The 115343-nt window shown below is 41.2% G+C and carries 111 protein-coding genes, 1 tRNA gene, 1 other RNA gene, 1 pseudogene, 1 riboswitch and 1 other annotated feature (2 of these 116 cut by a window edge); of the genes and pseudogenes, 23 read left to right on the top strand and 91 right to left on the bottom strand.

Translation table 11 applies throughout. From position 1 onward, the window contains the following. A protein-coding gene (gene atpE, locus KFE17_02220) for an ATP synthase F0 subunit C (protein QUO32590.1) crosses the window boundary here: on the bottom strand, nt 1-195 show its 5' portion. It extends 30 nt beyond the left edge of the window; only the first 195 of its 225 coding nucleotides appear in the window; the start codon lies at nt 193-195; the stop codon falls past the left edge of the window. Between the two features lie 26 nt (nt 196-221). Beyond that, complete coding sequence (locus tag KFE17_02215) at nt 222-884, bottom strand: F0F1 ATP synthase subunit A (protein ID QUO33592.1); 663 nt, start codon at nt 882-884, stop codon at nt 222-224. A 186-nt stretch (nt 885-1070) separates the two neighbouring features. Here KFE17_02215 and KFE17_02210 point away from each other — a divergent pair, with 186 nt between their 5' ends. Continuing rightward, nucleotides 1071-1976, top strand: coding sequence for a LysR family transcriptional regulator (locus KFE17_02210; GenBank protein ID QUO32589.1), 906 nt, complete (start codon nt 1071-1073; stop codon nt 1974-1976). A 107-nt stretch (nt 1977-2083) separates the two neighbouring features. Here KFE17_02210 and KFE17_02205 read toward each other — a convergent pair whose 3' ends face one another. The 7 genes from KFE17_02205 to brnQ all read right to left on the bottom strand — a co-directional run bounded on the left by KFE17_02205 (nt 2084) and on the right by brnQ (nt 8943). Beyond that, nucleotides 2084-2737 (bottom strand): DUF4318 domain-containing protein, encoded by a 654-nt coding sequence (locus KFE17_02205; protein QUO32588.1) that lies wholly within the window; start codon nt 2735-2737, stop codon nt 2084-2086. Beyond that, nucleotides 2734-3186: a LytTR family transcriptional regulator gene (locus KFE17_02200; GenBank protein QUO32587.1), complete on the bottom strand. Its 453-nt coding sequence runs from the start codon at nt 3184-3186 to the stop codon at nt 2734-2736. The genes KFE17_02205 and KFE17_02200 overlap by 4 nt, the downstream gene beginning before the upstream one ends. Nucleotides 3187-3366: 180 nt before the next feature. After that, on the bottom strand, nt 3367-4809 hold the full coding sequence (nagE, locus tag KFE17_02195; GenBank protein ID QUO32586.1) for an N-acetylglucosamine-specific PTS transporter subunit IIBC: 1443 nt from the start codon (nt 4807-4809) through the stop codon (nt 3367-3369). A gap of 112 nt (nt 4810-4921) precedes the next feature. Continuing rightward, nucleotides 4922-5410, bottom strand: coding sequence for a PTS glucose transporter subunit IIA (locus tag KFE17_02190; GenBank protein ID QUO32585.1), 489 nt, complete (start codon nt 5408-5410; stop codon nt 4922-4924). Nucleotides 5411-5422: 12 nt separating this feature from the next. Beyond that, nucleotides 5423-6460: a hypothetical protein gene (locus tag KFE17_02185; protein ID QUO32584.1), complete on the bottom strand. Its 1038-nt coding sequence runs from the start codon at nt 6458-6460 to the stop codon at nt 5423-5425. Between the two features lie 14 nt (nt 6461-6474). After that, nucleotides 6475-7314, bottom strand: coding sequence for a PRD domain-containing protein (locus KFE17_02180; GenBank protein QUO32583.1), 840 nt, complete (start codon nt 7312-7314; stop codon nt 6475-6477). Nucleotides 7315-7602: 288 nt separating this feature from the next. Next, nucleotides 7603-8943 (bottom strand): branched-chain amino acid transport system II carrier protein, encoded by a 1341-nt coding sequence (gene brnQ, locus KFE17_02175; GenBank protein QUO32582.1) that lies wholly within the window; start codon nt 8941-8943, stop codon nt 7603-7605. Nucleotides 8944-9017: 74 nt separating this feature from the next. After that, nucleotides 9018-9252, bottom strand: a binding site (T-box leader). 311 nt (nt 9253-9563) lie between these two features. Between brnQ and KFE17_02170 the strand changes: the two genes are divergently transcribed. Further along, the gene (locus KFE17_02170) at nt 9564-11276 is read left to right on the top strand and encodes an IS1634 family transposase (protein ID QUO32581.1); all 1713 of its coding nucleotides are present in this window, start codon (nt 9564-9566) and stop codon (nt 11274-11276) included. A gap of 99 nt (nt 11277-11375) precedes the next feature. Here the strand turns inward: KFE17_02170 and KFE17_02165 are convergent, their stop codons facing one another. Further along, entirely contained in the window at nt 11376-12773 is a 1398-nt protein-coding gene (locus KFE17_02165; GenBank protein ID QUO33591.1) for an alanine:cation symporter family protein, read from the bottom strand. 151 nt (nt 12774-12924) lie between these two features. Between KFE17_02165 and KFE17_02160 the strand changes: the two genes are divergently transcribed. After that, on the top strand, nt 12925-13809 hold the full coding sequence (locus tag KFE17_02160) for a LysR family transcriptional regulator (protein QUO32580.1): 885 nt from the start codon (nt 12925-12927) through the stop codon (nt 13807-13809). A 1-nt stretch (nt 13810) separates the two neighbouring features. Here the strand turns inward: KFE17_02160 and KFE17_02155 are convergent, their stop codons facing one another. Beyond that, nucleotides 13811-14689 (bottom strand): LysR family transcriptional regulator, encoded by an 879-nt coding sequence (locus KFE17_02155; GenBank protein ID QUO32579.1) that lies wholly within the window; start codon nt 14687-14689, stop codon nt 13811-13813. Between the two features lie 140 nt (nt 14690-14829). On the opposite strand from KFE17_02155, the gene KFE17_02150 reads away from it, so the two are divergent. Beyond that, nucleotides 14830-16272 (top strand): aspartate aminotransferase family protein, encoded by a 1443-nt coding sequence (locus tag KFE17_02150; protein ID QUO32578.1) that lies wholly within the window; start codon nt 14830-14832, stop codon nt 16270-16272. 69 nt (nt 16273-16341) lie between these two features. Here KFE17_02150 and KFE17_02145 read toward each other — a convergent pair whose 3' ends face one another. The 23 genes from KFE17_02145 to KFE17_02035 all read right to left on the bottom strand — a co-directional run bounded on the left by KFE17_02145 (nt 16342) and on the right by KFE17_02035 (nt 38822). Beyond that, complete coding sequence (locus KFE17_02145; protein ID QUO32577.1) at nt 16342-16971, bottom strand: MBL fold metallo-hydrolase; 630 nt, start codon at nt 16969-16971, stop codon at nt 16342-16344. Next, nucleotides 16968-17273 carry a helix-turn-helix transcriptional regulator gene (locus tag KFE17_02140; GenBank protein ID QUO32576.1) on the bottom strand — a complete coding sequence of 102 codons (306 nt, stop codon included), beginning with the start codon at nt 17271-17273 and terminating at the stop codon, nt 16968-16970. The genes KFE17_02145 and KFE17_02140 overlap by 4 nt, the downstream gene beginning before the upstream one ends. 11 nt (nt 17274-17284) lie before the next feature. Continuing rightward, on the bottom strand, nt 17285-18553 hold the full coding sequence (locus KFE17_02135) for a DUF2812 domain-containing protein (protein ID QUO32575.1): 1269 nt from the start codon (nt 18551-18553) through the stop codon (nt 17285-17287). A 107-nt stretch (nt 18554-18660) separates the two neighbouring features. Continuing rightward, on the bottom strand, nt 18661-19347 hold the full coding sequence (locus KFE17_02130) for a GTP pyrophosphokinase family protein (GenBank protein ID QUO32574.1): 687 nt from the start codon (nt 19345-19347) through the stop codon (nt 18661-18663). A gap of 191 nt (nt 19348-19538) precedes the next feature. Continuing rightward, on the bottom strand, nt 19539-20687 hold the full coding sequence (locus KFE17_02125; protein QUO32573.1) for a M20 family metallopeptidase: 1149 nt from the start codon (nt 20685-20687) through the stop codon (nt 19539-19541). Between the two features lie 51 nt (nt 20688-20738). Further along, a complete protein-coding gene (locus tag KFE17_02120) occupies nt 20739-21941 on the bottom strand; it encodes a PucR family transcriptional regulator ligand-binding domain-containing protein (GenBank protein QUO32572.1) in 1203 nt (400 codons plus the stop codon). Between the two features lie 148 nt (nt 21942-22089). Next, on the bottom strand, nt 22090-23085 hold the full coding sequence (locus KFE17_02115; protein QUO32571.1) for a dipeptide ABC transporter ATP-binding protein: 996 nt from the start codon (nt 23083-23085) through the stop codon (nt 22090-22092). After that, nucleotides 23085-24095: an ABC transporter ATP-binding protein gene (locus KFE17_02110; GenBank protein QUO32570.1), complete on the bottom strand. Its 1011-nt coding sequence runs from the start codon at nt 24093-24095 to the stop codon at nt 23085-23087. The genes KFE17_02115 and KFE17_02110 overlap by 1 nt, the downstream gene beginning before the upstream one ends. 17 nt (nt 24096-24112) lie before the next feature. Next, entirely contained in the window at nt 24113-25018 is a 906-nt protein-coding gene (locus KFE17_02105; GenBank protein QUO32569.1) for an ABC transporter permease, read from the bottom strand. Then, complete coding sequence (locus KFE17_02100; protein ID QUO32568.1) at nt 25018-25980, bottom strand: ABC transporter permease; 963 nt, start codon at nt 25978-25980, stop codon at nt 25018-25020. Before KFE17_02100 ends, KFE17_02105 begins: the two co-directional genes overlap by 1 nt. Before the next feature lie 121 nt (nt 25981-26101). Beyond that, on the bottom strand, nt 26102-27739 hold the full coding sequence (locus KFE17_02095) for an ABC transporter substrate-binding protein (protein QUO32567.1): 1638 nt from the start codon (nt 27737-27739) through the stop codon (nt 26102-26104). 42 nt (nt 27740-27781) lie between these two features. Continuing rightward, complete coding sequence (locus tag KFE17_02090) at nt 27782-28714, bottom strand: DUF1177 domain-containing protein (protein ID QUO32566.1); 933 nt, start codon at nt 28712-28714, stop codon at nt 27782-27784. Nucleotides 28715-28740: 26 nt separating this feature from the next. Further along, on the bottom strand, nt 28741-29556 hold the full coding sequence (locus KFE17_02085; protein ID QUO32565.1) for a carbon-nitrogen hydrolase family protein: 816 nt from the start codon (nt 29554-29556) through the stop codon (nt 28741-28743). Between the two features lie 295 nt (nt 29557-29851). Beyond that, the gene (locus tag KFE17_02080) at nt 29852-31162 is read right to left on the bottom strand and encodes an HlyC/CorC family transporter (protein QUO32564.1); all 1311 of its coding nucleotides are present in this window, start codon (nt 31160-31162) and stop codon (nt 29852-29854) included. A 243-nt stretch (nt 31163-31405) separates the two neighbouring features. Next, a complete protein-coding gene (bcp, locus tag KFE17_02075; protein QUO32563.1) occupies nt 31406-31870 on the bottom strand; it encodes a thioredoxin-dependent thiol peroxidase in 465 nt (154 codons plus the stop codon). A 121-nt stretch (nt 31871-31991) separates the two neighbouring features. Then, nucleotides 31992-32291 carry a type II toxin-antitoxin system RelE/ParE family toxin gene (locus KFE17_02070; protein ID QUO32562.1) on the bottom strand — a complete coding sequence of 100 codons (300 nt, stop codon included), beginning with the start codon at nt 32289-32291 and terminating at the stop codon, nt 31992-31994. Nucleotides 32292-32294: 3 nt separating this feature from the next. Further along, nucleotides 32295-32543: a type II toxin-antitoxin system prevent-host-death family antitoxin gene (locus KFE17_02065; GenBank protein ID QUO32561.1), complete on the bottom strand. Its 249-nt coding sequence runs from the start codon at nt 32541-32543 to the stop codon at nt 32295-32297. Between the two features lie 224 nt (nt 32544-32767). After that, the gene (locus KFE17_02060) at nt 32768-33109 is read right to left on the bottom strand and encodes an arsenate reductase family protein (GenBank protein QUO32560.1); all 342 of its coding nucleotides are present in this window, start codon (nt 33107-33109) and stop codon (nt 32768-32770) included. 140 nt (nt 33110-33249) lie between these two features. Beyond that, nucleotides 33250-34170, bottom strand: coding sequence for an elongation factor Ts (locus KFE17_02055; protein QUO32559.1), 921 nt, complete (start codon nt 34168-34170; stop codon nt 33250-33252). A 28-nt stretch (nt 34171-34198) separates the two neighbouring features. Beyond that, nucleotides 34199-34963, bottom strand: coding sequence for a 30S ribosomal protein S2 (gene rpsB / locus KFE17_02050; GenBank protein ID QUO32558.1), 765 nt, complete (start codon nt 34961-34963; stop codon nt 34199-34201). A 273-nt stretch (nt 34964-35236) separates the two neighbouring features. Next, nucleotides 35237-36382 (bottom strand): C40 family peptidase, encoded by a 1146-nt coding sequence (locus tag KFE17_02045; protein ID QUO32557.1) that lies wholly within the window; start codon nt 36380-36382, stop codon nt 35237-35239. A gap of 282 nt (nt 36383-36664) precedes the next feature. Then, a complete protein-coding gene (locus tag KFE17_02040; protein QUO32556.1) occupies nt 36665-37783 on the bottom strand; it encodes a C40 family peptidase in 1119 nt (372 codons plus the stop codon). Nucleotides 37784-37931: 148 nt separating this feature from the next. Next, nucleotides 37932-38822 (bottom strand): CPBP family intramembrane metalloprotease, encoded by an 891-nt coding sequence (locus KFE17_02035; GenBank protein ID QUO32555.1) that lies wholly within the window; start codon nt 38820-38822, stop codon nt 37932-37934. A gap of 148 nt (nt 38823-38970) precedes the next feature. Beyond that, nucleotides 38971-39069: riboswitch (TPP riboswitch) on the top strand. Between KFE17_02035 and thiT the strand changes: the two genes are divergently transcribed. Further along, nucleotides 39063-39617: an energy-coupled thiamine transporter ThiT gene (gene thiT, locus KFE17_02030; GenBank protein ID QUO32554.1), complete on the top strand. Its 555-nt coding sequence runs from the start codon at nt 39063-39065 to the stop codon at nt 39615-39617. Its footprint overlaps the riboswitch before it by 7 nt. 61 nt (nt 39618-39678) lie before the next feature. Here the strand turns inward: thiT and KFE17_02025 are convergent, their stop codons facing one another. Further along, nucleotides 39679-40935 carry a hypothetical protein gene (locus KFE17_02025; GenBank protein QUO32553.1) on the bottom strand — a complete coding sequence of 419 codons (1257 nt, stop codon included), beginning with the start codon at nt 40933-40935 and terminating at the stop codon, nt 39679-39681. A 55-nt stretch (nt 40936-40990) separates the two neighbouring features. Continuing rightward, on the bottom strand, nt 40991-42757 hold the full coding sequence (argS, locus tag KFE17_02020) for an arginine--tRNA ligase (protein ID QUO32552.1): 1767 nt from the start codon (nt 42755-42757) through the stop codon (nt 40991-40993). A 224-nt stretch (nt 42758-42981) separates the two neighbouring features. On the opposite strand from argS, the gene KFE17_02015 reads away from it, so the two are divergent. From KFE17_02015 to KFE17_01995, 5 genes and pseudogenes are all read left to right on the top strand, one after another. Further along, a complete protein-coding gene (locus tag KFE17_02015) occupies nt 42982-43656 on the top strand; it encodes a flavin reductase (GenBank protein QUO32551.1) in 675 nt (224 codons plus the stop codon). Next, entirely contained in the window at nt 43653-44558 is a 906-nt protein-coding gene (locus KFE17_02010; protein QUO32550.1) for a deoxyribonuclease IV, read from the top strand. Before KFE17_02015 ends, KFE17_02010 begins: the two co-directional genes overlap by 4 nt. A 99-nt stretch (nt 44559-44657) precedes the next feature. Continuing rightward, nucleotides 44658-45026, top strand: a complete 369-nt coding sequence (locus tag KFE17_02005) for a GntR family transcriptional regulator (GenBank protein ID QUO32549.1) — start codon at nt 44658-44660, stop codon at nt 45024-45026. A 1-nt stretch (nt 45027) separates the two neighbouring features. Beyond that, nucleotides 45028-45725 (top strand): annotated as a pseudogene (locus KFE17_02000) (ABC transporter ATP-binding protein). Next, the gene (locus KFE17_01995; GenBank protein QUO32548.1) at nt 45719-46504 is read left to right on the top strand and encodes a hypothetical protein; all 786 of its coding nucleotides are present in this window, start codon (nt 45719-45721) and stop codon (nt 46502-46504) included. Before KFE17_02000 ends, KFE17_01995 begins: the two are co-directional and overlap by 7 nt. A 91-nt stretch (nt 46505-46595) precedes the next feature. On the opposite strand, the gene KFE17_01990 is transcribed toward KFE17_01995, so the two are convergent. The 14 genes from KFE17_01990 to KFE17_01925 form a co-directional block, all read right to left on the bottom strand. Then, complete coding sequence (locus tag KFE17_01990; GenBank protein QUO32547.1) at nt 46596-47240, bottom strand: hypothetical protein; 645 nt, start codon at nt 47238-47240, stop codon at nt 46596-46598. A gap of 32 nt (nt 47241-47272) precedes the next feature. Beyond that, nucleotides 47273-47344: transfer RNA gene (locus KFE17_01985), tRNA-Arg, on the bottom strand. Between the two features lie 266 nt (nt 47345-47610). Next, nucleotides 47611-48000: a type II toxin-antitoxin system HicB family antitoxin gene (locus KFE17_01980; GenBank protein ID QUO32546.1), complete on the bottom strand. Its 390-nt coding sequence runs from the start codon at nt 47998-48000 to the stop codon at nt 47611-47613. A 34-nt stretch (nt 48001-48034) separates the two neighbouring features. Continuing rightward, complete coding sequence (locus KFE17_01975; protein ID QUO32545.1) at nt 48035-48223, bottom strand: type II toxin-antitoxin system HicA family toxin; 189 nt, start codon at nt 48221-48223, stop codon at nt 48035-48037. Between the two features lie 381 nt (nt 48224-48604). Then, nucleotides 48605-49498, bottom strand: a complete 894-nt coding sequence (locus tag KFE17_01970; GenBank protein ID QUO32544.1) for a hypothetical protein — start codon at nt 49496-49498, stop codon at nt 48605-48607. A 247-nt stretch (nt 49499-49745) separates the two neighbouring features. Further along, nucleotides 49746-51359 carry an oligosaccharide flippase family protein gene (locus tag KFE17_01965; protein ID QUO32543.1) on the bottom strand — a complete coding sequence of 538 codons (1614 nt, stop codon included), beginning with the start codon at nt 51357-51359 and terminating at the stop codon, nt 49746-49748. Continuing rightward, nucleotides 51356-52012, bottom strand: coding sequence for a YkgJ family cysteine cluster protein (locus tag KFE17_01960; protein ID QUO32542.1), 657 nt, complete (start codon nt 52010-52012; stop codon nt 51356-51358). Before KFE17_01960 ends, KFE17_01965 begins: the two co-directional genes overlap by 4 nt. A gap of 233 nt (nt 52013-52245) precedes the next feature. Continuing rightward, a complete protein-coding gene (locus KFE17_01955; protein ID QUO32541.1) occupies nt 52246-53652 on the bottom strand; it encodes an aldehyde dehydrogenase family protein in 1407 nt (468 codons plus the stop codon). Nucleotides 53653-53670: 18 nt separating this feature from the next. Then, complete coding sequence (locus KFE17_01950) at nt 53671-54561, bottom strand: dihydrodipicolinate synthase family protein (protein QUO32540.1); 891 nt, start codon at nt 54559-54561, stop codon at nt 53671-53673. Nucleotides 54562-54593: 32 nt separating this feature from the next. Continuing rightward, nucleotides 54594-55763, bottom strand: coding sequence for an FAD-binding oxidoreductase (locus KFE17_01945; protein ID QUO32539.1), 1170 nt, complete (start codon nt 55761-55763; stop codon nt 54594-54596). Further along, on the bottom strand, nt 55756-56601 hold the full coding sequence (locus KFE17_01940) for a (2Fe-2S)-binding protein (GenBank protein ID QUO32538.1): 846 nt from the start codon (nt 56599-56601) through the stop codon (nt 55756-55758). Before KFE17_01940 ends, KFE17_01945 begins: the two co-directional genes overlap by 8 nt. Further along, nucleotides 56601-57686, bottom strand: a complete 1086-nt coding sequence (locus KFE17_01935) for an FAD-dependent oxidoreductase (protein ID QUO32537.1) — start codon at nt 57684-57686, stop codon at nt 56601-56603. Before KFE17_01935 ends, KFE17_01940 begins: the two co-directional genes overlap by 1 nt. Next, nucleotides 57683-58000 (bottom strand): (2Fe-2S)-binding protein, encoded by a 318-nt coding sequence (locus KFE17_01930; protein ID QUO33590.1) that lies wholly within the window; start codon nt 57998-58000, stop codon nt 57683-57685. Before KFE17_01930 ends, KFE17_01935 begins: the two co-directional genes overlap by 4 nt. Nucleotides 58001-58034: 34 nt before the next feature. Continuing rightward, a complete protein-coding gene (locus KFE17_01925) occupies nt 58035-59042 on the bottom strand; it encodes a proline racemase family protein (GenBank protein ID QUO32536.1) in 1008 nt (335 codons plus the stop codon). A gap of 385 nt (nt 59043-59427) precedes the next feature. On the opposite strand from KFE17_01925, the gene KFE17_01920 reads away from it, so the two are divergent. The 3 genes from KFE17_01920 (at nt 59428) to KFE17_01910 (ending at nt 62028) form a co-directional block, all read left to right on the top strand. Further along, nucleotides 59428-60042 carry a cupin domain-containing protein gene (locus KFE17_01920; GenBank protein ID QUO32535.1) on the top strand — a complete coding sequence of 205 codons (615 nt, stop codon included), beginning with the start codon at nt 59428-59430 and terminating at the stop codon, nt 60040-60042. 252 nt (nt 60043-60294) lie between these two features. Beyond that, nucleotides 60295-60987 carry a hypothetical protein gene (locus KFE17_01915; protein ID QUO32534.1) on the top strand — a complete coding sequence of 231 codons (693 nt, stop codon included), beginning with the start codon at nt 60295-60297 and terminating at the stop codon, nt 60985-60987. Nucleotides 60988-61017: 30 nt separating this feature from the next. Beyond that, the gene (locus KFE17_01910) at nt 61018-62028 is read left to right on the top strand and encodes a GGGtGRT protein (GenBank protein ID QUO32533.1); all 1011 of its coding nucleotides are present in this window, start codon (nt 61018-61020) and stop codon (nt 62026-62028) included. An 85-nt stretch (nt 62029-62113) separates the two neighbouring features. On the opposite strand, the gene KFE17_01905 is transcribed toward KFE17_01910, so the two are convergent. From KFE17_01905 to KFE17_01865, 9 genes are all read right to left on the bottom strand, one after another. Further along, complete coding sequence (locus KFE17_01905) at nt 62114-63538, bottom strand: GNAT family N-acetyltransferase (protein QUO32532.1); 1425 nt, start codon at nt 63536-63538, stop codon at nt 62114-62116. After that, the gene (locus tag KFE17_01900; protein ID QUO32531.1) at nt 63528-64061 is read right to left on the bottom strand and encodes a CinA family protein; all 534 of its coding nucleotides are present in this window, start codon (nt 64059-64061) and stop codon (nt 63528-63530) included. Before KFE17_01900 ends, KFE17_01905 begins: the two co-directional genes overlap by 11 nt. A gap of 164 nt (nt 64062-64225) precedes the next feature. Further along, nucleotides 64226-64768 carry a CDP-diacylglycerol--glycerol-3-phosphate 3-phosphatidyltransferase gene (gene pgsA / locus KFE17_01895; protein QUO32530.1) on the bottom strand — a complete coding sequence of 181 codons (543 nt, stop codon included), beginning with the start codon at nt 64766-64768 and terminating at the stop codon, nt 64226-64228. Further along, on the bottom strand, nt 64765-66090 hold the full coding sequence (gene rimO / locus KFE17_01890; protein ID QUO32529.1) for a 30S ribosomal protein S12 methylthiotransferase RimO: 1326 nt from the start codon (nt 66088-66090) through the stop codon (nt 64765-64767). Before rimO ends, pgsA begins: the two co-directional genes overlap by 4 nt. A gap of 69 nt (nt 66091-66159) precedes the next feature. Next, the gene (locus KFE17_01885; protein QUO32528.1) at nt 66160-66405 is read right to left on the bottom strand and encodes a DNA-directed RNA polymerase subunit omega; all 246 of its coding nucleotides are present in this window, start codon (nt 66403-66405) and stop codon (nt 66160-66162) included. Nucleotides 66406-66408: 3 nt separating this feature from the next. After that, nucleotides 66409-67047 (bottom strand): guanylate kinase, encoded by a 639-nt coding sequence (gene gmk, locus KFE17_01880; GenBank protein ID QUO32527.1) that lies wholly within the window; start codon nt 67045-67047, stop codon nt 66409-66411. 20 nt (nt 67048-67067) lie between these two features. Continuing rightward, nucleotides 67068-67946 (bottom strand): YicC family protein, encoded by an 879-nt coding sequence (locus KFE17_01875; protein ID QUO32526.1) that lies wholly within the window; start codon nt 67944-67946, stop codon nt 67068-67070. Nucleotides 67947-68050: 104 nt separating this feature from the next. Continuing rightward, a complete protein-coding gene (locus tag KFE17_01870; GenBank protein ID QUO32525.1) occupies nt 68051-69076 on the bottom strand; it encodes a M20/M25/M40 family metallo-hydrolase in 1026 nt (341 codons plus the stop codon). Between the two features lie 37 nt (nt 69077-69113). Continuing rightward, nucleotides 69114-70340, bottom strand: a complete 1227-nt coding sequence (locus KFE17_01865) for a serine hydroxymethyltransferase (protein ID QUO33589.1) — start codon at nt 70338-70340, stop codon at nt 69114-69116. A 213-nt stretch (nt 70341-70553) separates the two neighbouring features. Here KFE17_01865 and KFE17_01860 point away from each other — a divergent pair, with 213 nt between their 5' ends. Both KFE17_01860 and KFE17_01855 read left to right on the top strand, forming a co-directional pair. Then, complete coding sequence (locus tag KFE17_01860) at nt 70554-72287, top strand: NFACT family protein (GenBank protein ID QUO32524.1); 1734 nt, start codon at nt 70554-70556, stop codon at nt 72285-72287. A 22-nt stretch (nt 72288-72309) separates the two neighbouring features. Then, a complete protein-coding gene (locus KFE17_01855) occupies nt 72310-72837 on the top strand; it encodes a GNAT family N-acetyltransferase (GenBank protein QUO32523.1) in 528 nt (175 codons plus the stop codon). Between the two features lie 6 nt (nt 72838-72843). Here the strand turns inward: KFE17_01855 and KFE17_01850 are convergent, their stop codons facing one another. Both KFE17_01850 and pheA read right to left on the bottom strand, forming a co-directional pair. Continuing rightward, entirely contained in the window at nt 72844-74130 is a 1287-nt protein-coding gene (locus KFE17_01850; protein ID QUO32522.1) for an ATP-binding protein, read from the bottom strand. Nucleotides 74131-74148: 18 nt separating this feature from the next. Then, nucleotides 74149-75294: a prephenate dehydratase gene (pheA, locus tag KFE17_01845; GenBank protein QUO32521.1), complete on the bottom strand. Its 1146-nt coding sequence runs from the start codon at nt 75292-75294 to the stop codon at nt 74149-74151. Between the two features lie 235 nt (nt 75295-75529). Between pheA and pyrB the strand changes: the two genes are divergently transcribed. The 3 genes from pyrB (at nt 75530) to KFE17_01830 (ending at nt 78857) form a co-directional block, all read left to right on the top strand. Beyond that, a complete protein-coding gene (pyrB, locus tag KFE17_01840) occupies nt 75530-76450 on the top strand; it encodes an aspartate carbamoyltransferase (GenBank protein QUO32520.1) in 921 nt (306 codons plus the stop codon). Nucleotides 76451-76462: 12 nt separating this feature from the next. Further along, nucleotides 76463-76918, top strand: coding sequence for an aspartate carbamoyltransferase regulatory subunit (locus tag KFE17_01835; GenBank protein ID QUO32519.1), 456 nt, complete (start codon nt 76463-76465; stop codon nt 76916-76918). A gap of 184 nt (nt 76919-77102) precedes the next feature. Beyond that, complete coding sequence (locus KFE17_01830) at nt 77103-78857, top strand: IS1182 family transposase (protein QUO33588.1); 1755 nt, start codon at nt 77103-77105, stop codon at nt 78855-78857. A gap of 245 nt (nt 78858-79102) precedes the next feature. Here the strand turns inward: KFE17_01830 and KFE17_01825 are convergent, their stop codons facing one another. The 7 genes from KFE17_01825 to KFE17_01795 form a co-directional block, all read right to left on the bottom strand. Continuing rightward, on the bottom strand, nt 79103-80518 hold the full coding sequence (locus KFE17_01825; protein ID QUO32518.1) for a leucyl aminopeptidase: 1416 nt from the start codon (nt 80516-80518) through the stop codon (nt 79103-79105). A gap of 24 nt (nt 80519-80542) precedes the next feature. Then, nucleotides 80543-83032, bottom strand: a complete 2490-nt coding sequence (locus tag KFE17_01820; GenBank protein ID QUO32517.1) for a transglutaminase domain-containing protein — start codon at nt 83030-83032, stop codon at nt 80543-80545. Between the two features lie 19 nt (nt 83033-83051). After that, nucleotides 83052-83828, bottom strand: a complete 777-nt coding sequence (locus tag KFE17_01815) for a copper homeostasis protein CutC (GenBank protein QUO32516.1) — start codon at nt 83826-83828, stop codon at nt 83052-83054. 1 nt (nt 83829) lies between these two features. Continuing rightward, on the bottom strand, nt 83830-84396 hold the full coding sequence (locus KFE17_01810; GenBank protein QUO32515.1) for a CDP-alcohol phosphatidyltransferase family protein: 567 nt from the start codon (nt 84394-84396) through the stop codon (nt 83830-83832). Nucleotides 84397-84438: 42 nt separating this feature from the next. Further along, nucleotides 84439-85038: a cytidylate kinase-like family protein gene (locus KFE17_01805; GenBank protein ID QUO32514.1), complete on the bottom strand. Its 600-nt coding sequence runs from the start codon at nt 85036-85038 to the stop codon at nt 84439-84441. A 204-nt stretch (nt 85039-85242) separates the two neighbouring features. Continuing rightward, nucleotides 85243-85593, bottom strand: an RNA gene (rnpB, locus tag KFE17_01800) — RNase P RNA component class A. Nucleotides 85594-85617: 24 nt separating this feature from the next. Further along, nucleotides 85618-86577 (bottom strand): LysR family transcriptional regulator, encoded by a 960-nt coding sequence (locus KFE17_01795; GenBank protein QUO33587.1) that lies wholly within the window; start codon nt 86575-86577, stop codon nt 85618-85620. Between the two features lie 160 nt (nt 86578-86737). On the opposite strand from KFE17_01795, the gene KFE17_01790 reads away from it, so the two are divergent. Next, entirely contained in the window at nt 86738-88165 is a 1428-nt protein-coding gene (locus KFE17_01790; GenBank protein QUO32513.1) for an aspartate ammonia-lyase, read from the top strand. Between the two features lie 116 nt (nt 88166-88281). Here KFE17_01790 and KFE17_01785 read toward each other — a convergent pair whose 3' ends face one another. From KFE17_01785 to KFE17_01740, 10 genes are read right to left on the bottom strand one after another with little or no spacing between them, the layout of a single operon-like run. Beyond that, nucleotides 88282-89163, bottom strand: coding sequence for a methylcobamide--CoM methyltransferase (locus KFE17_01785; GenBank protein ID QUO32512.1), 882 nt, complete (start codon nt 89161-89163; stop codon nt 88282-88284). Then, nucleotides 89160-89642, bottom strand: a complete 483-nt coding sequence (gene rnhA / locus KFE17_01780; protein ID QUO32511.1) for a ribonuclease HI — start codon at nt 89640-89642, stop codon at nt 89160-89162. The genes KFE17_01785 and rnhA overlap by 4 nt, the downstream gene beginning before the upstream one ends. 19 nt (nt 89643-89661) lie before the next feature. After that, on the bottom strand, nt 89662-91365 hold the full coding sequence (locus KFE17_01775; GenBank protein ID QUO32510.1) for a hypothetical protein: 1704 nt from the start codon (nt 91363-91365) through the stop codon (nt 89662-89664). After that, the gene (gene cobA, locus KFE17_01770) at nt 91347-92894 is read right to left on the bottom strand and encodes a uroporphyrinogen-III C-methyltransferase (GenBank protein QUO32509.1); all 1548 of its coding nucleotides are present in this window, start codon (nt 92892-92894) and stop codon (nt 91347-91349) included. Before cobA ends, KFE17_01775 begins: the two co-directional genes overlap by 19 nt. After that, complete coding sequence (gene hemC, locus KFE17_01765; GenBank protein ID QUO32508.1) at nt 92869-93750, bottom strand: hydroxymethylbilane synthase; 882 nt, start codon at nt 93748-93750, stop codon at nt 92869-92871. Before hemC ends, cobA begins: the two co-directional genes overlap by 26 nt. Beyond that, complete coding sequence (locus tag KFE17_01760; GenBank protein ID QUO32507.1) at nt 93713-94225, bottom strand: bifunctional precorrin-2 dehydrogenase/sirohydrochlorin ferrochelatase; 513 nt, start codon at nt 94223-94225, stop codon at nt 93713-93715. Before KFE17_01760 ends, hemC begins: the two co-directional genes overlap by 38 nt. Further along, nucleotides 94226-94663: an MOSC domain-containing protein gene (locus tag KFE17_01755; GenBank protein QUO32506.1), complete on the bottom strand. Its 438-nt coding sequence runs from the start codon at nt 94661-94663 to the stop codon at nt 94226-94228. Between the two features lie 17 nt (nt 94664-94680). Further along, on the bottom strand, nt 94681-95649 hold the full coding sequence (gene moaA, locus KFE17_01750) for a GTP 3',8-cyclase MoaA (protein ID QUO32505.1): 969 nt from the start codon (nt 95647-95649) through the stop codon (nt 94681-94683). Then, nucleotides 95621-96157, bottom strand: coding sequence for a cyclic pyranopterin monophosphate synthase MoaC (moaC, locus tag KFE17_01745; protein ID QUO32504.1), 537 nt, complete (start codon nt 96155-96157; stop codon nt 95621-95623). The genes moaA and moaC overlap by 29 nt, the downstream gene beginning before the upstream one ends. Beyond that, nucleotides 96142-96972 (bottom strand): EF2563 family selenium-dependent molybdenum hydroxylase system protein, encoded by an 831-nt coding sequence (locus KFE17_01740; GenBank protein QUO32503.1) that lies wholly within the window; start codon nt 96970-96972, stop codon nt 96142-96144. The genes moaC and KFE17_01740 overlap by 16 nt, the downstream gene beginning before the upstream one ends. Nucleotides 96973-97137: 165 nt before the next feature. On the opposite strand from KFE17_01740, the gene KFE17_01735 reads away from it, so the two are divergent. Then, a complete protein-coding gene (locus KFE17_01735; GenBank protein ID QUO32502.1) occupies nt 97138-97515 on the top strand; it encodes a RidA family protein in 378 nt (125 codons plus the stop codon). Between the two features lie 106 nt (nt 97516-97621). Here KFE17_01735 and KFE17_01730 read toward each other — a convergent pair whose 3' ends face one another. Genes KFE17_01730 through KFE17_01705 form a run of 6 tightly spaced genes read right to left on the bottom strand, consistent with a single transcriptional unit; the run spans nt 97622 to nt 103993 of the window. Continuing rightward, entirely contained in the window at nt 97622-98497 is an 876-nt protein-coding gene (locus KFE17_01730) for an XdhC family protein (GenBank protein QUO33586.1), read from the bottom strand. A 44-nt stretch (nt 98498-98541) separates the two neighbouring features. Next, a complete protein-coding gene (locus KFE17_01725) occupies nt 98542-99033 on the bottom strand; it encodes a MogA/MoaB family molybdenum cofactor biosynthesis protein (protein ID QUO32501.1) in 492 nt (163 codons plus the stop codon). A gap of 6 nt (nt 99034-99039) precedes the next feature. Beyond that, nucleotides 99040-100458 carry a putative selenium-dependent hydroxylase accessory protein YqeC gene (gene yqeC, locus KFE17_01720; protein QUO32500.1) on the bottom strand — a complete coding sequence of 473 codons (1419 nt, stop codon included), beginning with the start codon at nt 100456-100458 and terminating at the stop codon, nt 99040-99042. 2 nt (nt 100459-100460) lie between these two features. Continuing rightward, nucleotides 100461-102746, bottom strand: coding sequence for a molybdopterin-dependent oxidoreductase (locus KFE17_01715; GenBank protein QUO32499.1), 2286 nt, complete (start codon nt 102744-102746; stop codon nt 100461-100463). Next, entirely contained in the window at nt 102730-103206 is a 477-nt protein-coding gene (locus KFE17_01710; GenBank protein ID QUO32498.1) for a 2Fe-2S iron-sulfur cluster binding domain-containing protein, read from the bottom strand. The genes KFE17_01715 and KFE17_01710 overlap by 17 nt, the downstream gene beginning before the upstream one ends. A 10-nt stretch (nt 103207-103216) precedes the next feature. Beyond that, on the bottom strand, nt 103217-103993 hold the full coding sequence (locus KFE17_01705) for an FAD binding domain-containing protein (protein ID QUO32497.1): 777 nt from the start codon (nt 103991-103993) through the stop codon (nt 103217-103219). Between the two features lie 279 nt (nt 103994-104272). Between KFE17_01705 and KFE17_01700 the strand changes: the two genes are divergently transcribed. Continuing rightward, nucleotides 104273-104842 carry a xanthine phosphoribosyltransferase gene (locus KFE17_01700; GenBank protein ID QUO32496.1) on the top strand — a complete coding sequence of 190 codons (570 nt, stop codon included), beginning with the start codon at nt 104273-104275 and terminating at the stop codon, nt 104840-104842. A gap of 267 nt (nt 104843-105109) precedes the next feature. Then, a complete protein-coding gene (locus tag KFE17_01695) occupies nt 105110-106438 on the top strand; it encodes a purine permease (protein ID QUO32495.1) in 1329 nt (442 codons plus the stop codon). A gap of 78 nt (nt 106439-106516) precedes the next feature. Here KFE17_01695 and KFE17_01690 read toward each other — a convergent pair whose 3' ends face one another. The 7 genes from KFE17_01690 to KFE17_01660 all read right to left on the bottom strand — a co-directional run bounded on the left by KFE17_01690 (nt 106517) and on the right by KFE17_01660 (nt 114015). Next, nucleotides 106517-106858, bottom strand: a complete 342-nt coding sequence (locus tag KFE17_01690) for a bifunctional adenosylcobinamide kinase/adenosylcobinamide-phosphate guanylyltransferase (GenBank protein ID QUO32494.1) — start codon at nt 106856-106858, stop codon at nt 106517-106519. Between the two features lie 17 nt (nt 106859-106875). Next, nucleotides 106876-107919 (bottom strand): aminotransferase class V-fold PLP-dependent enzyme, encoded by a 1044-nt coding sequence (locus KFE17_01685; protein ID QUO32493.1) that lies wholly within the window; start codon nt 107917-107919, stop codon nt 106876-106878. Nucleotides 107920-108015: 96 nt separating this feature from the next. Further along, entirely contained in the window at nt 108016-109488 is a 1473-nt protein-coding gene (spoIVA, locus tag KFE17_01680; GenBank protein QUO32492.1) for a stage IV sporulation protein A, read from the bottom strand. Between the two features lie 159 nt (nt 109489-109647). Then, nucleotides 109648-110658 carry an NAD(P)H-dependent glycerol-3-phosphate dehydrogenase gene (locus KFE17_01675; protein QUO32491.1) on the bottom strand — a complete coding sequence of 337 codons (1011 nt, stop codon included), beginning with the start codon at nt 110656-110658 and terminating at the stop codon, nt 109648-109650. Between the two features lie 27 nt (nt 110659-110685). After that, entirely contained in the window at nt 110686-111321 is a 636-nt protein-coding gene (gene plsY, locus KFE17_01670; protein ID QUO32490.1) for a glycerol-3-phosphate 1-O-acyltransferase PlsY, read from the bottom strand. A 3-nt stretch (nt 111322-111324) separates the two neighbouring features. Beyond that, entirely contained in the window at nt 111325-112653 is a 1329-nt protein-coding gene (gene der / locus KFE17_01665) for a ribosome biogenesis GTPase Der (protein ID QUO32489.1), read from the bottom strand. Nucleotides 112654-112707: 54 nt separating this feature from the next. Continuing rightward, entirely contained in the window at nt 112708-114015 is a 1308-nt protein-coding gene (locus tag KFE17_01660) for a DUF512 domain-containing protein (GenBank protein ID QUO32488.1), read from the bottom strand. Between the two features lie 217 nt (nt 114016-114232). Here KFE17_01660 and KFE17_01655 point away from each other — a divergent pair, with 217 nt between their 5' ends. Then, a protein-coding gene (locus KFE17_01655) for a ribose-phosphate pyrophosphokinase (protein QUO32487.1) crosses the window boundary here: on the top strand, nt 114233-115343 show its 5' portion. It continues 62 nt past the right edge of the window; 1111 of the gene's 1173 nt are visible here — the first part of the coding sequence; its start codon is at nt 114233-114235; the stop codon falls past the right edge of the window.

The raw sequence follows: 115343 nt of genomic DNA, 5'->3' as shown, positions 1-115343 counted from the left end.
GATGATAAATCCATAAATCGCTGTTGCTTCTGCAAGGGCACATCCGAGCAGGAATGATTTGCTGATTTTGCTTTCTGCTTCCGGCTGTCTTGCGATTGCATCTACTGCTTTTCCTGTTGCGATACTAATTCCAAGTCCTGCTCCGATTCCTGTAAGAACTGCTACTGCTGCTCCGATTGCGATAATTGATGTCATAATAATTTCTCCTTTTCTTTTTCAACTTATTCTACTGCTTCTTTAATAAATAGTGATGTTAAAAAAACAAACACATAGGTCTGGATCAGACCATCAAAAATGTCAAAATAAAAACTAAATGGAACCGGAACGATTACCGGAACGACAATCTTAATCAGTTCCATAACGACAAACGAACCAAGCACATTTCCAAACAAACGCATACACAGCGAAAGTGGTTTGATAAATATCTCCAGTACGTTGATCGGAAGAATAATCGGAATCGGCTCTGCAAAACTTTTCAGCCATCCTTTTACTCCTTTTTTGTGTATTCCCGCATATTCGATCAGAATAATGCTCATCAGCGACAGGGCAAGTGTGACATTCAGATCCTTTGTAGGCGCCTTGAATCCAAACAACCCGATCAGGTTCGCAACCCCGATATACAATGCAACGGTGATCAAATAAGGAATATATCGAATTCCTTCTTTTCCCATGATGTCTTCAAAAAAATCATGAATCCCACCGATGGCTGTTTCCAGTGCAAGCTGCGTTCTGCTTACATTTTCTATCTTCAGATTTCTGACGAAAATGATCGACAACAGCACAAGCGCTGCCATGATAATCCATGTGACGACCACCGATTCCATTATCGGAATACCGCCAAATATTGGAATCGTAAATACGGTTTCACAATTCAACTCCTCAATTAATTTTTCTGAAATGACTTCCGTATGCTTCCCTTCCTTTCTGCATTTACCGCATTACTGGACCGCCAACAGGAAATTCGCTTGTTTTTTGGTCCGGATTGTATTATACTACAATTATTTCCATAAAGATAATTAAATATTTTACATTTAACCATTGAATTTTTCTATTGATAGAGGTGTTTTACTATGTCTGCAAGCTTTGAACATTATAAAATTTTCTACTATGTTGCCAAATATAAAAATATTACCGCTGCCGCGAAAGTACTCTATCTTTCCCAGCCGACTGTCAGTTATTCTATCCAGAGTCTGGAAAAAGAACTGAATTGTCCGCTCTTTATTCGATCAAAAAAGGGGGTGACACTCACCCCCGAAGCAAAACTTCTTTATAAACATGTAGCCAAAGCATGCGCTCATATTTTTAAAGCCGAAGAAGAACTCCACGCAATTTTAAATCTGACTTCCGGAACACTCCAGATTGGTGCAAGTGAACTTGCGCTTCACCGCTATCTGCTGCCTTATCTGGAACGATTCCGCCATGCTTATCCGGATATCAAGCTTACGATCAATACTCTTTCTGCTCCGGATGCAATTACTGCACTAAATGCCGGATTGATTGACTTTGCGGTAATCGTAGCCTCCCCTTATGAATCTTATCCGGAACTTGAAGTCACTGAACTGACAACCTTTCAGGATGTAGTTGTTGCCGGTTCCAAGTTTTCTTTTCTTGCTAACCGGGAACTTCATCTCTCCGATTTAATGAATTATCCGATCATCACGGTCACACAGGGAACTTCCACCAGAAAATATCTGGAGCAGATTTTCTTAGAACACGATCTGATTCTGAAACCGGAAATCGAAGTGACCACTACAGAGCTGATCGTCCCTATGGTCATCCGGAATCTTGGAATCGGAATTATTCCATCCCGTTTTGCATCTGCAGCTCTTACAGAAGGAAACCTGTACTTCCTAAATATGCAGGAATACATTCCTCCCCGCAATATCTGTCTCGTCCGCAATGAGCAGCATCCACTCTCTGTTACCGGTCAGAAATTTGTAAACTTACTTTCTTCTTCCAAAGAAATCTATTCTTAATGCGTTCCTCGCTTCCTTCCGTCGTTTCCTTTTCTGATTAAGAACCTTCTTCCCGAAGTCGGCAGCTTTCTCCGGCTGTCAGCTTCGGTATATCATCCGCCTGCCTTTTAACGTTTCCAGATAAATTTCATACTGTACATTGGTCCAAACTGTGAATAATATGAATCCAATTCCACTGTACATGGTTTTCCATCCAGCAATATCTCACATGTTCTCCCCTTCGTCAGAAATTCTACTGTCTGATGATTCTTTTCACAATAGGACCGGATCTGATTACAGAATTCTTCCACACTTTCCGGTTTTTCCTCCAGATCAACCAATAATGTCTTTGTTCGCCCCTGACGCCCATTCAAAACATTTGATAATTTCCAAACAGAATGATAATCAAGAATGTAAAAGCCAAGCAGAATCACTGCATCTAATATGCAAATAATTCTAAGCGGAGTTGTTTTTGACAGAACTGCTCCAAGCAAAAATATGAGCGGCATGATATTGCCAATCATGTAAATTCCTGCCGCACCTTTCATACAGTATTTCCAAAAACTGTCCTTCTTTGGTGTCCGTGTATAAAGATAGAAAAACAAAATCCCGACTCCGACATAGGCAAGAAACATTAGTCCAAACCATGGCATAACTTCTTCCACGAACTTCACATTACTCTGTCGTCCAAGATAAATTACATTGCTGACAAACATTGCCCCGCCAATTCCGGTTCCATAGGACAATATCTCTCTTTTTTCTTCTTTAATTCTGTTTTTCATAAGCGCTCCTCCCAGATTCTTTCGCGAATCTCTCTTAAATATTTCCTGGAAATGTATACTTCATCGCCCGTTGAAAATTCTGCCGTCATCATTCCTCCCGGTTTGGGATGATACTCTTTTACCAGTTGTAAATTTATAATCGCTGATTTTGAAACCCGGACAAAATATTCCGGCAGTTCCCGTTCCAATATATAGAGCCGTTTCCGCGTCTTATAGCATCCGCTCTTGGAATGAACCTCCTGCACGTCCCCCATCGTTTCTATATAATAAATCTCCCGGCAGCTCAAACGGCAAATCGCATCTTCTTTTTGGCAGATCAGCTGTTCTTTCCGAAATTGCTCTTCTTCAACATATTCTGCCAATTGTTTGATTCCTTCATCTTCTTCATGGACAAATAGTCTTGCCTCCTCTTCCTGCTCTCGTGGAATCCGTTTAATGAGTATTTTCATCGCTCTCCCTCCTTTTCCTACATTATAAGAAAAAGCTCGTATAAAATCTACCCAATCCCGGTAACTGGTATTTTTATCTCCTTAAGTGGACACTAACAAAGAAGCTGCCAGCAATTTACATTACTGACAGCTTCTCCTATTAAAAAGGGATTAAAAAATTGTATTTTCTTTTACTTTTTCTTACTTACAGAGTTTTTTGAACTCATCAGCTACAAACTGTACTTTTGTTCCTACAATAACCTGAACAGAAGTTTTACTTGGTCTGATTACACCTGCCACACCAGCAGATTTAATTTTCTTCTCATCGATTAATGTATAATCTTTGATTTCCAGACGAAGTCTTGTAATACAGTTATCAATAGATGTAACGTTAGCTTTTCCGCCTACACCTTCCAGAACGATCTTAGCGATTGCTGTAAAGTCATCATTTGCAAGAGTTACTTTTGTTTCATCTAAATCATCATCTTCACGACCTGGTGTCTTCATATCAAATTTCACGATAACAATACGGAAAATAATGAAGTAAACAACACCTACTGCAAGGCCGATCGGGATTAATAATAACGGGTTCTGAGCAAACGGCGCCTTGAAGCTCAATGTCCAGTCAATAAGACCGGCACTGAAGTTGAATCCTGCCCGCACCGGAAGTGCTGCAACAACTGCCATAGAGATACCTGTTAATAATGCATGTACAACATACAGTGCCGGAGCAAGGAACATGAATGAGAATTCCAGAGGCTCTGTAACACCATTTAAGAAAGAAGCGATTGCTGCTGACATTAAAAGACCTGCTGCAACTTTTTTCTTTGTATCTTTTGCTGTGAAATACATTGCAAGAGCTGCTGCCGGAAGACCAAACATCATTACCGGGAAGAAACCTGCCATGTACATACCTGTCTGTCCAAGAACTCCACCTTCAGCATTGCCCCAGAACTTAGCGATATCGTTAATACCTGCTACGTCAAACCAGAATACAGAGTTTAATGCATGGTGAAGACCGAATGGAATTAACAGACGGTTGAAGAAACCGTAAATACCTGCTCCGATCGGACCAAGTTTCATAATTGTTTCACCAACTGTAATTAATACATTGTATACGATTGGCCATACAAAGAATAAAACTAAACTGGATACTAAAGATGCACCTGCTGTAACAATTGCTACACATCTCTTTCCACTAAAGAATGAGAAAGCATCCGGAAGTTTTGTACTCTTAAATTTGTTGTAAACTGCTGCTGCAATTAAACCACAAAGAATACCGATGAACTGTGTCTGTGTTTTAGCAAATGCCGGATCTACTTTTTCAACAGCTGTACTTGTAAGCATTGCTACAACATCTGTTGAAAGAAGTGTTGTTGTCATGATCCAGGATACAAGTCCGGCAAGTCCGGCTGTACCATCATTATCATCTGCCATACCAACAGCAACACCGATTGCGAACAGAATCGGCATCTGGTCGATCAGACATCCGCCGCCTTTTAATAAAAATGCTGCGATCGCACTGTTTGCGCCCCATCCTGTTGGGTCAAGCCAGTAACCTAATCCCTGAAGAATGGCTGCTACCGGAAGACAAGCTACCGGAAGCATGAGAGATTTTCCTAATCTTTGAAGATATCTCATCATAATATCATTTCCTCCTACTCTTTCCTTAATCCCTTTTGGTTCACAATGGAAACAGTTTTCTGCCGCCATTATTTATTTTACACCGGTATTTCTCCGGCAATAAAATCCATTATTATTTTAATGTAATTTCTACTACATCATCTCCAGGCATAACTTCTTTTCCGAAGATTCCTTCTACCTTTGCGTACTCATCTGTGTTGCAGACAACTACCGGAGTGATGATGTCATATTCTTCTGCTTTTAAGAAATCCAAGTCTACTGTCAGCATCAGATCTCCTTTTTTCACACTGTCACCTGCTTTTACATGTGCTTCAAATCCCTGTCCTTTTAGATTTACAGTATCAAGACCTACATGAACAAGAATCTCAACTCCATTTTCAGCAACCATGCTAATTGCATGCAGTGTATCAAATACCATAGCAATTTCTCCATCTGCCGGTGCATAAATTTTTCCTTCTGACGGAAGTACTGCTACACCCTGTCCAAGCATTCCGGAACTGAATGTCGGATCATTTACATCCTGAATATTCACTGCTTTTCCTTTTGCCGGTGCTCCAAGCATGTACCCGGCTGCTTTTTTCTTTTTAAAAATTCCTAACATATCTTCCTCCTGTTATTCATATTCATAATAATCTGCAAATTTCATGCGGTGTAAGGTTTCTTCTTCCGACAACCATCTGTTGCCTCCAAGAGATGCTTCCTTTGCTCCGCTGGCATCTATGTATATTGTCTGTCCATCTATGGAAACAGCACACAATACATACATTTCTTCGCTCCACTGACTTGTCCAGCTTCCCATTACAACATGCGATTCCATTCCGGCTCTTTCAAAAAGCTCTGATAATATCTTAGCATATCCAAGTATACTGGCCTTTCCTTTTGTCAGCGCTGCCAAATGATTATAAGGATAAATCTGATCTAACATTTCTCCCATATGTTTCAGTTCTTTTGCTTCTGACGCTGTGTCATCTGCCAATTCCAAGTGTTCGTCCAGCCACCCCAGGAAATAATCTGCTGTTGATTTCTGACCGGCTCCCTCCGGCAAACCGGCAACAATTTCATTCAGAATCTTGTCAGTCTCTTCCATTGTCTGGCGGATTTTTGTTTCTTTCTCCGAATCATTTACCGAAAGCTCTTCTGCAATCTTATCTGCATTCACGAGATAACCTTCTTCATCAAACCGTCCGGATACTTCAATTCCCTTTGCGCAGGATAAAAACAATACTACTTTTTCAATCTTTTCTTCTGTCACTCTGAGAATATCCTTTTCTTTTTGAAGAACGTATTCATATTCTCCAGTCATAGGAATATCAACAAATCCATAGAAAAATGGATTGCGGTCATATTCCAAAGCGGTTACGATCCTTTGATATTCTTTTCCATCAATCGCTTGCGGAAGTGTCAGGATTCCGCCTTCCATATTTGTCAAATGCTCTTTTAAAAACTGATATACTTCTTGTTCTTTCTTTGTCAGCTGCTGTTCATAAAAGTCACTTCTGACTGACTCAGCACCTCTCGGCAGATCTTCCAGCTCATCATAGACTGATTTTGATGTTGCCATTTTTCTTTGCCAGCTAAAGAAAATGATAAGCAGTACAAGAATAAATCCTATTCCAATCGCCGCTTTTTGGTGTTTACGAATATAATCCATAATTTTTCTTACCTCTATTTTTTCCCTTCAACAGATGCAATCATCCGCTGAATATGGATTGCAAGAAATCCGAGTTCTTCCGGATACATACTTTTTTGCATCTTACGGCTCATATTCCTGCATACCACTTCTGCAATTCTTCCTGCATTTGGATAATTCAATCTTACAAATTCATTCAAATCCAGATTCACAGCTTCTTCTGTCTTCATACGGACAATCATATAATATAAATGACTCATTAACCGGATGTAAGCCAGCGATTCTTTTTTTATTTTGCTTCCAATAGATTTTTCAATAATGAGCATACTCTCATCAATAATCTGGGTTGTCCGAAGCGTATCTGACACTTCTTCATTGGAAAGTCCTGAATGAATGTGAAGAGCAATAAAGCCTGCTTCATCATCCGAAATCCGATATCCTGTCATTTTCTGAATAATCTTCCGGCTTTCCATGGCAACCGCAAATTCCTTACCAAATAATATTTTAATATCTAAAATAAACGGATTGGGAAGAAAGATATTCTCCTGTTCTCTCTTCGCTGCAAAAGCAATATGATCTGCTAACGGTAAAATAATATCCCGGTTGACACTGCCAAATACTTTTTCTGCCTCACTTATAATCTTTCCTGCCACTTCAATATAAACCGGATCGATCGTATTTACTACATGCATCGCAGAACTTTGCTCCTGCCGCACAACCGGCGTATATACTTGAACTTTCTCATCACTGTCAACATAGTCTCCTGCTTTCTTTCCAAAACCGATGCCTTTCCCAAGTAAGATTCGTTCACTCGCTGTTTCACTGTCCTCTGCCAGCAGTGCATTGTTATTTAGTATTTTTAAAATGCAATACATGTTAAAACATCCTTTTCCACAGTATCTTTATACTGCTAAGAATAAAAAAGGGCATAAACATCCTGACTTCATCCAAGTACTTTATGAATAAAATCGGACAGTTTATGCCTGCTTCACCAGTAACACACTATCAGCATTTATGAAATTAAATGCGCTTCATTCATCTGATTTTCAAATACATTTACACTATATAATATTTCTTTCAGAATAACAATTCGCATTTTCGCCTAAAATCTTTTGTGTTTTTTGTGCATAATTTCAGAAAATCTTAAGATTTTTCTTAATTTCTTATTCATTTGCAGTATTCTCAATCCGCGAAAGACCCATTGCCTTTTGAACAGCATGTACAATCAGACAAGCTGCTGCTACGACTGCCGCTACACCAACCCATCCAAGCCCAAGTGAATACAGTGGCAGTTTGTGGAGCAGATTACTGATCATTTTTATCTCTGCACCTGCATTTTCCAACGCATACAGCACACTGACAACACCTACCGCTCCAACTGTACAAGAATACATATACGGAATCTCTTTAATGAAAGAATCACACAGTCCAAGTACGATCAGAATAATCGCAATTGGATAAATGGCATCCAATACCGGTACTGAAATACTGAGAATCACGTTCAATCCCTGATTACAAACAATAAATGAAAATCCTGAGATCAAATACACCCACTGTTTATAAGATATTTTCTTTGTTAAAGTTGAAAAATACTGTGAAATAGAAGTAATTAATCCTACACAGGTTGTCAAACATGCCAGCGTAAAAATGGCTGCTAACACAACTGCTCCCATATCTCCAAAAAGCTGATGAACAATACCACGCAATGTCCATGCACCATTCTCTTGAAGCGGAATCACACCGGAGGATGCCATACCCATATAAGCAAGGATCAAATACACTGCTGCTAAAATTGTTCCGGCAAAAATCCCGGTCATAACCGTATATCTCATTACATATTTCTTTTCTTTAATGCCAAGTGTCTGGATTGTTGTCGCAATCACAAGACCAAAATTTAAAGCCGCAATCGTATCCATTGTCAAATAGCCTTCCAGAAATCCTTTGACAAGTGGATTTGACTGATAACTCTCCTGCGCCGGAACAACATCTACCGTTCCTCTCAGTAAAAAGTTTACAAATACAAATAACAATAAACACAGTAAAGATGGCGTTAAAAACTTTCCAATGCGTTCTACCAGTTTCTTCGGTGTCATTGCCAGCCAGCCTGCGATCAGGAAAAATACAAGGGAGAACACCAGCATAATCACCGTAAGATTTGCATCTTCCGGCATATATGGCGCTACTGCCATCTCAAATGGAAGGGAAGCTGCTCTTGGAATTCCAAGCCCCGGTCCGATGGAGAGATAAATAAGTACGGTAAACAACATTGCAAATACCGGGTTCACCTTTCTCGACAGCTTCTCCAATCCGTCAAAACGCGCTACTACAATTACACCAAGTACCGGAAGCGCTACTGCTGTAATTAAAAATGTGGCAATCGCCAACGGCGTATTTTCTCCGGCATTCTGTCCAAGAAATGGTGGGAAAATCAGATTTCCTGCTCCAAAAAACAGTGAAAACAACATGAAACTTACAAGTAATACTTGCTTTTTCTTCAAATTCATTTTTAAATCCTCCTCATAAAACTAATAACCCTACTGGAAAAAACATTCTCACCGAAACAAAAAAATCGCCCTTATAAAAGGACGATTTTGTTCGTGGTACCACCTTAATTCCCGGAAATATTCCGGCTCATTCCCGCATCCGACAATGCGTGTCACCTATAACGTGGCTCTACTCCGGCTCCCCTACTTACGTTCAGTTTGCTTCTCAAGGATGATTTCATCATTCCAGTTCATCAGCAGCTCACACCGCCCGCTGCCTCTCTGTAGATTCTACTGAAAGATTACTTGTTCCTGTTCAAACGAATTTTCCATACTGTATTGATTGATTGTATTATAGACTATATTCTAATTATTTACAAGTCTTTTTATTATTTTCTGCAATTTTATTTTTTTACGCCAAGTTGTTTTTCATAATCATTCATCGCTTTGACTGCCTGAGAACCGAGCGGGAACCCCGTCTTTGGGAGTTAGCACTATAATATTTGGGAGTTTATTCCGTTTTGGAACAGCCACAGTCAGCATAAATGCTGGCTTTTTTTGTTTTTTAAAAACTTGACAAAAAACTTTTTTGATAATTGAATATATAGTGCTATAGTGTTATAATATAAGAGGGTGATTTTATGGCGTATTTTTTAAAGAAAACAAAAAACAAAAAAGGGATTTATCTTCAAATCTATGAAAGCTATTACGATCCGGAGCGTAAAGGTGGCGCACATCGTTCTTATAAACCGATTGGCTATGTCCACGAACTTCAGGCAAACGGCATTGAAGATCCGATTGCTGTTTTCGGTGAAGAGGTACAAAAACTCAATCAGGAATATAAAAAGAAAAAACAGACTGAAAAAGAACGGAAGATATCAGAAGAATCTCCGGAAAAACTCCTTGGCTACTTCCCTTTAAAGAATCTCAACGATTCTCTGGGATGTAAAAAATATATTGATCTTATGCAGACAGCAACACATTTCCGATTCAATATTTTTGATATGATGTCAGATCTTATTTATGCAAGAGTGGTGCATCCCTGTTCAAAGCTGAAAACGTATTGGGAGGTGATTCCCAAACTGTTTGGAACACATGCTTTCTCCCTCGACCAGATTTATTCCGGCCTTGAATACATTGGTTCTGAATACGAAAAGGTGATTGAGATTTTCAACCATCAAGTAGCTTTGAAATATCCATTTGATACTTCTCACTCCTATTTCGACTGCACGAACTTCTATTTCGAGATTGATAAAGAGGATCATTTCAGATTAAAAGGTCCTTCAAAAGAAAATAAAAAGGAACCGATTGTTGGTATGGGACTTCTTCTTGATGCAAACCAGATCCCAATCGGCATGAAGATGTATCCGGGAAATGAAAGCGAAAAACCTGTAATACGGGAAATCATAGATGAATTAAAGCAGCGAAGCCACATATCCGGCAGGACGATCCAAGTGGCAGATAAAGGACTGAACTGCTTCAACAACATCCTTCATGCCCTGAAAGCAGGAGACGGATATATTTTCTCAAAATCTGTAAAAACGCTTCCCGAAACAGAAAAAACATGGGTACTTCTTGAAAATGATTATGTAGATGTTAAAACTAAAAAAGGCGAAGTCCTTTACCGTATCAAAGAGTGTGTGGATGATTTTTCTTATTCCTATACGGATAACGCCGGACACCGGAAAACGCTGAAGCTTACAGAAAAGCGTATTGTGACATTTAACCCGAAGCTTGCCGAAAAACAAAAATATGAAATTAACCGACAGGTAGAAAAAGCAAAAAATCTCAGGGCATGTGAAGCAAAGAAATCGGAATACGGAGACAGTTCCAAGTATGTTACCTTTATTTCTACTGATAAGAAAGGGACAAAAACGGCTGGAAAAGTCAAGGTCGAGATAAATGAAAAGGCAATAGAAAACGCAAAGAAACTGGCAGGATATAACATGATTATAACTTCTGAAATCCATATGAGCGCTTCTGAAATCTACGCTTCATACCACAACCTCTGGCGGATCGAGGAATCCTTCCGTATCATGAAATCTCAGCTTGATGCCAGACCAGCTTATATGCAGAAACAAGAAACCATCACAGGGCACTTCCTCATCTGTTATCTTGCCGTGTTATTAACAAGGCTTTTACAGATACATGTATTAAAAGACGAATATGGAACGGAAGAGATTTTTGATTTTATACATGATTTTAGAGTTGCCAAAATCTCTGACCGAAAATATATAAACCTAGCCAGAAGTTCCTCTTTCATTAAGGAGTTATCTTCCAAGACAGGATTGCCTCTTACCTCTTATTTCCTTGGAAACGAAGACATAAATAAAATGCTAAGCCATAGGTTTTAATCCGTGGCTTAGCACTACTTTTTTAACTTAACTCCGAAAGACAGGTATTATAGACTATATTCTAATTATTTACAAGTCTTTTTATTATTTTCTGCAATTTTATTTTTTTACGCCAAGTTGTTTTTCATAATCATTCATCGCTTTGACTGCCTGAGAACCGAGCGGGAACAAGGCGATCATATTAAATACCGTCATAAGACCAACTCCAATATCTCCCAGATCCCATACAAATGTATAAGCTGCCATCCCACCAACAAAAAGCATAACTAAGGCAAGGATCTTATAAAGTGTCTGCGAGGTCCAATTATCTCCAAATAAATATGCCACATTTGGTCTTGCATAAAATAAAATTCCGATAAATGTAGAAAAACTAAACAGCCAGAGGATTGCCGCAATAAAAATCACTCCGAATTCGCCCAGATGAAACTGCATCGAAGCCTGCAAAAGATCCATTCCTTCCAGACCATTTGTTAATTTTTCCGGTGTCAGAAGCATAATCATGGCAGTACAGCTGCAGATTACAATGGTATCGATAAACACACCAAAAGCTTGCAGAAGTCCTTCTTTGGCTGGATGATCGATGTCCGCTGCTGCCGCTGCACAAGGTGCAGAGCCTGAACCAGCCTCATTGGAAAAGAGCCCTCTTTTCGCTCCATTCATAATAACAGCTCCGATTCCTCCGGCTGCAACCTGACGGATACCAAATGCTTCTGTAAAGATCTGCTTAAATACAGATGGCAAAAGAGCCGCATTCTTAATTGTAATAAAAATCGTCATAGCAAAAAAGCAAACAGCCATAATCGGTACGACAACATCAAGTACTTTTACCGTCGCATTCTTTCTTAATACAATAACTGCTGCCACAGCAACAAGTGCAATTGTCGTATAAAGCGGCGGAATGTGGAACGCATTTTCAAATGCGGAAGAAACAGAATTGCCAACTACCTGGCTAATACCACACCAACAGATCAAACCGGATAAAGCAAAGAGTACCGCAATTACAGAACGTTTCTTCTTGCTTCCTTCTTTCACAAACAGATGGTGGATATAATACGCCGGACCGCCTCGATAACCTCCATATAACGGATCCTTTTCCTTATGCAATTGCGCAAGCGTCGCTTCTACAAATGCAGTAGAAGAACCAAGAAGTGCAATGACCCACATCCAGAAAACAGCTCCTGCTCCTCCTGCTGAGATTGCAGCAACAACTCCAACGAGATTTCCCATTCCGACGCGGGTTGCCGTAGATACAATCAGCGCCTGTACTCCTGAAATTGCTCCTTTTTGCTGTACATTTTTCTTTTCCAGTACAGCTTTTATCATCTCTGGGAAAAGCCGAAACGGAAGAAATCTTGTTTTCACCGTAAAATAGATTCCTGACGGAATTAAAATCATTACTAACAGTGAAAGTCCAAGCGAACTTCCTCCCGGAAGCGGGATTGTAATCAGATCTCCCCACAATAACTGATATGCCTTGCTGATCAGTGTTACGATCATCTGACCTGCCTGTTCCAATAAATCCATAATTCATCCCCCTGTAAAAATTCATTGTCATTCCTGTTCTTATAGTATATAGTAGAAAATAGAATCTGTAAAATTGATAGTTATAATAATGAGCATCTATTTTTTCGATAGTGAGGTATTTTTTATGGAATTGAAAAACTTAATCACATTTATACACGTTGCAGAACTTTGCAGTTTTACAAAAGCAGCAGAACGTCTCGGATTCTCCCAGTCAACCGTTTCCTTTCAGATTCGTCAACTGGAAGAAGAGCTGAACCTTCGCCTTTTTGACCGAATCAATCATACCGTAGTCCTTACAGCCAAAGGCCGTGAAGTACTGAACTATGCTCATCAAATAAATAAATTAACCCAGGCCCTAAAGTCCAATATTCAAGATCCAAAGAATATCAGCGGTTATGTCCGTCTGGCTACTGCCGATTCTCTTTGTACTTCTCTCCTCTCAAGTAACTTTGACGGTTTTCGAAAACAATATCCCGGAATTTCTCTTAAAATTGAAACCGCCGGGACAGAAGAAATCTTTCAACTGCTAAATCAAAACCAGGTAGATGCCGTTTTAACACTTGATAATCACATCTATAATACAGACTATGTAATTGTGCGTGAAAAAAAAGTCCAAACCCACTTTGTTGCAGCGGCAAATCATCCTCTCTGCCGCAAATCGAACCTTTCTATTCAGGAACTAATTGCACAGCCATTTATCTTAACCGAAAAGGGAACGAGTTATCGGCGGATGATGGAGGAACGCCTCGCAGAGATCTCTCTGGCCGTCCATCCGGTTCTTGAAATCGGAAGTACCGAATTGATCTGTACCCTTGTAAGTCAGGGAATCGGCATTTCCTTTCTTCCGGATTATGTCACTGAGAAAGCAGTTTCCTCTGGCAGTCTTTCTCATCTGCCTGTAGAAGATTTTGAAATTGATGTCTGGAAACAGCTCCTCTACCATTATGACAAATGGGTTTCGCCGCAAATGGAATCGGTGCTCAATTACTGTATTGAAAAAGAATTTTAGCTTAACGGGCCGCAACAAGCTCCGTGAATTTCTGCATCTGAGGCGTTACCCATTTGCTGTGATGATAAAACAGCTGACTGTACATCACAACCTGCGGAAGATTTGTGTAAACCTGCTGTAACGTTTTTTGCTCCAATGCATCTTTCACGGTAAATTCCGGCAGAAACGAATATCCCATCCCCTGTTTCAATAATTGAATGATGGTATCTGTATTTCCAGTTTCAAGAATTGGAATTACTTCCAGTCCATATCCTGCCAGAAGACGCTCCAGTTCGTACTGATATGCCGCTCCCATTTCTGTCAGGATAAATGGCTTCCGGATCAGTTCTTCAATCGGCACCATCCTATGATGATTCTTCTCTTGACGATAACAGGTCACAAATACAATCTTATCTTCTTTTTCTGCCGCGCATTTCCACTCTGATTTGCAGATTTTTCGATCCAGTGTATAAAGCAAGTCAATTTCATTTTGCCTTGCCATCTCCATCAGTTCTTCGGTTGTCCCTGATTTTAGTACAAACTTAATTTTCGGATACTGCTTATGAAAACAGTGGATGATCTCCGGCAGAATTGCTGTACTAACAGACTCCACCCCGCCAATCCTCAATGTTCCTTCCATTTCACGCTCTGCATTTGCAAAAGTCAGCGCCTGATTCGTCAATTTCATAATCTCATTGGCATAGGTTGTAAACTCCACTCCCCGTTCTGTCAGCGTAATTCTTTTTCCGATCCGCTCAAACAACTGTGTTCCCAGCTCTTTTTCAAGCTGCCGGATCTGAACTGTTACCGCAGACTGCGAATACCCCAACTGGTCAGCTGCTTTTGAAATATTCTGTGTTCCTGCCACCTTCAGAAATGTACTAATATTCCTTAACTCCATATGAAACACCTCTTTATTAAATATTTTAATATATATTATCAAATAGATGAATTTTACATATATATGTACTTAGTGTACACTATGAATAGAATTGCGTAAAGAACTATTGATCATCTGATAACTTAAAAGGAGTAAAGACTATGATTAACAGCGAAAATGTTTTAAATACAGCACAGTTAGAAGAAATTGTCCAGACATTTGTCCATGAATTCTGCAAAGAAAAACGTGACATCCACTCGCAGAATGTTACCTGGTACACGGACGAAGATCAGAAAGAAAAAATCCGTCAGATAGGTTTTTCCAGAGATGGCCGCCCGGTTGCTGAAGTAGTAGAGGAAATGATGAAAGAAGTTTATCACTACCGCGGTGATGGAAACCATCCGCGCTTTTTCGGATTTGTTCCGGGGCCCGCTTCTTCGATTTCCTGGCTTGGCGATATTATGACTTCTGCATACAATATCCATGCAGGCGGAAGTAAACTTGCCCCAACCATCAACTGTATTGAGCAGGAAGTGCTGCACTGGCTCTGCAGTTTAGCCGGCTTTCACGAACGCCCGGGCGGTGTCTTCGTAAGCGGAGGCTCTATGGCAAATATCACTGCGCTGACTGCTGCCCGGGACTGGAAACTAAATGATGAAACAATGCACCTCGGCGTTGCATATATTTCTGATCAGACGCACAGTTCTGTTGCAAAAGGACTTCGTATTATCGGAATCCCTCAATCCAGAATTCGTATTATTCCGACAAATGCACATTTTCAAATGAAGATGAAAGACTTAAAAGATGCCATTCTGGCTGACAAAGAAGCCGGACGCATTCCTTTTGTCGTAATTGGTACTGCCGGAACAACAAACACCGGAAGCATTGATCCTCTTCCGGAAATTGCATCCATTTGCCAAGAGCACGAACTCTGGTTCCACATTGATGGCGCTTACGGAGCTTCTGTGCTTCTCAGTCCAAATTACCGTCATTTGCTCAAAGGCATTGAACAAGCCGACAGTCTCAGCTGGGATGCTCATAAATGGCTGTTCCAGACCTATGGCTGCGCTATGGTACTCGTCAAAGATGTGCGACATTTATTCCATAGTTTCCATGTAAATCCTGAATATCTGAAAGATATCGAAGGCGACTGCGAACATATTAATCCCTGGGATATCGGAATGGAATTGACACGCCCTGCCCGTGGTCTGAAACTTTGGCTCACATTGCAGGTATTAGGAACGGATCTGATCGGAAGCGCAATTGAACACGGTTTTGAGCTTGCAGATTGGGCCGAGGAAGCAATACGCGAATTAGACCACTGGGAAATTGTTTCTCCTTCACAGCTTGCAATGGTAAATTTCCGCTATATTGCCGATGATTTGACAGAAGAAGAACTGGCTTTCATCAACGAGAAAGTCTCAGAGCGAATGCTTCAAACAGGCTACGCTGCCATCTTCACAACCGTATTACACAAGAAAAAGGTGCTGCGCATCTGCACCCTCCATCCGGAAACAACAAGAGAGGACATGCGCACCACTATCCATATGCTTGATAATTTTGCAAAGCAGATTCATGCTGAGTTAAAAGATTCTGTCCAATAACTGATAAAAGGCACCGGAGATTTCTTCTTTTCTCCAGTGCCTTGTTTTATCATATCAAGACCAGAATTCTTAAATTTTTGTATTTGCAGGCATCATAACAATAATCTCCTGCTCCGTTCCTGTTGACAGTTCAATACTGTCATTTTCAAACGTGGTTTTACAATCTGTGTTCATGAGAAATTCTCCAAGCATTGATATCTCCTGATATCCAAATCCTTTCTCATCATTCCGGAAATGCATCGGAATCGTCAAATGCGGTTTCAATTCTTTCACAAGCGCTGCCGCCTGTGTTCCATTGATCGTATAAAATCCGCCTACCGGAACAAAGAGAATATCCAAATCCTTTAGTTGTTCCTTTTGCTCCGAAGTCAGCTCGCAGCCAAGATCTCCCAAATGAGCGATTTTTGTTTTACCATCATCTAAAACATAGATGCGGTTTGTTCCGCGCTTCGCTCCCTGCACGTCATCATGATAGGTCTCCATCTCACGAATCACAAATGGATTCTCTCCGCTCTTTTCAACTACAACACCTGCACGATAATTATGATCTCTGTGCTCATGTGTGCAGAGAACAAGATTTGCCCGTTCCCTTACCGGGTTCAATCCCGGCACTGTATCATCCTCATATGGATCAAATACAACCATAAACCCATTTTCCTCAATTTTAAAACAGGAATGTCCAATCCAGGTTATTTTCATAAATAATTCCTCCCATCTTCTACGAGAGTTTTCAGCCGCTCATATTCTTCACAGAGCAGATCAAATCCTTTCGCAGTTATCATATAATATTTTCTCCTTTTTTCTTCTGATGTCAACCGAATCATCTCATTTTCTTCAAATTTCGCCAGCATTGCATATAAAGTACCCGGACCAACCTGCACTCTTCCATGAGAAATCTCCATTACTCTGGCCATAATATCTACTCCGCAGCACTCTCGTGTCAAAGCAAGCAATATATAATACATCGGTTCCGTTAACGTCTGAAACTGTTCCCTCGCCATATGCTCACCGCCTAATTTATTTTCAATTTTTCCCTTGTGTTCTCAATTACCTGCGGTGTAATTTCCCCGTCAAATTGAAAAACCAGAATACAGCCAGGATAACGAAGCAAATACATATCTGCACCATATGTCTTTCGTTTCACAGCCCGTTCTGCTCCCCATATTTGTTCTTCTGTTTCTTCATAAACACTTTCATCATACTCCTTCTTCCACTGATGATCCAGTACCCATGAGAATCTGCTTTCAATTACTTCATAATGAAGCGCTGCATACACATCGTCTTCTTCACCAAGCGCACAGTAAAGTTTACTGCCAAACCATCCCGAATGATATTCGCCATACAAAACCTCCTCTTTGACAGTTTCATCCGAAAGATCTGAAATTGCAAGCGGAAAACTTTCCGGCATATCTTCCTCATTTTTTGAAAGAGTACCTACAGATTGAAGTGCAAATGACAATACGACATATAAAAGCGGTCCCCAGAAAATAGATGACCATACAAATAATTGATGGTTCTCCCTTGAAGGCTGAAGTCTGTTAATTACACTAATTACTATGAATGTAATGCCGAACCATGTGAAAAATCCAATAACTCCAATCGCATTGTCATACCACAATGCCTGCACAATAAAGTACAGTATACACATCCAGAAACAAATATGATCTATACTCCGAAGCCAGAGCGGATACCTGCTGTAATGAACCGACTCTCCCATCTGTAAACGTTTCTTTATTTTGAATGCCCATCTCTTTCCTTCGAAAAGGTCAATACTTCCATTTAGGAACATAAGAAACAGCACTCCCGCTTCCAAAACTGTCTCATTGTCAAACAGCAGATTGCTGTCCAAAAAAATCTGCCGCAGAGTAATTACAAAGAAAAATGCAAAGCAGAGAAAGTAAAACCAGATTTTCTTTGATTCTTCTTTCTGAATCACAGAAAAACGAATTTCTTCATCTGTTTCAAGTTCTACTGCCGAATCATCATTTGTACAGAAGACACAGAACTTTCCGTAATTACAGACAAACTTCCAACCTGCCGCCTCACAGCACGCAATCAGCTCCTCTGTATCTTCCTCTGGTTTCCGGTCATATTCACTGCCTTTGACAAACACATGGACCGCATAGCGTAGTTTTCCTGGGATTCCCTGTTCAAAAACCATCCACGCGCCAAGTTTCTTTAAATACCAGCCCTTCTCTGCCATCTGCTCAAGATATTCTTTCATAGCATCGCATTCTCGGTAAGAAAACCGCTTCCAAACTCTCTTTCTTGTATTTCTCATATGCTGCACCTCCTTTTATCGAGTATCGATATTTCTACTTATAGTATATTATCGATACTCGATATTGTAAAGTACAAACGAACAGATTCTTCTAAAATAATGCTATTTTACTTCTGCAAATCTACCTGACTGCGAAGATTATCCATTCTTGTATCCAGATCAGCACTCAACTGAGCACATTCATAGAGCTCTTTTGCCATTATCTCAGTAAATTCAAAATCTTTTTTGTAACAAATCTGATGCTCCAAACTTGCCCAGAAATCCATCGCAATTGTCCGAAGCTGAATTTCTACTTTCATAATTCTCTTTTCGTGTTCCAGAAAAATCGGTACCGTCACAATCAAGTGGAGACTTCTATATCCATTTTCTTTTGGATGCGCAATATAGTCCTTTTTTTCAAGTAACGTAATATCATCTTGCTTTAATAAGGCATCCGCCAGCAAATATACATCTTCAACAAAGGAACAAATCACTCTCACACCTGCAACATCGTTTAGTTCCTTCTCTACATTCTGCAAATTAAATTCTAATCCTTTGCGGTCCATCTTCTCACGAATACTTGGCAGGCTTTTTAATCTGCTTTTAATCCCGCTGATCGGATTCCGGTCATGCTGCAGTGAAAACTCCTCATTTAATACATTAAATTTTGTTTCCACTTCCATAATTGCACAGCGATAATACGCCATCATCCGGTTATAGCCCTGCATAATCTGAAAAAAATGTTCTTCTGCTCCTTCTGCAAGAAATGGCTGTATCTGTTTTACATTATATTGTTCTTTATCTTTCTGCATCATTCTTTCACCTTTCCGTAAATGCAAAGATTATACTTATTTGTCAAAACTATCAATAGCATTATTATACATCAGAAAACTTCTCTTGTATAGAAAGCTTTCTTAAAAGCCAGCACAGTCAAAAAAGCCGGTCAAAAACTTCGTTTTTAGCCGACTTTTCATACATTTATAGTTTTATTGAATTAGGGCGTTCCCTAATCTTCTTTCTCTAACAGCACATCACAGGCACTCATCGCCAGCAGCTGCACAGATGTATGAAGATTTCTCTTTCCTTCTTCTCCACCAGCTGCTACAGCAAATTCCTTTGTATGTGTTCCTACATTCTCTTTCAGTTTTACATAGAACTGAATTGCAGGAATTTCATGTGTGACATTTCCCACATCAGTTGAACCAATTCCCTGTGTAAGATCACGTTCAATATAGTCTTCTCCGATAAATTCCATATTGCTGCGAACATATTGAACCAATTTCTTATTGTTTCGCACATCCTTCACAATTTCATCCAACTGCTTTTCTTCCACTGTCGTACCAGTTGCAATTGCCGCGCCTTTTGCACAGTTGCGGATCATTTCTACGAGTTCCATCATATAATCATACTCTAATGCACGAATATTAAACACTGCTTTCGCTTCATCTGTGACAGTATTATGTGCTACACCGCCTTCTGTAATAATTCCATGAACACGGCTGTAATCTTTCATATGAAGGCGCATCATATCAACTGCATGGAACATCAGCTGTACCCCACTTAAAGCATTTGCTCCCTTCCATGGACAGGCTGCCGCATGAGCCGGTTTTCCATGAAATGTAAATTCAATTGCAACAGATGCGAAAGAAATATCATCCGGAACAGAAGAATCCATCGGATGCATTAATAATGCTGCATCAATTCCTTTAAAAACTCCTTCTCGAACCATAATTGCTTTTCCACTGCCCTTTTCTTCTGCAGGAGTTCCAAGTACTTTCAGGACACCACCAATATCATACTTCTCCATGATTTCTTTTAAGACAATACCTCCGCCTGCTGCAGATGTACCAATCAGATTATGACCACATCCATGACCAATCTCCGGCAAACAATCATATTCTCCCATTAAGGCTACTGTTTTCCCCGGCTTTCCGGAATCGTACACTGCTTCAAATGCTGTTTCAAGACTTCCAACACCTCTTGTTACCTTAAATCCATATTTTTCAAGCAGATCACAAAGCGCTGCCTGTGATTTGTATTCATGGAATGCCAGTTCCGGATGTGCAAAAATATAAGAACTGGTTTGTTCAAATTCTTCCTTTTTTTCTTCTGCAAATGTAACAATGTCCTGTTTAATTCTTTCAATTGATTCCATTCTAATACTCCACTTCTGAATGCAAGAATCACTTTAGAGTAGAGTTCATTTTTATTCATGAATAAATTTTTTTAATCGCAAAGCAAGTGATAATTCCAATATACTTTCCGGATTCGACAAATCATATCCTGTCAAATGCTCAATTTTCTTAATTCGATACATCAATGTATTCCTATGAAGATATAAACTTGTCGCCGTTGTATTTCTTGCCCCTAAGTGATTCACCAAAGATTCAAGTGTTTCGACTAAATCACTTTCATTTTCTTTATCATAGTGTATCAATGCATCTAATTCTCTTGAAACATACTCCTTACATACTTGTTCACGGCTAATTTCTTTTAGTAGTTTCCAATACCCTACTTTATTAATGCAGACTACTTTTCCTTCTATCTCTCGACTTCGTGCAATCTCCAATGCATCCATTGCTCCTTGATAAATCTCATGAAAATTCTGATATGAGTTTGCTTCTTCAGAAACCCCAATCAACACATCATATCCCGTTTTCTCTGCGACTTGTTTTTGAACCTTTTCAAAGTATTCTTGATTTGATTCTTGCAAGTTTTTCTTTACGATACAAGGAAATATCTTATTGTTGTACAATACAATTGAAGTACCGTTTTCTTCTAACAAAATACCACGAACACTTTGTTCTATTGTTTCTGCTTGTTCTTCTAACTCTCCTTCAGATATTCCTTCTATCTCCAACAACATAACATAATATGGTGGCTTAGGCCAGCTCTGCTTTATAGCTCGCTGCTTCTGTTCTTCCCCATAAGAAATATTACCCGATAGAAAATCGATAAATAATTTCTTATCGCTTTTCCTTTTATTTGCTTCTTCATGTTTATATTTCACTTCATCATTATGCCGTGAAGTTACAAGCGCTTCCATTATAGCATAATTCAGTTCAACAAATGGGAGCTCTTCTGGCATAATGATAATAGGAAACTGGTATTCCTCTGCTAACTTTAAAAAGTCGTCCATATATGCACCAATAAAACGAGATTTTATCGCAAGCGCTGCTGCCTTTACCTCATTTAAGCTTTTTACTAGTGACAATAATCTTTCTTTTGTTCCACTATATGCATACCCCGTTGTAATATAAAGCACATTTGGCCGCATCCATGCCTCCATATTCGGAATTTCCATACCATCGACATAAAATACTACTGTATCAAGATTCTCTTTACCTGTAGCAAGAATACAGCCTTTTTTCTCCGCTATGCCTACCACATCTTTAACTGTAATTGCCAATTTCCTCATCCTTCCGCAAAATTCTTCTCTCATAATATCATATCTATCTAAAAATAGCTACTTGAAAAGATATTGCAGCAGTATAAGTAAGATAAGGAATTTACTTTTTAAAACTGGTGCAAGAACAATCTTCCTGCACCAGTTTCATTTACTCTATTTCTCCTCGCTGATATCGAATACAGGCGACTTTGTGTCCATTTCCCATTTCTTTTAATTCTGGAATCGCTTTTTTGCACTCCTCGGTACAATATGGACAGCGATTCCCAAACGGACATCCAGGCGGCATATTTAGCGGACTTGGAATCTCACCTGTTAATTCAATTGCTTCTTTTTCTTCAAACGGGCTTGTCGGCGGAATTGCAGAAAAGAGTGCTTTTGTATATGGATGTGCCGGATTCTTATAAATCTCATCAGCATTTCCCATTTCCATAATTCTGCCTAAATACATAATAATAATTCTGTCACTAATATATTTTACAACACTTAAATCATGTGATATAAAAATATATGTTAACCCCAAAGAATCTTTTAATTCTTTTAGCAGATTAAGAACTTGTGCCTGAACAGAAACATCAAGAGCCGAAACCGGTTCATCACATACCAATAATTTTACATCCATTGCCAATGCCCTTGCAATATTAATACGCTGTCTCTGTCCTCCGGAAAACTCATGTGGATAGCGAATTGAATGATAATAATCAAGTCCAACTAATTTCAAGAGTTCAATCACTCTCTTTTTTCTTTCTTCCGGCGTTCCGATATTATGAATAATCATCGGCTCTTCAATCAAATCACCTGTTGTCATACGCGGATCAAGAGATGAATATGGATCCTGAAACACCATGTTAATTTCCTTCCGGAGTGCATTCATTTCTTTTTTATTCAGTTTCATCAAGGACTTCCCATTATAGATTACATCTCCTGACGTTGCTGGAATCAAACGCAAAAGTGTTTTCCCAAGCGTAGACTTTCCACAACCAGATTCTCCAATGATCCCAATTGTTTCTCCTCTTTTTACCTCAAACGAAACATCATTTACTGCATTCAGAGCAGATGGCTTTTCAAAAAGTTTAGAACTTTTCACTTGGAATGTTTTCGTCAAATGATCGACTTGCAGAATAATATCATTTTTATTTTCTGGCATTACTCTTTACCCCCCGTCTGTTCTATCTTTTCTAACTCTTCTTTTGTAAAATGACAGGATACAAAATGTCCAGGTTCTACTTCTCTCATCTCCGGACATTTTGTTTTACATATTTCTTGACAATACTTGCAACGATTATGGAAATTGCAACTTCCTCCTGTTAATTTCAAATCTGGAGGAGTTCCCGGAATTGAAGTTAATGGTACATTCGGATCATCCGTTACTTTCGGCATAGATTTTAACAATCCCCATGTGTATGGATGACGAGCATCTGCATACAATGTCTTAGCATCTGCATACTCTACCGTTTTTCCTGCATACATAACCATGACTGTATCACACATTTTCCATACAACACCTAAATTATGTGTAACAAGAATAATAGAAGAATTTGACTCCTTCTGAATATCTTTCATTAACCCAAGAACTTGTGCCTGTACAGTTACATCTAAAGCTGTAGTTGGTTCATCTGCAATGATAAGCTTAGGATTACATGCTATCGCCATAGCAATAATAACTCTTTGTCTCATACCACCAGAAAATTCATGCGGATAAGATTTCAAACGTTTTTCTGCTTCTGGAATTCCAACCATTTTTAAAACTTTTATCGCATATTGTTTTGCTTCTGCTTTTGATAGTTTCTGATGTGCATTAATTACTTCCATAATCTGCGATCCAATTGTATAAACTGGATCAAGAGCAGTCATTGGATCCTGAAAAATCATTGAAATGTCATTTCCACGAATCTGAAGCATTTCTTTTTGACTCAGTTTTGCCAAATCTTTCCCTTCAAACATAATTTTACCGTCAACAATGTGACCATTCTTTGGCAGCAGACGCATAATAGAAGAAGAAGTTACACTTTTTCCGCAGCCAGATTCTCCTACGATTCCTAGCGTCTGTCCATATTCTAATGAAAAAGTAACACCGTCTACTGCTTTAGCAATCCCAGTAGCCGTATTAAAATGTGTTTTCAAATTTTCCACTTTTAATAATGGTTCATTACTCATAGCGTTTCTCCTTTCCTCTATTTTTTCATCTTAGGATCTAATACATCGCGAATTCCATCACCCAAAAGGTTAAATCCTAATACTGTAATTAAAATTGCAAAACCAGAGTATGTTGCAATATGACTTGCACTTCTCATAACATCTTGCCCATCTTTCAAAATAGATCCCCAAGATACATCTGGTGGTGTAATACCCATTCCGAGGAAGCTAAGTGATGCTTCTGTAAGAATTGCACCTGCAACATTCAATGTAGCATACACAATTAATGAAGATACAATATTTGGAAGCAAATGCTTAAACAATACTCTGCTATTACTTGCCCCAAACGCTTTAACAGCTTTGATATATTCTTCATTTTTTACAACCAGAACCTGACCTCTTGCCATTCTGGCATATCCCGGTACGCTTGCAATACCAATGGAAAGAATTACATTTTCCATTCCGGCACCAAGAGCAGTCATTAACATTAATGCTAATAATGTAAATGGAAATGCAGACATACCATCCATAATACGCATAATAACTGCATCCACTTTTCCTCCTGCATATCCTGATATAAGACCAGCCAAAATGCCAATAACAGCTCCTACGGCCATACCGCCTACAGCAACAACTAAAGAAACTCTTCCACCGTGAATCAATCTTGCTAACATATCTCGACCGAGATTATCTGCACCTAAAGGCAGCCCCGGTGTACCTGGTTTTGCGTTGACTTTTAAAAAATCCATTGCCGCTGGGTCAACATTATATAAAAACGGACCTAAAATAGAAACTACTGTTACAAATACTACCAGTACCAAACCAAACATAGCAGACTTATTTCTACAAAGTTTCCTCCACGCACTATTTGCTTTCCTTTCTTTCAGAAGCATCTCCTGCTGGCTGGCTTCACTCAAACCTTTTGTTACTTCTTTTGCTCCCATTAGCCTGCCCTCCTTTCGGATTCATAGCTTACTTTCGGATTAATATACAGATATACAATATCTACAATCAGGTTTACTGTAACATATAAAATTGCCATAAATAAAACGGTTCCCTGAATCATTTCAAAATCATTATTATTAATTGCATCGACAATCAATCGTCCGATTCCTGGCCATGAAAAGATTGTTTCTATCATAATGGCTCCTGTCATCAGAGCTGATATACGCATACCAAGTACCGTTACAATTGGCGGAAGCGCATTTTTCAATCCATGTTTGATAATAACAACACCTTCACGAATTCCTTTTGCTCGAACAGCTTTCATATAATCTTGATCAATCACTTCCAGCATACTAGAACGACTGATTCTCGCAAAGTTAGCCATACTTCCAAAGGAAAGACAAAGCGACGGTAAAAACAGATGTGATATTACATCTCCGATTCCATTTGCAAGATTTCCCATTCCCATTGTTGGAAACCATCCGAGATTTACACTGAATATTAATACAAGCATTAATCCTAACCAAAACGCGGGCATAGATACACCTATTAATGCTGCTATCATGGAAATATAGTCAAATGCTGAATACTGTTTTACCGCCGATATTATCCCTACCGGAACCCCTATTAGTAAAGCAATAATAAGACTCGCTGCTGCTATTTGTAATGTGTTAGGAAGTTTCTCTAAAATCAAATCTGCTACTGGACGATTATACCGATAAGAAGTTCCTAAATCCCCCATTAGGATTCCTTTCATATAATTAATATATTGAACTGGAAGCGGATCATTTAATCCCATTTCTTCTTCCATCTTGGCAATATCTTCTGCAGTTGCCTGTGGTCCAAGAATCGAAACCGCAGGATTTCCCGGAAGAACCCGAGTGATAACAAACGTTATACTCATTGTAATCAACAGTACTGGGATTAATTGTAAGATACGCTTTAAGATCATCTTTAACATACTGTTGTTCTCCTTTCCCTTCATCTGGAAAGATAATCACTCTTTCCATTTCTTATAGACACATATTTTAAAATTAGGAGTGCCACGAGTGCGGCACTCCTTGTCATAATATATCAATATATTATTTTGCTAACCATACGTTATGTCCGTCACCTGCTATTTCAATTGTTTTATCAGGACGAACAACATAATTCTGTACTTTTTTGCTCATACCTGTATTGATATTTGCTACACAATAGTCGATCTGAGGATATTGTTCAACAATAAGCTTTAACGCTTCCTTATAAATTTTTGCTCTTTCTTCTTGATCTGAGATTGTAACTGCTTTATCTAAAAGCTCATTTACTTCAGGAATATTAAACTGCTGACCATTACCTAACGTACCAAGAGATTCTTCATGGAACATTTTATCTAAGTAAAAATATGGATCTGGGAACCAAGTCCAACTCATAGCAATAATATCTGCATTACCTGAAGCTCCAATCTCACTAAAAGTTCCCCATGCTGCCTGATGAATATTAATTGTCACACCAACCTGAGCACAAAATTGCTGGAAAATTTCACCTATTTTTTTCGATGTAGCTGAATCACCTGTATAGTAATCCAACTCAAATCCATCAGGATATCCTGCTTCCGCAAGTAATTTTTTTGCACCTTCTACATCATACTCTGGAATGATATCTTCTAATGATTCATCATATCCCCAAGAAGCTGGCGGTAACGGAAGGTATGCCGGCTGACATTCTCCATACTGATAAAGAGCTGCAACCATAGCTTCACGATCTACTGCCATTTGTAGAGCTTTACGAACTCTAATATCAGCTGTCGGACCATTTGCCATATTAAAATAAATGTAGTTTACTCCCATACCAGGCTCCTGGCTCATTACAAGATTGTCATCTGCTTTAATATCTTCGATTCCTTCTCCTGCGAGATCACAAGCAATATCAACATCACCATTTTTCAGAGCATTCACTCTCTGGTTTACTTCTGTAATATATACAAAATTCAATCCATCAAGATAAACATCTCCACCCCAGTATTTATCGAATTTAACAAAATTTACGCCTTCATCTGTTTTCCATTCATCCATCATAAACGGACCTGTTCCTACAAAGTGTGCTCCAAACTCGTCTCCCCAACCTTCAACTTCTTCTTTCGGAACAATAACATTTCCACTGTTAGTAAGTGCTGGGAGGAACGATGCATCTGGTGTCTGAAGTACACATTTTACAGTATACTCATCAATAACCTCACAGTGATCTAACATTGCCAGTCTGGCTAAAGCCGATTCATTATGAGAGCGTTCCAATGAATATTTTACGTCTTCTGCTGTCATTTTACGTCCATCCTGATATTTTCCCGGATGAAAATATACGTCATCACGAAGCTTAAAAGTAAATTCATCTCCCGCTTCATTTGATTCCCAACTTGTAGCAAGACTTCCTTCAAACTCAGATAAATCATCACTGTAAACTACCAGTGTATCTGCAATATTCTCAATAATCTGCCCTTCATAGAAACCTGTAAATTTTACCGGGTCAATATTACTTGCAACAGCTGCCATCGCAATCTTTAATGTTCCACCAAATTTTTCTTCTTCACTAACTTCTTTTTGCTCAGTCGCTTCTTTTTGCTCTTCCTGTTTCGCTGGTTCAGATGAATTTTGATCATTAGTTTTCTTTCCACATCCTGCTAGCATCGAAACAGTCATGCAACAAGTTAATAACAGGACAACTAATTTGTTTCTCTTTTTCATATAATTCCCTCCTTAAAAATATATGTTCATTATTTCATTCCTCTATTTTCCGAGTGTTTGAATATGTTTCATTTCTCCATATTTTGAAACAATCTTATCAAATTCCTCTTTATTATAAAATTGGCAAACTCCACGTCCGTAAGCTTTGGCTGTTTCTAAAACAAACCTTGCAGCTTCTTCTAAATCTGCAGCATGTGTTGCTCCCGTCGCACAACCGGCAACTGGTACCTCTGTAGTAATAGCAACTCCCACTACCGGAGCATCTGTTGCTGTTGCTGGTTGAAGAATGCTATTAAGATGGAAAAGTTCATTTCCATAAGGTGTAATATCTTGAGTTGAAAGTGCAAAAACATGTGGAAGTTTTCCTGTCGTCATCTGCATAATGTCTAACAAATCTTCGCTAACTCTCAAAATATAACCATCTTTTACTGTCGGAGAAATAGCAAATCCTCTCGTATTAATAATTCGATTTCCCTTTGTTGTATCAACAGAAAGAATCGCATCCAAACTTCCATTTACTTCATGCTGATTCACTGTTGCCATATCTACCGGCGATCCCATAAAAGGAACTGGTTTATGAGGACTTGTTGGTGCATCTGGACAAATATGAGTACAACATACAACATCGCCTTCCAAATCGTCACCTTTTTTCTTCATATCAAGCAATTTGGCTGCAACTGCAAGAGCAACTAACGCTCCATCACCATCTGACACAAATCCAATCTGCTCCGGTCTTGCTCCAAGTCCTCCAAGTCTTCCAAGAACTCCTAACGTAGGTGCATCGCCTCCTACTGTTTTACCTTTTGTTCCCGGAATCGTAATCCGAATCATATCTGTTGTACCTTTAGGTCCTTCAATTGTTGTTACTTCCACATCCTCGGCACCGAGACTTCTCATATATCCTTCCATTAAAGCCCCTGATGCATCTGCTCTATCCAACAGTTCATATACATCTAAAACCTGACGCATTAACATAGTTATTTTTCTCCTTTAGACAACGATTACTCCCATTTATATGTTTTCAACCAATCTGTATATAAATCCGGGCGAAGCCATTCAAGCCATTTCATTGTTTTATGACGTTTTTCTACCTCTTCTTTATAGATTGTCTGTACATAATAGGTATCAGTTTTTTCCCACAAATTTGCTATAATCAGCCCATCCGGATTACATACCATTGAGCGACCAACTTTGATACAACCATTTCCTGCTGGTCCTACACGGTCACAGGATACACAATAGATTCCATTTTCTGAAGAACGAGCTTGATTACAAATTACCCATAAATCATCATCCGGATATGCCCAGCTACTTGTTACTGCCAACATATGACATCCATTTACAGCATAAGCTCTCGAAAGTTCTGGAAATCCGAAATCTGCGCAAATCATAATTCCGATTTTGATTCCGTTCAATTCAAACATCACTAAGTCTTTGCCTGGCACAAGTGTATCTCTTTCACTATTAAACAAATGAATTTTTGAATAATCTGCAAGAATACGTCCATCCGGTGCATACACCGTAGCTTTATTATGCACACCGTCTTCTTTCCGTTCTAAACGTCCTGCTAAAATATTTGTTCCTGTTTTTGCTGCAATGCTCTTCCAAAATTCGTGAACTTTATCCGATTGTTCCTGATCAAACTCTTGAAGAGGAGTACCACTCTCCAAACATGCTTCATGAAAAAGAATTAAGTCAACATCTTTTTCATTTTCTGCAACTGTCATCGCCATTTTTTCAACATTTGCCATATTAGCTTCGATATCATTTTGTACAACCGTAACCTGAACAGCAGATACTTTTAACTGACCTTCCATTTTACTTCCTCCTTTGATTGTATTTTTATTCCTTGAAACAAGTATACTCTAGCTCTTTAATATCGTAAAGTACTTTGTGCCATTTGTATAATTTTTGTGCATGGATAAATATTTGATGTGCAACTTGCACAATAGTTTTATCACTCTAATAGATTAATATAATACTTGCAGCCTTTTTTATATTCACTCATTAAAAATTCAAGAAAAAAATCTCCCACGGAAAGTATAAATATACTATTTCCATGGGAGACTTTATCTCTCACGCTCTTTAATATTTTATTTTCTGTATTTAATCCTACATTTTGATTATCGCCTCTTCTATCTGATGATCTTTAATACATTTTATCTGGATCTGAAGATTTTGAATCTCAATTTCAATATCCCGCTCACCATCTTCCGGAATCATACCAAGTTCATCAAATACAAGACCTGTAAGTGTATCGAACTCTGATGAGACCAGTTTCTGCCCCAGCGTCTCTTCCAAAACGCTCAATTCAATATTACCGCGAATCCTCCATGTCCCATCATTGACCTTTTTCACTTCCGGTTCACTGCCTTTATCATCCGAAAACTCATCGCTTAAATCTCCCACCAGTTCTTCTATCAGATCAGACAAGGTTACAATCCCGGTCATACCGCCATACTCATCAATCACAATCGCCATCGAATGTTTTGTTAGTTTCATATTTTTAAATACAACGTCCGCCCGCGTTGTTTCCAACACAAAATACGGAGCATGAACTGCAGTTTTTAAAATATTTTCCCGACTTTTATCTGCTGTACGAAAATATTCTTTCGTATTCAGCACACCAATTACATGATCCGGCGATCCCTCGCAGATTGGAAAACGTGTGTGGCGGCTGTTATGAATTGTTTCTTTCCAGGAATCTATATCATCCTCCATCCAAAGCATCACAACATCTGTTCGATGTGTAGCAATGTTTTCAATCATCGTGTCATTAAACTCAAAAACATTTTGAATAAATTCTTTTTCCTGATGTGCAATTGCTCCCTTTTCACTCCCCACATCCACTAACATTCTGATTTCTTCCTCGCTTACCTGTTCTTCTTCCTCATTGGGATCAATCCCACATAAGCGTAATACAAAATTTGTTGAAATCGATAAAAAAGAAACCAGCGGCTTAAATATGACTGAAATGCCACTTACCAAACCTGATATACCAAGAGCCAATTGTTCTGATCTTTTCATAGCAATTCGCTTCGGAACTAATTCTCCAAAAACCAATGTGAAGTACGACAAAATCAACGTAATTACGATGACCGAACAGGCGTCCAGCGTTGTTCGCGGAATCTTTACTCCTAATGACAAAATCCAATCTACCAGCGGCTCTGAAAAATTATCTGCTGCAAATGCACTTCCCAAAAATCCTGAAAGTGTAATTGCAACCTGAATTGTAGCAAGAAATCTTGCAGGTTCTTTCACCAATCGAAACAATCTTTTTGCACGTTGGTCTCCTTGTTCTGCCATTCGTTCCAGTTTCATTTCATTCATTGAAAGCACTGCTATCTCCGCACTTGCAAATACAGCATTCAGCGCAATCAATATTACCTGCAGCAATAATAAAAAAATTAAAGTATTGTCCATAACTATTACTAACTCCTTTCTCAATTAAATATTTTTAAATAAACAACACAAGACATGACTCCTGCATTAAAACTTGCAGGAACCATGCCTTGATCTATATCATTCATTTAAATTATTTTCTTGATTCGGGTCAGCGTTACTGTCGCTATCGTCCATTATGCTAATTTTACCTCCTAAAATTCTTAGTGCTATGTATTATAGCAAATCCCGCTTTATCAGTCAATAATTGTATCACTATCTTTTTTAATTTTCACTAATAAGATATTCAAGCATTTTTTCCGGATCATCTGCTGCCTTTACTTTGTCGTTGGCATAAACAATCATTCCTTCTTCATCAATGACATACGTTGTTCTGACAACTCCCATTGATACTTTTCCGTAATTTTTCTTTTCTTTCCATACATCATATGCCTTTATTGCTTCCAACTCCGTATCTGAAAGAATCGTAAACGTTAATCCCTGTTTTTCCTCAAATCTCTTGTGGGATGCAACACTGTCCTTGCTAATTCCAATTACTACAATTTCCTTTTCCTCAAACTGCTGAGAACGCTCACTGTATCCACATGCCTGCTTTGTGCATCCAGGTGTATTATCTTTTGGATAGAAATATAAAATAACCTTTTTCCCTCTATAGTCTGTTAAGCTGTGCATTTCTCCATTTTGATCCGGAAGTGAAAATTCCGGCGCTTTTATTCCTGTCTCTAACATTGTTTTACTCCTTTACTTCATTTGACATATTTAGATAATTCCCGATTATCTTTATACTGCATATGATTTGAAAATTCTTAGTTTTATATCACATCTAAACAATCCAGAAGATACACAAATATCATGTAAATATTCTTGTAAGATCCTGATATCGATTCACTACCCGATAAATCTCCACAAACTCTTTTCCAATCTTATATATAATTACATAATCATTCCAGATCGCATATTTATAGTCTATTCTGAAACTTACACGTTTGGACAGTTCTGCTCCCATCTCCGGAAACATCTGAATATTTTCGAATTTGTTATAAATCTTCTCGATTGTCTCAGCCGCTTTCGCCACATTGTCATCTGCTATATAATCACGTATTTCTTTCAAATCCTTGACAACCAATGGGTTAATCCGAAGTTTCTTCATAGATTATTCCCCCATAGCCGCTTTAACTTCATCCAGACTTAACCATCCTTCTCCATCTTTTACAGCTTCTTCTGCTTCCTGTAACTTCATCAGAAGTTTTTTTTCTTCCCGTTCTCTTTCATAATCTTCAATATCAAGCACTACAAATCTTCCTCTTCCATTCTTAGTAAGAAAAACTGGTTCCCCTGCCTGACAGTTCTTCAAAACTTCATTGTAATTTCTTAAATCTGATACTGGTAAAATATTGGGCATATGCATTCTCCCTTCTCAACAATATTCTTATCTACTATTAGTATACACCAAAAGCTGTAAAATTCAACGTGAAATTTTACAGCTTTTTTCTCTTAATTATCTTCTATACAATCAATTTCTTCTATAGTTTCAACAGCGCTTATATTTTCATCTTCTATCACTTGATGATTTAGGTTATTTAAAATTTTGTAAATACCGAAAATACATGCATCATTCTTCTTGTTTTATTTCCATTCTTTCCATACTTCCGGATGATATCCCAGTGTAGACTGCTTTCCATTTCGGACTACCGGGGTTTTTATTACCTGTGGATTCTCCAAAATCTTTTCCAGTTTATCTTCCTCTGCTATGTATTTAATAAGCGTAAGTGTATCTTGGTCTTTTCCATGCCAGTTGATCATATTCTCCAGACCGCCATTTATCTGTGCAACAGAATTAAATTCTCCTTTGCTCATTCCTTTTTCTTTCATATCAATAAACTGAAATTTAATTCCCCTCTCTTTGAAGAATCTCTCTGCTTTCTTTGTATCATTACATTTCTTCATTCCAAAAATTTGTATATTCATCTGTTCCTCTCTATCCGCTTTTTCATCTTATAAAAATATCCTGAAATCCACTTCTCTTTTCGAATTTACAGAAAAACCCTTATAAACAGCGTATACGCACCATTTATAAGGGTTCTTATTAAAGATATACAAAAATCAGATTAGTTTCCCATCTGAGCAGCTACTTCAGCAGCAAAGTCTTCGCTCTTCTTCTCAAGACCTTCTCCTGTCTCAAAACGAACGAATTTCTTAACTGTGATTTTAGCGTTGTTAGCTTTTGCAACCTGATCAACGTACTTAGCAACTGTTAAATCACTATCCTGAACATAAACCTGATCTAATAAGCAGATTTCTTTTAATTCTTTGTTCAGACGACCAATGATCATTTTTTCGATGATGTTTTCCGGTTTTTCCGGATTCTCTGTTTTAGCCTGAGCAAGTAAAATTTCTTTTTCGTGATTTAAGTACTCTTCTCCTACTTCGTCACGAGAAACATATTTCGGGCTCATAGCTGCAACCTGCATAGCAACATTTCTTAAGCAAGCTTTTACATCTTCATTGATAACGTCTGTATCAGCTTCAACAAGAACACCGATTCTTCCGCCGCCATGGATGTAAGAAACTACACAGCCTTCTGTTTCAACTTTAGCAAATCTTCTGATATTTAAGTTCTCGCCAATAACTGCGATTTTAGCTTTTAAAGCTTCTGCTACAGTCATAGACGGATCTTCTGCCCATGCTTCTGCAAGGAATGCATCGATATCAGCTGCATTTGTGCTAGCTGCCTGTGTTGCAACTGCTTCTACATATGCCTGGAAATCAGCATTCTTAGCAACGAAGTCTGTCTCAGAGTTAACTTCAACGATAGAAGCTACTTTGTCATCTTTTACAACTGTTTTAACGATACCTTCAGCAGCAATTCTTCCAGCTTTTTTCTCAGCTTTTGCCTGTCCGTTCTTTCTTAAGAACTCAACAGCTGCATCCATATCACCATTTGTTTCGTTAAGAGCTTTTTTGCAGTCCATCATTCCTGCGCCTGTCATTTCTCTTAATTCTTTTACCATACTTGCTGTAATAGCCATGATTCATTCCTCCGTGTCAAATGTGTTCTTACGCTTCTTCAGCTACTTCTTCGATATCTTTTTCTTCTGCTTCTACTGCAGCTTCTTCAAAGATTTCTTCTTCACCAGTTGCTCCCTGGTTAGCTTCGATTACAGCGTCTGCCATCTTAGCAACGATTAATTTAACAGCTCTGATAGCATCGTCGTTACCTGGAATTACATAATCAAGTTCTTCCGGATCACAGTTTGTATCTGCAATACCGATCAACGGGATACCAAGTGTGTGAGCTTCCTGAACACAGATTCTTTCTTTCTTCGGGTCAACGATGAAAATAGCATCCGGGATCTTCTTCATTTCTTTGATTCCGCCTAAGTTCTTCTCAAGTTTTTCCCATTCTTTCTTGATTTCGATAACTTCTTTCTTAGGTAATACATCAAATGTTCCGTCTTCTGCCATTCTCTCGATATCTTTTAAGCGGTTGATTCTTCCCTGAATTGTCTTGAAGTTAGTGAGCATTCCACCTAACCATCTCTCATTTACATAGAACATTCCGCAACGCTCTGCTTCTGATTTGATTGCGTCCTGAGCCTGTTTCTTTGTACCTACAAACAGGATTGTGCCGCCTTCAGCTGCGATATCTGCGATTGCTTTGTAAGCTTCGTCTACTTTACCTACAGATTTCTGTAAGTCGATGATGTAGATACCATTTCTTTCTGTGTAAATGTACGGAGCCATTTTAGGGTTCCATCTTCTTGTCTGATGTCCAAAATGAACACCTGCTTCTAATAACTGTTTCATTGAAATAACGCTCATGTTTAAATCCTCCATTTGGTTTTTCTTCCATATACGTTTTCGCTGTCAGGACCGGCTGCGTTGTTCCGGCACCTCTGATGCACCCGCATATGTGTTTACTACGACCTGAATAGTATAGCATATAAATCACTAGAATTGCAAGTACTATTTTCCGGTTTTCTTCTTATTTCTCTCGCATTTCTATTGGTCTTCTTCTATCTCTGCCACTCAACTAATCTTAAAAGGAACAGACCTTTTCGATCTGCTCCTTCTTTTAATATTGTTCTTAAATTTTTACCAATATCTCACATAAACTGATGCACGCACACGGCTGATCTTGACAACCTGTCCAATATCCGGTGCCTCGATCATCTGGCCATTTCCAATATAAATTGCTACATGACCAGGTGTCCAGCAAATATCTCCCGGCTGCGGGTTAGAAACGCGTCTTCCGCCGGCCAGTTGTTCACTTGATGTACGCGGGATAGAAATTCCGGCTACGCGATGACAATAACTTGTCAGTCCGGAACAGTCAAGTCCGACTCCCGGAGTTGTTCCTCCCCATACATATGGAACTCCAAGCTGTGAGTAAGCTGCATTTACAATTGTCTGTGCAGCACTTGTATTTCCACCACTATTATTGTCTGTCTCCGGTGCGCTTGGCGCTGACGGAGCCTGCGGCTGTGATGGTGCAGATGGCTGTGACGGTGCAGATGGCGTCTCAATATTCGTGCCATTTCCTCCTGACGGCGTGTTTGTCTGCTGGTCCTGCTGACTCTGTGCCTGTTGCTGCTTAGCTGCCTCTTCTGCTGCTTTTCTTGCTTCTTCAGCTTTGCGCTGCTCTTCTGCAATAATTGCTGCCTGAAGCTGCTCATCCAGATTCGCCACTTCTGCCTGCTTACTGGAGATCGTCTGGGATAACTGATCACTCTTTGCAGTCAGCTGTGCATCCAGTTCCTGCATGTTCTTCTGCTCCTGCTCAAGCTGTGCTTTCAGATTGGCAATATCATTTTTAGTCTGCACATATTCATCAAGCATTTTTCTGTCGTAGCTATGTATCTTCTGGATATATTCCGCCTGATTCAGCATCTCCGAAATCGATCCGGAAGTAAAAATCTTCTCAATCGCTGCAACACCGCCGTCTTCATACATATAGCGAATCCGATATTTCATCGCTTCATACTGTTCAGCTTCTTTCACCTGTGCTGCTTCCAGATCAATATTCGCCTGAGCAATCTCATCTGCTTTGACTACCATATCCGTCTCCAGCTGGCTGATCTGTCCAAGCGCCGTCTCCAATTCTTTCTGAAGACTGTTGACTGCATTTTCTGCTTCTTTCTTCTGTGTTTCAATGGCGTCAATGTCCGATGCATATACCGGCGCTGCGATCAGCGATCCTGCTACGATAGATGCCATGAGCATTCTGCTAAATTTCTTCATAGCTCACCCTTCCTCTTATCAAATTTATATGTCCCCACATATATGATGACAGAATACAACATTTGTCATCGTTTTGCAACTATCTGCTTTTAGTCCTGGAAACATATTTTTCGTACCGTTACTATTGATTATTATAAATCTCAAGAAATATTTTTGCAATAATATCTCTTATTTGTTAACAATTGTTTCACATTTTACTGCCATTTTTTATTTTACGTTCAACAAAAAAACTACCGGATTCAGAGTGTTTCTCTTTATCCGATAGTTTCTATCATATAAATTCTACCAATATCTGCGATACCATGGGGAACCGTATACATTTGCAACTTTTACGACATCGCCCGGCTGTGGTGCGTGGATCATCTGACCGCCGCCGATATAAATTCCAACATGTCCGGAATAGCATACGATGTCTCCCGGAAGTGGATTCGATACCGCTTTTCCACCGGAACCCTGAGGTCCTGACGTTCTAGGAATGGAAATTCCTGCCACCCGGTGCGCGTACTGTGTCAGGCCAGAGCAATCAAGTCCGGAACCCGGAGTTGTTCCTCCCCATACATATGGCACTCCAAGCTGTGAATAGGCTGCATTTACAATCGCCTGTGCAACGCTTGTATCACCGCTTCCTCCCTGTGAAGTGCTGCCACCTGAAACATTATTGTTCCCTGATGAAGTATTATTATTTGTCTGGTCTGACGGTGTGTTACTGTTGCTATGATGATTGTTATTATTAGAAACAGATTGATTCGCTTCTGCTCTTGCTGCTTCCTCAGCTGCTCTTCTTGCAGCTTCTTCTGCCGCTGCCTGCACAATTGCTGCCTGAAGCTGTTCATCGAGCTCTGCAACTTCTGCCCGCTTTTCTTCTACCATTGTGCTGATGCTGGCTTTTTCCTGTTCAAATTCTGCCTGCTTTGCCATCAATTCAGCCTGCTGCTGTTCAAGCTCTGCTTTCAATGTTTCAACCTGTTTTTTGGTATCCACATACTCTTCCAGCTTCTGTCTGTCATACTGATGTACATTCTGAATATATTCTGCTTTATTTAATACTTCCGAAATACTTTTGGATTCCAGAAGTCCCGTCAGGAAAGAAGTATTGCCCTCTTCATACATATAACGAATCCGGAGCTTCATCGCTTCATACTGCTCATCTTCTTTTTCCTGAGCCGCCGCCAGATCTACCTCAGCCTGTGCGATCTTCTCACCCGTTTCTACCAACTGGCCTTCCAGTTCATTGATATTTTCAATTGTTTTTGCCAGATCATTCTTTAAACTTTCCAGTGCGCTTTCTGACGCTTCTTTTGACTGTCTGATCCCTTCCACATCCGGTGCTGCAAATACCGGTGTTACTGCCAAAGATGCCGCAAGTACAGATGCAAGAATTGCTTTTCCAAATTTATTCATAGATTCACCATTTCCTATATTCTAAATTTTATCTCTTGCGCTAGTATATTACATTCTTTTCAAAAAAGCAATACTTTTTAATATTTTTGTAACATTTCTATTATTTTATGTTACTATTTCTTTCCCAGACATCATGGTAATGAGCAGATTACTTCTCTTCTGAAACCTTTTCATCTTTTTGATCATTCATAAAAAATTTTACATAAATTCCAGAAGCTGCTGCTGCACAGAGGATGGAGACCAGACTGATCCGCAACGGATTTTCAAACATCCAGGTAAACCCTCCCGCTTCTGTCAGAAGCACTGAAACAATATTTACCATGCCATGTGCTAACACAGGCGCTGCCAGCGAATGATATTTTTCATACAAATACGCCAGAAGCAATCCCATTCCAAAAGCATAAAGCATCTGTATCATATTTCCGTGGAAAAATCCGAACAAAATTGCAGATGTAAACATTGCATTTTTAAAAGAAAAATCATCTCTTAGTCTTTTATAGATCAGTCCACGGAAAATCAATTCCTCACTAAGCGGTGTGATCAGTCCATAACCGATCAACTGACCGATCAGTGGAATTGCATACTGCTTTACTGATGTTTCCGCATAAGCTTCCGAGACAATCGCCAGATCTGCAAGCAGCGAAATATTATTCAGCACAAGCCCGACTGCCGCTGCAAATGGTATAATAATCAGAAATTTCGTCCACTTCACTTTTTGAGAACTCATCTGCCCAACTGCTGTCATTTGTTTTCTCTTCTTTTCATCTCTGTGAAACAAAATCCACATAATCGGAATCGTACACAGTGCCGTTACAAGGGCTAAATGAGCAGAGTGAGCCAGCACTTCATTCGTCTGCTCCATCACATATTCCATGACCGCCTGCTGATCTGCACTCATAATCACTTTCATGTATTCATCAAAATTCAGCAGAAGCACCGCAGTACTTGCCGCCATTGAAACTGCTAAAGCCACAATATTTTGAATAATTATCGGGCCAAGCATATACCAGAACTGTCCAAAACAGCCTTTTTTCTGCATAAAATTTCCTCACATTCTTCATTTTTTGCCAAACTATTATTTATTCTACTTCTCTTTCTCCAAAGTTTCAACTGTAAATCCGGATTATTTATGAATTCTTTCTTGACTTTTACGATCAATGCAACTATGATTAAGTCCGTAAAATAGATATAGTAACTAGGGGAGCATTTCGCTGAGACACATTTTATGTGAACCCTCATTACTTGATCCAGATAATGCTGGCGAAAGGAAGGAGATTTTATGAATCAGACATCAAAAACTGCTGTCGTATCTTACAGCACAACTAAAAAACTTGTATTTTCAGCAATGGCTATTGCATTAGCCACAGTCGCCTCTTATATCAAGGTATTTAAATTACCCATGGGCGGATCTGTTACCCTTTGCAGTATGCTGTTCATTTCTTTGATTGGCTATTGGTTCGGTCCAAAAGCCGGAATTCTTACCGGTATCGCTCACGGAATTCTTCAATTTATTTTAGAACCTTATATCCTTAGCATCCCGCAGGTTGTCATTGATTACTTTTTTGCTTTCGGAGCTCTTGGATGTTCCGGATTTTTCCGTAATCAAAAGCGGGGCCTGATCCTGGGCTATATCGCTTCTGTATTCGGACGTTATTTCTTTGCAGTGCTGTCCGGAGTTGTCTTTTTTGCTTCCGCAGCGCCAGAAAGTATGCACCCTCTTGTATATTCTATCATTTATAACGGTTCTTACTTAGGACTTGAAGCGATTATTACTATTATCCTTCTCACACTGCCTCCTGTTCGGCAGGCAATCACAAAGTTAAAAGCAATTTAATTTCACGAAAAAACCGGAGGACTCCAAAGGAATCTTCCGGTTTTGTTTTTCTCAATAATTCTTAAACGTTACAGGCTCTAAGTTCTGCCTGCGTTTTTATTTCTTCAATCAGCTGTTCGATTTCCCGACGCTCTGTCTGAAGCGCTCCCTGCACCATATTAGGTTTTCCGCCTCCTCTTCCGTGACACCGGTCATTCAGCCACTTTGCAATCTTTCTGGCATCTTCTGTCTTGCTTGCTGCTACATATTTAAACTCCCGACACTCTGCCTGTCCATCTCCATTCAGAAGAATACAAGTATCCACTTCTTTCTCCATCAACAGATTTACATATTCCCTCATCTGCGCTCCGTCAAGCTCCTCTTCAAGAACAATCAGCACCCGTCCGACTGGATTTTGATTTTCTGCTTTGTAGGAAAGAATCTGACTCATCAGTGCCGCTTTTTCATTTGTCAGGCGGTAAATCTCTTCTTTCAAGCGCTCTACTGCATCTGCTGCCTCATCTTCTTTTACAGAAAGAGAAGTGGAAATCTTCTGCACAAGTGCTTCTTTTCGATTATAGTCCTCCAACGCGCGAAAACCACACTGCATTGTGATCCGGACACCGCCTTTATAATTCTGCATCCCGACGAATTTAATCATACCGATCTGCCCCGTCTGTTTCACGTGCGGTGCACAGCAGGCGCATACATCATACCCCGGAATGGTAACAATCCTTACTTGACCTTCAATCTCAATTTTACTTCGATAAGCAATTGTCTTCAATTCCTCATGACTCGGATAAGCAACTTCCACCGGGATATTTTCTGCAATTGCTCCATTTGCTTTTTGTTCCACTTCCCGAAGCTGTTTCTTTGTCAGAGCGCCGTCAAAGTCCAGTGTGACATAGTCTTTCGCAAGATGAAAGCCCACGTTATGATAGCCATAAATACTGTTTACCAGCCCGGATACAATATGTTCTCCTGTATGCTGCTGCATTTTGGAAAACCGATCCGTCCAGTCAATCTTCCCATGTACGTTACTTCCTACCTCCAGCGGCCGATCTCCTTTATGATAAATCTGTCCATTTTTCTCTTGCACATCCGTAATATGTACCGCCTCTTCTTCCCGGCTGCACATACTTTCCGTTACTGTCTTCTGGTCATTCTGACCAGATGTGCACCAGAGCATTCCTGTATCTGCACTCTGACCACCGCCCTCCGGAAAGAAAACAGTCTGATCAAGTACAATCAAATACGTTCCTTCTTGCTCTTTGCATTCTGTTACCACAGCATCAAACTCCTGCCGGAAACTGTCCTCGTAAAATAATTTTTTCGTCACTGTTCTGCCTCCTGATCTTTTGATCTGATCTTTCTGACATCTGTCGCTGGCTTGACTACATCCGCTCCGGTGCTTCAAATCCCAACAGATCAATACATGTTTCCAGTACTTTTCTTGTCAGTTTCAAAAGTGCAATATAGCTTTCCCGACGTGTTGTCTCCTCTTCTGAGAGAATCTTTGTCTCATGGTAGAAACGGTTAAATGCATTTGCAAGATCATAAATATATGCACAGATTTTATGTGGCGCTGTATCTTTGTATGCATTTTCAATTACTTCATTAAACTTAGAAACTTCAAGCATTAAAGCTTTCTCACTTGGATTTGCCGGCGCCAGAAGTTCACAGCCTTCCAGGCTATTTCCGCTTTCTGCATATTTATTCATAATAGACTTAATACGAACAATTGTGTAGAGAATATACGGTCCTGTATTCCCCTCAAAAGATGTAAACCGATCAATATCAAATACATAATCTTTTGATGCCTGATTGGAAAGATCTCCGTATTTCAGCGCAGATAATCCTACGATCTGAGCTGTCTTTCTTCCCTCATCTTCTGAAACAGTACGGTTTTCTACAATCTTTTTATACATTTCTTCATTAATCTCATTGATCAGATTTTCAAGACGCATTACGCCGCCTTCTCTTGTTTTAAACGGTTTTCCGTCTTTTCCGTTCATCGTACCAAAACCAAGGAATTTTAATTCTACTTCGTCCCGTACAATTCCTGTTTTCTTTGCACAGCGGAATACCTGTACAAAATGCAGTTCCTGTCGCTTATCAACTACATAGATCACTTCATCCGGTGCTACAAGTTTTTCTCTCTCCACAAGTGTTGCAAGATCTGTTGTGTCATAGAGTGCTGCTCCATCTGATTTCAGAATCATACATGGCGGGATCTCTTTTGTATCTGTCTCTTCTTTCACATCTACAACAAGCGCACCTTCATCATAGTGTGCAAATCCGTCTGCTTTCATCTTCTCTACCATTGGTGCAATATATTCCTGGGCATCTGACTCGCCTTTCCACCACTCAAATGTTACATCCAGATTATAATAATTCTTCTTCAGATCCTCGATAGATACATTCATAATATGCTTCCAAAGAGCCCGATAGCCCGGTCTTCCGTTTTGAAGAAGGAAAGTTGCCTGCAGCGCTTCTTCTCTGTAATCCTCATGCTCTTTTGCAAACCCACTTGCATATGGATAGATTTCTTCCAATTCACTGATCGTAAATGGAGCTTCTGTCGGATATTCTCCCTGAAATTCCTCATCAAAATAAGGAAGCTCCGGATGGCGTTTCTTCATTTCTGTAATGATCAGCCCCATCTGATATCCCCAATCGCCAAGGTGTGTGTCACCAATCACTTCATGTCCTGCGAATTTTGCAATACGTTTGACACTCTCACCAATAACCGCTGAACGTAAATGTCCCACATGAAGAGGTTTCGCCACATTCGCTCCGCCGTAGTCCACAATGATCTTCTTTGGATGTTCTGCTGTTTCCATTCCAAGTTTTTCATCCTGATCCATCTCTTTCAAATAAGAAGAAACAAATTCCGGAGCCAGTTTTAAGTTAATAAATCCTGGATTTACTGCATCAACTTCTGCAAAGCACTTACTGCCAACAAGCTTTTCCTTCACATCATTTGCAATCATGATCGGAGCTTTCTTATAAGTCTTTGCCCCCGCCATCGCGCCATTACATTGATATTCACACAAGTCAGGCCGATTAGATAAGGTTACTTTTCCAAAACTTCTGTCATAACCTGCCTGCTCAAAAGCATTTTCTAATTCTCCTGCAATGATTTCAGATATTTTTTTCATCTCATTCTCCCTTTCTCTTGATTTTCTATTTTATATTTTGTGAGATTTTATGCATATTACTTATCACATTCTATCACAAGCTTTCAACTGCAACAACTACTATTTTAACCTTTCCATTTTGATATTTCTTTCTTTTTAATTTTTCCTTGCTTTTTTTCCGCAAAAATGATACTTTAATATCAAGAAAATATCAGTAATAATTACTATTTTAAGGAGGCATTCATATGAATTCTAAAGTATTAAGAACCCTTTCTTACGGTGTCTATATTGTTAGCACTATGGACGGTAAACGTCCGACCGGATGCACCGCCAACAGTGCAATGCAGATTACTTCATCACCGGCAACGATTGCTGTCAGCATCAATCACGACAACTATACGAACCATTGTATTGATGCATCCGGTCTGTTTGCAGTTTCTATTCTTTCTGAAACATCCGCGCCATCTCTGATCGGACATTTCGGTTTTCAGTCCGGCAGAGAGGTAAATAAGTTCGATACGGTTTCTTTCGAGATGAAATCAGGGGTTCCGATCATCACTGACAGCTGCGGATACATTGTCTGCAAAGTCATTAATAAAATGGAAACCTCTTCCCACACCGTATTTCTCGGCGAAGTCATTGACGGAGATGTACTTCTTTCTGCTCCGGCCATGACTTACGCTTACTATCACAATGTTATTAAAGGAAAGAGCCCTAAAACCGCTCCAACTTATATCCCGGAAGAAGAATCAGCAGCTTCTGCCCCAACAGAAAACATATCTGCTTCTAAATGGGTATGTTCTGTCTGTGGTTACATCTATGACAGAGAGACTCCTTTCGAAGAACTCCCGGATGATTTTGTCTGCCCGCTCTGTAAGCAGCCGAAAGATAAATTCAAACTGCAGGAGGTCACATTATGATTTTAGGTTCGCATGTTGGTATGAGCGGCAAAGAGATGCTGCTTGGTTCTGCAAAAGAAGCTGTTTCTTACGGTGCAGATACTTTTATGTTTTACACAGGCGCCCCTCAGAATACAAAACGCAAAAGTATTGAAGAGCTGCGCATTGAGGAAGCATGGAACTATATGAACGCTCACGGCATTTCTCAGATTGTTGTTCATGCTCCCTACATTATCAATCTTGGCAACAGTGTAAAACCGGAGACATTTTCACTCGCCGTAGAATTTTTGCAGAAAGAAATTGAACGCACCGCTGCCTGCCGAAGTAATATCCTCATTCTGCATCCCGGTTCACATGTGGGTGCGGGAACAGATGCCGGTATCGCTCAGGTCATCAAAGGATTGAACGAAGTCTTAACCCCTGATACCCCTGTGCAGATCGCCCTTGAGACAATGGCAGGAAAAGGCTCTGAACTCGGACAGACATTTGAAGAACTGGCACGCATTTACGATGGTGTAATTTGTCAGGACAAGCTTCGCGTCTGCTTCGACACATGTCACACAAGCGACAGCGGTTATGATATCATCCATGATTTTGACGGTGTAATAGATACTTTTGACCGAATTCTCGGAAAAGAGCAGATAGCTGTTTTTCATATCAACGACAGCAAAAACATTCCAGGTGCACACAAAGACAGACATGCCAATCTTGGATTCGGTGAGATCGGATTTGATGCTCTTTCTTACATTGTTCACCACAAGGATTTTGAATCTATTCCGAAAATTCTTGAAACACCATACATTCCTTCTCCAACCCTTTCCAAAAAATCTTATGCACCTTACCGTTACGAAATTGAAATGCTGCGAAATAACACATTTCATCCGGAACTTCCGGAAGAGATCATCAAAGCTCACGAAGCATAATGCTTCGCGGGCTTTGATTTTTTCTCTTGACATTTTCCACAAACGACATTATCATTTGTATTATATCAATAATACAATAATTCGAAAGGAAGTGAAGATATGCCGTGGGCATTAGACAATGACCGCCCAATCTATCTGCAGATTATGGAACGAATTCAGACAGATATCATCTCTGGAAAATACCATGCAGGTGAAAAACTCCCTTCCGTACGCGATTTGGCATTAGAAGCCGCAGTGAATCCTAACACCATGCAAAAAGCTCTTTCTGAATTAGAACGAAATCATCTCGTTTATTCGCAGCGGACAAGCGGACGATTTATCACGGAGGATGAAGATATGTTAAAACAACTAAAAAAAGAAGTGGCAGAAGAACAGATTCGAGAATTTTTTCAAAAGATGGAACAGCTTGGCTATACACCGAACGAAACACTTTCGCTGATGCAGCGCTTTACAAAGGAGTGTGATTAATATGGAGCCGATTTTCGAATGTCATAATCTCATTAAAAAATACGATCAATTCTATGCACTCAATCATTTGAATTTGAGACTTGAACGCGGCCAGATTGTCGGCCTCCTCGGACCAAACGGAAGCGGCAAGACTACTTTAATTAAATTAATCTGTGGTCTTCTTACTCCTTCTTCCGGCACACTTACCATTGGAGGACTCTCTCCGGGAGTTGAAACGAAAAAAATTATTTCCTATCTTCCGGAACGCACTTATTTGAATAGTTGGATGCGCGTGCGCGATATTGTATCTTATTTCAAAGATTTTTACAATGATTTTGATGACAAAAAGGCGTATGCTATGCTGGCAGATTTGAAAATCGATCCTTCTGCCCGCCTTCACACATTGTCAAAAGGTACAAAAGAAAAAGTACAGCTCATCCTTATTATGAGCCGAAATGCAGAATTATACATCCTTGATGAACCAATCGGCGGGGTAGATTCGGCATCTCGGGATTATATTCTTCAAACGATCATTTCAAATTATATGAAAATGCAACTGTACTAATCTCCACACATCTGATTGCAGACATTGAACAGATATTAGATCGCGTTGTATTCATTCAGAATGGACAACTGTTATTCAATCAGACCGTGGACGAGATCCGCACAGAACATCAGAAATCCGTAGATGCATTTTTCCGGGAGGTATTCAGATGTTAAAGAAACTATTTAAATATGATATGATTGCACTTTCCAGAGTACTTATCATTGTACACTTGATTCTGATTCCAATCATTGCTTTTATTGTCATGTTTGTTGTGCCTGACATTGAGCAAAACGGAGTGAATCTCATCAATATTTGTGGTATGCTGCTGTATTTCATTTACACTGTAATCGCATCAACTTTTACTACCTTATACATTGCAATCTATTTTTATAAAAACCTGTTCTCAGATCAGGGATACCTTACACTGACGCTTCCTGCAACACCGTTTCAACATTTAATGAGCAAAACACTGGCCGGAGGGCTTTGGACACTGATTGATTTGCTTTTTATTAACGGTTCCTTACTTCTGATTTATTTTTCCAGTACGGTTCAGAAAGCGCTTCTCACTTCCGAAGGACTGGATGCCTGTCTGGCATTTGAGCGTACAAACGGGATGACACTCAATCAATTTCTGGCATTTATACTGATTCTCAGTGCTATCAGCTGCATTGGAAATCCTCTGTTTGCTTACGGAACTGTCTGTGCCGGTCAACTATTTTCCAGTCACCGTATCCTGTGGTCAGTTATCATCTATGTATTGATTACCGGTATTTCCGCATTATTTGGCGGCGTATTCGGAGCTTCTTTATCACTGCGTCAACTAACAACTTTACCGGAGATAGAGTTACTCCCGATGCTTTTCTTTATCACAATATTTCCGGCAATCATATTTGCAGTCGCAGGCGGCTCTCTTTCTTATTATGTTTTAAAGAAAAAAGTCAATCTGCAATAAAAAAGTTTTGTAAAACAATCTGAGGAGACATCACTGAATTTTATTCCATGTGATATCTCCTCTTTTTTCTTAATCTTGTTTTTATATTCCGTCAACGTAAAGGCGATGTCTCATACGCTTTGCGAAGATCCCGCACAGCTTCCCGAAGTGCAATATCTGAGTCAAATGCAGCTGTGTATCTTTCTTTTACCAGCGCTGTCAGAGCCTGTACATCCTGATGCTGCATCAGTTCCCTTACCAGTGCATTTACATTTTCATCTTTTACATGCCGGATAAGCGAAAGTTCCCCTTTCCCATCTTCTTCCAAGTAAAGTGTTCCAAGCCCCGGAATCTTTGTATTGATATCCTTTATCTTCATTTCATAATATGCAAATACAATATAAGAATGTTCGTATGGTCCAAGTTTTGTATAAATGCTCACATCATCGTAACATTCTACAAACTTCGCCTCCTTTGCAAGTTCACGATAGTATTCTTCCACAACCTCATTGACTTCCGTATAAACTTCATGCAGTAGTGGATTTATTTCTTCCTGAGCAATCTGTGCTTTCCTCAAAATATGCGGATTTACAACCTCCTGCACGATTGCCTTCGTCTCTTCCGGCATTTTCTCATTCGTCAAAGCCTGTCCGGCTGCCATTACTCCAATAACGAAAAATCCCACAAGAAACATTCGCTTCTTATGGGTTATCTTACATTCGCAAAAGCAGTCACGGGTCTTTTCAGAACCAGACATGTATTGCCTCCTGATATACAATTTTCATAGTACACACCTAGGCGGATTCGAACCGCCGCACCCGCCTCCGGAGGGCGGTGCTCTATCCCCTGAGCTATAGGTGTATAATATGCAGCTACTATCTAAACTGCATTGATAATAATAACATACTTTTAAATACTTGTAAAGAGCTTTTTCTGCAATATAGATTTATCAATGCACAGAAAGTAAAGATCATGTAAAACTCGTTACCAGACATGTATGGGTAGAATATATGGTGGAAGCAGAAAAGGTTCGCCATACAATAGGCAACACTGAAAAGTGGTGCCGGGGATAGCTCCCAACACCAACTTTGTCTACAGTCCGAGAGCGCGAGTACTCTCTCTAAAATCTACATATTTAATTTGTTCAACAATGCTTCTTGTAGAACTTGAGAAAAATTGATTCCCCTCTCCATAGCTTCTTCATTTAACCATTCCGGAATGCTCAATGTCTTCTTAACAGCTCTCGAATTATGTTTCTTCTGATATGCGATCATATCAAATCCAATAATGACTACCATTCCATCTTCTTCTTTAAGTTTAGTAACTTCTGTTGGATTTGGTATCTCCTCTTTTTCCTCTTTTCTGCTTACAATCGCAAGTCCTAACGCGTCCACTGCACGTTCATATGCCTGTTGCATGTCATCGCCTTCTGTAAAGCATTCCGGAAAATCAGGAAAAGAAATCCAGTATCCACTTTCTTCTTTATGAAACACTGCCGGATAAAACAATCTGTTCATACGTAATACCTCCATCTATTCTGTGCCGGCAGAGCTATTTAAGCCCTGCCTGTTTTAATATTGCTAGTTCCAACCCTTTTTTCATAGCTTTGGAATGATAAGGAACAATAACTGTCTTTCCATTCTCCTGGTTTTTCATTTTTACATGAGAACCATTTTGACTGATTTCTTCAAAGCCGTTTTTCTTGAGAAGTCTTATCATTTCTCTTGGCGTCAATGGCATCTTTGGTATCTCCTTTCCCTATCACGATTATATTATAGCACGTATTTTTACGTATGCAAATATTGTTTTACGTATTTTCACGTGTTTTATTATTCAATTTTCTTCCTATACTTTACACTCTGATTCATATGCATTCTAACACCATGTACTTTCTGATTATATTTCTTTATCCTCGCGAAAACCCATACGCCCGACAGTACTGTCTCATTTTTTGCATCGGTAAGGCAAACTACATTCATATATTCTTCTGTCAGTTGTAGTGGCTGATTCCAGTTTACGTACAATATTTCATCTTCATCCACTTCAATAATCTTAATGTGTAGATTGGTTTTTAGTCATCCAAATAGTGTTGACTATATATGTTATACACTAAAAATGAATTTAATTCTCTGAATAACAGGCTCTTAATTCCTTCTTCGCACAATCGTAATAATACGCATGATCCCCAAGCACCTCTTCTTCTGCTACCTGTGTTTGATTAATCTCTCTGATCATTTCATTCAAATCACTGTACCCGGGACTTGCACTTTCCGGCACAATAATCACTTCGTGAATGCTGCTCGGCAAAACAAAATAGTTCTCTCCCAACTGTTCTCCGATCAAATACAATACTTCATCATATGCAATACATACTGCACCGAGACAGCGAAGGCTGTTCGATAATACAAACATAAAATCTTCCACTTCTTCTTTAGGGGCTGCTCCCATAATTTCAGCCACAATCGAACTCATTGTCCGAAGCTGAGCCGGGAGCAGCCGTACTGCATTTTCTTTTGCTTTCTTTAGCAGCTCCTGCTCTGTAACATTCCAAATCTTCAAATGTTCTAAATTAACCGGCATCGTAGCTGCACCGGCTTCATTAATATCAAGCAGCACATAAAATACAATGGCCAGATCAAGGAATGGCCAATACGGAATGGTTTCTAAGAGCTCTTCATTTTTCTCTCGATTAATTACTTTCAAAACAATTCGATCTTTTACTTGTTCATATTCATAAAGAAACCTTGTTTCTGTGATTGGTTTCATACGAAGTTCTCTGTAAAGCGATTGAATCTGTTCCGTAATATCTTCCAGTTTGACTCCTGTCCGATACTGTTGATAATATTCCTCCAAATAGATTGTCGGACTCATCGACTGTCCCTTTTCCTGCAGCAGCAACCCCTTTCTTCTGACTCCATTATTTTTCAGAGTATCCTGAATAGAAATTTCAATTTTTCCGGCAACACTTCCTTTCATTTCCTGTTCTACCGCGTTGATAAATTGCTGATAATTCATATATTCTCCTCTCTTTTATACAACGCCCATCTTGGAATTATGTACGGATCCGTACAGAAAATAGATTAAGAATGCACTGCCACAGAATAGGCAGTGCCAGAATATTATGTACCTCTATTATAAATGCATCACACGCAAATCTCAACTGTTTTTCTCAAATTTTAATGTTTTAATGTTTTTACACTATTTTTTCTAGCAAAGATTGTAATCAAATGTCTGCACTTTTTGTATCCCTTTACATTCAAACTTAATAAATTTTCAGCAGCTTCATCATTCGTACCAATGTATTTCCCATATACATTTCCCCTAATTCCTCTTCTTTTATATGTGTCAACAACACATAATATATGAAGTACAAACCTATTGCAGCTGAAATTGCCACAAGCAGACTTACCACAGAATTTTCAAACAAATACTCCATAATTCCATAGAGAACCATTGCCGATGCCGCCATGCCAAACGCTGCCAGGCCCGGATATATATACGTCATCTGATATTCCGGCTGATACCGAATACATTTCCGAAGTGTCTTCTGGTTCAGCATACTCAAAAAAATACCTGCTGCCAAATTTGCAATCATCACTGAAAAACCGTCCAACGGAATCGCCGATGTAAGTACAATTGTTAATACTACATTTACCAATAAAGCTGCCAGTTCATTTTTCGATAACACAGCAGACTGACCAATCTCTAGCAATACTCTTCCCGTAATTGCCGAAAGTGAATAAAATATCACTGCACAACTGCCAAACACCAGCATCCACCCTGCCATTTCTGTATGTTTTCCGAAAAATATCCGCATCAGAGGAAATGCAAACGCTGATAAAAGCGCTGAAATCGGAATTACGAATAACATCGTATTCCGTATTCCATCGTTAATCTTCTGTTTCAAATCCCGAAATTTCCGAGACACAAAGCATCTCCTTATATGAGGAGCCAGCATGGCCGAGGACACGCACGCCAATGTAAACGGAACCAAAAGCACTGATAAATACATCCCGCTAAATCTACTGAACATTTTCGCAACTGTTCCGCCGTCAATCCCCTTTTCTGCCATAATAGAAGCAAACAGCATCTGATCTACATAAATGCCAGCCCCAAAAAATCCCATACTAAACGCAAGAGGCTTTATTTGCTGCAAAATACTTCTTTTCACACTTTCAACAGCCTCTGCATGATGTTTGTCATTTATAATATGTTTATGGATTTTCCGCCGATTGATTGAAAATACCAGCATCATAACCAGTATCCCGCTCATTGCTCCTGCCATTGGACCAAATGCGCTTCCCGCCGCTTTACAGCTTGCCTTCGACACGGAATCTACGCCATCAGTACAACTGCTCATCGCCATACCAACGCCCAGAGTAACCGCCGCACCTGCAGCTGCTTCGACAACTTTTGAAATGACTGTCGGCATCATATTACGATAAGCCCTAAAATATCCCTGCATGACTCCGAGAATTCCTGTAAGAAAAATAACCGGCAGCAGAATACGAAACGCCGGGATAGCACCTTCCCCTCCCTTTGGAAGTAATTGCCGCGAAAACAAGTATGTACATGCTGCTGCAATCACACTGACAAACAGTACATACATTCCGCTTCCCACAAAAATCCGATGTGCATTTTTATATTGCCGATCTGCCAAACGTTCTGACATTAGTTCTGACACCGCTTCAGAAATCCCTCTCACAGAAAACAGCATGAGAAAAAAACAGGTCTGCCATGCATAATTGTAGTATGCATATCCCTGATCACCAATAATCTTCTTTAAAAAAATCCTGCATACCACGTCTACAACAGCAATACTTAATCCGGTAAGCGCTAACACAGCTGTCGGCTCAACCGCTTTCTTCTTTCTCATAAAAGTTTCTCCATCGTCCTTCTGCGTTCTTCAAATTGACTGTAAAAGTCTCTGCCTTCCTCATAAGCGGCTACATAGAATGTATTTAACAAAAGCATCGTCACACTCTTTCTCCAATTCTCATCGGAAGATACAACAATGCTTTTTTCTATTTTCTTTAGCAATTGATGCCAACTAAGAATATATGCTTCATAACGGTTTAATTCCGGTATCTCAAGCCATTTTTTTATCTTAATCTTCGTTTTTGACTTCGGGCATTCATGTACTTGAAGAAAATAAGAAAACTCTTCCCCTTCATAAATTCGTCCAAGCGGAAAGAGCCTGCAAATGCCCGGACGAAATTCATGAATACTGCAGCGCCCTTCTTTATTGAGAAATGCACAGCATTCTTCTTGTCCCTTCATCTGTAAATTCGGAAGAATGATCCCGTCTACCATATTTAATTCCAGATATTTTTGCAACAGCTCTTCAAATGTCATATGCAGGTTCACTTCCAGCCGAAAAACATCCATTGGATCCAACACAATGGAATTCCCCATCTTCTGACAACAGTCACAACATCCTACACAACCTCCACAGTCAGCTTTTACCATATCATTGGCATGATACCGCTTCCCATCAGAGATTTCTTTCATATCTACATCTCGTTTCATCTTCCGTTCTCCTTTATGTTCTGTTTTAATAGCTAATCTAACCTAAATATAACACAAAACACTTCACTAGCAAACCTATTTGGAATTTTGGAAATTTTTTTGACAACCGTGCTGACAGCGCAAACAGGCATGTATACAGAATTTTATCATTCCATACTACATGCCTGTTTACTTATTTCATCATTCAGAAATACTTTTATTTTATCTTTAATTGTCCGCTTCGCAATATTTGGTTATTTGTCGTAAATTGTCTTAACCTCAAGGAATTCTTCATATCCTTCTACGCCGCCTTCTCTTCCAAGTCCGGACTGTTTATATCCACCGAACGGAGATGCCACATCCCACTGACCTTCATTTACATAAACAGTACCTGTTTTCATCTGACGTGCAACCATATTCGCTTCTTCTTCCGGTCCGTATACCGCTCCTGCAAGTCCATAGATACTGTCATTTGCAATTTCCACAGCTTCTTCTACTGTATCATACGGAAGTACCACTAATACTGGTCCAAAGATTTCTTCCTGTGCAATTCTCATATTTCTTGTAACATCACTGAAAATCGTCGGCTCTGCTACATAACTTCCGTTATCTTCCGGAACACCGCCAATGAGAACTCTGGCACCTTCTTCAATACCAAGCTCAATATATTTCTTTACACGATCAAACTGCTTTCTGGAAGACAGTGGTCCCAATGTTGTAGCCGGATCATCCATTGGTCCAAATTTATATTCTGCTGCCTGACGAACAAGGATCTCTTCTGCTTTCGCTAATTCATCTCTCGGCACCAGCATTCTTGTCAGCGCATTACATGTCTGGCCGGCATTCAACATGACTGTATCAAGAACACCTTTTACTCCATTCTCCCAGTCTCCGCCTTTTAAGAACACTGCCGCTGATTTTCCGCCAAGTTCAAGAGCAATTTTCTTAATATTTGTAAGACCCATACGGGCAACTTCACGCCCTGCATCTGTGGAACCTGTAAAGGAAATCATATCAACATCCGGATGAAGTGATAATGCATTTCCCACTTCTCCGCCGCGTCCGGTAACAAGATTAAATACCCCCTGCGGATATCCTGCTTTGTCAATCTCTTCTGTGAGAATATAAGCTGTTAAAGGTGTAAACTGACTAGGTTTTAACACAACACAGTTACCTGCAAGAAGCGCTGGAACTACTTTTTTCTCAATCTGTTCAAGCGGGAAATTCCACGGTGTCAATCCGCCGACAACACCAACCGGCTCTCTTCTTACTACGGATGTGTTTCTGCGAACTTCATACTGGAAATTAGCTGCAACTTCAATATAATGTTCTGCTTCTAACAAGAATGGATCTGTATGTACATCCGCAGATACCGTATATGGCGAACCGAGTTCTTTTGTAATTGTTTCAATCAACTCTTGACGGCGGCTCTTAAGTCCTGCTACAACTTTCTTCATCAGTTCTACACGAGTTTCCAGCGGTGTGTACTGCCATGTTTCAAATGCTTTTCTGGCAGCCTGAACCGCTTTATCAACATCTTTTTCACTTCCTCTTGGAACTCTGGCCACAACTTCATGCGTTGCCGGATTCTCAATATCAATCATCGCACCTGATTCGCCTTCTACCCACGCACCATCAATATATAATTTACGAACGTCCATTTCCATGATCTCCTCTCGCTATCTTAACTGGTCAAGAAACATTTCATTTTCCACAAATTTTTTCTCTTCTTCCGTCAGTTCCAAACGCGGACGACGGACATAACCACCATTTAACCCTTTGAAGCTTAATGCATATTTTAATGCCTGAACAGGTTTCGGGAAAGATTCCAGAACATCAAGCGCCGGAAGAATCTGTTTGTACACTTCTTTTCCTTTTTCAAGATCTTTTTCTTCACACACCGCTTTATAAAGCTCTACACACTGCTCCGGTGCAATATTTGCCAACATGCTGATCCATCCGCATGCCCCGTCGGCAAAACTTTCAAATGCAAGATTATCACATCCGCAGAATACAGACACCTGTTCCGGTGCATCCATTAACACTTCTGTCAGCTTATGCATATCTCCGCTTGATTCTTTTACAATTGCTGTATTTGGAATCCGGAATACTTCTTTAAATGTATCTCTTTCAATTGCGATGCCTGCTGATTCAGGGTTATTATACGCAACCACCGGGAAATCAACATGCTCAGCAATATAGCGATAATGCGCTACAACTTCATCCTGTGACGGATGGCAGTAAAATGGTGGCAGAACCATCGCTGCATGACCGCCGCATTCCTTGATATTCTGTACAAGCTTTACAACATCCTCCGGACGTTCGCGAGATGCTCCTACGATTACACTTACCCGATCTTTAATATACGGAATGATTTCTCTTACATAAGCCATGTGTTCTTCATCCGACACGCTCTGATATTCTCCTGTCGCTCCAAGAACACAAATTCCCTGCACTCCCTTCTCAATCAGCCAGTCAAGATTTTTCCTGGCAGATTCAAAATCAAACTGTCCGTCCTCTTTAAATGGAGTCACTGCTACTGCGTAAACGCCTTTAAACTTTGGATTCATAATGTTGTCTCCTCTCCTTCTTTTAATATAGTTTATTTTTCTAAAAATCTTTCAAAACTAAGCGGACTCAGATCCATAAACGGCTGGTCTCCAGCGATGATATCAGCCATTACTTTTCCTGTAATCGGAGAGAGTCCAATACCATCTCCCTCATGTCCTGCTGCAATATAGAATCCCGGAACCGGTGTTCCTGAAACAATCGGCATGTGATCCGGAGTATATGGACGAAGACCGCTGTATCCGCGAATCACTTTAATATTGGCAATGACTGGGAAGAAACGGATTGCCCGTTCTGCCAACGCTTTCATAACCTCAATCTCACAGGAAACATTTTCGCCTGCAAAGCATCTGGATGAACCGATCAGGAAATTGTTGGACGCTGTTGGCTCAAATACGAACGCAACACCATTTCGCTCAACGCGCTCTGAAACCGGACGTTTGTAACCGCCATTTTGGAATTTGGTCAGCATATATCCAAATTCATGCACTTTTCTTCTTGCAACCTGGAAGGTCTGCTCTGAAACAAGAATCTGCCCCTGTCTTGCCTGGATCGGAATATCAAGTCCTACCATTTTACCAATTACCGGAGCCCAGACACCACAGGCATCTACAATATTTTTTGCATAAATATCTTCTTTTTCTGTATGAATAATAAATGCATTTCCGTCTTTCTCAATTCCTGTTACCCGATTATGAAGCGAAAGCACCGCTCCCTTTTTCTCTGCACCAAGGGCAAGCCCATACGCAAGACCAATCGGATATACAGATCCATCAGTAATAGTTTCCAGACCTCCATAGACATCCTTTGCAAGAAATGGCTCATCGTCCTGAACTTCTTTCTGATCCATCATGCGCATCTGGATACCGCATTTTTTCATATCTTCACAAAACTGGCTCGCGATTTCAAATTCTTCCTCAGTTTCTGTCAGAAAAAGGCTTCCTTTCTGCTTCCACTCCAGATCATAATCTAGTTCTTTAGCAAGTTCCGGAAACATTCTCTGGCTTTCTCTTGCAAATAATGCATCAAATCCAGGCTGTTTGTCACAGACAAGCACATTACCATCGCTTCGGCTGCTTGTAGATTCTGCAATATCACCTGCATCGATCAGCACAACAGATGCTCCCTTTTTTGCATTATAATAGGAAACGGAGGAACCAATTGCTCCCGCACCGATTACTGCTACATCAAATGCTTTACTCATGATCACAAGCCTCCTTTCCATCTTCCGCCAATTCTCCAAATGTAACCGGACGAACCGGTGGCCGATCTGTACTTCCTGTTATCTCATCTGCACGTTTTCCTGTTTCTTCTGCAAGAATTCTGCTTACCAGCTTACCGCATGTTCTCCCCTGGCAAAGTCCCATTCCTGCACGTACGCGGCGCTTAATCTCTGTCACAGAAGTTGCCTTATATTCACGGATTGCTTTTCTGATTTCCCCTGCTGTAATCTCTTCGCAGCGGCAAACAATCACATCATCATCAAGAACACCTTCCGGCTCAATTCGTTCAAATCCCTTTCCCTGTTCCGGAAGTCTCAGACGGCGCATTGTTCTGACTTCATCAATATGCGCTTTCGGAACTGCCATCGTAATGACCGGCGTATGATCATTTCGAACCGGATTCATAACTCTGACAACCGTTCCTTTACATACAAATTCTCCTCCGCGGCTCAATGCATCTACCACATCTCCTTTTTCCGGAAGCGGCAGATATTCAAATGGAAAACTAATTGTTGCCTCTGTTTCACTATACGTTTTGTCTACAACAAAAATTGCAAGACCTGAACACGCTGCCACGCACATTCCGCATCCGGTGCATTTTCCGCGATCGATCTGCGGGGTATTCGTAATTGGCTCTCCAACTGTAATTGCATGAAACGGACATGCCCCCTCACATGGATTACATGGAATTTCCTGTACACATTCTGCAATTGCCACCGGTCCTTGTGCAAAACGCTCTTCCGTCGGCCAGCCATTTGCTGCTTTAATCTCTTCCATTGTCGGATACCCGTCATAGATCACTCCTGATTTCTTTTCCATTATTTGCGAGCCCCCTTTTCCAGCACTCTTTCCTTCGCACTCATTCTTCGTTCTCCAAATGGTCCCTGACGAAGTGACAAAAGTCGTTCATTAATTTCTTTCTTTCTCTCAACAGCCATTTCCGGCGCCAAATGCCCAAGAGCTTCCGCCGCTGCCGCACCTGCAAGACGACCTTCATCCATTGCCGTACTTGCTTCCTCAACTCCTGCGGTATCACCTGCCACATAAATTCCGTCCACGCTTGTTTCCATATTTTCATCATGCATCGGCATCCAACCACCAAGCTCAGGGATAAATTCATGGTGCACTCCTGCCATCTGCGCAAGCTCTGATAGCGGTCTTAATCCGACTGCAACACAGATAACATCTACATCAACCGCCATTTCCGTTCCTTTTAATATCTTTCCATTTTCAAATCTTGCAATGACAGCACGTTCTACTTTATCTGTTCCCTGTGCCTCTGCAATCGTATGTCCGAGGAAGAACGGAACGCCGGCTCGTTTTAATTTCGCTGCGTGAACGCCGTATGCTCCGATCTTTGGCATTCCTTCAACAATTCCAACAACATCTGCACCTGCCTGAAGCAGCTGATACGCAACAATTACCCCAACATTTCCTGAGCCAACCATCAGGACACGTTTTCCCGGCAATACACGGTTTACATTCACCATCGTCTGTGCCGCGCCTGCTCCCATAACGCCCGGAAGTGTCCACCCCGGAAAACGCAGAGGATTCTCTGCTCCTCCTGTACAAATCAGAAGTTTTTCAGCTTCCACAACTTCTGTCACACCATCACGCAATACCGCCACACGTTTATCTGAGAAAATTCCGATCACAGCACTGTTAAGCCAAACTTCAACGCCGCTTTCCTCCGTATCTTTCAATAGCTGTTTTCCAATATCAATTCCGCGAACTCCGGCGCTGTGAGCTTTGGAACCAAAGAATTTATGAAGCTGTTTGAAAAGCTGTCCGCCTGCTTTTCTGTTTTCATCAATGACAAGCACTTCACATCCGTGGCTTTTCGCCTCAATTGCAGCTGCAAGACCAGCCGGTCCGCCGCCGATGATCACTACTTCTTTTTTCATTCCCGGATCCTCCTTTTTCCGTATCCTTCCTGTGTCTCGATTACCATACCATCTTCTACCGGAGTAATACATGTTCGTACATTAGGTTTTCCATTCACTGTCATGACACAATCCGTACACTGACCAATTCCGCAAAAAATTCCTCTCGGCTCATGTTTTTTTGCTGTATGTCTATGTACCATCATTCCATTCGCCATCAGAACTGCTGCAATCATTTCTCCGCTCCTTGCAGCCAGTTTCTTTCCGTCAACCGTAATCTCAACCATCTCTGCCGGTTCCTGATCTCCCAAAATCGGATGCTCTGTCACTCTCATTTCATCCATGTTTCTTACTCTCCCTTCTTCTTAATTATGCTAGTTGATATCCCATCGGAAAAATATCATCCGGATCGAGAACAAATGTATGAATTCCAGTTACCCAGGCTTTTCCGGTTACTTCCGGAATCACTGCCGGAATTCCTGATACCTCCGCATTCCCAAGATAGGTGCACTTAAACTGGCTTCCAATAATACTCTGATGTATAAATGATTCTCCCAACTGAATCTTACCCTTTTTCGCAAGTACAGAAAGCTTTGCCGATGTTCCTGTTCCACAAGGAGATCTGTCGATTGCTCCCGGAGGAATAATTACCGCATTCTTCACCGCGCCATCTTCCTGTCCTGATGGTTCATAAAACTCCACATGTGTTACATGATTCTCAAATGGAATTTCCGGATGAACAACGTGGATCTGTTCATTAATGTATGTTTTTAATCTGTTTCCCGCTGCGATCAGTTTGGATGCCTGTTTGGGTTCAACACTCAGTCCCACGGATGACGCCGGTAAGATTGCATAGATATTGCCGCCATAAGCAATATCCATATGAACTTCACCATATTCTTCCGTTTTAACGACCGCATCTTCTGCCATAACAAACGCCGGTGCATTTACAAATGTCACACTAACCGCTGTGTTATCCCTCACTTCAATTTTGAGTTTGACAAGACCTGCTGCTGTATCAAGTGTCACATGTGTATAAGGTTCTTCAATTTCAACCATTCCTGATTCAATCAATGCCGTTCCAACACCAATGGTGTCATGTCCGCACATCGGCATCCAGCCGCCCACTTCAAAATAGAGAACTCCAAAATCCGCTTCTTCTCTGCAAGGTTCTGTGATGATCGTCCCTGACATAACTTCATTTCCTCTCGGTTCATATGTCAGAAGCTGTCTTACCCAGTCTCCTTCTGTAGACATATATTCCAGTTTTTCAATCATCGTTTTACCTGGAATTTTGGGAATTCCACCGAGTACATTTCTAGTCGGCTCTCCACAGGTATGAGTGTCAATCGTATGAAAAGTTTTCTTAATTTTCATATCCTGCTTTTCTCCTCTCTACTACACTAAATTTGTTTTGTACCGTGTTCTAGACTATGGTTTAAATCTTGTTTTCATTATAGCATTTATTTACTCTATGTCAATCACTTTTTCATATATGTGAAATTATTGACTTTGTGTGTGAATTTTTTGACTATTGTTTTTTAGCATATTCTTCACATTATTCCTCGTTAAATTTTTATTATATTAATATAAATCAAGTTTTTTATTATTTTTAGGTTAATAAAGATCTGTTATTGTGATTTTTTTATCTTCTTTTTAAGCAATCTATTTTTTCATATATATGAATTTCCAAAAAGTTGACGTTTCACACAAAAAAAGATATACTGAACTTAACAAAACACAGATGAAAGGAGCTCCTGCCATGAACCACAATTTACCAATCGGCGAAAAGATCAAAGCTCTTCGCAATGCAAATAACCTTACTTTAAAACAATTGGGGGAGATGACAAATCTGTCGGTCGGTTTCCTGTCTCAAATGGAACGCGGCATGTCTTCCATTGCCATTGATACGTTAGAAAAGATCGCTTCTGTGCTTAATGTCAGCCTTACAAGTTTCTTTGAAGATTCTTCTCCAACCGGAGAGACTGCTGAAAACGAAGATCCCGTTATCCATAAATTTGCACAACACGCAACTCCTGTCAGCAGTCAGATCATTCAGACAGTTTTGAGCAAAGATGTTATGGCTTTTGATCTTCTTCCAAGACTTTTTGATCTCATGCCCTTTGCAAATGACGAAGAAGAACATTTGGAAATGTATAGTCATAAGGGCGAGGAATTTATTTATATTCTAGAAGGTATCGTAACAATTCATGTAGACGGCCGACAATATATTCTGTATCCCGGCGACAGTATCCAGATTCACTCAAATGAAGAACACAACTGGCGAAACTGCACAAACAAAACAGCACGTCTTCTTTCCGTAAACGTACCGAATCCGTTCCGTCATCCGGAAGAGGGACATATAATGCCGCTATAATTTTCATCCAGCCATATACAAATCCTTCTTTTTTTCAAAAAATCATAAATATATCTGTAAAGTATTTTAAAAAGCTTTTCTCTTTCTTCCTGCTTTCGGGCAAAACGCCGAAGTTGCAAAATCTGAAGAATTTTGTAAAAAATCTATGGACGAATCGTCCTGTTTATGAGAGAATAAATATATATGGTGTTAAAAGTTTATCAACCATTTATCATTCAAGCAGAATATATGCATTTGAAAGGAGTTTTTAACATGATTTATTCACATGAAGTACAGATGATGTGTCCTGTAGCACAGGGTGCCAATCACGGACCAGCTCCAATCCCGGAAGAAGCAAAATGGGTAAAAGCAAAAGAAGTGAAAGACATTTCCGGTTTAACACACGGTATTGGCTGGTGTGCTCCGCAGCAGGGAACATGTAAATTAACACTGAACGTAAAAGATGGTATCATCCAGGAAGCACTGGTTGAAACAATCGGATGCTCAGGTATGACTCATTCTGCAGCTATGGCTTCTGAAATTCTTCCTGGCAAGACAATTCTTGAAGCTTTAAATACAGACCTTGTTTGTGACGCTATCAATACAGCTATGAGAGAATTATTCTTACAGATCGTATACGGAAGAACACAGAGCGCATTCTCCGAAGATGGTCTTCCGATCGGTGCCGGACTTGAGGACTTAGGAAAAGGTCTTCGCTCTCAGGTTGGTACAATGTACGGTACACTTGCAAAAGGTCCTCGTTACCTTGAAATGGCTGAAGGATATGTTACAGGTATCGCCCTTGATGAGAACAACGAAATCATCGGATACAAATTCGTAAGTCTCGGAAAATTCACAGACTTCATCAAAGCTGGTGATACGCCAAACGAAGCATGGGAAAAAGCTCAGGGACAGTATGGCCGCGTTGCTGACGCTGTTAAGATTATTGACCCAAGAAAAGAGTAATCAGTCATAATAATATAGGAGGACAATGAAATGGCTTTATTTGAATCATATGAAAGAAGAATTGATAAAATCAATGAAGTATTAAACAGCTATGGAATTGCTTCACTGGAAGAAGCTGAAAAGATCACAAAAGATGCTGGACTTAATGTTTACGATATGGTAAAAGGTATCCAGCCGATCTGTTTCGAAAATGCATGCTGGGCATACATCACAGGTGCTGCTATCGCAATTAAAAAAGGTTGTACAAAAGCAGCAGACGCAGCTGCAGCAATCGGTGAAGGACTTCAGGCTTTCTGTATTCCGGGTTCTGTAGCAGATCAGCGTAAAGTAGGTCTTGGTCACGGTAACTTAGGTAAGATGTTGCTGGAAGAAGATACAGACTGCTTCGCATTCCTCGCAGGTCACGAATCTTTCGCAGCTGCAGAAGGTGCTATCGGTATCGCTGAAAAAGCTAACAAAGTTCGTCAGAAACCACTTCGCGTTATCTTAAACGGACTTGGAAAAGATGCTGCAAAGATCATTTCCAGAATCAATGGTTTCACATATGTAGAGACTGATTATGACTACTACACAGGCGAATTAAAAGAAGTTGCAAGAACATCTTACTCAGATGGTCTTCGTTCAAAAGTAAACTGCTACGGTGCGAATGATGTTCGTGAAGGTGTTGCTATCATGTGGAAAGAAGGCGTTGACGTTTCTATCACAGGAAACTCTACAAACCCAACACGTTTCCAGCACCCAGTTGCAGGTACATACAAAAAAGAATGTATCGAAGCCGGAAAGAAATACTTCTCTGTTGCTTCAGGCGGTGGTACAGGACGTACACTTCACCCGGACAATATGGCAGCAGGTCCTGCTTCTTATGGTATGACAGATACATTAGGACGTATGCATTCTGATGCACAGTTCGCTGGTTCTTCTTCTGTTCCGGCTCATGTTGAGATGATGGGACTGATCGGTGCCGGTAACAACCCAATGGTTGGTATGACTGTTGCTGTTGCAGTTGCTGTAGAAGAAGCCGCTAAAGAAGGTAAATTCTAAGAAACGTTGATTTCCAAATCTGTATCTCAGGTTTACTGAAATAAATTTAGGGCAGAAACATAATGTTTCTGCCCTATTTTCACTTCTATGAAATTTCTTCCGCCACCATTTTCCAAAATTTTGGTTTTTTCTGGAATCTCTTTAATTCTTCTTTATCAAAATCAATCGTCAGATACCCATTTCCAACAGAAGTATCTTCGGTCACATATTCAAAGCCGATCTCAATTCCTTCTCCTGTCAGCATAAATATTGGAGAAATCCTCTCTTCACCACTGTCGCCTTCAAAGAAATGTTCCAGTTCTTTTGCATCATAAACATTTACAAATCCATTTTCCGGATAGTGATCCATGGCTTCTTCTTTCCACATGTTTGCAAATGTATGATTAGTACTAATCACATCTTTCAAATCATATATTTCTCCGCTCTTTACATTCGCAACAACTGAACGAAGTCCTACCCGAATATTATTATAGTTTCCAACACTGTAATAATCTTCAAAAGCTACACAGAGTAAGTTTTCATCCTGATAAGTGACTTTATAATTCACTTGTGATGCTACCACTGCTTCTTGCTGCATCATCCATTCTTTCATCTCTTCTGTCGGATTTTCATAGTATGTTATGACAGTCTCTCTTGCACAATTTTTCAGCTTCTCATTAAGTTCTTTTTCTACCTTTTCTGAGAGTCCGCTTAGCTGCGGATAATTAATATTATAAGAAATAAAATACGCTGATGATCTGTCACTTTCAAATGCATCATTTTCTTCTTCAATCTCATACCCTGCATTTGCGGCAATATATGCTTCTGCCTGTAAAATACCGTCATTTTCCTCCTCTGGTTCTTCTTCCGGCATTGGAATCATCTTCTCATCAAACGGAATTTCCTGTGCATAAGTCCGTCCGGTTTCTTTTTGTCTTTGTACCGTTCCAAATACGAAAAAAGCTAACACACCTAAAATGAACACAAGAAACATAATACCTGCCATAACTGCAATTCCAATATACAGACCTGTATTGGATTTTTTCTTAGCCTGATTCCGCTGACAGCATTTCTGAACAGACATTCGAAGCGTCTTTTTCATCATTCCATACTCCGGCACAAATGCGCCTTCCTCTTCAAATCCAAATTCCCGGTATAATATCTCTTTCTCCGGAATCGTCTTTACTGTCAGATGTGTATACATATTTGAAGTCACCGCAAGACGGCAAGCCTCCTGCAGAAGCTTGGCTTCTAAATGTTCTTTTTGATAACGCGGATCCGTATACATAAAGAGCACTTCTCCTTGTGTGTCCAGTTCCAAAGCTCCACATACTGTTTCTTTTTCATAAGCTGCAAACAGCAAAATCTTACCTGTCTGATAACGTTCTAATTGATTTTCATATTTTAAAAATGCAAGAAATGCTTCTTTTCCTTCCTCTGTATAGCGTGCCAGATCTTGTTTCCAGAACATCTGAGCCGAGAAATTCAGTACATTCCATAATTCCGTTTCTTTTACAATTCTAATCTGCATTCTTTTCCTCCATTCCGCTGTCACATACTGTTTCTTGAACAGACAGTGTATCCTCCAGCTCTTCCCTGAGAATTTCAATCGCCCGTTCTACGGAAGCTGTTCGTATCTCTTCCCGCGTTCCATGAAAATGACATTCTTCTACACGAATCCTGTTATTTAAACAACAGCCGATATACACCAGTCCTACCGGTTTTTCTTTTGTTCCTCCTGTCGGTCCGGCAATTCCTGTCGTTACAAGCGCAGCATTCGCATTCGCTATTGTTGCTGCTCCCCGCGCCATCTCTTCTGCTGTCTGGCTGCTGACCGCTCCAAATTTCTCCAGCGTTTCATGAGCCACTCCTAAGATTTTCTCTTTCGCTGCATTAGAATAAGTAATATGTCCTTCTTCATACACTTCAGACGCGCCGGAAACATTCAGAAGACGTCCTGCCAAGAGACCGCCTGTACAGGATTCTGCTGTAGTAACCTTCCATTTTCTTTCTCTTAATACTTCTATTACCATCTCTTCTATCGCTTTTTTCATCTATTCCTCTCCTGTTTTCATTTTCCCCAAATATCTGTATTAGTTAATATTATAACACGTTTTTCATCACGAATGGCTAATTACACACTTTTTTCATATTTCTCTATCAAAAAAATCCTGCCAGGGGAACTTTGCTCTACCCTGGCAGGACTTTCCATTATTTTTTACATACCGCCTCTTGTAAGGACTTCTTTATTCTTTGCAATATAATCTACAAGTGAGATGATCGTCAGCGCCAATGATACCCAAATCAGAACTGTTCCGATTGTATCAAAAATACCGCCAAGATCCATAATCAATACGACAATCATTAACATTTGAAATGTTGTTTTGAATTTGCCCCAGTAACTTGCAGCAATAACAATTCCATTGTCTGATGCAACAAGACGGAATCCGCTAATAATAAATTCACGGCTGATAATAATAATTACAATCCATGCCGCCAGTTTTCCGTTCTCTATGAGACAGATCATTGCAGCAGAAACAAGAAGTTTATCTGCCAGCGGATCCATAAATTTTCCGAAATTTGTTACCAGATTGTATTTTCTTGCGATTTTCCCATCCAAAAGATCTGTCAAACTAGCTATGATAAAAATTGCAAGGGCAATCCACTTTCCGGAAGCGCCGCCCAGATCCGTCAGCATAAATACTACGAAAAACGGAATCATCAGCACACGCAGTACCGTTAATTTATTTGGTAAATTCATGATAATAACTCTCCTATCAAATCGTATTCCTGTGCTCCGGTCACTTTTACCATTGCAAAATCTCCGGAAACAAGTTCTTCATCTGTCATAATAAAAATCAAACCGTCAACATTCGGCGCATCCTTGTAAGTCCTTCCTACATAGGCATTCTCATCTGCCACCTTGCCCTCAATCATCACAAGCACCGTCTGCCCGATCATGTTTTCTGCAAGCTCAAAAGCAATATCTTGCTGAAGCTCCATAAGTTCTGCCTGACGATCTTCCTTAATCTCTTCTGGAATCTGATGCTCAAATTCTGCTGCCGGAGTATCTTCTTCCGGTGAATAAGTAAATACACCAAGTCGATCAAATTCCATCTGATCGACAAAATCCATAACCTCTTCGTGCTGTTCCTCGGTTTCTCCCGGAAATCCTGTGATCAGTGTCGTTCGGATGCAAATATCCGGAATTTCTTCCCGTAAACGTTCCACCGTCTCGATCAACTGCGCTTTTGATGTGCGCCGTCCCATCCGTTTTAAAATCGCATCGCTGGCATGCTGGATTGGGAGGTCAATATAATGACAAATCTTTGGCTCTTCTTTCATAACCTGGATCAATTCTTCTGTAATCTCTTCCGGATAGCAATAAAGAATACGAATCCACCGAAGTCCGCTGACTTTACAAAGCGCCCGCAAAAGCTTTGGAAGGGATTTCTCGCCATAAATGTCTTTGCCGTATACCGTTGTTTCCTGTGCCACCAGAATCAGTTCTTTTACGCCCTGTTCTGCCAGATACTCTGCTTCTTTTACAAGGCGCTCCATTGGAACACTGCGATAATTTCCGCGTATTTTTGGAATGATACAGTAAGTACAGTGCTTATCACAGCCTTCTGCAATCTTCATGTAAGCATAATGACCACCGGTTGTCACAATCCGCTTTTCATCTACAAGCGGAAGTGCATTCACATCGTTGACAATCAGCTTATGTTCTCCGTGAAGCGCGGCTGCAATTGCTTCGAGAATCTTATCATAAGAAGTTGTACCAAGCACCGCATCTACTTCCGGAATCTCATCCATAATTTCCTGTCGATAACGTTCAGCCAAACATCCTGTAACTATAAGCGCTTTCAGTTTCCCGTTTTTCTTCCACTCAGCCATCTCAAGAATAGTGTTAATACTCTCTTCTTTTGCATCATGGATAAAACAGCATGTATTAATCACAATAATCTCCGCACTAGCCTCATCATCAACCATCTGATACCCGTGTTTTGCCAGCATTCCAAGCATCACTTCTGTATCTACCAGATTCTTATCACATCCGAGAGAAATAAACAATAAATTCATCAATCTGTTTCTCCTGTCTTCCTATATTTTTAGAAGGCAGATACCGGATCCGGCATCTGCCTTTTTATGCTACTCTTCTTCTGAGTTTTCTGCAATAATCTTAATCTTTCCATTGTTCAATTCACTGATTGCAATAGAAAGCGGTTTATCCTTGTCCTTTGCCGGAACAAGCGGTTCTGCTCCTGCAATGATCTGTCTTGCACGTTTTGCAGTGGCAAGTACGATGGAATAACGGCTGTTAACAATCTTTGTTGCACCTTCTTCCACGTCCTGATTTACTACTCTCATCAAATCTGTATAAGATGGATGTAACATAAATTATTCTCCTTTCATTTGAGCTTCCTGAAGCTCTGTTTTAATCTGTTCTATAAAATTCTGATTTCGGAATGTCCTGCGATGCTCACTCTGAATAATCTGATGCATCTCTTCCACACAGATTTCCAGCTTATCATTAATTACGAGGTGATCATACCGATCCATGAACTGCGCTTCTTCTGCTGCGCGTTTCATTCTCGCTTCAATGACATCCATCGTCTCTGTTCCCCTGCCGATCAACCGTTCTTTTAATGTCTCAGCATCCGGCGGTGTCACAAAGAGGAGCAATGTGTCAGGAAACTTCTCCTTAATCTTAAGTGCGCCCTGAATTTCAATTTCCAGAATCACATCTTTTCCGGCAGATAACTGTTCTTCCACATACGCCTTTGGTGTGCCATAGTAGTTATCCACGTACCTAGCATACTCTATCAGCTCATCTTTCGCAATCATTTTTTCAAATTCTTCTTTTGTACGGAAAAAATATTCCACACCATTTTTCTCGCCTTCCCGCGGATTTCTTGTTGTGGCAGATACCGACAGCGCATAGCGATCATGATAACGATTCATCAGCGCTTTCATCAGTGTCCCTTTCCCTGCGCCCGAAAAACCGGATACAACGATTAAGATTCCCTGTGTTTTCATCTGTTCACCTTCCAAACTCTTTATTCAATATTCTGAATCTGTTCCCTGACTTTTTCAATCTCCGTCTTCAGATCAATGGCAATATTAGAAATCTCCAGATCATTTGCCTTAGACAGAATGGTATTCGCCTCCCGATTCATCTCCTGAGCAATAAAATCAAGCTTTCGCCCGATTCCTTCATCGCTCTCCAATGTTTCTTTCATATGTGCGATATGACTCTTAAGGCGTACTACTTCTTCATCGGTACAGATCTTATCTGCAAAAATAACTACTTCCGCTGCAATCCTTCCCTCATCCATCTGAGTATCTTCCAGAAGTTCCTTTACTTTTTCTTCTAATTTTTCCCGATATTCAGAAACAATCTGCGGGGAGCGCTCTTCGATCAGTGTAATCTTCTCCAACATTCCATCCAGCTTGCCAAGCAGATCTTCTTTCAGATGTGCCCCTTCTGCTGTCCTTGTCTCAACAAACTGTGTAAATGCTCCTTTTAATGCCTTCTCAAGACTGCTCCAGAGCTCTTCCTCATTCTCTGTCTGTTCTTCCATCGTCAGCACTTCCGGATAGCGTGATAATGTAGAAACACGAATATCATTCTCTAATCCAAATGTCTCTTCCATCATCTTAAAACATTCCATATATTCTGCTGCAAGGGATTCATTATATTTCAAAACGCCCTGTGTCTCTGTCATATCTTCATATGTAATGAAAATATCAACTTTTCCACGCTGTGCATACTGCTTCAGCAGCGTTCTGATCGCAGATTCAAAAAAACTGAGTTTCTTCGGCATACGGATGTTGATATCCAAATATCTATGGTTCACACCCTTCATCTCTACCGTAAATTTGCGTTGTGCTTCAGAGACTTCAAATCTTCCAAAGCCTGTCATACTTTTTATCATTGAAATTTCCTCTTTAACTTCCTCATTCAGTATTTGACTATTTGGCACTAAATTTTATTATAAAACATTTTAAAATAGCCGTCAATTCCCTGCTCTTATGAATTTTATAAATCTGCTGAAGCATCCAGAAGAAATTCTGTAATCAGTTCAATACAGCCTTCCACATCTTTCTCATCTGCCACTTCGGCCGGCGAATGCATATAGCGAAGTGGAATTGATACAAGAACTGTCGGGATTCCTTCATTGGCGAAATGAATCTGGTCAGCATCTGTACATGTCATTCCGGATCCCGTTTCAATCTGATAAGCAATGTCTGATTTTTCAGCACATGTTTTCATCTTGGCATTCATTGATTTTACAATGAGAGGATTGATACAGAGAACCGGTCCCTTTCCAAGCTCAACACGTCCTGCATCCCCATCGCGCACACCTGCATAATCACTTGTATAGGTAACATCTACTACAATAGCCGCATCCGGTTTTACACGTTCTGCTGTCCAGCGGGCGCCATTTTTTGTTGTTTCTTCTCCGACGGTTGCTCCTGCATACACACCGCAGCTGCATCCTCTTTCTTTTGCACGTTTCAGCGCTTCCATAATGATAAAGACTCCGAGACGGTCATCCAGAGCTCTTGCTGTAAATCTGCCGCCTGCAAGCTTTCTAATACAGGTATCAAACACAACTCCGTCTCCCGGCTCTACCAGTTTCTCTGCCTCTTCTCTGCAAGAAGCGCCGATATCCACAAGAAAATCAGAAGCTGACAGATCTTGTTTTTTCATCAGTTCTCTTGTAATCTGTACTACACCATAGACAACACCGTTGGCTGTCTCAATCTGTACACGCTGCCCCGGATAAGTATGCGGAATAATTCCACCATATCTTGAAACATGAAGCATTCCATCTTCCGCAATATGTGTTACCATAAGCCCAATCTCATCTGCATGTGCCGCAAGAAGAATCTTCTTCTCTGCCTGCGGATTCAAAACACAAACAGTATCGCCAATAGCATCTGTACGAATCTCATCCGCATAAGAAGCCATTTCTTTCTGAAGTACTTCCTGAAGCTTCTCCGGAAAACCTCCTACTGAAATCTGATTTAAAATGTCTGTCAAAAATTTTTCATTCTTCATGATATTGTCTTCCTTCTCCTGATTATTTTTTCATCATTTATTCATAAATCGGATATCTTTCACAGATATGTCCAACACGTTCGCGAATTTCATCCGCCTTCGTTTCAAATTCTGTTGCTGCAAGTTTGATGCAGTGTGCAATTTCCGGCATATCCTGTTCTTTCAGCCCTCTCGTAGTAATCGCAGGCGTTCCGATTCTCACACCGCTTGTCACAAACGGACTCTCCGGATCATCCGGAACTGCATTTTTATTGACGGTAATATATACTTCATCCAGACGGTTCTGAAGTTCTTTTCCTGTAATATGCATATTTCTCAAATCTACAAGCATCAAATGATTATCCGTTCCACCGCTGACAAGTTCAAATCCTTCCTGCATCAGCGCTTCTGCCAATGCTTTCGCATTTTTCACTACCTGTTGCTGGTATTCCTTAAATTCCGGTTTCAGCGCCTCTCCGAAGCAAACTGCCTTTGCACCGATTACATGCATCAGCGGTCCTCCCTGTGTTCCCGGAAAGATTGCCTTATTAATCGCTTTCGCGTATTTCTCTTTACATAAGATCATACCGCCTCGTGGTCCGCGCAGCGTCTTATGCGTTGTTGTCGTAACTACATCTGCATACGGAACCGGATTCTGATGCAGTCCGGCTGCTACAAGTCCTGCTATATGCGCCATATCTACAAAGAGATATGCCCCAACTTCTTTTGCAATCTCCGCAAACAGATCAAACCGAATTTCTCTTGGATACGCAGATGCTCCCGCAACGATCATCTTCGGCTGACACTCTTTCGCAATCTTACGAATCTCTTCATAATCAAGTACGCCTTCCCGATTCACTCCGTACGGTACAAAATGATACAGCAGTCCAGATGCATTTACCGGTGAACCATGTGTCAGATGTCCTCCATGCTCCAGATTTAATCCCATTACCGTATCTCCCGGCTTAAGAAACGCCTGATATACTGCCAGATTGGCATTCGCTCCGCTGTGCGGCTGAACGCAGGCATGTTCTGCACCAAATAGCTTCTTTGCTCTCTCAATTGCCAACTCTTCAAGCACATCAATCTCTTCACAGCCGCCGTAATAGCGCTTTGCCGGATAGCCTTCCGCATATTTATTTGTCGGAACTGTTCCCATCGCAAGCATAACCGCCGGGGACACAATATTTTCTGAAGCAATCAGTTCCAGATTTCTCCGTTCTCTTTTCATTTCCTGAAACAATGCTTCTCCTACTTCTGGATCATGTTCTTTCACATAATTCATAACTTCTGTAATTAAATTCATCGCCGTTCCTCCTTCTGTGTCAATTAAGCATATCATAATATTTATCTTACCATATCCAGGACATTTTTGAAATACACCGGACAAAAGAATTCCATTCTTTTCCCATTTATGTTCTTCTGAATTTCCTCTTGAAAATCAGATACAAATACGGCACAATAGAAACATCAAACTAATAAGAAAAGAGGAATGATTATGGCATTTGATGGAATTACCGTTGCAAACCTTGTACAGGAATTAAATGTATCATTAAACGGTGGCCGTATTTATAAAATCGCACAACCCGAAAGTGACGAATTGTTACTCACAATTAAGACTCCAGCCGGACAAAAGCGTCTTCTCATCTCTGCAAGCGCTTCTCTTCCGCTCATCTATTTGACAGCAGATAATAAACCGAGTCCAATGAACGCACCGAACTTCTGCATGCTTTTAAGAAAACATATCAGTAATGGTCGGATCATTTCAATTTCGCAGCCAAAACTTGAGCGAATTATTTCTATCGAGATCGAACATCTGGATGAACTTGGAGATCTTTGCCGCAAATACCTCATTGTAGAAATCATGGGCAAACACAGCAATATCATTTTCTGTGATACGAATCAACGCATCATCGACAGTATTAAACACGTTTCTTCTCAGATGAGTTCTGTACGCGAAGTGCTTCCCGGACGCACTTATTTTATCCCGGATACGATGGAAAAATCGGACCCTCTGACGGTTTCCGAAGCGGTATTCTCTGAACTCCTTATTAGAAAACCAATGTCGCTTTCAAAAGCAATTTACACAAGTTTTACCGGAATCAGCCCTGTTGCTGCAGAGGAAATCTGTTACCTCTCCGGACTGGATTCATCTATTCCTGCTTCCGAATTATCTAGTGATCTAATGCTTCATTTGTATAAACAATTCCGGATTTATTTTGATCAAGTAACAGAGGGCGCTTTTAAACCATGTATTTATACTGACGGAAAAGAACCGAAGGAGTTTTCTTCTCTGCCGCTGACACATTTTGCAGCCCTTCAGGCAATTCCATATGACTCCGTTTCCGCACTGCTTCAAGATTATTATTCTATGAAGAATACACTTACCCGGATCCGCCAGAAATCCGCTGATCTTCGTCATGTTGTACAGACTTCTCTTGAGCGCAACCGCAAGAAATATGATCTGCAGTCAAAGCAGCTGCGAGATACAGAGGGGCGTGACAAATTCAAAGTCTACGGAGAATTGATCCATACTTATGGCTATCATCTTCCGGAAGGTTCCAAAAAACTGGAAGCACTCAATTATTATACAAATGAAATGGTAACCATTCCTCTGGATCCTGCAAAAACACCACAGGAAAATGCACAGCGCTATTTTGAAAAATACAATAAACAGAAACGTACTTTTGAAGCGCTTTCCACGCTGATCCAGGAAACACAGGATGAGATTACTTATCTGGAATCTATCAGCAATGCCCTTGATATTGCGCTCGAAGAAGACGATCTCATTCAGATCAAAGAAGAATTAATGGAAACCGGCTATGTGAAACGAAAATTTTCCAAAAAGAAAGTCAAGATTACAAGCAAACCTTTTCACTATATCTCTTCTGACGGATATGATATTTTTGTAGGAAAAAACAATTATCAGAATGAAGAACTTACATTCCAGGTGGCTACCGGAAATGATTGGTGGTTTCATGCAAAAGGCTGCCCCGGATCTCATGTCATTGTAAAAGCCAATAACGAAGAACTTCCGGATCGTACTTTTGAAGAAGCCGGTCGCCTGGCCGCATTTTATTCCAAAAATCGTGGAAATGACAAAGTCGAAATTGATTATATTCAAAAAAAACATATCAAAAAAGTAAAAAGCGCCAAGCCGGGATTTGTTATTTATCATACAAATTATTCTCTCGTCATTGACTCTGACATTTCCGGCATCCGGCAAATATAACCATAATAAAGGAGGATTCTAAATGATTTACTGGGAAAATACAGAATTGCAAATACGCTCCATGATAAAAGAAGATATTCCTTCTTTCACAGAAGCCTTTCTTGAGATGGGTTGGACTCCCAAACCGGAAATCCACGAACGCTACCTCAAAGAACAGGCTGAAGGAAAACGTTATATCTTTGTTGCACAATACAAGGGACAGACAGCCGGTTATGCGACTTTGCTTCCGCTTGCCTGTGACGGTCCTTACAAAGAATGTTATCCGGAAGTTGTGGATTTTAATGTCTGGGAGAAATTCCGCCGTCATGGAATTGGAAATCATATTCTCGATGCAGCCGAAAACTTCGCCGCTTCTTTCAGCGATCACATCTGTCTTGGTGTCGGTCTCTATTCCGGCTATGGAAGTGCTCAGCGCATGTATGTGAAACGAGGATACATTCCCGACGGCAGCGGAATCTGGTGGAACCAAAAACCATTGCCGCCGTATGCTGACTGCTGCAATGACGATGACCTCGTGCTATTTCTTGCAAAAGAGCTCAGGAAAGCGTAAACTCTTTTATCTGCTTCCTTTTAAATGATCTATGAACTGCTGCGCGGTGCGGCCGGACAGCCCGCCGTGTGTCAGTTCCCAGCGATTCGCTTCTAAAAGCAGTTGCTCCTGCGGAAGTTCTATTCCATTTCTTTTGGCAAGTTCACATACTATCTGCTGAAATTCCTTCTTTGCCGGAGAATCAAAGAAAATCGTCTCACCAAACCGAGCCACAAGGGATAATTTTTCCTGCACCGTATCGTTTGCATGAATATCACTGTCATATTCCTCCCTGTCGCGGAATGACTCCCGAATCAAATGTCTCCGGTTCGATGTGGCATAGATTAGGATATTTTCCGGCTTCTTTTCCAGTCCGCCTTCTATCACCGCTTTTAAATATTTATATTCAATCTCAAATTCCTCAAATGACAGATCATCCATATAAATAATAAATCGATAATTTCTATTTTTAATCTGCTGGATCACCTCCTGCAGATCCTGAAACTGATGCTTGTATACTTCAATCATCCGAAGTCCCTGATCATAATAGCGGTTTAAAATCGCCTTAATTGCAGAAGATTTTCCTGTACCGGCTGCACCAAACAGCAGACAGTTATTGGCACTTCTCCCCTCTACAAATGCTTCTGTATTCTGAATCAATTTCTTTTTAGCGGTTTCATAGCCGATCAAATCATCCAACTCCACATGGGCAGTCTTTGTGATTGGAATAATCTGCATCCGGTCCTCTGCGCGCTCTATGCGAAATGCCTTATGAAGACCAAATTTCCCCACACCATATTCCTTATAAAACTCCGTAACTGCATCTTGAAACGCTTGCAGATTCTTCGCATCTGCAAGTTCTTTCGTCAAATGCTCAATCCGATCACGAATTCTTCTGTTAAATGCTGTACCGTGACGATTTCCCACATGATATTGCTGAATCATGTTCAAAACGACTCCTTCCGAATCTTTGCACAGACAACTCAGATCAAGAGCAAACAATTCCCGGAAAATTTCAAAATCATGGGCTGCCACTTCGCCAAGCGTACCTTCTGCGACTCCTGAAATCTCACATGCCATACTGTACGGATTCTCATGGCTGGCAAGCAGAAGCGTCAAATACGCCTGCCAAAGATTCCCTTTCAACCCATACTGATCCGCCAAAACAAGAAGTTGGTTCAGAGTCTCAAAAAAACATCTTTTTTCTTCTTCCATATTTGATGTTTTTCCGCAATGCGCTGCTAAATATTCGATCTTATGCATAATTTGCTCCTGCGGCATATTCCGGTATAATAATAGTTCATCACTTCTCATCTTTTTCACATCCTTTTTTCATCTGACTGCTTCTGCATAATTTCCAAGAATTTTCAAAGTTCTTGTCTCCTCCCGAAGTCCTCTAATTGCATTTTTCACCGCACTGTCTGCCAGATTTCCTTCAAAATCAATGAAGAACCGATATTCCCACGTCTTTCCCTCCACCGGTCTGGATTCAATTTTTGTCATATTCAGATCATTGTAAATGAAATGCGACAAAATATGATACAGCGAACCACTCTCATGCGGTACTTCAAAGCAGATACTGATCTTATCCGCATCCGGCAGGAAAATTTTCTGATTTGTAATCACAATAAAACGGGTGGAATTATTATCTTCATCATTTACATGCTCTTTCAGTATTTCCAGTCCATGCACCTTAGCTGCATAGGCGCTGCAGATAGCAGCCTTATGAATATCCTGTTCACTCAGAACACGCTCTGCCGCAATCGCCGTATTCGCCACACTAATCTGCTGCCAGTTTCTGTGTTCATCCAGGAAATGCTCACACTGCATTAACCCCTGCGGATGGGAATACACTGCTTCAATCGTCTCCAGATCAGTTCCTTTTATACCAGATAGCGTATGTTCGATCGGAAGCACAACTTCTCCCACAATATAATTCTCATATGCCACAAGAAGATCATTTACTTCATTTACTCCGCCGGCAGAAGAATTCTCAATCGGAAGCACTGCAAAGTCTGCTGTTCCTTCCTCCATCGCTTCCACCGCTTCCCGGAACGTCCTTACATGGAAACTGTTGATATCTTCACCAAAATATTTCTGCATTGCTGCTTGTGTATATGCCCCTTCTGTTCCCGGAAATACAATTCTGGCGCCTTTCGTATCAAGTTCTTCTACACGAATAAACGGCAGACGACCGGAAGTTCCCTTCCTTGCAATCTCCTGATACTGAAGTTTTCTGCTCATTGCCATCAACTGTTCAAATAACTCTTTAATTCCTTTTCGGTTAAATGCATTGGAAGCCAGTTCAGAAACAGCTGCCAGTTTCTGATTCTCCCGCTCCTTATCAAATACTTTCTTCCCTGTTGCAATTTTATATTCTGCAACTTCTTTGCAGAGCTGCATTCGCTTCTCATACAGCGCTACAATCTCGCTGTCAATTTCATCCAGATTCTTTCTAATCTCTTCCAGTGATATCATGTTCTTACCCCCTGATGTTATTCTATCTTTTTATTGTAACAGCCAAACGCTGCATTCGCCATAACAAAAATTATCTTCTTACTGATTTTTCTGTTGAAATCTTAGCACTTTTATTATAAGATAGATAGAGATTTCTCTGACATTCTATTAATTCAGAACTATTCAGAAATATCTCATCGTTTCAATTATACTATCGTATAGATCATCACAATTTACAAATTAAGAGGAGGTTTCTATGAGACATTTAATGAGTCCTTTGGACTTCTCAGTAGAGGAACTGGATCAACTTCTGGACCTCGCAAATGATATTGAACAGCATCCGGCAAAATATGCTCATGCATGTGACGGAAAGATTATGGCAACATTATTCTATGAACCAAGTACTCGTACAAGATTAAGCCACGAAGCTGCCATGTTACGGCTTGGCGGAAGCGTACTCGGCTTTTCTTCTGCCGACTCCAGTTCTGCAGCAAAAGGAGAAAGCGTTTCCGATACGATCCGCACTGTATCCTGTTATGCCGATATCGCTGCCATGCGTCATCCAAAAGAAGGTGCTCCAATGGTTGCATGCCGTCACTCTTCTATTCCGGTAATCAATGCAGGAGATGGAGGACATCAGCACCCGACTCAGACACTTACAGACCTGTTAACAATCCGTTCTACAAAAGGACGGCTGAACAACCTCAAAATCGGACTTTGCGGTGATTTAAAATTCGGGCGTACCGTACATTCTCTTATCCATGCCCTTGTTCGCTACGAAGGCATCAGTTTCGTATTGATTTCTCCTGAAGAATTAAGACTTCCAAGCTATATCCGCGAAGACGTTCTCGACAAGAATCATATCCCATATGAGGAAGTCGTACGTCTGGAAGATGCTATGCCTTCTCTTGATATTTTATATATGACTCGCGTACAGAAAGAACGTTTCTTCAATGAAGAAGACTATGTACGCATGAAAGATTTTTATATCCTGGATAAAAAGAAAATGGAACTCGCAAAAGAAGATATGTTCGTTCTTCATCCACTTCCGCGTGTCAACGAAATTTCCACAGAAGTAGATGATGATCCGAGAGCCGCATATTTCCGTCAGGTACAATACGGTGTTTATGTGCGAATGGCACTGATTCTTACGTTACTCAATATTAAAGTTTCCTAGGAGGGCTGATTCATGGCTACAAACAGTACATTAAATGTCAGCGGCATCTCAGAAGGTGTCGTACTTGACCATATCCAGGCTGGAAAATGCATGGATATTTATAAATATCTGAACCTTGATAAACTCGACTGCACTGTTGCAATCATCAAAAATGCAAAGAGCAACAAAATGGGTAAAAAAGATATTATTAAAATCGAATGCCCAATCGACTATATCGATTTAGACGTTCTTGGCTTCATTGATCACAATATCACAATTAATATCATCCAGAATGATCGGATTATCGAGAAAAAACGGCTCCATCTGCCAAAAGAAATCAAAAACGTTATCCGCTGCAAAAATCCTCGCTGTATCACCTCTATTGAACAGGAACTGGATCATATTTTCATTCTCACCGATGAGGAAAAAGAAATTTACAGATGTAAATACTGTGAAGAAAAATATGTAGGACATCTGAGAAAAAAATAGAACAAAAAATTAATGAAAATCGTATGATATACAAAGCATCTGGGGCTGTCGGGAAATGATAGTTCCAAACAGGGGCAGATTTGACTTGTATGAGTCAAACCTGCCCCTGAAACTTTTCCATAAAAAGAGAAAAAGATGGCTAACGACAACCATCATTTTCTCCGTTCCATGTTATAATGGAACTATGCTAAACAAAGACTATTATAACGATTTTTTTGAATTAGGGCAACAGAAAATTAACTTCAGTTTCTTCGAATTGTGTTTACCAGACGACGATCCAGTCTATACCCTGAAAAAAGTGATGGAGGAGTTAGATTTTTCTGGCTTATTAGCCAATTGTTCTGATAAGGGAAGAACCGGGTACAACCCAATCATGATGTATGCTGTAGTTACTTACGCAAACATGCGTGGGATAAGAGCTGTTGACCGTATTGTAGAATTATGTGAAAGAGATCTCGCCTTTATCTGGCTTACGAAAGGTCAGAAGCCGAAACGGGATGCTTTTTATGACTTCAAGAATAAGAAACTGACCGCTGATGTACTGGATGAGCTGAATTATCAGTTTCTTCGTCGCCTGCAAAAAGAAGGATTCATCACACTAAAAAATCTTTTTATTGACGGTACAAAAATAGAAGCCAATGCGAACCGTTATACGTTTGTCTGGAGAGGAACAATCAATTATCATCTTGCAGGACTACTGGATACTATTGATTTATTGTATCAAAAGTATAACGTTTTGATTGATGAAAATGAGTATGGCATCAAATATGACATTCCCCATGCACATATGTTCGTGATCGAAGGAATGGAGAAAGTACGGGATGTCATTGAAAAGAACCGAAAAAGAAAACTGACAAAACATAAAAAGTTATCCAATAATACAATCATAGAGATTGACAATTGTTCTCCGTTGGAGATACTGAAGCTCCAAAAAAATCTGATACAGATAGCAGAACAGGAACAGATTACATTTGTTTATGGAAAAGGAAAAAGAAAATCGGAAATCCAGCAGCTTTACGAAGAATTGGAAGCCTGTGGTGAACGTCTTATGGGATATAAAGAGTGTTTTGAGATCATGGGAACAGACAGAAACAGTTATTCCAAAACAGATCTGGAAGCTACTTTTATGCGGATGAAAGAGGATCATATGCTGAACGGGCAATTAAAAGCGGCATATAATGTTCAGATTGCAGTAGAGAATTATTTCATTGTCCAGACTTATGTCAGCAATGATCGGACAGATTATAATACGTTGATTCCGGTTTTGGAAAAACATCAAAAAGCATTTGGGGATATTCTTGAGGAAGTGACAGCAGATAGCGGGTATTGCAGCGAAAGAAACCTACTGTACTTAAAAGAACATAAAATCTCCAGCTATATCAAGCTGCAGGATCATGAAAAACGGAAAACACGTGCGTATACAGAAGAAATCGGAAAGTATTACAACATGAAAACGCAGATATTTGAAGATGAGTTGTATTATATTTGCCATGACGGAAGAGAATTGCATCATATCCGAACAGAAACAAAAGCACAGACTGGTTATACACAAACCTTTGAAGTGTATGGATGTGCAGACTGCAGTGGTTGTGAACATAAAGCAAAATGTCTCTATAAATATGATGCCGAAAAAGATAGAGAGAAAAATAAAGTGATGAAGATCAACGAACAATGGGAAGCTTTGAAAGAAGAATCCCATAAAAACATCCAGAGTGAGAAAGGGATCTTAAATCGTCAGATTCGTTCCATCCAGACAGAGGGACATTTTGGAGACATTAAAGAAAATGACAGTTTCCGCCGATTCAATTACCGGACATCCGAAAAAGTATATAAAGAATTCATGCTGTATGCGATTGGAAGAAATATAAATAAATACCATCGTTTTCTTCATGAAAAAATCCAAAAATTTGAGAAAAAAATCGAAGAAACAGTTGCTTAGAAAATGTGTACGTTTAAATATGCAGGTTGAGGGGTTTTTGTGCCCAAAAATACATACGAAAAAGACAAAATACGAATCTCTCATAGAAGATCAGGTGCGAAAAACACTGATTTCTAAAGGAGATTCGTATTTTGAGATTTAGAGCCTAAAAATCGGTATTAACCGACAGCCCCATTTCTATAAATTCTTCTGCGCTGTTATACGATGAAGCGGCAGCTGATATGCTGCCGCAATTGACATTCTCTCTATCGCTTCAACCAATAATAAATGGTCTCTGCTGCAGCTCCTGTGGCATATTTGTTCTGGAATTCATAAAGCGGCGTCTCTGTCCATGCAGTTCCCGCTATATCCAGATGAATCCACGGAAGCCCTTCTGCAAACGCGCGGATGAATAATCCCGCTGTAATCGTTCCACATACGCTTCCGCCGATATTTTTAATATCTGCCACATCACTTTCAATCATTTTTTCATGCTCTCTGCCAAATGGAAGCAGCCAGTATTTTTCTCCGGATTTTTCGCTTGCCGCCTCAAATTCCTGCCAAAGCCCATGATCATCACACAGTACTCCGGCAATACTGAACCCGAGCATATTCACAACTGCTCCTGTCAATGTTGCGATATCAAGGATTCTCGTCGCACGTTCATGGTGGATGGCATATGTTACTGCATCTGCCAGGATCAAACGTCCTTCCGCATCTGTATTTCCGATTTCAATCGTCTTACCGGAATATGAGGTAATCACATCTCCCGGAAGAAAGCTTCCAGACGAAATTCTATTTTCACAAAGCGGCATTACCGCTGTTACATTTACTTTCTCTTTGCGCTTCGCCAGTGCATAGACTGCCCCTGCAACTGCTGCTGCGCCGGCCATATCTCCCCGAATTCCCGCCATACCGGAAGCCGGTTTCAGACAATAACCGCCTGTATCACATGTAACACCTTTTCCAACAAGCGCTGTTATTTCTTTCTTCAATGGTTCTCCCCGATAGCGCAGGATTACAAGATACGGAGGATATGCGCTTGACTCTCCCACCGCCAAAAGCGCTCCCATTTCCAGCTTACGCATCTCATCTACCGTAACGATTTCCATTTCCACATTCGTATCTTTTACCAATTTCTGGATCTCTTCTGCAAAATCTTCCGGCCGGAGCTTATTCCCCGGACGATTTACCATTTCTCTTGCAAATGTAATTGCCTCAGTAATAACGGCTCCCTCTGCCACACATTGTTTCGCCCGTTCCAGATCTTTTCCCGGGATTCCAATTACCGATACCTGAAATTCTTTTTCTTCCTGCTGTGATTTGTATGTAGGTGCTTCATAAAGACCGAGACAGATTCCTTCTGTACATGCTGTCAGCACAGAGGCATCATTTTCCTCAAGAATCCGGTCCATCAAAATAGAAAACTGATATATTCTTGTCTGCTTCAGCGTTTTACATGCTTTTGCCATCAACTCTTTCAGTATCGTTACATTTGTCAGATCTTCCTTTCCGGTTCCCACAAAAAGAATCCCCTCTTCCTGTGGAAAATAATACGTCTCCAAATATTCTCCGTGGAAAGCTTTTTGCGCCTCTGCGTATTTGGATTCCTGCCAGTTATATTCTTCTCCGGCAAAGATTACCTGTGTTCCGATAATCTTGCCCCAAACAAATTCTATCATCTGCTATTTCCTCCGTTCGTTTCTCTATACTGCTCCTGACTGAATCATGCGAAGCAGCATATCTGCTGTTCCTACATTATATCCTGCTTCTCCATAAATTCCTGTCAAATCATGTCGGAGTACAAGAATAAATGGATACAAACCAGGCTCCCGGAACATTCTGCGAGCCAGCTGTTCTGCCTGTCCATTTCTTTTCTCTGTCAGACAATATACTGACTCCAATGTTTCCCGCAATTTCACATATGTCTGCTGACAAAAATCCTTCTCCTCCGCTACAATATAAACTGGTGTTCCGCCGAATTCTTCTGCACGTTCGATCAGTTCATTAAAAATGTGCTCCGTTGGTTCTTTGCCAGGTTCTGCCCATATATAAATCCCCGCGTGTTTGGCTGCCTGAAAGCTTTCTCCGCTCGCTGTTTGAAAAGAAATCTCCGGCAGCGGTATTTCTGACAACATTTCTGATAATGCTGCTTCTTTTTTCTCCAGAACAACCTCTGTTCGGTTTCCTGCCGTGATCTGCTCATAACGCACTTTTGCAAAGACATTTCCATTTGGCAGACGGTTTGCCGTGCAGATCCGATAAATGCCTTCCGGGACCTCTGTTTCTCTTCCAAGAGCCACTTCCTGGCATACCCGGAACTGACCATTTTTCAGCAAAGCTACACTATAATCTGTACGATACTTCCAGTTCTCTGGACCATTCAGAAAAAGTATTCCTGTCTTTTCTCCTGTCAGCCAGCAGAATGTTTCTCTTTCTTCTTTGCTTCGACAGGCCTGTGCTCGTCCGTCAATCAGAGACAATCTTGCCGGAATTCCCGCACACCGAAGGAGCGCTGTTTTCAAAATCTCCTTTGCCCCCACAGTCCCATAGCCGGATTCCAGACAAGCCTGCGGTGTATTCAAAAGTCCCTTATAGCATTGCGATTCCACTGTCTTTACTCTTGATTCTACATATTGCTCCACCTTCTCCGGATCTGTTTGGAATGTATGCAGATCCTTCTCCGGCACGATTGCTTCCAGTGCTTCCTTCCAACAAGTCAAGCGTTCCAGTCCAATTCTTGGCTGCAGCAAATACTCTTCAAATACCTGCGTTGGATATCTTCCCTCATATTTTCCTGCCCATTCTGCCTGTTTTTCTAAAACAGAAAAAGGGACTTCCCGCAAATCTTTTTCCGGAAGAAGACGCCAGATCTTCTCTATCCATCTATCCATATCCCGCTGCGTTTCCTGATCCCATTCCGAAGATTTTACCGTGTTTTCCCATCGGTCTTTCTCTGCGTTCCAGAAAACCTCGCGTTTTTTCTGCAAATGCCTTGCTGCGGCTGCAAGTTTTTCTTCTGCTGCCTTTGCTTTTTTATTAAGATTCCTGCATCCCGGCGCAAAACATTCCAATGTGTTCCATACGCCTGTCTTCCATGGATTTCTGCGGATCTGAATTTGACATCTCGTATCTTCTTTTACCTGAATCAACTGTTCTCCATAACAGTCACCACAGCGCGCACTGAGCAGCAGCGTTCCAAAGCCTGTATAAAATTCATATTGCCCATACGCATTCGTTTTTCCATTCGCTATCTCAAGAAATGATGCGTAATTCATCACTTCACAGCAAATCTTTGCATCCGTTACAGCCTTTCCTTCCTCATCTATAACTTCTATCCGAAGAAGTGTTGTTTCCCCATAGCGTGAAAGTTCATTTAGCAATATCGCACATCCATCTTCTCCCGCTAATCGTTCCCCTTGACGCTTTGCCTCTTCACTTCCTCCAAAATACGGCGTATGAATCATCATTGCTCTTGAAGATGCTCCGTCAAACCATCCCTGGTCCAGAACTTCTTCCGGTTCACATGCCCCAAGATAATGCCATGTATCTCCGCACCAGACTTCTACCCAGGCATGATTGTCATCGCAGTGCGACCAGTGAGGCGCATAGACTTGCCGCGCCGGAATTCCCGCACTTCGCAGGACATTTACCACAAAGGTAGATTCCTCTCCGCATCGGCCTTCTCCACACCGATATACGCTCATGGCAGATGCCGTACGGTCATCTGCCTGACGGTAGGAAACCTCTCCGGCACACCAATAATTGATTTTCAGGACCGCTTCTGTCATCCTGCTGCCAAGATCATATCCCTCTTCTTTTTCTGCCCCTTCTTTTAAAGATGCCAGCATACACTGCATTTCTTTTCCGAAAAACTTGCGACACGGCTCAATTTCCTCATCGTTTACCCGATGAAACAATACATAGGACGCAAAAAGCTCTTCCGGGATCTTACCGGCAAAAATATCATTTGCCCAAAGCTCTGCTCCCCATTCTGCAAAATCTGCAAATACTTCCACCGGATAGTCCGCCATGTCGCTCAAAGGCATCCTTCCATACAGCACATACAAGGCATCTCTCACATCTCCGGCATATGCGGAAATCTTTTCAGACAGCACTCTCCCAAATGTTCCGAGTTCTGTCATCCGTCTTTGAAAATCCTCAATGATTTTCTTTCTGTATCCTTCTGAAAACATAACTCTCTGCTCCTGTATCCTATCTCTCTGGGTGTTCTTTTGCTTTCTTTTCCAGCTCGTCCAATACGTTTCTTGCTTCCTTCACGTTCTCCTCTGCTGTCTGCCAGATTTCATACTCACTCAGAGACGGTAAGCCCATACTGACTTCTGATTTGCGATATTGCATCTGACTATTCACAACAATTTTTCCTGACATATGATAATCCAGAATTCCAGTCTCTTCATATAGGCTGCGGATCACACCTGCATGAATTCCTCCTCCTGCAAGAATTTGAATTCTTCCATCCGCCTGCTGCTGCAGTTGTTTCAGAAGTTTTGCTCCCTTTGGCGCAGATTCCTGCTGTCCGGACGTTAATATATTGCGGATTCCGAAAGAAACCGCCTGCTCCAGAGCTTCGTGCGGATCCTTACACATGTCAAACGCCCGGTGAAGTGTAACTTCGATTGCTCCCGCTTCTTCCAGGAGATACTTCATTCCTTCTGTATCTAGTGTCCCATCCGGATTCAACATTCCGATTACCACACCATTGGCCCCATGTTCCCGAAACCATCGGATCTCTCTTGCCATCTGTCTGGTCTCTTCTTTTGTATAACAAAAGTCTCCAAAACGAGGCCGGATCAGAACATTTATCCGAGTGTCACAGATTTCTTTTACCTGCTCAAATAAAGCAAAGGAGGGAGTTGTCCCTCCAATAACCAGATTACCACAAAGCTCGAGGCGGTTTGCACCGCCCCGAACAGCATTCTTTACCGATTCCAACGAATCTGTACAACATTCTAATACTCCATATCTCATCTTATACAGCTGTCTCCTTCCACATTTTACGAAATACCGGAATATAACATCCCAATGTCCATACCATCAATAGCGCACATGCAAAAATAATTCCATTTGCAATCTGCTCTGACATCTGCGGAAACAGTAATACAACAAACAGCACAACATAAATCGCTGCCGTGCATACTTTTCCAAACCACATCGCTCCGTCCAGCTTCCGACCGTTGTGCCGGAGCATCAGAAGTCCCATAATTCCCATGAAACCTTCTTTAATGAAAAATAACCCTACAAGAAGCCACATCCATTTGTATTTCATCGTCACACATAAAAATACTGCTCCCTGTGTCAGCTTATCTGCCAACGGATCAAGAAACTTCCCAAGTTCTGTGACCTGATTTAGCTTTCTTGCAATCTTTCCATCGAATAAGTCTGTTAATCCGGAAATTCCAATGGCTGCCGCTGCATAATAATATTCCATCACAGTTTCTGCATGCAGATATAAATATACGAAAACCGGAATCATAATCAGCCTGAAATAGCCGAGCAGATTCGGAATCGTAAACCATTCTTCCCGCTTAAATTTCATATTCTTCTCCTTCCTGCAGCAGAAACCTGATATCCGCCGCCTTTACATACTTCGATACAATGCCGTCAGTATATCAAGCATCTCCTCTTTCTTCATCTTACTGCTGTCAAGGCAGAGATGATACTGCTCCATATCCATCCAATCCTGATCGGTGTAATAATTATAATAATACCGGCGCTGCTTATCCATCTTGCGAATTAACGCCTTCGCCTCTTTCAGATCACACTGCTCCCGCCTCATAACGGTATTAATACGCGCCTCCAGCGGTGCATGGATAAATATACTTTTTACAGAATCACAATCCTTTAAGATTGCATTGGCACATCTTCCAATGATAATACAATCTTCTTTCTCAGCTAATTCCCGAATCAGCTTATCTGTCTCACCAAAAAGCACATCGTTCATTGGCTCAAACCTGAACTTCGGCTCCATCTGGTACTCATCATTTACAGGGTACAGCCACATACTTGCGCGCTTTTCGTCTACTTTCGCCAGTTCCTCATATGGAATGTCTTTTCTCTCAGAAATAATCTTCAAAAGCTGCTTATCATAATAGTGGATGCCAAGCTTCACTGCAAGAGCCTTTCCAATCTCCCGTCCGTCACTTCCATAAGTTCTGTTAATTGTAATGACTCGTTTCATACAAACGTCCCCCTTCCACACCGCTATGCGGATTATATCTAGTTGTGATGTTTGTATTATAACATTTTTTGTATAGATTTACCATAATTCACCTAAAAAAATAAAAAACAGATACCGAATTTCTTCTCTGTATCTGCTAACTTTAACCGTATATACTCTATCCGAATACGCGTCATCTTTGCATCGGAACTTATGATGAAAACAAATCTAAGCAGGACGATAAGCCGGGTTATGTCGTTGGACAATCATCTATCTAGAACTGCCGTTGCCGACAGTTTCAAGCGACCTACCTAAAACGTGACGGGCCGCCACATTGTTTTCGTTCGGTCTTGCTTCGGATGGGGTTTACATGTGCCCCCGCTGTTACCACCGGGGCGGTAGTCTCTTACACTGCCTTTCCACCCTTACCTGAGTCTTCTCAGGCGGTTTATTTCTGTTGCACTGGCCTTAGAGTCACCTCTACCGGACGTTATCCGGCATCCTGCCCTGTGAAGCCCGGACTTTCCTCACCTGCGACCTTTCGGTACATGCAGCCGCGATTGTCTGTCCTACTTAGATTTATTTCTTTCACTGAGTTATTTATTTTACCATAAAATCACTTGATTGTAAACATGCCTGACGTAGAAATTCTGTCATGGCTCTGCTCATGTATTTTCCCTGTTTCCAGTAAAAACAAATGTCTCTTTCTACTTCATCTCCATCCAGCTTATAGTAGATTACGTCCGGATGCGGCGGAACGCGGCGAATCAGTGTATCGCTGACAAACGAAATTCCCATTCCGGAACAAGTAATGTTATAGGAAGTTACCTGTTGATCAAGTTCCAGCACAACTTTCGGTGAAAATCCATGCTCTTTGCAGATTTGAATCGCCCTTTGCCGCGTATCATTCTCCTGTTTCAGAAGAAGAAATGGAGCCTCTTTAAATAATTCCAGCGGAACTGCCTTTGTTCCCTCCTGAAACTTTGTTCCTTTTCCACTTCCATTTGGAATGAGCTGATATGATGCAAGCCCTTCATTCTCTTTTAAATGTCGTGGTACTGCCAGAAGCAGATGCTCTGTCCGATACAGCTGCATACCGAATACAGCTTCATTAAATCGCGAATTGTCCACCACAAGGTCTAACAGCCCTGCTCCAAGAAATTTTTCAAGATTTGCGGTTGTTTCTTCTACTAATTCAATCGTAACCTTCGGAAAACGTTCTGTAAAGCTTCCTATCAGCTTCGGCAGAACATAGGAAGAAAAAAGATTACTTCCTCCAAGCCGCAAATGTCCGGTACGAAGCTCTCCATAATCCGAAATATAATTGGCAAAGCTGTTCTGAACAGCAATAATTTCTTCTACCGCACCGATATAGCGGGCGCCGCATTCGGTCAGTCGAATCGGATTCGTACTCCTGTCGAACACCGGATAGCCGATTTTCTGTTCAATCCGTTTTACATTTGCACTCAGAGAGGGCTGTGAAATAAATAATTTTCTGGCCGCTTTCGAAAAGCTTTTCTCCTTATACACTTCATAAATATATTCCATTCCCTGAAAAATTTCCTCCATCAATTTCTCCCCCGCTTTCGTAATACCGCAAGTGCATTAGTATAGTATAAAAATTATATTTATTATAAAAATATATGTATTTGATTATACTATAGCATCAACGTATACTAAGAGCAAGAAGAAAACCAAAATCTGGAGGAAAGAACGAATTATGGTTACGAAAGTAAATTTGGACGGAAAAAATTATCGTATGGAAAAAGACTCGATCGGCGTGAAAGATGTTCCGGAAAACGTCTACTATGGAGTACATTCTTTGCGCGCTGCCGAGAACTTCCACATCACCGGACTCTATATGCATCCGGAAATTATCCGCAGCCTTGCATATATTAAAAAAGCTTCTGCAATTACTAACTGCGAAGTAGGAACACTGGACAAGTCCATTGCTGAGGCGATCTGCAAAGCATGTGATGAAGTCATTGCAGGTAAATTTCAGCATGATTTTATTGTAGATCCGATTCAGGGCGGCGCAGGTACTTCTTTAAACATGAATGCCAACGAAGTTATTGCCAACCGCGCTATCGAGCTTCTTGGCGGTCAGAAAGGTGACTATTCTATCGTAAACCCAAATGACCATGTAAACTGCGGTCAGTCTACGAACGATGTTATTCCTACTGCCGGAAAAATGACTTCTTTAAGATTGCTTGAAAATTTAAAGAAAGAATTAAAAAGACTTCATGAAGCATTTTGTGAAAAAGCAAGAGAATTTGATCATGTAATTAAGATGGGACGTACTCAGATGCAGGATGCTGTTCCGATTCGTCTCGGTCAGGAATTCCAGGCATATTCTGTTGCTATTATGAGAGATATCCATCGTATGGACAAAGCAATGGACGAAATGCGTACATTAAATATGGGCGGAACAGCTATCGGAACCGGAATCAATGCAGATAAAGGCTATTTAAAACGTATTGTGCCAAATCTATCCGAAATTTCCGGAATGGATTTTGTGCAGGCATTTGACTTAATCGACTCTACACAGAGCCTTGATCCTTTTGTTGCTGTATCCGGTGCAATCAAAGCCTGTGCCGTAACACTTTCTAAGATTGCCAATGACCTTCGTTTGATGTCTTCCGGTCCCAGAGCCGGATTTGGCGAGATTAACCTGCCTGCAAGACAGAACGGTTCTTCTATCATGCCGGGAAAAGTGAATCCGGTTATCCCGGAAGTGGTTAATCAGGTTGCTTTCAATATTATCGGAAATGATATGACAATCACTATGGCTGCTGAAGCAGGACAGTTAGAATTAAATGCATTCGAACCAATTGTATTCTATTGCCTCTTCCAGTCTATTGATACATTGGCATATGCTGTTGAGACTTTCGTTGATAATTGCGTAAAGGGAATCACAGCAAATGAAGAACGTTGTCGTTATCTTGTAGAAAACAGTATCGGTGTCATTACTGCTATCTGCCCTTATGTTGGATATCAGAAAGCTGCTGACATTGCAAAAGCTGCTCTTCAGACAGGTTCTTCCATCCGCGAATTAATTTTAAAAGAACACCTTCTGACAGAAGAAGAATTAAACAAGATCCTTGATCCTGTTAATATGACAGAACCTGGTATTCCGGGAAACAAATAAACCGACAAATCTCATAGAGCATCACAAATAAGAAGGGCCGGCATTTCACGGATTGAGCGTGAAATGTCAGCCCTGTATTTTTATTGTTTTCCTCCATTGATTCCGGAAAGATACTGCTAATCTTCTCTTCTTGTCAGAACTATTTCTTTCAGGATCTGATTCTTCAATTGATATTCTCGCCGTTTCATACACATCTGCCCTGCAAATTTCACAGTTCCTGCCATTCTGGCACATGCCTCATGATATGTCATCACCTCTGGAAGCTTGACATCTCTTAGCGTTCCCAAATCTGTTCCCAGAAGTGCAAAAGTAGTTTTCGGACAAAGAATCATCATACTGTCACGGTGCATCTGTCTGCAGGCTTGTATTAAAAATGGCATTGTAAATGTTTCCGTCAGCTGTTCCATCAGTTTTGGTCCGATCATACTGACCGCCCCTGCTGAATCTGCATAACTAAACCATCTTACCCCTGCTTCTTCTGCCGCTGCTATTACCCGAAGCTCTTCTTGACAGAATTTATCCAATAACTTCTTCATCTGCTCCGGACATTTTCGAAATGCTTTAAAAATAGTTCGAATATCAATTAGGGAATTGCATATCGTAAGCGGTCCTGACAAGTTAAATACTACTTTTTCTCCATTCTGAGTAAGCTTTCTGCAAGCCCTTAACGTTTCCCCCATTCGGCCACTTTCAAGCTGCATTTGCGGCAGCGCCAGCAGCTCCTCCACAGTCTCACAACAATACTTTCCTACCCGGGGCGGCGTTGTTCCATCACCGAGACGAATGTCCGCACCAAGCGCTTCTGCTTCAAGTGTATGGCAAAATGGCATTTCACAAAATACATCTCCACTGCTTTTTTTATAAAATTTTGCCAGTTTTATCATTTCTTCCTGTTGGATATAAGCCTCCGGAAATACACATCCTGCCTTCAGCGCGTCTTCTTTTTGACGCCCATCCAGATTCTCCGGCTCACAATGAAATTCCGTAATTTTTCTCATGACTCTGACACTCCCTCATCAATGATCAGCTTATCTGAATCTGCCGCTGTCGTTGCCAGCGTATCACATCTTTCATTCTGCGGATGCCCATCGTGCCCCTTTACCCAATAAAATGTTACGCGGTGGTTTTCTTTTGCCTTCAGAAGTCTTTTCCATAAATCTACATTCTTTACCGGTTCATTTTTCCCCCGCTTCCAGCCCTTTTTGAGCCATCCGTCAATCCAGTGCTGATTAAAAGCATCCACGACATATTTAGAATCGGAATAAAGCTCTACTTCACATGGGCGGTTCAACGCTTCTAACCCCGCAATAACTGCCATCAATTCCATCCGGTTATTTGTTGTTCGCACATACCCCTGAGATAACTCTTTCACATGCAGAGTTCCTTTTGAATCTACATATTCCAACACAGTTCCATAACCTCCCGGTCCATCCGGATTTCCTCTGGCTGCACCATCCGTATAAATCTGAACTTTCATATTGCCTCCTTTTATCTCACTACGATTCTGCAAGAATCCATTCCCCACTCTTTAAAAATTCCTCTGCGGTTGCATCTGCTCTGCGGATAATCTCTTCGTCATATCCGATCATGCCAAGCAGACGAATTGCATTTCTTGAAGTCGCACGTCCCGGATATAAAATATAGTCAAAGAGAATATCATTTTCCACGATCTCTTCCTGAAAATGATAATTATCATAATCGGCTTCCAACATTTGCGTCAACTCGATATCGTGTGTTGCCGCAAAGCAAAGTACATTATTTCCTGCCAGACTCTTTAAGATCTGTGCAGATGCTGCAATACGCTCTACGGTATTCGTTCCTCGAAGTACCTCATCAATAAAACAAAGTACCGGCACTTCCCCATTTGTCTCATTTAGAATTCTCTTTAATGACTTGATTTCTACAATATAATAACTTTCCTGACTGTCAAGATCGTCCCGCAGCGCCATTGAAGAGTACACGCGAAAGAAATTTGTCCGATAGGTATGTGCAAGGCAGGTATGGATTGTCTGTGCCAGGATTCCGTTGATCGCAATGGTTTTTAAAAATGTGGATTTTCCTGAAGCATTTGAACCTGTAATCAGTACCCCTTTCTTCGTACGGATTGTATTCGCTACCGGATCCCGGATCATTGGATGATACACATCTTCTGCTTCCAGTTCTGTTCCCTGATCCTTCAGAAATTCCGGCAGTACATAAAACGGAAGACTTTCCCGATAAGAAGCGATTGCAATATGTGCTTCCAACATTCCGAGAAGATCCATCAACCTGTAGATTTCCCGGCTTTTCTTCTGCACCTCTCCCAGCATCTGATTGAATACAATCAAATCAATATGAAACAACATACGAATATAATCTGCAAACACATCAAGCGCTGATCCTGACATTTTGTCTCCGCCTGCAATCCATCCTGATTTTTTCTGAAACGCCCCGAAACTTTTTCGGATTTCTCTGATTTCATTTATGTATGAAGAAATTTCAGTATCTTCTATACGGCTAATCTTCTCTCCTGCCTTCAGCATCCGGATCAAATGGACAAATGTCACGATGTATGGTTCGATTTCTCCCCGCTGTTTATAATAAACCCGGATATTAACTCCTATATCTGCAAGCAATATGAGAAATCCTACCGCTGGATTCAGAAAGCATCCAACTGCACAGAGCAGAAAAATAAAAATGGACAGATAATGCGGCATATTGCTTTTTGGCTTCAGCGACTCCAATGTCTGGATATAATCACAGATAGATACCTTCTTCGTTCGGCCAATTTCAAAATACTGCATCTGTAATTCCGTGCGGACCGTTTTTGCTTCTGCAAAATGCCTGATCAGCCGTTCTCTTTCCTGCATGTTTTCTTCCGACATTTCCGGTGTTCTTAACATATAATAAAGATATTCCTGTCCGACAGAAGAATATGTACGGTTCAGCATACAGAACACTCGATCCATATCCAAATCATTCCAGGTAATATCATCAATCACATGACTTTTTTCTTCTTGGCGTTTTAGTTTATTCTGATAATAGTGTGCAATATTTTCTAATTCTCCGCTGATATATTCCCTGTCCGGAACATTTCCCCACTCCCGCTCAATCTTTCTTCTGCGATTCAGGAGATTGGCACGGCGACTCGCCGACATAACACTGTAAAGAATCAGAAGAACGGCAAGCACACTTCCTGTAATTAAAATGTCTGTTCCCATAGGTTCTCTCCTTTTTGTACACTTTTCGCTAATGCGATAAGTGATTCCAATGTTGCCTCCTTTGCAGTCAATGTTTTCATGCCAAATGCTCTGGCTGCTTTTTCTGTCTGCTTCCCTATGCAAAATGCATGCACCTGTCCGAGTTCTATCCCCTCTGCTGCATTGACAAATCCCCGGACAGTAGAAGCGCTTGTAAACATCGCATAGGTTCTTTCGTAGGAAAATTCTCGCCGAAGATCAATATATGCATAACGCTCTTCTTCAATCTCGTAGAGCGGCGCATCTGTAATCTGCACCTGTTCTGCGCGCATCAGTTCCTCTAAAAGCTGAGGATTTCCCTGCGCCGCCCGTGCAATCAGCACTTTTTCCCCGGCTTTTACCTTTTCTGCCAGAAGCCGGCCAAGATGAACTCCATCGTATCTATCCGGAATGAGATCCGCATACCATCCATGTGTTTCCATGATACTGGCTGTTCCTGTTCCGATACATGCCAGTTTTAAATGAGATAATGTTCTCATATCGATTCTTTGTTCTCTCAGAAACTTCATCCACTGCTCTGCTCCGCTCGGACTTGTCAGTACAAGCCACCGATAGGTATCTATTTCCGCAAGCGCTTTTTCAAGCACCTCAGTATTTTGGGCCGGACGCACTGCTATAGCAGGAAATTCAAACACCTCAGCTCCCTCTTCTCTTAGCATCTGAGAAAGCCTTCCCTGCCTTTCTCTTGGTCTTGTCACAATAATCCGCATTCCGGACAGAGGACGTTTCTCATACCAGGACATTTCTGACAAGCCGCACACATCTCCCACAAGAATGATTGCCGGGGAGGTAATCTGTTCTTCTTTTGCCCGTCCTGCAAGTTTAGAAAGCGGCGCACACACTTTGCGCTGAGCTGCCGTTGTTCCCTTCTCTAGCACTGCTGATGGTGTATTCGGATTCATCCCCGCTTTCAGAAGTCCTTCTGTCACTTCCGGAAGTGAAGTCACACCCATTAAAAACACAAGCGTTCCTCCCATAGTTACAAGCGATTCAAATTCCTTTTCTGCAATTCCTCCTGCCTTTTTATGTGCCGTTACAATATGAAGAGAGGACGCCATATTTCTATGTGTAACAGGGATCCCTGCATACGCTGCAACAGAAATCGCTGATGTAATTCCCGGAACGATCTCATATGGAACCCCTTCTTTCAAAAGCAACTCTATCTCTTCTGCCCCTCGTCCAAATACAAACGGATCCCCACCTTTTAATCGTACTACCTTTTTTCCTGATTTTGCCTCCCGCAATAAAATCTCATTAATCTCCTCCTGAGGAATCGGATGATGTCCGGAACGTTTGCCCACATCAATATATTCTGCATCTTTTCTTCCGTACATTAGAATTCCCTGCCCAACAAGCCGGTCAAATACAATCACATCTGCTTCTTCCAGAAGGCGTTTTCCCTTTACTGTAATCAATTCCACATCGGAAGGACCGGCTCCTACAAGCCATACCTTTCCCTGCTGTCTATCTTTTTTTGTTTCGCAATTCATCTGCAAGTTCGACTCCTATCTTTTCTGCATCCTCATAACTTCCATAAATTTTTCCAATCCGGTATTCGTTCGCACCTTGTTCTGCATATAGACCTGTAAGACAAATTCCCTGCCCGCTTTCTTTCGCATAGGCTGCCACAGGAGAAGAACACCCTCCATCCAGTGTTCTTACGAAAGCTCTCTCACTTTCTGCGATCCGAGCCAGTCTTTCATCCCATAGACAGCTCGTAAACTCCTGCATCTCTTCTCTTCCTTGTACTGCTAAAATGCCCTGTCCCGCTGCCGGGATCAGCTCTTCCACAGAAAAGTATTTTGCAATCCGTTTCTCCAGTCCAAGCCGTTTCAACCCTGCCGCCGCAAGAACAAGAGCGCCGTACTCACCACTTTCAAGCTTTGCAAGCCGTGTCTGTACATTGCCCCGAATCCACTGCACCGTAATCCCCGGGAAAAGCTGCTCTAAAAGCAGTTTACGCCGCAGGCTGCTGCACCCTACCGGAAGCGACTGATCCCACTGGTCTGTTCCTTCCGGCAGGACAAGGGCATCTCTCGGATCCTGCCGATCCAAATATGCAAGAAGAGGAAGTTCTTCCGGTATTTCCATCGGCATATCCTTCAGACTGTGAACCGTCAGATCTACTTCTCCGGAAAGGAGCGCCCGATCCAGTTCTTTTACAAAAAGTCCCTTTCCTCCCACCTTATCCAGCGTCTTATGTAATATGATATCTCCGGTTGTTTTCATCGTCACCAGTTCATAGACATACTCCGGATAGCAGCGCTTTAATTGCTGTATAACGATTTCTGATTGTGCGACAGCCAGTTTACTCTCTCTGCTGCCGATCCTGATTATTTTTTTCATCTGCTTTCTCCAAACATTTTCGTATCATTGCCGCTTTTTCAGCCACATCTCTATGATTTTTCCCATTTCCGGTTATTCCTACTACCACTTCTTCTGAAGATGCTATTGCCGGAAAATAAAAATCACACATAGATGCATTCGATGCATTATTGACTGGCACATTTCTCCTCTTGCAAAGACGCGCAATCTGCTCATTCACTTCCGAATCACCCGTTGCTGCCAATACAAAAAACCAGTTCTCCGCCAGATCTTCCTCTTCAAAAGCTTTCTTTCGAATCTGAAGATTCCCATTATGGCACAGCATCTCCCACGCTTCCAGAAGATCAGTCGGAATTTCTCTTGTGATCACAGTTATTTCTGTATGAAAAAATTGTAATGTCCGAACCCTGCGAAGCGCAATCTTCCCGGCACCGAACACTACAATTTTCTTTCCCTCAAGATTTATAAACAGCGGAAAATACGGTGTTTCCTGCATCTATTCTCCCTCCACAAGTGTAAAACTGTCACCTGCAGAAATGATTCCTCCGTGGAGTACAACACAAAATACACCTTCTCTTGGCATAATACAGTCTCCCATTTTCTGAAAAATCTCGCAGCCATGGTGACATTCTTTCCCGATCTGAGTCATCTCAAGAAGAACCTCGTTGCATTGAAACCGGCTTCCGATCGGAAGATTTTTAAAATCATACCCTTCCACAACAATGTTTTCTCCAAATGCACCAAACGCAACTTCCGCACCTTTCTTTCGGAATTCTTCTATCTTTTCATAGGATAATAAACTCACCTGGCGATGCCATTTTCCTGCATGAGCATCTCCTTTTATTCCCCAGTCCTCAAGAAATTCTGCTGTCTTTTGATCCTGCTTTTGTGTCCCTTTTTCTTTACTGATACAAACTGCTTTTACGATTCCCATTTCTATACTCCATTTCTCTAGCCGCCAATCTTTGCCATAGCAGCTGATTGAATATTCTCTTCTTGAAAATGATGTTCCTTCGGTTTCTGTCGGATTCCTTCTATAAGAAGTTCCAAAAGTTCTTCGTCAGTACACCCTTTTCTCAGATGCGCCTTTAGGTCCATTCCATTCTGCGACTGAAGGCAAAGTCTTAGTTTCCCTTCCGAAGTCAGACGAATACGATTGCATCTGTCACAGAACTTGTGGCTGACAGCGCTGATAAAGCCTATCTTGCCGCAAAACCCGGCAAAGCTATAATACACTCCCGGTCCATAGCCAAGCGTCTTTTCATATCGTTCCATCTTGCCATAAGCCTGCTCCAGTACCGATGCAACCATCTGCTGCTGACTTTCCTTGCAGATTTCATTGACCGACAACGGCATCCTCTCAATAAATCTGACATGCACCGGCGCCCGTTTCGCAATTCCTGCTAACGCTACTGCCGTATGCTGCCAGTTCGTTTCTTCCAATACACTATTTATTTTAACAGAAATGTTTGGATATGCAAGAACAGTTTCAATTCCTCTGAGTACATCTTCCACATGCCCAACGCGTGTAATACGGTGGTAAGCTTCCCCGTCAAGTGTATCAAGACTGATATTGATTCCATCTATTCCTGCTTCTGCCAAATCATTTATATAACGCGGAAGCAAAATACCGTTCGTTGTCAATGTAACTGTCTGAATCCCCGGAAGCTTTTTCAGTTCTTTTATCAGTCCTGCCACATCTTCCCTCACAAGAGGTTCTCCCCCTGTAATCTTAATGTGACAGATTCCAAGAACAGCCGCCTGTCTTACAATCCGGATGATCTCCTCATAACTTAAAATCTCTTCATGGGGCGTCCAACAAATTCCGCTTTCCGGCATACAATATGTACAGCGCAGATTACACCTGTCCGTCACTGAAATTCTAAGATAATCAATTGTTCTCCCGTGCTGATCCTTCATCTATGTCTTCCTTTCCAGCTTCTCCTGTTCCCGGAAATATAAAATCTCCGCTCTTTCCTCCGGTTTTTGTTTCAAGATGGATCTCAGAAATTACCATTGCCTTATCAATGGCTTTACACATATCATAAATTGTTAAAAGCGCTACGCTGACTCCTGTCAACGCTTCCATCTCTACACCTGTTCTGCCATGCATTTTCACAGTACAGACAGCTCTGATGACTCCTCTTGTTTCCTCTACTTCAAAATCCACCTTGCTCTTATCAATCAACAGTGTATGACACATCGGAATTAATTCTGACGTCCGTTTTACTGCCATAATTCCGGCAACCCTGGCAACTCCAAGTACATCTCCTTTTTTCGATGTTCCACCTTGTATTGCAGCAATAATCTCCTGACTTACATGGATTTCTCCCGATGCCGTCGCTGTTCGTTCGGTAATGTCTTTCCCGCCTACATCTACCATAACAGCATTCCCTTTCTGATCAAAATGTGTCAGTCTTCCTTCCATCTGTCTTTCCTTTCTCTGTTTTGCTCAAATTGTCCTCTCAAAATTGCTTCCAACACCCCTCCGCCGACGGCTCTCGCTTTATCGGATACCGTATAACAGTGTCGAAGTGTACATCCGGCGTCTATATCTCCACATTTCATTCCTCTTTTTACATACATACCACAATCCGGAAGCATTCCTCTTATCATCCCACTCATCTTTGCCTGAATAGGCACTCCTCCTGCCATTGCCACCACATCGCCTTTTTTGACAAGATCTCCAATGTGCATCTTCGGATAGAAAATACCGTTTACTTCTGCCCTGATCAGACGTTCTTTTGCATAGCCTCTCACTTCTCCGGGAATACCGGTATTGGGAAGGGCGCTTCCTTTTGCAATGACTCGCCCAAGATCATGCCCCCGTTTTGTTTCCACCACATAATGACAATCATCGCCTGCAGTAAATCCCGGTCCAACTCCGATTACGATCGGCGCATCTGTGATACAAGTACCAAGGTTTTTTTTGGCAAGAATCGCATCTACAATTACGTCCGGACGAAACTTTTCCACAAGTTTTGCTTCCGGATCAATGACCACCGGAATCTCCCCCAGGCTAACTGTCTCTTCTACCGCTTCTCTTCCGGAAACTACTCTGGCCGTAATCCCTTCTAAGACTGCCGTTTTGTCTTCCTCATATACTGCTCTTGAAAACGCCGCCTGATACCGGACGGCGGTCGGCTTCGGAAGCTCTGTCATAATTACTTGAAATCCGCACGAAAACAATCGGACTGCAATTCCACTTGCAAGATCTCCCGCACCTTTTATCAATATCCTCATTTCCTTTTCTTCCCTTTCACACATTTGTTTCGATTATAGCATGCCGCGATAAAAAAGTCATTCGATAAGAAAAAATTCATATTCTGAATATTTTTTATTGAGAAATTCTCTCAAAAGTGTTATCATGATAACTAAGATGAACAAGATTAAAGGAGGATTTTTATCATGTTAAAAGTAATCAGTACAGACAAAGCTCCGGCAGCAATCGGACCATATTCTCAGGCAATGGTATTCGGAAACCTTATGATTTCTTCCGGACAGATTCCGATTGATCCGGCTACAGGCGAAATTGCCGGTACAACGATCGAAGAGCAGGCTGAACAGGTCATGAAAAATATCGAAGCAGTTCTTGAAGAAGCAGGCGCAAAATTCACAGATGTTATGAAAACAACTTGTTTCCTCGCTGATATGGGTGATTTTGCAGCATTTAACGAAATTTACGGCAAATACTTCACAGGCAAACCGGCTCGTTCTTGTGTTGCTGTAAAAACACTTCCAAAGAATGTTCTCTGCGAAGTAGAAGTTATTGTGGCTTTAGCATAGCATTATTCTGAACGTATTAAAAAAGTACTGTGTTCCCTTCCGGTTCACAGTACTTTTCTTTGCTCTGATAAAGTTAAAGAATAAATTTTAATCTATCTTTGTTACTTTAATCGTGCACAGCCTCTACACGTTCAAATAATACACGGACATTTCCGCCGCAGACCATTCCGGCTTCTGCTGCCTGAGAAGAAAGATCATAATGCTTCAGATCTATTTCTTTCTTTTCTTCCAAAAGCTTCCTCGCATGTTTCTGTGCCAAATATTCTACCGCACCCCCGCCAATTGTTCCAGCACAGCTTCCATCCTGACAGACAAGCAGCCTTGAGCCAACTCCTCGCGGTGCAGAACCTTTTTTCTCAATTAATGTTACCATCATCATTGCTTCTTTTTTTGTTTTTAACCATTCTAATATTTCCGGCACAATCATCGCCTGCTGAACACCGGCCCGTTCCTGAATTAGTTCCGCAGCAATACTTACCGCAATTTCTTCCGGTGTCTGAGCTCCAATGTCCAACCCGATCGGAGCATGTATTTCACTTAATATTTCCTCTGTAAATCCATCTTCTAACAACCGATTTCTCGTAAATGCTACTTTACTGCGGCTCCCGATCATTCCCACATAGGAATAGGTCCTGTACAGCACTTCGCGCAGGCATACATAATCGTTTTCATGCCCTCTTGTGACAATTACATACGAAGCATACTCCGGCAATAATTCTTTTTCAAATACTTGCAGAAACGGTAAACAAATCAACTGATCTGCTTCCGGAAACCGTTCCCGAGATGCAAAATCCGGTCGGTCATCTACTACAATGATCCGGTAGCCGATCAGTTTCCCAAGTCTGGCAAGGAAAAGCGAGATATGTCCTCCTCCAAGAATCACAAGCACCGGTGCATTGCGGAGTGTCTCGCGATAACTTGTCTTATCCGGTAACTGTACCTGCCTGCACACGCAGCAATGTTCCTGAAGATATGCTGCCATCTTCCGGTAATCATTTTCCCGGATTTTGGTTTCTTCCGAAATCGTTAATTTGTTCTCGCACATTCTCCTGTCTCTCCTGTCATAATCTGAATTCCATGGGTAAGTTCCGGTAAAATATACTCTAAGCACTCCCTGACAGCTTTCGGACTGCCCGGAAGGTTAATAATCAATGTCTGTTTGCGAATTCCCGCCTGCGCTCTGCTTAACATAGCCCGTTTTGTAAACTGCATACTGTAATAACGCATTGCCTCCGGAATCCCCGGAACCAGCTTCTCTGCCACATCTTCTGTCGCCTCCGGCGTTACATCACTTGGCGCAAATCCGGTTCCTCCCGTTGTCAGAAGTAATTCCGCCAATCCTTCATCCGCGATTCGGCGCATTTCTTCTCCCAGCAGATTTCTGTCATCCGGTAAAATCTTTGCAGAAACTACCTGAAACCCAGCTTCCACCAATAATTTTTCAATCTCCGGACCACTTAAATCTTCCCGGAGATTCTGATATCCCTTCGTACTCGCTGTAATAATCGCTGCTCGCATACCCCTTCACTCCATTTCTTCACACAAAATGATTCCCTGCTCTGCCCAGTTTTGTTTCTCTTTCGGACACCAATCTTTTGGACACCGATTCAATACCGGAAGAAACATACCGGATACATTTTTCTTAAGTCCTTTGCTACTTGTCATAATCAAAAACAAGTCGTCTTCTGTCAGAAGTTCTTCTTCCGTTTTTCCCAGAAATGCTTTCACAAGTTCCGGTCGGTGGGCTGTTCCTACTTTCTGTCCAATCGCCATCTGGCTCGTCAGTCCAACTACCAAGTCTGTTCCCTTTGGAATCACCGGTTCATGTTCTGCCGGCATCTTCACAAGACGTTCTTTTGCTCCGTCTGCCTCCAAAATGAGAATCATCTCCCATTTCCTAAGTTCTTCCAACACCTCTTCCGGCAGACTTTTAATCTTTCCGCCTTCTGCCTTTCTCCCTGCTGTCCAAACTTCCGGAGTTCTTATACATTCTTTCAAACTTTTTAACTGAACCTCTGCTGATAGCTCTTCCCGCCATATAAAGCAGTGTTCTTTTGTCTCTCTCATGTGGGTTGTTGTGCTGACAAGTACCGGCTTTCCCTCTGATCGAAATGCTTCCGCCAGTCTATAAGCAAACGTTGTTTTCCCCCCTGCACCGACAAGCGCAACGGTTGCTTTTGTAACTTCTGACAATCCGGTATACTGCAGAAATTCTTTCATACCGCCGCGTTTTCTATAACCATAAAACGGCGTGCGCTGCTGTGACATTCTTTTGTTTTTCCAAAGTGTATCCAATGATTCCGGGATGCGGAAATACAGATCTTTTTTCTGCCCTTTCCTTATATTTGGAACCAGATTCAACGCTTCTTTGCAATCAATATCTTCCAGCTCCAGTGCAGAAGCCGCTTCCCACCGGCAGAGATCCTCTAAATGTCTGCGAATGACCTTCTTGCCTCCCTGATCCTTTGTCAACGCCTTCAATTCATTCGCATAGGCTGCTCCAAATACAGCCGGATTCCCAAGTCTTCCGTCTTTGCAGAGACATCCCAGTCCCTTTTTACTTTCCCGGTAAGATTCCAGCAATCCTTCGATCGTTTCCGCCAGCACATAAGGCTGATCACAGACGCCAAATAAAATCGCATCTTCTTTCATAAGAACACCGATTTCTTCCAGATATTCGATTCCAAGCCGGATAGAATGGGCAATCCCATCTTCCGGCTTGTTATTTTTTACACAGTGGTACCCGCGCTCTGCCATCTGTTCAAGAATTTCTTTATATTGACTTACAATACAGTGTACTCCATCACAGCTTTGCACTTCCTTTAATGTATCAGGAAGAAACTGATAGAGCGGTTTCCCATCTATTTTATACAGCAGTTTGTTGCTGCCGAATCTTATGCTGTTTCCTGCTGCCAGCAGAATCACATGTATCTTTCCGTTCATTTTTACTGTGCTTTCTCTTTCTGCATCGCGCAGTATACTTTCTCCGGTGTAATCGGAAGTTCCCGGAAATGTCCTCCTGTCGCATGGCTGATGGCACTTGCAATCGCCGGAGACGGCGTATTGATTACAATCTCACCAATAGACTTTGCTCCAAACGGACCGCTTGGCTCATAACTGCTCTCAAAATCAACACGGATTTCTCCTACATCCAGCCTTGTCGGAATCCTGTACTGCATAAAGGAATTGCTAAGATCTTTTCCTTTTGCATTATATACAACATCTTCATAAAGAGCCATACCGATTCCCTGAGCAATCCCGCCTTCCGTCTGCACGCGCGCAAGAGACGGATTAATAACGGTTCCGCAGTCTACTACTGCCACATAATCAACCGGTGTTACTTTTCCTGTCTCCATGTCTACTTCGACTTCTGCCATACCAACCATAAATGGCGGCGGTGACGTCGGAGAATAATGGGCTGCTGTTACTTCAAGCGCTTCATCATTCGCACAGAGAGATGCATTTGCCAGTTCTTTCAAAGTAACCTGCTCTCCTGTTTTTAAACATACAACAGACGCTCCATTAAATTCCACTTCTTCCTGGGCGCACTGAAGCATCTTTGCACCGCGTCTTGTGATCCGCTCCCGAAGTTCTGTACTCGCTTTCATAACTGCCATTCCTGTCACATAGGTTGTACTGGAAGCATAAGAACCACAGTCATACGGTGACACATCTGTATCAACTCCTGATACGATAATATTATCCATATCACAGTCCATACAGTCAGATGCCATCTGAGCCAGAATGGTATCACATCCGGTTCCCATATCCGTTGCCCCGATCATCAGGCTGTAGAAGCCATCATCATTCACTTTCAGCGTTACAGAACCGGTATCTACATTTGAAATACCAGACCCCTGCATTGCCATTGCCACACCGACGCCGCGTACTTTTCCATTTCCCATATCGCGATACGGATATTTATCATTCCAGCCAATCATTTCTTTCGCCCGTTCCATACAGCGGTCAAGCGCACAGCTATCTGTCCGCTCTCCATAATAAGCAGGCATAATCTGTCCTTCCCGGACCATATTTTCTTCTCGAAGTTTTACCGGATCCACACCCATTTTTTCTGCCAGCTCATTCACTGCAGATTCTACTGCAAAAATCCCCTGCGTTGCCCCGTATCCACGATAGGCCCCTGCTGACATAACATTTGTATATACAACATCATAATTGAAGCGGAACGCATCCAGCTTACCGTATAATGGAATGGATTTGTGTCCTGATAATCCTACTGTTGTCGGACCATGTTCTCCATATGCGCCTGTATTTGACAGTGTATACAGATCAATCGCACGAATACGGCCATTCCTGTCTGCTCCAACCCGTACATGCATCTCCATCTCATGCCGCGGAGAAGACGCCGTCATAGATTCTTCTCTTGTAAATACGAGTTTCGATGGTTTCCCTGTCATCCATGTAACAAATGCAGGATAAATCTCCATAACTGCCGTCTGTTTTGCTCCAAATCCTCCGCCGATACGAGGTTTTACAATCCGCACTTTAGACTTTGGAATCTCCAGTGCAATTCCAAGAATTCTTCGCACATGAAAAGGTACCTGCGTAGAAGATACGACCGTCAGTCTCTCATAAGTGTCCATATAGGAGTAGGCGCAAAAGTTCTCCATCATCGCCTGCTGATTGGCTTTTGTGTGATAAACTTCATCGACTACATAGTCACATTCTGATAACACCTGTTCCACATCTCCGTCGCCACATTCCTCATGCGCGCAAAGATTTCTTTTATTGTCTGCACCTACCGGACAAAGCGCTTCCCAGTTTTCCTCCGGATGAATCAGCACCGGATGATCTTTCGCTTCATGGAAATCAAGAATTGGTTCCAACAGATCATACTCCACTTTTATCAGCCGCATTGCTTTCTTTATGCAGGCCTCATCCTTTCCTGCAATAATCGCCACCGGATCTCCGACAAACCGCACATGGCGATCCAGAATCAAACGGTCATGGGGACTTGGTTCCGGATACGTCTGACCTGCTAAAGTAAATCGCGTTCCCGGACAATCCTGATAGGTAAAAATCTTTTCAATTCCCGGAACACACTCCGCTCTTGATGTATCAATTGAACGAATTACTGCATGTGCATGAGGACTTCGCAGTAATTTGATCACAAGGCAGTCTTTTGGCGCCAGATCATCTGTATAGATCGGCTTTCCTGTTACAATGGCCTTCGCATCTACTTTCGGAATCGCTTTATTTACCACTTTCATCTGCAGAAACCTCCTCTCTGTTTAAGTATTTTGTAATTGCCCGAAGCTGCCCCATATATCCACTGCAGCGACAGAGATTTCCTGCCAGATACGCTTTGATTTCCTCCTCTGTCGGATGCACAAGTTCGCGCTCCATAGCAAATATATTCATAATCATTCCCGGCGTACAATAACCGCACTGTTCGGCACCTTCCGCTGCCAAAAACTTCCCGAAACGCTCTGCCTCTTCTTTCATTCCTTCCAGCGTTACGACATGTTTCCCCTCTACTCGCGCCGCCAGCATCGCACAGGATAAAATCGGTTTTTCTTCCAACAGTACTGTACAGAGACCACAGCCGGTTGTATCACAACCACGCTTCACGCTGTAGCATCCCATATCACGCAAAAGATCAAGAAGGATTGTATCTGCTTTGATCAGCGCCTCTACCGGTTTTCCGTTTAAAATAAAATGCAGTTCCATCATTCTCCTCCTATTGTTCTGCCGCTTTTTCCAAAGCTCTTCTTACACAGACTTCTGCCAGATGACGGCGATATGTTTCACTGCCGCGCATATTACTTCCATATGTCATAGACTGAGCGGCCGCTTTTGCACAGCCACGGATCGCTTCTTCCGTATATTCAGCAAGTTCTGTCTGAAACAGCGCTGCCTTCATCGGTCTTGCACCAATCGAAACAAAAACTTGATTTCCTTTCACAGCTGCAGCTGCTGCAATTACCGGAAAATCTGTTTTTGCGATCCGTTCCGCTAAATAACAGATGCTTCTTCCATCTTTTCGAATCCGGATCCGCACTAAAATATCGTTGTCCCGTTTCATTTTAATAAATTCCGCAAGCGGAACTAAACCGCCCTTATAAAGTTCCACAGAAGTATCCAGCGCCAGAAGGCATGTCAGGACATCTGAAAAACCAAATCTTCCAAATACAGAACCACCTATCGTTGCCTGATTTCGGAATTGAACTCCGATAATGTCTTTCACGCAATCAGCAATCGCACCGTGAAAATATTTATTCAGTCCCTGATGAATTTCCATTTCCCGCAGGCTTACCATACATCCAATGGAAAATTCTTCTTCTGTTTCTTCTATTTGATCCAGCCCCAGCCCGGACAAATCTACAACCGTCTGCACATTGGCAGTTCCAAGACGCATCCACATCATTCCGCCAAGAATCCGGCAGGATCGTTTCTGATTCAATTCATATGCCTCTTCAAGGCTCGTTGCTTTTACATAATTCTGAATAGTAATCAAGATATTCCTCCTTGTTCTCCTCACATCGTACAAAAAGGCCATTTATTCTCGTAAAATAAATCAGCCCATACCTTAATCCATAATACCATATTCTCTTTCTGTCTACAATATATTTATCCCTGAAATCAAAATTCCCGAAAAAAGTCAAGTTCTCTCTGTCAGATTATCATATATTTTGTCAAACTATGAAAAAAAAGATTGAAAATCGAAAACTGATAGCGTATTATGTAAAGTAAATTTAATTTTAACATTTTAGATTTCAGAAGGGATATAGTAACTATGCAGCTCTTAAAAGAACGTATTTTAAAAGATGGCGTCATCAAGCCTGGAAATGTCCTGAAAGTGGACAGTTTTTTAAATCATCAGATGGACATTGATCTGATCAATGAGATCGGCAAGGAATTTCGCCGCCGTTTCCCAAGTGATAAGATCACAAAGATTCTGACTATTGAAGCATCCGGTATCGGAATCGCCTGCATTGCTGCCCAGTATTTCCATGTACCTGTGATTTTCGCCAAAAAGACACAGAGCATCAATATTGACGGTGAAGTATATCACAGCAAAGTAGAATCATTCACACACAAACGTGTCTATGATGTGATTCTTTCTAAAAAATTTCTCAACGAAGATGACCATGTTTTGATCATCGATGATTTCCTTGCAAATGGTTGTGCACTGCTTGGGCTCATTGAACTTGTGAAAGAAGCCGGCGCTTCTATTGAAGGTGCGGGAATCGTTATTGAAAAAGGATTTCAAAAAGGCGGAGACAAAGTGCGTGAACAGGGCGTCCGGGTAGAATCACTGGCGATCGTAGATTCCATGACCGATGATAGTTTGATTTTTCGCTAAATTTTGCAAATGACCTGTCATCTCTAATCTCTAAATAATAGGAAGCATCTTTTAGATGTTTTTTCTGTATTTTTATCAAAACACAGTGAGGCGGCGCTTTTATGAGTGCCGCTTATTAATATTTATAACTATTTATCATAATCTGTTTCTTTCCGATTCATTGACATTTTCCAACAGATTTTTTTATACTTTAGGCATGGATATGTTATATCCTGTGTAAATCTATTCTGCATTTACAAATATTTTTAGAAATGAGAGGAATCTTATATGAATGCAAAGAAACAATATGCTTCTGTTTTTGAACTGAACGGAATGCCGAAATTATCTCAGGCTTTTCCCCTTGCTCTGCAGCATGTAGTAGCAATGATTGTCGGTTGTGTGACGCCTGCTATTGTCATCTCCGGTGTAGCCGGTCTAAGTGGCACTGATAAAGTCATTCTTGTTCAGGCAGCTCTCTTTATCGCTGCCATTTCCACTTTGATCCAGCTCTTTCCGCTTGGCGGAAAGCTCGGCTCCGGTCTGCCGGTCATCATGGGTGTCAGCTTTGCCTATCTGCCGAGTATGCAGGCAATTGCAGGCAGCTATGATATCGGAACTATTTTGGGAGCGCAGCTGATCGGAGGATTCGCCGCGATCTTTGTCGGACTTTTTATCAAAAAGCTTCGAATCCTTTTCCCGCCGCTTATTACCGGAACTGTTGTATTTACGATCGGTCTTTCACTCTACCCGACTGCAGTCAAATATATGGCCGGAGGCGCATCTTCACCGGATTACGGTTCCTGGCAAAACTGGCTTGTGGCAGGAATTACCCTCGCAGTCGTAATTGCTTTAAACCATTTTGCAACAGGTTTTCTGAAACTTTCTTCCATTCTTATTGGAATGATTATTGGTTATCTTGTTTCTGCATGTTTTGGAATGATTAATTTTTCAGCAGTTTCAGAAGCCGGCCTGTTTCAGATTCCAAGTCCGCTGCATTTTGGATTAAAATTTGAACCTTCCGCTATCATTACGATCGTGCTGCTCTTTGTAATCAATTCCGTTCAGGCAATCGGTGACTTTTCCGCAACTACAGGCGGCGGTCTCGACCGCGAGCCAACAGACAAAGAACTCTCCGGAGGCATTGTTGCTTACGGCTGTACAAATATTTTCGGTGCTCTTTTTGGCGGTCTTCCTACCGCAACCTTCAGCCAGAATGTTGGTATTGTTGCTTCCACAAAAGTTGTCAATCGAATTGTTCTCGGTCTTGCAGCGGTCATCATCCTCTTTGCCGGACTGATGCCAAAATTTTCTGCCCTTTTAACAACCATTCCACAGTGTGTACTGGGCGGAGCTACCATCTCTGTATTCGCAACAATTGCTATGACCGGAATCAAGTTAGTTGTACAGCAGCCATTAACTTACCGTAATACTTCTATTGTCGGTCTTTCCGTTGCTCTCGGCATGGGAATTACACAATGTTCTGATTCTCTTGCGCACTTTCCGGCATGGGTAACGACTGTTTTCGGAAAATCCCCGGTAGTCGTTACAACGATCATGGCAATTCTTTTAAACACCATTCTTCCGAAAGAGCAGATAACGAAAACAAAAAAATCATAATAAAGTCAAACAAAAAATCAGCCGGAAGCGTTAAGCGCCGGCTGATTTTATATGATACAGGAACTTCCTGCAGCTATTTTATTTAATCTGAATCCCAATTCCTGCAATGACACGATACACTTCTTCTGCTTCTGCCGCAAGGGCGCATCCAATCTTTCCCATCTCATCCCGAAGCTTTCTCTGGGATAGCTCCATAGGCGTAATCCCGCTTCCGGTTTCGTTCATAATTACGATAGCCTGTCCCCCTGAAAGTTCAACTTCTGCAATTTCTTTTTGAAGCTGCAAAATCGTATCGATACCGGCAGACATATTTTCCAGTATCTGCTCTTCCCTTATCGTAATACACATCTCCTGTGGAAATTTTCCACTGACAAAAGCATGTTTTCCCTGGCATGCGCCACCAGTCACAAATCTCATCATGCATTTCCTCTCTTCTGCTATTGTGCCATAAGCTTCTCCAAATCTTCCAGAAGCTTTCTTACATCACATTCTTTTGTTGCCCAGCTCGTACAGAATCGGATCACACCTGAATTCTCATCATATGGCTGAATATAGGCAAAACGATACTCTTCTCTCAGCGCACGGATCTTTTCTTCCGGCAGAATCAGAAATTGCTGATTTGTATCGCTTTCCATAAAAAACGGAATCCCAAGTGCCTGTACGCCATGCTTCAAAATCATCGCCATCTCAATTGCATGTTTGGAAATTTCAAAATACAGCCCATCACGGAACAATTCCAAAAACTGGATTCCAAGAAACCGCCCTTTCGCAAGCATTCCGCCTTTTTGTTTTATGATATAGCGAAAATCCTCTGCTAACGACTGATTCGGAAATACGACCGCCTCTCCAAACAGCGCTCCTACTTTCGTTCCCCCAATATAGAATACATCCGTATTTTGTGCAATCACAGGGAGGGTTACATCGGTATGTTCCGCACAAAGTCCATATCCCATTCTTGCTCCGTCAAGGAACAGATACATTCCGCATTCTTCGCATGCCTGCTTCAATTCTTCCAGTTCTTTTTTTGTATACAGTGTTCCGTATTCTGTCGGATGAGAAATATACACAAGTTTCGGCTGTGTCATATGCTCAAAAGACTCATCGCTCCAATGGGTTTTATGAACACGGCACACATCTGCTGCGCTGATTTTTCCATCTTTTCCCGGAACTGTCATAACTTTGTGACCGCAAGCTTCAATTGATCCGGTTTCATGCACATTAATATGACCGGATTCCACACAGAGTGCTGCCTGATGTGTTCTTAAAATGGCATCAATCACTGTTAAATTTGCCTGAGTTCCTCCCACCAAAAAGTGTACTGCTGCATCAGGCGCTTCACAGACTCTGCGGATTTCTTCGCGGGCTTTCTCGCAATAGTGATCCTCGCTGTACCCCGGAAGCTGCTCCATGTTTGTCTCTATTAACTTCTCTAAAATACGCGGATGGGCTCCTTCATTATAATCACAGTTAAATAAAATCATTTGTATCTTCCTTTCTCTTCGTCTGACTGTTTTTCCTTCGAAATCTTATTCTCTAATGTTTATTATATACTATAGTTCTGTTGCTTCACAAGGTTTTTAAATAATAATACAAACAAGTCCCCCATTACTGTCATTCACGATTTTCTGCATTGTATCTTGAAGTTTTATCTGGCTTTCTTCATTGATCATAGCAATTTTATTTCTCATTCCATCCTGCACAAGCTCTTCCACAGATTTTCCGAAAATATTTGTCTGCCAGATTCCTTCTTCCGTTTCTGCTTCTTTTTTTATAAAATCGATCAAATCCTGTGCCTGCTGTTCATTTCCGACAATCGGTGCAATCTCACTGTCGATATTTGCCCGAATCATATGAATCGACGGCGCATGTGCGTGGATCTTAACTCCATATTTATTTCCCTGACGGATGAGTACCGGCGTTTCCAGGGTAATTTCTTCTTTCTGAGGACTGACAACCCCATACCCTTTCATCTGTACTGCATCCATTGCTTCTTTTACCGACTCATATTCAGTCCGAAGCATCGCCAAATGTTTCATTGTATGAATCAATTCATACTCTCCTGTAATTTCTGTCCCGGTCAGATCACTTAACATTTCATAGTAATAATCTGAGGCAATCCGGATGCAGATCTTTACACATCCTGTATCCATTTCAATCTCATCAATCTTCATTTCTGCGATATAATCGCTTTCCGGTTTCTGCACGCCCTTTGCCGCATCTTTAATTTCACTTAAATTTTCCATTATTACTTTTACATGATTGAGAAGATCCTTTCGTATCTTATGATCTGCCGGAAGCATTTCCACCCATTTGGGTACAAAAAACTGCAGCTCTGATACCGGAAATTCATAGAGAACAGACTGCATGATCTTATGTATATCTTCTTCTCGAAGCTGTTCGCAGTTGACCGGCATCGCTGTTACCTGATATTGCTGTTCCAACTCTTCCACGACTGCTTTTGCTTCCGCTCCATAAGGCTTCTTCGTATTCACAAGCACTACAAACGGTTTCCCTATCTCCTGCAGTTCCCGGATTGTCTTTCCTTCTGCCTCCCGGTAATTTTCTCTCGGAATTTCTCCAATGGAACCATCTGTTGTGATTACAATCCCAATCGTAGAATGTTCATGGATTACCTTTTTTGTACCAATCCCCGCTGCTTTTGTAAAAGGAATTTCTGTATCAAACCACGGGGTTTTTACCATGCGCTCTGTATCATTTTCTACATGTCCTGCGGCGCCTTCCACCATATAACCTACACAGTCAATCAATCGAATTTTTACTGCAATATCATCATCCAGACAGATGGTAGCTGCTTCTTTTGGGACAAATTTCGGTTCTGTCGTCATAATCGTCTTCCCTGATGCAGACTGCGGAAGCTCATCCCGTGTCCTTGCACGGCTATGTTCGTCTGTCATATTGGGTAAAACTAACAAATCCATAAACCGTTTGATAAATGTGGATTTTCCTGTTCTTACCGGACCTACCACTCCAATATAAATTTCTCCGTTTGTCCGGGCTTCCATGTCCTTATATAAATGAAATGTATTCACTTCTTGTTACCCCCTTGTTTTTCTGATACATTTATATGAACAAACATCCAGAATATACCTCTCTGCCTATAATTTCATAAGATTCTTGTGCAAAAAAAGAAGTCCGAAGTATTACTACTCCAGACTTCTGTGATTCCTTTTAAGGAAATATCTTCCCGGTTATTCCCACAGCATACTTCTGTGTTCAGAGGTTCCTTCTCTCATCATCAGCTCATTTACTGCCTCTTTTGCCGGTTTTCCGTCAAATAATACTGCATTGACTTCTGCAACGATCGGCATAGAAATGTCATATTTCTTAGCAAGTTTCAATCCTGCTTTGGCAGAATATACTCCTTCTACTACCATCTGTACTTCATCCATTGCTTCCTGCATTGTCTTTCCCTGGCCGATCAGGATTCCGGCTCTTCTGTTTCGGCTATGCATACTTGCACATGTCACGATCAAATCTCCCATTCCTGTCAGGCCTGCGAAAGTTTCCATCTTGCCGCCCATTTTTACGCCGAGTCTTGTCATCTCCGCAATTCCTCTTGTAATCAGCGCAGCCTTTGTATTGTCCCCATATCCGAGTCCGTCTGCAATTCCCGCTGCCAGAGCGATTACATTTTTCAGAGAACCTCCAAGCTCAATTCCCATAATGTCAGGACTTGTATAAACACGGAAAACCTGATTCATAAAAATGTTCTGAAGGTATTCTGCTGTTTCTTTTTTCTTAGCTCCCACAACAACTGTTGTTGGTATTCCACGCCCAACTTCTTCTGCATGACTTGGTCCGGACAGCACAGCTACCTCTGCTTCCGGAAGTTCCTCCTCAATCTGCTCAGAAAGTGTCATCAGCGTCGTTTCTTCGATTCCCTTCGCCACGTTGACAATGAGCTGACCTTTCGTTAAGTAAGGTTTCATACTTCTTGCTGTACTTCTTGTAAATGGAGACGGAACCGCAAGGACAAGGACATCTTTCTCTGCCATTGCTTCTTCCAGATCATTGGTAAATTTCATATCATCCGGAAGCTTCACTCCCGGAAGTTTACTGACATGCTCTCTCTTTTCCTGCAGCATCTCTACCTCTTCCCGAATGATAGACCATACTGTAATCTCATGTCCATTTCCGTGAAGCAGAACGGATAACGCAATCCCCCAGCTTCCTGCTCCTAAAATACCTATTTTCGCCATTTTAGAACCTCCTTTTTTATTACCGTTTTATTTCTTCGCACCAATTTTGTTTTCTGTGCCATTTTTCAGACGTACAATGTTAGCGCGATGTTTATAAAATGCTGATATAGCAAGTAAAACCGCAATTCCATACAATTCATAAAGATACGGCTGTTCCATATGAAAATGTCCTGTCTGTCCATAGAGAACAACTTCTGCAATAAATACTAATACAACAACAAGAGATCCCACTGATACATATTTCGTCACAGCCACCACAGAGGCAAAAATCGCAAATGCAATTACCGCCATCCACATATTTGTAGCAAAGATCAGTCCTCCTGTTGCCGCAATTCCTTTACCGCCCTTGAACTTGAGATAAAACGGGTAATTATGCCCAAGAACAGCGCCCGCTCCCGCATACATTTTAAGAAGCGGCATCATATCGCCTTTCGTATTGCGAAACAAAAAGTAAACAATAACCGCTGCCGCCACACACTTCAGCGCATCTCCGAGAAATACGATCAGACCGGCTTTTTTCCCAAGCGTACGCAATGTATTCGTAGCTCCTGAGTTGCCGCTTCCATGTTCTCTGATATCTATATGATGAAGCTTTCCATAAAAATACCCGGTCTCAAAGAGTCCGCACACATATCCGATCAGAAGACAGATCAAACGTTCCATGTTCTACCGCTCCTTTTCTTTGCGTTCCCGAATAAAGAATCTTAGTGATGTTCCCTTGAATCCGAATGCTTCCCGGATTTTATTTTCCAGATAACGTGTATAAGAGAAATGCATCAGCTCTTTATCATTCACAAAAATAACGAATGTCGGCGGTTTTACGGCAACCTGCGTAATATAGTAAAGTTTCAGACGTTTTCCCTTGTCTGACGGCGGCTGCTGCATAGCAACGGCTTCCATCATAATCTCGTTGAGCACGCCTGTCGCAATCCGAAGTGTCTGATTCTCAATGACCATATCAATCATATCGTACAGCTTCGGCAGTCTCTGACCTGTCTGTGCAGATACATACATAATTTCCGCATATGGCATAAAGGACAGTACCCGGCGAACCTCTTTCTCATATTCATTCATTGTCTTATCGTTTTTTTCAATGGCATCCCATTTGTTTACTACAATAATAACGCCTTTTCCTCTTTCATGGGCAATTCCGGCAATCTTTGCATCCTGCTCTGTTACCCCTTCCACAGCATCGATCACAACAAGAACAACATCCGCCCGCTCCACGGCCGTTACTGTACGGATAATACTGTAACGCTCCAGTTCTTCTTTGATCTTGTTCTTTTTCCGGAGTCCTGCCGTATCAATAAACACATATTCTCTTCCATGATATTTGATTTCTGTATCAATCGCATCCCGAGTCGTTCCGGCAATATTGGACACAATGACGCGGTTTTCTCCTACAAGTTTATTGATAATAGAGGATTTTCCTACATTCGGCTTTCCTACAATCGCAATTCGCGGACGTTCATCCTCCTCTTCTTCCTGCTCATTTGCCGGGAAGAATTTCACTACCTCATCAAGCAGATCTCCAATTCCCAACATAGATGCCGCTGAAACCGGATGCGGATCTCCGATACCAAGATTATAAAATTCATACACATCCATCATATATTTCTGGAAACTGTCTACTTTATTGACTGCCAGAATCACCGGTTTTTTAGAACGGCGCAGCATATCTGCAACTTTCGAGTCCGAATCTACCAATCCCTGTTTCACATCTACTAAAAACAGAATAACATCTGCTGTATCAATTGCGATCTGAGCCTGCTCTCTCATCTGGGACAGAATAATGTCGCTGCTGTCCGGCTCAATTCCGCCTGTATCAATCAATGTAAACTCTTTATCAAGCCATGACGCATCTGCATAAATCCGGTCACGCGTCACTCCCGGAGTATCTTTTACGATAGAAATTTTTTCGCCTGCCAGAGCGTTGAACAGTGTGGATTTTCCTACGTTCGGACGCCCTACAATGGCTACCACTGGCTTACTCATATTTTTCACCTCTTGTTAATCTACTTTCTATTACTGCTATTTTAAACTCTGCTTCTAATTCAGAATTGCATTCAGCAAATCTGCACCGCTTGATTTTACAATATCTATCTCAACTTGTAAAGCATCTTTCAAATCTGTGACTGTCATATCATCAAGAAATACTTCTTCTCCGCTTCTAAGCATATTACAAGGGAGTAAAAGCTTGTCCCCAAGTTTCTGTCCGGCAAGCTGTGCTTTTAAATCCTGTCCCGTAATCAAACCGGACACGGTAATCTTCTCACCGAAGAAATCATTGCGGATGCAATAAAGATGTATCGCTGTCTTTGGAAACTTCTCCTGTATCTGTTCTGCAAATTCTTTCAGATATGGATAAGCAAGTTTTCCTGTTGCAAGCGACACTTCCCGCTCTCTTTCGTCGCCCTTCTTCTCTCTCAGCGCTTCTGCAAATTCATTCTTCAATAGTCTGATCATGCCAACTCCATTTTCCAGCTGAAGATATCCATCATACCGCTCTTCCTCCGGAACTTCCTGCTCCGCGAGAATATACCATTCATCTCCTGCATGAATAAAATGGATTCCGTGTTCTTCATACAGCTTCTTCTGCCACCGGTGGATCGTATCAAGCACCTGAACCGCGTCTTCTTTTGTAAAGGACTCAAGAGGCTCCAGACCTTCCCGATACTTTGTAAGCCCTACCGGAACAACAGAAACGCTCTGAAGCAGCGGCGCATATGCCGACATTTCACGGATACTTCTCTCAAGTTCCTCGCCGTCATTAAAACCTTTGCACAGCACAATCTGACCGTTCATCTGAATCCCGCCCTCATACAGCCTTTGAAGCTTTTTAAGCGCAGCTCCGGCAAATCGATTATGAAGCATTCTGCAGCGCAGCTCCGGGTTCATTGTATGAATCGAAATGTTAATCGGCTCCAGATGATAGGCGATAATCCTCTCAATATCATGATCACTCATATTGGTCAGTGTAATATAATTTCCCTGCAGGAAAGACAGACGTGAGTCATCATCTTTGAAATAAAGTGTATCCCGCATTCCCTTCGGCATCTGATCAATAAAACAAAAAATACATTTATTTCTGCATGACTTGTATTCATCCATCAACCCCTGGTCGAATTCCAAACCCAAATCCTCATCAAAATCTTTCTCGATCTCAAGCTCCCATTCTTCTCCATCCGGTTTTCTGATCAGAAGAACAAGTTCTTCATCATTTGTATAATACTGGTAGTCAAATACATCTTCAATCTCAGCACCGTTGATACTAAGAAGCACGTCCCCCGGCTCTATCCCAAGCTCCCATCCAATGCTCCCATTCTCTACACTGCTTACGGTATGTGTATGTTTCATCTACATTACTCCTTCATAAAAAATAAGCGGCAGATCTTTCTGCCAGTTTGCATACTGGTTTTATTATAGCATAGGTCCTTCGCAATTTCCAATTTTTCTGACCGGATTCTTGATTGATTCTTGAAGCATCCGAAAAAAAATGATATAACATTGATAGAGAATGAAAAGAATACGGGATTTCCCGATAGAAACCCAAAACAAAAGATTGGAGGCCGACATGGCAAGAACAAATTTATTACAGCAGGCAATACCATATGCTCCATTAAAAATCGCAGCGCTGGAAAGCTGCAGAGATCTTGGTCAAAAAGTCAATGACTATATCGTGCAGTTCCGTCACGAAGAATCTCAGGAATGTCCACAGTCCGCTGCCTTTGCAAATTACCGACTTGACAACTATCTTCTCGATACTGCATGTCCGAGATTTGGTTCCGGAGAAGCGAAGGGTGTGATCAAAGAATCCATTCGCGGAAAAGATCTCTATGTTATGGTGGATGTATGCAACTACAGTCTTACTTATTCCTTAAACGGACTTCCGAATCATATGTCTCCGGACGATCACTATCAGGATCTGAAGCGAATCATTTCCGCCGCAACCGGCAAAGCACGGCGTATTAACGTCATTATGCCATTTCTCTATGAGAGCCGTCAGCACAAACGTACTAAGAGAGAATCGCTTGACTGTGCATCTGCATTAGAAGAACTGGTAGACATGGGTGTATCTAACATCGTAACATTCGATGCCCATGATCCGCGTGTACAAAATGCAATCCCGTTAAAAGGATTCGACAGCTTTAACCCGCCATATCAGTTTATGAAAGCGCTTTTCCGTTCTGTTCCGGATCTGAAAGTCGATAAAGATCATCTAATGATCATCAGCCCGGATGAAGGAGCAATGCACCGCGCAGTCTATTTTTCAAACGTACTGAAAGTAGACATGGGTATGTTCTACAAACGTCGAGATTATACGACCGTCATCGGCGGAAAAAATCCTATCGTTGCCCATGAGTTTCTTGGCGATGATGTTGCCGGCAAAGATGTGATCATCCTTGACGACATGATCGCTTCCGGAGAAAGTATGCTGGATGTCGCAAAACAATTAAAAGACCGCCATGCAAAACGCGTCTTTGTCTGCACTACTTTTGGATTATTTACAGAAGGCTTTAAAAAATTCGATGACTATTACGAAAAAGGATATATTGACCGTCTGATTACAACAAATCTGACTTATCTGCCAAAAGAAGCAATGGAAAAACCATATTTTACTGTTGCCGATATGAGTAAATTTCTCGCATTAATCATCGATTCCATGAATCATGACATGCCAATCA

It is taken from the genome of Faecalicatena sp. Marseille-Q4148 (assembly GCA_018228665.1).
Taxonomy (GTDB): Bacteria; Bacillota; Clostridia; order Lachnospirales; family Lachnospiraceae; genus UBA9414.
The sequence above is the reverse complement of the archived record's forward strand: the minus strand, read 5'-3'. Positions and strand labels throughout refer to the sequence as shown.

Coding starts and splice junctions, on each gene's coding strand:
- KFE17_01915 (QUO32534.1), top strand. CDS start 60,295: ATGATTTATTCACATGAAGTACAGATGATGTGTCCTGTAGCACAGGGT.
- cobA (QUO32509.1), bottom strand. CDS start 92,894: ATGAATTGCGAAACAAAAAAAGATAGACAGCAGGGAAAGGTATGGCTT.
- KFE17_01865 (QUO33589.1), bottom strand. CDS start 70,340: ATGAATTATGTGAAAGAACATGATCCAGAAGTAGGAGAAGCATTGTTT.
- KFE17_02060 (QUO32560.1), bottom strand. CDS start 33,109: ATGAATATACAAATTTTTGGAATGAAGAAATGTAATGATACAAAGAAA.
- KFE17_02115 (QUO32571.1), bottom strand. CDS start 23,085: ATGCCAGAAAATAAAAATGATATTATTCTGCAAGTCGATCATTTGACG.
- KFE17_01940 (QUO32538.1), bottom strand. CDS start 56,601: ATGGAAAAGAAATCAGGAGTGATCTATGACGGGTATCCGACAATGGAA.
- KFE17_02080 (QUO32564.1), bottom strand. CDS start 31,162: ATGGACAATACTTTAATTTTTTTATTATTGCTGCAGGTAATATTGATT.
- KFE17_02180 (QUO32583.1), bottom strand. CDS start 7,314: ATGTATTGCATTTTAAAAATACTAAATAACAATGCACTGCTGGCAGAG.
- KFE17_01860 (QUO32524.1), top strand. CDS start 70,554: ATGGCATTTGATGGAATTACCGTTGCAAACCTTGTACAGGAATTAAAT.
- KFE17_01900 (QUO32531.1), bottom strand. CDS start 64,061: ATGAAAAAAGCGATAGAAGAGATGGTAATAGAAGTATTAAGAGAAAGA.
- KFE17_01820 (QUO32517.1), bottom strand. CDS start 83,032: ATGTTTTCAGAAGGATACAGAAAGAAAATCATTGAGGATTTTCAAAGA.
- KFE17_01920 (QUO32535.1), top strand. CDS start 59,428: ATGAACCACAATTTACCAATCGGCGAAAAGATCAAAGCTCTTCGCAAT.
- KFE17_02140 (QUO32576.1), bottom strand. CDS start 17,273: ATGGCGAGGGAACAGTTTCAGACGTTAACGGAACCGATGTATTATATA.
- pgsA (QUO32530.1), bottom strand. CDS start 64,768: ATGAATTTACCAAATAAATTAACGGTACTGCGTGTGCTGATGATTCCG.
- KFE17_02090 (QUO32566.1), bottom strand. CDS start 28,714: ATGTTAATGCGTCAGGTTTTAGATGTATATGAACTGTTGGATAGAGCA.
- KFE17_01815 (QUO32516.1), bottom strand. CDS start 83,828: ATGAGATATGGAGTATTAGAATGTTGTACAGATTCGTTGGAATCGGTA.
- KFE17_02135 (QUO32575.1), bottom strand. CDS start 18,553: ATGAGAAATACAAGAAAGAGAGTTTGGAAGCGGTTTTCTTACCGAGAA.
- KFE17_01870 (QUO32525.1), bottom strand. CDS start 69,076: ATGAAGAATGAAAAATTTTTGACAGACATTTTAAATCAGATTTCAGTA.
- KFE17_01855 (QUO32523.1), top strand. CDS start 72,310: ATGATTTACTGGGAAAATACAGAATTGCAAATACGCTCCATGATAAAA.
- KFE17_02015 (QUO32551.1), top strand. CDS start 42,982: ATGAATTCTAAAGTATTAAGAACCCTTTCTTACGGTGTCTATATTGTT.
- KFE17_01740 (QUO32503.1), bottom strand. CDS start 96,972: ATGAGGATATTGATAAAAGGTGCGGGAGATCTTGCAAGTGGAATTGCA.
- KFE17_01660 (QUO32488.1), bottom strand. CDS start 114,015: ATGAAACATACACATACCGTAAGCAGTGTAGAGAATGGGAGCATTGGA.
- KFE17_01760 (QUO32507.1), bottom strand. CDS start 94,225: ATGCAGGAAACACCGTATTTTCCGCTGTTTATAAATCTTGAGGGAAAG.
- KFE17_02130 (QUO32574.1), bottom strand. CDS start 19,347: ATGATGCAGAAAGATAAAGAACAATATAATGTAAAACAGATACAGCCA.
- KFE17_02210 (QUO32589.1), top strand. CDS start 1,071: ATGTCTGCAAGCTTTGAACATTATAAAATTTTCTACTATGTTGCCAAA.
- KFE17_01960 (QUO32542.1), bottom strand. CDS start 52,012: ATGAAACGAGATGTAGATATGAAAGAAATCTCTGATGGGAAGCGGTAT.
- KFE17_02045 (QUO32557.1), bottom strand. CDS start 36,382: ATGAAGAAATTTAGCAGAATGCTCATGGCATCTATCGTAGCAGGATCG.
- KFE17_02160 (QUO32580.1), top strand. CDS start 12,925: ATGGAATTGAAAAACTTAATCACATTTATACACGTTGCAGAACTTTGC.
- KFE17_02205 (QUO32588.1), bottom strand. CDS start 2,737: ATGAAAAACAGAATTAAAGAAGAAAAAAGAGAGATATTGTCCTATGGA.
- KFE17_01690 (QUO32494.1), bottom strand. CDS start 106,858: ATGATGAGATTTGTGACTGGTGGCGCATGCCAGGGAAAACATGCTTTT.
- KFE17_01945 (QUO32539.1), bottom strand. CDS start 55,763: ATGAGTAAAGCATTTGATGTAGCAGTAATCGGTGCGGGAGCAATTGGT.
- bcp (QUO32563.1), bottom strand. CDS start 31,870: ATGTTAGAGACAGGAATAAAAGCGCCGGAATTTTCACTTCCGGATCAA.
- plsY (QUO32490.1), bottom strand. CDS start 111,321: ATGGAACGTTTGATCTGTCTTCTGATCGGATATGTGTGCGGACTCTTT.
- KFE17_01835 (QUO32519.1), top strand. CDS start 76,463: ATGGCTACAAACAGTACATTAAATGTCAGCGGCATCTCAGAAGGTGTC.
- KFE17_01790 (QUO32513.1), top strand. CDS start 86,738: ATGGTTACGAAAGTAAATTTGGACGGAAAAAATTATCGTATGGAAAAA.
- KFE17_01850 (QUO32522.1), bottom strand. CDS start 74,130: ATGAGAAGTGATGAACTATTATTATACCGGAATATGCCGCAGGAGCAA.
- KFE17_01930 (QUO33590.1), bottom strand. CDS start 58,000: ATGAGAGTGACAGAGCATCCGATTTTGGGAGATCAGGAACCGGCAGAG.
- KFE17_01875 (QUO32526.1), bottom strand. CDS start 67,946: ATGATAAAAAGTATGACAGGCTTTGGAAGATTTGAAGTCTCTGAAGCA.
- yqeC (QUO32500.1), bottom strand. CDS start 100,458: ATGAACGGAAAGATACATGTGATTCTGCTGGCAGCAGGAAACAGCATA.
- rpsB (QUO32558.1), bottom strand. CDS start 34,963: ATGAGCGTTATTTCAATGAAACAGTTATTAGAAGCAGGTGTTCATTTT.
- KFE17_01810 (QUO32515.1), bottom strand. CDS start 84,396: ATGAAATTTAAGCGGGAAGAATGGTTTACGATTCCGAATCTGCTCGGC.
- KFE17_01710 (QUO32498.1), bottom strand. CDS start 103,206: ATGGAACTGCATTTTATTTTAAACGGAAAACCGGTAGAGGCGCTGATC.
- KFE17_01965 (QUO32543.1), bottom strand. CDS start 51,359: ATGAGAAAGAAGAAAGCGGTTGAGCCGACAGCTGTGTTAGCGCTTACC.
- KFE17_01905 (QUO32532.1), bottom strand. CDS start 63,538: ATGCAGATTAGAATTGTAAAAGAAACGGAATTATGGAATGTACTGAAT.
- KFE17_01825 (QUO32518.1), bottom strand. CDS start 80,518: ATGATAGAATTTGTTTGGGGCAAGATTATCGGAACACAGGTAATCTTT.
- brnQ (QUO32582.1), bottom strand. CDS start 8,943: ATGAATTTGAAGAAAAAGCAAGTATTACTTGTAAGTTTCATGTTGTTT.
- KFE17_01885 (QUO32528.1), bottom strand. CDS start 66,405: ATGTTACATCCATCTTATACAGATTTGATGAGAGTAGTAAATCAGGAC.
- KFE17_02145 (QUO32577.1), bottom strand. CDS start 16,971: ATGAAAATAACCTGGATTGGACATTCCTGTTTTAAAATTGAGGAAAAT.
- KFE17_01830 (QUO33588.1), top strand. CDS start 77,103: ATGCTAAACAAAGACTATTATAACGATTTTTTTGAATTAGGGCAACAG.
- KFE17_01775 (QUO32510.1), bottom strand. CDS start 91,365: ATGGGAACAGACATTTTAATTACAGGAAGTGTGCTTGCCGTTCTTCTG.
- KFE17_02190 (QUO32585.1), bottom strand. CDS start 5,410: ATGTTAGGAATTTTTAAAAAGAAAAAAGCAGCCGGGTACATGCTTGGA.
- KFE17_01925 (QUO32536.1), bottom strand. CDS start 59,042: ATGAAAATTAAGAAAACTTTTCATACGATTGACACTCATACCTGTGGA.
- KFE17_02150 (QUO32578.1), top strand. CDS start 14,830: ATGATTAACAGCGAAAATGTTTTAAATACAGCACAGTTAGAAGAAATT.
- KFE17_01955 (QUO32541.1), bottom strand. CDS start 53,652: ATGGACGTTCGTAAATTATATATTGATGGTGCGTGGGTAGAAGGCGAA.
- KFE17_01805 (QUO32514.1), bottom strand. CDS start 85,038: ATGAAACGAGTCATTACAATTAACAGAACTTATGGAAGTGACGGACGG.
- moaC (QUO32504.1), bottom strand. CDS start 96,157: ATGGAAGGAAGACTGACACATTTTGATCAGAAAGGGAATGCTGTTATG.
- KFE17_02105 (QUO32569.1), bottom strand. CDS start 25,018: ATGGGAGCAAAAGAAGTAACAAAAGGTTTGAGTGAAGCCAGCCAGCAG.
- KFE17_01785 (QUO32512.1), bottom strand. CDS start 89,163: ATGAGAAAAATTACGGAATTTCATTGTGAGCCGGAGAATCTGGATGGG.
- KFE17_01715 (QUO32499.1), bottom strand. CDS start 102,746: ATGAAAGTGGTAAATAAAGCGATTCCGAAAGTAGATGCGAAGGCCATT.
- argS (QUO32552.1), bottom strand. CDS start 42,757: ATGAAAAAAATATCTGAAATCATTGCAGGAGAATTAGAAAATGCTTTT.
- KFE17_01980 (QUO32546.1), bottom strand. CDS start 48,000: ATGAACAGATTGTTTTATCCGGCAGTGTTTCATAAAGAAGAAAGTGGA.
- KFE17_01755 (QUO32506.1), bottom strand. CDS start 94,663: ATGGGAATCGTAAAAGCAGTTTGTATCAGTAAAGAAAAAGGGACACAA.
- KFE17_01730 (QUO33586.1), bottom strand. CDS start 98,497: ATGGCAGCATATCTTCAGGAACATTGCTGCGTGTGCAGGCAGGTACAG.
- KFE17_02070 (QUO32562.1), bottom strand. CDS start 32,291: ATGAAGAAACTTCGGATTAACCCATTGGTTGTCAAGGATTTGAAAGAA.
- KFE17_02155 (QUO32579.1), bottom strand. CDS start 14,689: ATGGAGTTAAGGAATATTAGTACATTTCTGAAGGTGGCAGGAACACAG.
- KFE17_01990 (QUO32547.1), bottom strand. CDS start 47,240: ATGTCTGGTTCTGAAAAGACCCGTGACTGCTTTTGCGAATGTAAGATA.
- KFE17_02010 (QUO32550.1), top strand. CDS start 43,653: ATGATTTTAGGTTCGCATGTTGGTATGAGCGGCAAAGAGATGCTGCTT.
- KFE17_01995 (QUO32548.1), top strand. CDS start 45,719: ATGTTAAAGAAACTATTTAAATATGATATGATTGCACTTTCCAGAGTA.
- KFE17_01975 (QUO32545.1), bottom strand. CDS start 48,223: ATGCCATTGACGCCAAGAGAAATGATAAGACTTCTCAAGAAAAACGGC.
- rimO (QUO32529.1), bottom strand. CDS start 66,090: ATGAATTTATTGTTTATTTCTCTCGGATGTGATAAGAATCTGGTAGAT.
- KFE17_02065 (QUO32561.1), bottom strand. CDS start 32,543: ATGCCCAATATTTTACCAGTATCAGATTTAAGAAATTACAATGAAGTT.
- KFE17_01970 (QUO32544.1), bottom strand. CDS start 49,498: ATGAATTATCAGCAATTTATCAACGCGGTAGAACAGGAAATGAAAGGA.
- KFE17_01685 (QUO32493.1), bottom strand. CDS start 107,919: ATGATTTTATTTAACTGTGATTATAATGAAGGAGCCCATCCGCGTATT.
- thiT (QUO32554.1), top strand. CDS start 39,063: ATGAATCAGACATCAAAAACTGCTGTCGTATCTTACAGCACAACTAAA.
- pheA (QUO32521.1), bottom strand. CDS start 75,294: ATGATATCACTGGAAGAGATTAGAAAGAATCTGGATGAAATTGACAGC.
- KFE17_02165 (QUO33591.1), bottom strand. CDS start 12,773: ATGATCGTAACACTGATCAGCAAGGCATATCAGTTATTGTGGGGAGAT.
- KFE17_01695 (QUO32495.1), top strand. CDS start 105,110: ATGAATGCAAAGAAACAATATGCTTCTGTTTTTGAACTGAACGGAATG.
- pyrB (QUO32520.1), top strand. CDS start 75,530: ATGAGACATTTAATGAGTCCTTTGGACTTCTCAGTAGAGGAACTGGAT.
- KFE17_01725 (QUO32501.1), bottom strand. CDS start 99,033: ATGCGAGCAGCGATTATTACAGCGAGTACGAAGGGATATCAGAATCTC.
- KFE17_02185 (QUO32584.1), bottom strand. CDS start 6,460: ATGGATTATATTCGTAAACACCAAAAAGCGGCGATTGGAATAGGATTT.
- KFE17_02005 (QUO32549.1), top strand. CDS start 44,658: ATGCCGTGGGCATTAGACAATGACCGCCCAATCTATCTGCAGATTATG.
- KFE17_01735 (QUO32502.1), top strand. CDS start 97,138: ATGTTAAAAGTAATCAGTACAGACAAAGCTCCGGCAGCAATCGGACCA.
- KFE17_02110 (QUO32570.1), bottom strand. CDS start 24,095: ATGAGTAATGAACCATTATTAAAAGTGGAAAATTTGAAAACACATTTT.
- KFE17_01935 (QUO32537.1), bottom strand. CDS start 57,686: ATGAAAAAAGAAGTAGTGATCATCGGCGGCGGACCGGCTGGTCTTGCA.
- der (QUO32489.1), bottom strand. CDS start 112,653: ATGAGTAAGCCAGTGGTAGCCATTGTAGGGCGTCCGAACGTAGGAAAA.
- KFE17_01910 (QUO32533.1), top strand. CDS start 61,018: ATGGCTTTATTTGAATCATATGAAAGAAGAATTGATAAAATCAATGAA.
- moaA (QUO32505.1), bottom strand. CDS start 95,649: ATGAAGGATCAGCACGGGAGAACAATTGATTATCTTAGAATTTCAGTG.
- hemC (QUO32508.1), bottom strand. CDS start 93,750: ATGAAAAAAATAATCAGGATCGGCAGCAGAGAGAGTAAACTGGCTGTC.
- KFE17_02055 (QUO32559.1), bottom strand. CDS start 34,170: ATGGCTATTACAGCAAGTATGGTAAAAGAATTAAGAGAAATGACAGGC.
- nagE (QUO32586.1), bottom strand. CDS start 4,809: ATGATGAGATATCTTCAAAGATTAGGAAAATCTCTCATGCTTCCGGTA.
- gmk (QUO32527.1), bottom strand. CDS start 67,047: ATGAAAACACAGGGAATCTTAATCGTTGTATCCGGTTTTTCGGGCGCA.
- KFE17_02125 (QUO32573.1), bottom strand. CDS start 20,687: ATGGAATCAATTGAAAGAATTAAACAGGACATTGTTACATTTGCAGAA.
- KFE17_02085 (QUO32565.1), bottom strand. CDS start 29,556: ATGGAAGGTCAGTTAAAAGTATCTGCTGTTCAGGTTACGGTTGTACAA.
- KFE17_01700 (QUO32496.1), top strand. CDS start 104,273: ATGCAGCTCTTAAAAGAACGTATTTTAAAAGATGGCGTCATCAAGCCT.
- rnhA (QUO32511.1), bottom strand. CDS start 89,642: ATGAAAGTTCAGATTTATACGGATGGTGCAGCCAGAGGAAATCCGGAT.
- KFE17_02035 (QUO32555.1), bottom strand. CDS start 38,822: ATGCAGAAAAAAGGCTGTTTTGGACAGTTCTGGTATATGCTTGGCCCG.
- KFE17_02170 (QUO32581.1), top strand. CDS start 9,564: ATGGCGTATTTTTTAAAGAAAACAAAAAACAAAAAAGGGATTTATCTT.
- KFE17_01950 (QUO32540.1), bottom strand. CDS start 54,561: ATGAATCCAAAGTTTAAAGGCGTTTACGCAGTAGCAGTGACTCCATTT.
- KFE17_02095 (QUO32567.1), bottom strand. CDS start 27,739: ATGAAAAAGAGAAACAAATTAGTTGTCCTGTTATTAACTTGTTGCATG.
- KFE17_02100 (QUO32568.1), bottom strand. CDS start 25,980: ATGTTAAAGATGATCTTAAAGCGTATCTTACAATTAATCCCAGTACTG.
- KFE17_02040 (QUO32556.1), bottom strand. CDS start 37,783: ATGAATAAATTTGGAAAAGCAATTCTTGCATCTGTACTTGCGGCATCT.
- KFE17_01675 (QUO32491.1), bottom strand. CDS start 110,658: ATGGCGAAAATAGGTATTTTAGGAGCAGGAAGCTGGGGGATTGCGTTA.
- KFE17_02200 (QUO32587.1), bottom strand. CDS start 3,186: ATGAAAATACTCATTAAACGGATTCCACGAGAGCAGGAAGAGGAGGCA.